Source organism: Streptomyces sp. NPDC059008, assembly GCF_042749045.1.
Lineage (GTDB): Bacteria > Actinomycetota > Actinomycetes > Streptomycetales > Streptomycetaceae > Streptomyces.
This window is the reverse complement of record NZ_JBHYJC010000026.1, coordinates 1-100,344: the sequence shown is the minus strand read 5'-3', so window position 1 is coordinate 100,344 and position 100,344 is coordinate 1. Positions and strand designations below refer to the sequence as shown.

The 100,344-nt window shown below is 71.7% G+C and carries 95 protein-coding genes; 39 read left to right on the top strand and 56 right to left on the bottom strand.

The genetic code is table 11. From position 1 onward, the window contains the following. Positions 1 to 1,181: gamma-glutamyltransferase (locus tag ACFWZH_RS26820; RefSeq protein WP_384436289.1), on the bottom strand; the 1,181-nt coding region annotated here is incomplete at its 3' end. 183 nt (positions 1,182 to 1,364) lie between these two features. On the opposite strand from ACFWZH_RS26820, the gene ACFWZH_RS26815 reads away from it, so the two are divergent. Beyond that, entirely contained in the window at positions 1,365 to 2,138 is a 774-nt protein-coding gene (locus ACFWZH_RS26815) for an NAD-dependent deacetylase (protein WP_384436286.1), read from the top strand. Positions 2,139 to 2,267: 129 nt separating this feature from the next. Here ACFWZH_RS26815 and lpdA read toward each other — a convergent pair whose 3' ends face one another. The 9 genes from lpdA to ACFWZH_RS26770 form a co-directional block, all read right to left on the bottom strand. Further along, a complete protein-coding gene (gene lpdA, locus ACFWZH_RS26810) occupies positions 2,268 to 3,671 on the bottom strand; it encodes a dihydrolipoyl dehydrogenase (RefSeq protein WP_384436283.1) in 1,404 nt (467 codons plus the stop codon). Between the two features lie 58 nt (positions 3,672 to 3,729). Then, positions 3,730 to 4,962 carry an MFS transporter gene (locus tag ACFWZH_RS26805; RefSeq protein ID WP_384436280.1) on the bottom strand — a complete coding sequence of 411 codons (1,233 nt, stop codon included), beginning with the start codon at positions 4,960 to 4,962 and terminating at the stop codon, positions 3,730 to 3,732. A gap of 42 nt (positions 4,963 to 5,004) precedes the next feature. Further along, the gene (locus ACFWZH_RS26800; protein ID WP_384436277.1) at positions 5,005 to 6,285 is read right to left on the bottom strand and encodes an MFS transporter; all 1,281 of its coding nucleotides are present in this window, start codon (positions 6,283 to 6,285) and stop codon (positions 5,005 to 5,007) included. 4 nt (positions 6,286 to 6,289) lie between these two features. Beyond that, positions 6,290 to 7,129: a hypothetical protein gene (locus ACFWZH_RS26795; RefSeq protein ID WP_384436274.1), complete on the bottom strand. Its 840-nt coding sequence runs from the start codon at positions 7,127 to 7,129 to the stop codon at positions 6,290 to 6,292. Beyond that, positions 7,129 to 7,380 (bottom strand): acyl carrier protein, encoded by a 252-nt coding sequence (locus ACFWZH_RS26790; RefSeq protein WP_384436271.1) that lies wholly within the window; start codon positions 7,378 to 7,380, stop codon positions 7,129 to 7,131. The genes ACFWZH_RS26795 and ACFWZH_RS26790 overlap by 1 nt, the downstream gene beginning before the upstream one ends. 79 nt (positions 7,381 to 7,459) lie before the next feature. Next, complete coding sequence (locus ACFWZH_RS26785; protein ID WP_384436268.1) at positions 7,460 to 8,731, bottom strand: type III PLP-dependent enzyme; 1,272 nt, start codon at positions 8,729 to 8,731, stop codon at positions 7,460 to 7,462. 3 nt (positions 8,732 to 8,734) lie between these two features. Next, positions 8,735 to 9,688 carry a 3-oxoacyl-ACP synthase III family protein gene (locus ACFWZH_RS26780; RefSeq protein ID WP_384436265.1) on the bottom strand — a complete coding sequence of 318 codons (954 nt, stop codon included), beginning with the start codon at positions 9,686 to 9,688 and terminating at the stop codon, positions 8,735 to 8,737. Positions 9,689 to 9,702: 14 nt separating this feature from the next. After that, a complete protein-coding gene (locus tag ACFWZH_RS26775) occupies positions 9,703 to 10,701 on the bottom strand; it encodes an NAD-dependent epimerase/dehydratase family protein (RefSeq protein WP_384436263.1) in 999 nt (332 codons plus the stop codon). A 46-nt stretch (positions 10,702 to 10,747) separates the two neighbouring features. Further along, entirely contained in the window at positions 10,748 to 11,950 is a 1,203-nt protein-coding gene (locus ACFWZH_RS26770) for a macrolide family glycosyltransferase (protein WP_384436260.1), read from the bottom strand. Positions 11,951 to 12,580: 630 nt separating this feature from the next. On the opposite strand from ACFWZH_RS26770, the gene ACFWZH_RS26765 reads away from it, so the two are divergent. The 6 genes from ACFWZH_RS26765 (at position 12,581) to ACFWZH_RS26740 (ending at position 18,079) form a co-directional block, all read left to right on the top strand. Then, the gene (locus tag ACFWZH_RS26765; protein ID WP_384436257.1) at positions 12,581 to 13,444 is read left to right on the top strand and encodes an alpha/beta fold hydrolase; all 864 of its coding nucleotides are present in this window, start codon (positions 12,581 to 12,583) and stop codon (positions 13,442 to 13,444) included. Beyond that, positions 13,441 to 14,688, top strand: a complete 1,248-nt coding sequence (locus tag ACFWZH_RS26760) for an NAD(P)/FAD-dependent oxidoreductase (RefSeq protein WP_384436254.1) — start codon at positions 13,441 to 13,443, stop codon at positions 14,686 to 14,688. Before ACFWZH_RS26765 ends, ACFWZH_RS26760 begins: the two co-directional genes overlap by 4 nt. A 34-nt stretch (positions 14,689 to 14,722) precedes the next feature. Next, the gene (locus tag ACFWZH_RS26755; protein WP_384436251.1) at positions 14,723 to 14,995 is read left to right on the top strand and encodes an acyl carrier protein; all 273 of its coding nucleotides are present in this window, start codon (positions 14,723 to 14,725) and stop codon (positions 14,993 to 14,995) included. Then, positions 14,992 to 16,224: a beta-ketoacyl-[acyl-carrier-protein] synthase family protein gene (locus ACFWZH_RS26750; RefSeq protein ID WP_384436248.1), complete on the top strand. Its 1,233-nt coding sequence runs from the start codon at positions 14,992 to 14,994 to the stop codon at positions 16,222 to 16,224. Before ACFWZH_RS26755 ends, ACFWZH_RS26750 begins: the two co-directional genes overlap by 4 nt. Continuing rightward, positions 16,221 to 17,396, top strand: a complete 1,176-nt coding sequence (locus ACFWZH_RS26745; protein WP_384436245.1) for a beta-ketoacyl synthase N-terminal-like domain-containing protein — start codon at positions 16,221 to 16,223, stop codon at positions 17,394 to 17,396. The genes ACFWZH_RS26750 and ACFWZH_RS26745 overlap by 4 nt, the downstream gene beginning before the upstream one ends. 83 nt (positions 17,397 to 17,479) lie before the next feature. Next, positions 17,480 to 18,079: an RNA polymerase sigma factor gene (locus tag ACFWZH_RS26740; RefSeq protein WP_384436243.1), complete on the top strand. Its 600-nt coding sequence runs from the start codon at positions 17,480 to 17,482 to the stop codon at positions 18,077 to 18,079. Between the two features lie 295 nt (positions 18,080 to 18,374). Here the strand turns inward: ACFWZH_RS26740 and fabG are convergent, their stop codons facing one another. Genes fabG through ACFWZH_RS26725 form a run of 3 tightly spaced genes read right to left on the bottom strand, consistent with a single transcriptional unit; the run spans position 18,375 to position 20,079 of the window. Then, entirely contained in the window at positions 18,375 to 19,115 is a 741-nt protein-coding gene (gene fabG, locus ACFWZH_RS26735) for a 3-oxoacyl-[acyl-carrier-protein] reductase (RefSeq protein WP_384436241.1), read from the bottom strand. Positions 19,116 to 19,162: 47 nt separating this feature from the next. Then, the gene (locus ACFWZH_RS26730) at positions 19,163 to 19,645 is read right to left on the bottom strand and encodes an ester cyclase (RefSeq protein WP_384436238.1); all 483 of its coding nucleotides are present in this window, start codon (positions 19,643 to 19,645) and stop codon (positions 19,163 to 19,165) included. Beyond that, a complete protein-coding gene (locus tag ACFWZH_RS26725; protein WP_384436235.1) occupies positions 19,642 to 20,079 on the bottom strand; it encodes a nuclear transport factor 2 family protein in 438 nt (145 codons plus the stop codon). Before ACFWZH_RS26725 ends, ACFWZH_RS26730 begins: the two co-directional genes overlap by 4 nt. A gap of 275 nt (positions 20,080 to 20,354) precedes the next feature. On the opposite strand from ACFWZH_RS26725, the gene ACFWZH_RS26720 reads away from it, so the two are divergent. The 13 genes from ACFWZH_RS26720 to ACFWZH_RS26660 all read left to right on the top strand — a co-directional run bounded on the left by ACFWZH_RS26720 (position 20,355) and on the right by ACFWZH_RS26660 (position 33,535). Next, positions 20,355 to 21,422: a ketoacyl-ACP synthase III family protein gene (locus ACFWZH_RS26720; RefSeq protein WP_384436232.1), complete on the top strand. Its 1,068-nt coding sequence runs from the start codon at positions 20,355 to 20,357 to the stop codon at positions 21,420 to 21,422. Then, positions 21,416 to 22,309, top strand: coding sequence for a holo-ACP synthase (locus tag ACFWZH_RS26715; RefSeq protein ID WP_384436229.1), 894 nt, complete (start codon positions 21,416 to 21,418; stop codon positions 22,307 to 22,309). The genes ACFWZH_RS26720 and ACFWZH_RS26715 overlap by 7 nt, the downstream gene beginning before the upstream one ends. Beyond that, the gene (locus ACFWZH_RS26710) at positions 22,306 to 23,802 is read left to right on the top strand and encodes a class I adenylate-forming enzyme family protein (RefSeq protein ID WP_384436226.1); all 1,497 of its coding nucleotides are present in this window, start codon (positions 22,306 to 22,308) and stop codon (positions 23,800 to 23,802) included. Before ACFWZH_RS26715 ends, ACFWZH_RS26710 begins: the two co-directional genes overlap by 4 nt. Positions 23,803 to 23,808: 6 nt before the next feature. Next, complete coding sequence (locus ACFWZH_RS26705; RefSeq protein ID WP_384436223.1) at positions 23,809 to 24,438, top strand: hypothetical protein; 630 nt, start codon at positions 23,809 to 23,811, stop codon at positions 24,436 to 24,438. Beyond that, positions 24,435 to 26,132 (top strand): GH3 auxin-responsive promoter family protein, encoded by a 1,698-nt coding sequence (locus tag ACFWZH_RS26700; protein WP_384436220.1) that lies wholly within the window; start codon positions 24,435 to 24,437, stop codon positions 26,130 to 26,132. The genes ACFWZH_RS26705 and ACFWZH_RS26700 overlap by 4 nt, the downstream gene beginning before the upstream one ends. Then, the gene (locus ACFWZH_RS26695; protein ID WP_384436217.1) at positions 26,129 to 26,986 is read left to right on the top strand and encodes a class I SAM-dependent methyltransferase; all 858 of its coding nucleotides are present in this window, start codon (positions 26,129 to 26,131) and stop codon (positions 26,984 to 26,986) included. The genes ACFWZH_RS26700 and ACFWZH_RS26695 overlap by 4 nt, the downstream gene beginning before the upstream one ends. Then, entirely contained in the window at positions 26,983 to 28,440 is a 1,458-nt protein-coding gene (locus tag ACFWZH_RS26690) for an FAD-dependent oxidoreductase (protein WP_384436214.1), read from the top strand. Before ACFWZH_RS26695 ends, ACFWZH_RS26690 begins: the two co-directional genes overlap by 4 nt. Then, positions 28,437 to 29,564 carry a hypothetical protein gene (locus tag ACFWZH_RS26685; RefSeq protein WP_384436211.1) on the top strand — a complete coding sequence of 376 codons (1,128 nt, stop codon included), beginning with the start codon at positions 28,437 to 28,439 and terminating at the stop codon, positions 29,562 to 29,564. Before ACFWZH_RS26690 ends, ACFWZH_RS26685 begins: the two co-directional genes overlap by 4 nt. Then, positions 29,561 to 30,319, top strand: a complete 759-nt coding sequence (locus tag ACFWZH_RS26680; protein ID WP_384436208.1) for a DUF6182 family protein — start codon at positions 29,561 to 29,563, stop codon at positions 30,317 to 30,319. The genes ACFWZH_RS26685 and ACFWZH_RS26680 overlap by 4 nt, the downstream gene beginning before the upstream one ends. Beyond that, complete coding sequence (locus tag ACFWZH_RS26675; protein ID WP_384436206.1) at positions 30,303 to 30,956, top strand: LysR substrate-binding domain-containing protein; 654 nt, start codon at positions 30,303 to 30,305, stop codon at positions 30,954 to 30,956. Before ACFWZH_RS26680 ends, ACFWZH_RS26675 begins: the two co-directional genes overlap by 17 nt. After that, positions 30,953 to 31,744 (top strand): alpha/beta fold hydrolase, encoded by a 792-nt coding sequence (locus ACFWZH_RS26670; protein WP_384436203.1) that lies wholly within the window; start codon positions 30,953 to 30,955, stop codon positions 31,742 to 31,744. Before ACFWZH_RS26675 ends, ACFWZH_RS26670 begins: the two co-directional genes overlap by 4 nt. Then, positions 31,738 to 32,601 (top strand): class I SAM-dependent methyltransferase, encoded by an 864-nt coding sequence (locus ACFWZH_RS26665; protein WP_384436200.1) that lies wholly within the window; start codon positions 31,738 to 31,740, stop codon positions 32,599 to 32,601. Before ACFWZH_RS26670 ends, ACFWZH_RS26665 begins: the two co-directional genes overlap by 7 nt. Positions 32,602 to 32,788: 187 nt before the next feature. Then, a complete protein-coding gene (locus tag ACFWZH_RS26660) occupies positions 32,789 to 33,535 on the top strand; it encodes a hypothetical protein (RefSeq protein ID WP_384436197.1) in 747 nt (248 codons plus the stop codon). A gap of 189 nt (positions 33,536 to 33,724) precedes the next feature. Here ACFWZH_RS26660 and ACFWZH_RS26655 read toward each other — a convergent pair whose 3' ends face one another. After that, the gene (locus tag ACFWZH_RS26655) at positions 33,725 to 34,726 is read right to left on the bottom strand and encodes a TIGR03842 family LLM class F420-dependent oxidoreductase (RefSeq protein WP_384436195.1); all 1,002 of its coding nucleotides are present in this window, start codon (positions 34,724 to 34,726) and stop codon (positions 33,725 to 33,727) included. Positions 34,727 to 34,737: 11 nt separating this feature from the next. Further along, positions 34,738 to 36,147: a dihydropyrimidinase gene (gene hydA, locus ACFWZH_RS26650; RefSeq protein WP_384436193.1), complete on the bottom strand. Its 1,410-nt coding sequence runs from the start codon at positions 36,145 to 36,147 to the stop codon at positions 34,738 to 34,740. A gap of 323 nt (positions 36,148 to 36,470) precedes the next feature. Between hydA and ACFWZH_RS26645 the strand changes: the two genes are divergently transcribed. Further along, complete coding sequence (locus ACFWZH_RS26645; protein WP_384436190.1) at positions 36,471 to 37,355, top strand: ABC transporter substrate-binding protein; 885 nt, start codon at positions 36,471 to 36,473, stop codon at positions 37,353 to 37,355. A 206-nt stretch (positions 37,356 to 37,561) separates the two neighbouring features. Here the strand turns inward: ACFWZH_RS26645 and ACFWZH_RS26640 are convergent, their stop codons facing one another. Both ACFWZH_RS26640 and ACFWZH_RS26635 read right to left on the bottom strand, forming a co-directional pair. Continuing rightward, positions 37,562 to 38,884 (bottom strand): aspartate aminotransferase family protein, encoded by a 1,323-nt coding sequence (locus ACFWZH_RS26640; RefSeq protein WP_384436187.1) that lies wholly within the window; start codon positions 38,882 to 38,884, stop codon positions 37,562 to 37,564. Continuing rightward, positions 38,881 to 39,723, bottom strand: a complete 843-nt coding sequence (locus ACFWZH_RS26635; protein ID WP_384436185.1) for a nitrilase-related carbon-nitrogen hydrolase — start codon at positions 39,721 to 39,723, stop codon at positions 38,881 to 38,883. The genes ACFWZH_RS26640 and ACFWZH_RS26635 overlap by 4 nt, the downstream gene beginning before the upstream one ends. A 182-nt stretch (positions 39,724 to 39,905) precedes the next feature. Here ACFWZH_RS26635 and ACFWZH_RS26630 point away from each other — a divergent pair, with 182 nt between their 5' ends. From ACFWZH_RS26630 to ACFWZH_RS26620, 3 genes are all read left to right on the top strand, one after another. Beyond that, the gene (locus ACFWZH_RS26630; protein ID WP_384436182.1) at positions 39,906 to 40,337 is read left to right on the top strand and encodes a MarR family winged helix-turn-helix transcriptional regulator; all 432 of its coding nucleotides are present in this window, start codon (positions 39,906 to 39,908) and stop codon (positions 40,335 to 40,337) included. After that, the gene (locus ACFWZH_RS26625) at positions 40,334 to 41,818 is read left to right on the top strand and encodes an MFS transporter (RefSeq protein ID WP_384436180.1); all 1,485 of its coding nucleotides are present in this window, start codon (positions 40,334 to 40,336) and stop codon (positions 41,816 to 41,818) included. The genes ACFWZH_RS26630 and ACFWZH_RS26625 overlap by 4 nt, the downstream gene beginning before the upstream one ends. 136 nt (positions 41,819 to 41,954) lie before the next feature. After that, positions 41,955 to 42,509, top strand: a complete 555-nt coding sequence (locus tag ACFWZH_RS26620; RefSeq protein WP_384436178.1) for an isochorismatase family protein — start codon at positions 41,955 to 41,957, stop codon at positions 42,507 to 42,509. Between the two features lie 15 nt (positions 42,510 to 42,524). Here ACFWZH_RS26620 and ACFWZH_RS26615 read toward each other — a convergent pair whose 3' ends face one another. Both ACFWZH_RS26615 and ggt read right to left on the bottom strand, forming a co-directional pair. Further along, the gene (locus ACFWZH_RS26615) at positions 42,525 to 44,006 is read right to left on the bottom strand and encodes an amidase (protein WP_384436175.1); all 1,482 of its coding nucleotides are present in this window, start codon (positions 44,004 to 44,006) and stop codon (positions 42,525 to 42,527) included. A 174-nt stretch (positions 44,007 to 44,180) separates the two neighbouring features. After that, entirely contained in the window at positions 44,181 to 46,013 is a 1,833-nt protein-coding gene (gene ggt, locus ACFWZH_RS26610; protein ID WP_384436173.1) for a gamma-glutamyltransferase, read from the bottom strand. A 144-nt stretch (positions 46,014 to 46,157) separates the two neighbouring features. On the opposite strand from ggt, the gene ACFWZH_RS26605 reads away from it, so the two are divergent. Both ACFWZH_RS26605 and ACFWZH_RS26600 read left to right on the top strand, forming a co-directional pair. Then, the gene (locus tag ACFWZH_RS26605; RefSeq protein ID WP_384436171.1) at positions 46,158 to 46,901 is read left to right on the top strand and encodes a hypothetical protein; all 744 of its coding nucleotides are present in this window, start codon (positions 46,158 to 46,160) and stop codon (positions 46,899 to 46,901) included. Between the two features lie 85 nt (positions 46,902 to 46,986). After that, entirely contained in the window at positions 46,987 to 48,087 is a 1,101-nt protein-coding gene (locus ACFWZH_RS26600) for a calcium:proton antiporter (RefSeq protein WP_384436169.1), read from the top strand. Between the two features lie 19 nt (positions 48,088 to 48,106). On the opposite strand, the gene ACFWZH_RS26595 is transcribed toward ACFWZH_RS26600, so the two are convergent. From ACFWZH_RS26595 to tnpA, 4 genes are all read right to left on the bottom strand, one after another. Then, a complete protein-coding gene (locus tag ACFWZH_RS26595; protein ID WP_384436166.1) occupies positions 48,107 to 50,014 on the bottom strand; it encodes an APC family permease in 1,908 nt (635 codons plus the stop codon). A 233-nt stretch (positions 50,015 to 50,247) separates the two neighbouring features. Next, complete coding sequence (locus tag ACFWZH_RS26590) at positions 50,248 to 50,985, bottom strand: SDR family NAD(P)-dependent oxidoreductase (protein WP_384436163.1); 738 nt, start codon at positions 50,983 to 50,985, stop codon at positions 50,248 to 50,250. Positions 50,986 to 51,084: 99 nt separating this feature from the next. After that, positions 51,085 to 52,293, bottom strand: a complete 1,209-nt coding sequence (locus ACFWZH_RS26585; protein ID WP_384436302.1) for an RNA-guided endonuclease InsQ/TnpB family protein — start codon at positions 52,291 to 52,293, stop codon at positions 51,085 to 51,087. After that, positions 52,290 to 52,727: an IS200/IS605 family transposase gene (tnpA, locus tag ACFWZH_RS26580; RefSeq protein WP_384436160.1), complete on the bottom strand. Its 438-nt coding sequence runs from the start codon at positions 52,725 to 52,727 to the stop codon at positions 52,290 to 52,292. The genes ACFWZH_RS26585 and tnpA overlap by 4 nt, the downstream gene beginning before the upstream one ends. A 256-nt stretch (positions 52,728 to 52,983) precedes the next feature. Here tnpA and ACFWZH_RS26575 point away from each other — a divergent pair, with 256 nt between their 5' ends. Then, positions 52,984 to 53,805 (top strand): alpha/beta fold hydrolase, encoded by an 822-nt coding sequence (locus ACFWZH_RS26575; RefSeq protein WP_384436157.1) that lies wholly within the window; start codon positions 52,984 to 52,986, stop codon positions 53,803 to 53,805. Positions 53,806 to 53,876: 71 nt separating this feature from the next. Here the strand turns inward: ACFWZH_RS26575 and ACFWZH_RS26570 are convergent, their stop codons facing one another. From ACFWZH_RS26570 to ACFWZH_RS26560, 3 genes are all read right to left on the bottom strand, one after another. Then, entirely contained in the window at positions 53,877 to 55,160 is a 1,284-nt protein-coding gene (locus tag ACFWZH_RS26570; protein WP_384436154.1) for a hypothetical protein, read from the bottom strand. A gap of 139 nt (positions 55,161 to 55,299) precedes the next feature. Then, the gene (locus ACFWZH_RS26565; protein WP_384436150.1) at positions 55,300 to 56,136 is read right to left on the bottom strand and encodes an alpha/beta fold hydrolase; all 837 of its coding nucleotides are present in this window, start codon (positions 56,134 to 56,136) and stop codon (positions 55,300 to 55,302) included. Beyond that, positions 56,133 to 56,726 (bottom strand): TetR/AcrR family transcriptional regulator, encoded by a 594-nt coding sequence (locus ACFWZH_RS26560; protein WP_384436147.1) that lies wholly within the window; start codon positions 56,724 to 56,726, stop codon positions 56,133 to 56,135. The genes ACFWZH_RS26565 and ACFWZH_RS26560 overlap by 4 nt, the downstream gene beginning before the upstream one ends. 248 nt (positions 56,727 to 56,974) lie before the next feature. On the opposite strand from ACFWZH_RS26560, the gene ligD reads away from it, so the two are divergent. Then, entirely contained in the window at positions 56,975 to 57,946 is a 972-nt protein-coding gene (gene ligD / locus ACFWZH_RS26555) for a non-homologous end-joining DNA ligase (RefSeq protein WP_384436144.1), read from the top strand. Positions 57,947 to 58,009: 63 nt separating this feature from the next. Here ligD and ACFWZH_RS26550 read toward each other — a convergent pair whose 3' ends face one another. After that, a complete protein-coding gene (locus ACFWZH_RS26550; protein ID WP_384436142.1) occupies positions 58,010 to 58,951 on the bottom strand; it encodes a hypothetical protein in 942 nt (313 codons plus the stop codon). Between the two features lie 366 nt (positions 58,952 to 59,317). Between ACFWZH_RS26550 and ACFWZH_RS26545 the strand changes: the two genes are divergently transcribed. Both ACFWZH_RS26545 and ACFWZH_RS26540 read left to right on the top strand, forming a co-directional pair. Continuing rightward, a complete protein-coding gene (locus ACFWZH_RS26545; RefSeq protein ID WP_384436139.1) occupies positions 59,318 to 60,373 on the top strand; it encodes a glutathione S-transferase family protein in 1,056 nt (351 codons plus the stop codon). 106 nt (positions 60,374 to 60,479) lie between these two features. Next, a complete protein-coding gene (locus ACFWZH_RS26540) occupies positions 60,480 to 60,779 on the top strand; it encodes a hypothetical protein (RefSeq protein ID WP_384436136.1) in 300 nt (99 codons plus the stop codon). A gap of 34 nt (positions 60,780 to 60,813) precedes the next feature. Here ACFWZH_RS26540 and ACFWZH_RS26535 read toward each other — a convergent pair whose 3' ends face one another. Then, the gene (locus tag ACFWZH_RS26535) at positions 60,814 to 62,142 is read right to left on the bottom strand and encodes a PLP-dependent aminotransferase family protein (RefSeq protein ID WP_384436133.1); all 1,329 of its coding nucleotides are present in this window, start codon (positions 62,140 to 62,142) and stop codon (positions 60,814 to 60,816) included. A gap of 193 nt (positions 62,143 to 62,335) precedes the next feature. Here ACFWZH_RS26535 and ACFWZH_RS26530 point away from each other — a divergent pair, with 193 nt between their 5' ends. Further along, positions 62,336 to 63,142 (top strand): alpha/beta fold hydrolase, encoded by an 807-nt coding sequence (locus tag ACFWZH_RS26530; RefSeq protein ID WP_384436130.1) that lies wholly within the window; start codon positions 62,336 to 62,338, stop codon positions 63,140 to 63,142. A 211-nt stretch (positions 63,143 to 63,353) separates the two neighbouring features. Continuing rightward, a complete protein-coding gene (locus ACFWZH_RS26525) occupies positions 63,354 to 64,970 on the top strand; it encodes a CocE/NonD family hydrolase (RefSeq protein ID WP_384436127.1) in 1,617 nt (538 codons plus the stop codon). A gap of 72 nt (positions 64,971 to 65,042) precedes the next feature. Here the strand turns inward: ACFWZH_RS26525 and ACFWZH_RS26520 are convergent, their stop codons facing one another. From ACFWZH_RS26520 to ACFWZH_RS26490, 7 genes are all read right to left on the bottom strand, one after another. Next, positions 65,043 to 66,581 (bottom strand): alpha/beta hydrolase, encoded by a 1,539-nt coding sequence (locus ACFWZH_RS26520; RefSeq protein WP_384436124.1) that lies wholly within the window; start codon positions 66,579 to 66,581, stop codon positions 65,043 to 65,045. A gap of 232 nt (positions 66,582 to 66,813) precedes the next feature. Beyond that, positions 66,814 to 67,395, bottom strand: coding sequence for a hypothetical protein (locus tag ACFWZH_RS26515; protein WP_384436121.1), 582 nt, complete (start codon positions 67,393 to 67,395; stop codon positions 66,814 to 66,816). A gap of 140 nt (positions 67,396 to 67,535) precedes the next feature. Next, positions 67,536 to 68,405 (bottom strand): amino acid ABC transporter permease, encoded by an 870-nt coding sequence (locus ACFWZH_RS26510; protein ID WP_384436118.1) that lies wholly within the window; start codon positions 68,403 to 68,405, stop codon positions 67,536 to 67,538. Next, entirely contained in the window at positions 68,402 to 69,046 is a 645-nt protein-coding gene (locus ACFWZH_RS26505; RefSeq protein WP_384436115.1) for an amino acid ABC transporter permease, read from the bottom strand. The genes ACFWZH_RS26510 and ACFWZH_RS26505 overlap by 4 nt, the downstream gene beginning before the upstream one ends. Before the next feature lie 19 nt (positions 69,047 to 69,065). Next, complete coding sequence (locus ACFWZH_RS26500; protein WP_384436112.1) at positions 69,066 to 69,950, bottom strand: glutamate ABC transporter substrate-binding protein; 885 nt, start codon at positions 69,948 to 69,950, stop codon at positions 69,066 to 69,068. A gap of 61 nt (positions 69,951 to 70,011) precedes the next feature. Further along, entirely contained in the window at positions 70,012 to 70,755 is a 744-nt protein-coding gene (locus ACFWZH_RS26495; protein WP_384436109.1) for an amino acid ABC transporter ATP-binding protein, read from the bottom strand. 140 nt (positions 70,756 to 70,895) lie between these two features. Further along, positions 70,896 to 71,336: a DUF6278 family protein gene (locus tag ACFWZH_RS26490; RefSeq protein WP_384436106.1), complete on the bottom strand. Its 441-nt coding sequence runs from the start codon at positions 71,334 to 71,336 to the stop codon at positions 70,896 to 70,898. 213 nt (positions 71,337 to 71,549) lie between these two features. Here ACFWZH_RS26490 and ACFWZH_RS26485 point away from each other — a divergent pair, with 213 nt between their 5' ends. Next, positions 71,550 to 73,367 carry an SGNH/GDSL hydrolase family protein gene (locus ACFWZH_RS26485; protein ID WP_384436103.1) on the top strand — a complete coding sequence of 606 codons (1,818 nt, stop codon included), beginning with the start codon at positions 71,550 to 71,552 and terminating at the stop codon, positions 73,365 to 73,367. A gap of 43 nt (positions 73,368 to 73,410) precedes the next feature. Here ACFWZH_RS26485 and ACFWZH_RS26480 read toward each other — a convergent pair whose 3' ends face one another. Continuing rightward, complete coding sequence (locus ACFWZH_RS26480) at positions 73,411 to 74,235, bottom strand: SDR family oxidoreductase (protein WP_384436100.1); 825 nt, start codon at positions 74,233 to 74,235, stop codon at positions 73,411 to 73,413. Between the two features lie 128 nt (positions 74,236 to 74,363). Here ACFWZH_RS26480 and ACFWZH_RS26475 point away from each other — a divergent pair, with 128 nt between their 5' ends. After that, positions 74,364 to 75,257, top strand: coding sequence for a helix-turn-helix transcriptional regulator (locus ACFWZH_RS26475; RefSeq protein WP_384436097.1), 894 nt, complete (start codon positions 74,364 to 74,366; stop codon positions 75,255 to 75,257). A gap of 163 nt (positions 75,258 to 75,420) precedes the next feature. Here ACFWZH_RS26475 and ACFWZH_RS26470 read toward each other — a convergent pair whose 3' ends face one another. The 5 genes from ACFWZH_RS26470 to ACFWZH_RS26450 all read right to left on the bottom strand — a co-directional run bounded on the left by ACFWZH_RS26470 (position 75,421) and on the right by ACFWZH_RS26450 (position 80,394). Continuing rightward, the gene (locus ACFWZH_RS26470) at positions 75,421 to 75,945 is read right to left on the bottom strand and encodes a hypothetical protein (RefSeq protein ID WP_384436094.1); all 525 of its coding nucleotides are present in this window, start codon (positions 75,943 to 75,945) and stop codon (positions 75,421 to 75,423) included. Between the two features lie 132 nt (positions 75,946 to 76,077). Beyond that, a complete protein-coding gene (locus ACFWZH_RS26465; RefSeq protein WP_384436091.1) occupies positions 76,078 to 76,857 on the bottom strand; it encodes an exodeoxyribonuclease III in 780 nt (259 codons plus the stop codon). Positions 76,858 to 76,910: 53 nt separating this feature from the next. After that, a complete protein-coding gene (locus ACFWZH_RS26460; RefSeq protein WP_384436088.1) occupies positions 76,911 to 77,552 on the bottom strand; it encodes an MBL fold metallo-hydrolase in 642 nt (213 codons plus the stop codon). Positions 77,553 to 77,660: 108 nt separating this feature from the next. Further along, positions 77,661 to 78,944 (bottom strand): 4-carboxymuconolactone decarboxylase, encoded by a 1,284-nt coding sequence (pcaC, locus tag ACFWZH_RS26455; RefSeq protein ID WP_384436085.1) that lies wholly within the window; start codon positions 78,942 to 78,944, stop codon positions 77,661 to 77,663. Positions 78,945 to 79,515: 571 nt separating this feature from the next. After that, positions 79,516 to 80,394 carry an RICIN domain-containing protein gene (locus ACFWZH_RS26450; RefSeq protein ID WP_384436082.1) on the bottom strand — a complete coding sequence of 293 codons (879 nt, stop codon included), beginning with the start codon at positions 80,392 to 80,394 and terminating at the stop codon, positions 79,516 to 79,518. Between the two features lie 272 nt (positions 80,395 to 80,666). On the opposite strand from ACFWZH_RS26450, the gene ACFWZH_RS26445 reads away from it, so the two are divergent. The 3 genes from ACFWZH_RS26445 (at position 80,667) to ACFWZH_RS26435 (ending at position 82,845) form a co-directional block, all read left to right on the top strand. Further along, positions 80,667 to 81,275, top strand: a complete 609-nt coding sequence (locus tag ACFWZH_RS26445) for an NADPH-dependent F420 reductase (protein WP_384436079.1) — start codon at positions 80,667 to 80,669, stop codon at positions 81,273 to 81,275. Positions 81,276 to 82,020: 745 nt separating this feature from the next. Continuing rightward, positions 82,021 to 82,221, top strand: a complete 201-nt coding sequence (locus ACFWZH_RS26440; protein ID WP_384436076.1) for a hypothetical protein — start codon at positions 82,021 to 82,023, stop codon at positions 82,219 to 82,221. A 459-nt stretch (positions 82,222 to 82,680) separates the two neighbouring features. Continuing rightward, on the top strand, positions 82,681 to 82,845 hold the full coding sequence (locus tag ACFWZH_RS26435) for a CocE/NonD family hydrolase C-terminal non-catalytic domain-containing protein (protein WP_384436299.1): 165 nt from the start codon (positions 82,681 to 82,683) through the stop codon (positions 82,843 to 82,845). Positions 82,846 to 83,085: 240 nt separating this feature from the next. Here ACFWZH_RS26435 and ACFWZH_RS26430 read toward each other — a convergent pair whose 3' ends face one another. The 5 genes from ACFWZH_RS26430 to ACFWZH_RS26410 all read right to left on the bottom strand — a co-directional run bounded on the left by ACFWZH_RS26430 (position 83,086) and on the right by ACFWZH_RS26410 (position 88,185). Beyond that, a complete protein-coding gene (locus ACFWZH_RS26430) occupies positions 83,086 to 84,006 on the bottom strand; it encodes an urease accessory protein UreD (protein ID WP_384436074.1) in 921 nt (306 codons plus the stop codon). Continuing rightward, positions 84,003 to 84,746 (bottom strand): urease accessory protein UreG, encoded by a 744-nt coding sequence (ureG, locus tag ACFWZH_RS26425; protein WP_384436071.1) that lies wholly within the window; start codon positions 84,744 to 84,746, stop codon positions 84,003 to 84,005. The genes ACFWZH_RS26430 and ureG overlap by 4 nt, the downstream gene beginning before the upstream one ends. Positions 84,747 to 84,811: 65 nt before the next feature. Continuing rightward, entirely contained in the window at positions 84,812 to 85,486 is a 675-nt protein-coding gene (locus tag ACFWZH_RS26420) for an urease accessory protein UreF (protein ID WP_384436068.1), read from the bottom strand. Between the two features lie 76 nt (positions 85,487 to 85,562). Then, positions 85,563 to 87,500: an urease subunit alpha gene (locus ACFWZH_RS26415; RefSeq protein WP_384436297.1), complete on the bottom strand. Its 1,938-nt coding sequence runs from the start codon at positions 87,498 to 87,500 to the stop codon at positions 85,563 to 85,565. Then, complete coding sequence (locus tag ACFWZH_RS26410; protein WP_384436065.1) at positions 87,493 to 88,185, bottom strand: urease subunit gamma; 693 nt, start codon at positions 88,183 to 88,185, stop codon at positions 87,493 to 87,495. The genes ACFWZH_RS26415 and ACFWZH_RS26410 overlap by 8 nt, the downstream gene beginning before the upstream one ends. Positions 88,186 to 88,820: 635 nt before the next feature. On the opposite strand from ACFWZH_RS26410, the gene ACFWZH_RS26405 reads away from it, so the two are divergent. Continuing rightward, complete coding sequence (locus ACFWZH_RS26405) at positions 88,821 to 89,411, top strand: isochorismatase family protein (RefSeq protein WP_384436062.1); 591 nt, start codon at positions 88,821 to 88,823, stop codon at positions 89,409 to 89,411. 606 nt (positions 89,412 to 90,017) lie between these two features. Here ACFWZH_RS26405 and ACFWZH_RS26400 read toward each other — a convergent pair. The 7 genes from ACFWZH_RS26400 to ACFWZH_RS26370 all read right to left on the bottom strand — a co-directional run bounded on the left by ACFWZH_RS26400 (position 90,018) and on the right by ACFWZH_RS26370 (position 97,180). Next, positions 90,018 to 90,590 carry a hypothetical protein gene (locus ACFWZH_RS26400; protein ID WP_384436059.1) on the bottom strand — a complete coding sequence of 191 codons (573 nt, stop codon included), beginning with the start codon at positions 90,588 to 90,590 and terminating at the stop codon, positions 90,018 to 90,020. Continuing rightward, positions 90,587 to 91,708 (bottom strand): ROK family glucokinase, encoded by a 1,122-nt coding sequence (locus ACFWZH_RS26395; protein WP_384436056.1) that lies wholly within the window; start codon positions 91,706 to 91,708, stop codon positions 90,587 to 90,589. The genes ACFWZH_RS26400 and ACFWZH_RS26395 overlap by 4 nt, the downstream gene beginning before the upstream one ends. Positions 91,709 to 91,938: 230 nt before the next feature. Beyond that, a complete protein-coding gene (locus tag ACFWZH_RS26390) occupies positions 91,939 to 92,784 on the bottom strand; it encodes an ATP-binding cassette domain-containing protein (protein WP_384436053.1) in 846 nt (281 codons plus the stop codon). Then, positions 92,781 to 93,851, bottom strand: a complete 1,071-nt coding sequence (locus tag ACFWZH_RS26385) for an ABC transporter permease (RefSeq protein WP_384436050.1) — start codon at positions 93,849 to 93,851, stop codon at positions 92,781 to 92,783. Before ACFWZH_RS26385 ends, ACFWZH_RS26390 begins: the two co-directional genes overlap by 4 nt. Further along, positions 93,848 to 94,822: a sugar ABC transporter substrate-binding protein gene (locus ACFWZH_RS26380; protein WP_384436294.1), complete on the bottom strand. Its 975-nt coding sequence runs from the start codon at positions 94,820 to 94,822 to the stop codon at positions 93,848 to 93,850. The genes ACFWZH_RS26385 and ACFWZH_RS26380 overlap by 4 nt, the downstream gene beginning before the upstream one ends. A 260-nt stretch (positions 94,823 to 95,082) precedes the next feature. Beyond that, positions 95,083 to 96,108, bottom strand: coding sequence for a sugar ABC transporter substrate-binding protein (locus tag ACFWZH_RS26375; RefSeq protein WP_384436047.1), 1,026 nt, complete (start codon positions 96,106 to 96,108; stop codon positions 95,083 to 95,085). 352 nt (positions 96,109 to 96,460) lie between these two features. Beyond that, positions 96,461 to 97,180: a GntR family transcriptional regulator gene (locus tag ACFWZH_RS26370; RefSeq protein WP_384436292.1), complete on the bottom strand. Its 720-nt coding sequence runs from the start codon at positions 97,178 to 97,180 to the stop codon at positions 96,461 to 96,463. 231 nt (positions 97,181 to 97,411) lie between these two features. Here ACFWZH_RS26370 and ACFWZH_RS26365 point away from each other — a divergent pair, with 231 nt between their 5' ends. Further along, a complete protein-coding gene (locus ACFWZH_RS26365) occupies positions 97,412 to 97,789 on the top strand; it encodes a VOC family protein (protein WP_384436044.1) in 378 nt (125 codons plus the stop codon). Positions 97,790 to 97,800: 11 nt separating this feature from the next. Here ACFWZH_RS26365 and ACFWZH_RS26360 read toward each other — a convergent pair whose 3' ends face one another. The 3 genes from ACFWZH_RS26360 to ACFWZH_RS26350 all read right to left on the bottom strand — a co-directional run bounded on the left by ACFWZH_RS26360 (position 97,801) and on the right by ACFWZH_RS26350 (position 100,063). Continuing rightward, a complete protein-coding gene (locus ACFWZH_RS26360; RefSeq protein WP_384436042.1) occupies positions 97,801 to 98,259 on the bottom strand; it encodes a PaaI family thioesterase in 459 nt (152 codons plus the stop codon). A 119-nt stretch (positions 98,260 to 98,378) separates the two neighbouring features. Further along, entirely contained in the window at positions 98,379 to 99,206 is an 828-nt protein-coding gene (locus tag ACFWZH_RS26355) for a transporter substrate-binding domain-containing protein (RefSeq protein ID WP_384436039.1), read from the bottom strand. Positions 99,207 to 99,397: 191 nt separating this feature from the next. Next, positions 99,398 to 100,063, bottom strand: a complete 666-nt coding sequence (locus ACFWZH_RS26350) for a bifunctional 4-hydroxy-2-oxoglutarate aldolase/2-dehydro-3-deoxy-phosphogluconate aldolase (protein WP_384436037.1) — start codon at positions 100,061 to 100,063, stop codon at positions 99,398 to 99,400. Positions 100,064 to 100,344 lie beyond the last annotated feature (281 nt).

The following is a 100,344-nucleotide window of genomic DNA, read 5'->3' as shown; positions in this document are numbered from 1 at the left end:
ACGGTGGGCTCGCCCGCGCCGCTCCCGGCGCCGGCCCGCGCGTCGCCCACGGCCGCGCCGGCCGCGACCGCCGCCGCGTGCCCGCCCAGCCGCGGAGCACGCCCGTCGGGGCTGCCGGGGCGCAGCTCGAACGAGGCGTGCTCGCCGATCAGCGTCCGCCGCGCGGCGTTGTACCCGTCGCTGAGCAGGGCGTCGAGCGGCACCTGCGCGGCGTCCCCGTACCAGGCCTCCCGGTCCGCCATCGCCAGCTTGCCGCCCTCGATGAGCAGATGCACGTATGCGGGGCTGCCGTACGGGGGCAACTCCTTCGGCAGCAGGGCGAGTTGCTGTAGGAATGCGGGGCCTTGGGACCAGCCGCCGGCCTTGGCGACGGTCCATCCGTTCCACTCGTAGGTGGCGGGCGCCTCGTAGGTGGCGGAGTAGGCGGCCAGGTCGTCTCCGGTGAGCGTGCCGGCGTGCCGTTCACCGGAGGTGTCCATGGCCGGGCGGGCCGCGAAGTCGGCGAGCGCTTCACCGACGAAGCCCTCGCGCCAGATGCGGCGGGCGGCGTCGATCTGCGCTTCCCGGCCGGCCGCGGCGGCCTCGGCCTCCGTGGTCAGCCGGCGCCAGGTGGCCGCCAGCGGCCGGTTCCTGAGCAGCCCGCCCGGGGCGACGGAGGTGCCGCCCGGCAGGTAGAGCTCGGCGGAGGAGGTCCATTCCGTCTCGAAGAGCTCCCGCACCGTCTCGACGGTCTCGCCGATCCGCTCGACGGCGGGGTGGCCGTGCTCGGCGTATCCGACGGCGTACCGGAGCACCTCGGCGAGGGTCTTGGTGCCGTGATCGCGCAGCAGCAGCATCCAGGCGTCGAAGGCCCCGGGGACCGCGGCGGCGAGCGGCCCCGTACCGGGCACCAGGTCGAGTCCGAGTGAGCTGAAGTGCGCCACGCTCGCCCCGGCCGGCGCCGGTCCCTGGCCGCACAGCACCTGGACCGGACCGTCCGCGGGGGCCAGGATGATCGGCACCTCACCGGCGGGCCCGTTCAGATGCGGCTCCACCACGTGCAGGACGAACCCGGCCGCCACGGCCGCGTCATAGGCGTTGCCGCCGTCCTCCAGCACGGCCATCGCGGACTGGGACGCCAGCCAGTGCGTGGTGGCGGCCATCCCGAAGGTGCCTTGCAGGGTGGGGCGGGTGGTGAACACGGGCGGCTCCTGTTCCGTGTGGGGTGGCCTCCGGGGTCCCTGTGGCGCGCGGGGTGGCCCGACGATCCGCGGAGGGCTACACCTCCCCCGATCCCCCGCGGCCCATGCCCCGTGCGCGGTCGCCCACCGGGCAGGCGGTTATTTGAGGGGACGGCGGGGCGGTGGGCTGCGTACGCTCGCTGCATGACCGGCACCGATGCGTCGCACGACCACCACGTCCCGGCGTCCGGCCGCCCCCTCGTCGCGATCCTGAGCGGCGCCGGGATCTCCACGGACTCCGGGATTCCGGACTACCGCGGGCCGAACGGGCTGTGGCGGCGCGACCCGGAGGCCGAGAAGCTGGTCACCTACGACGCGTATATGAACGACCCGGAGATCCGGCGGCGGTCGTGGCGGATGCGGCAGGAGAGCCCGGCCTTCCGGGCGAGGCCGAACGCCGCGCACGAGGCGGTGGTCCGGCTGGAGAGGTCCGGGACGCCGGTGCGGGTGATCACGCAGAACGTCGACGGGCTGCATCAGCTCGCGGGGATGCCCGAGCGCAAGGTGCTCGAACTGCACGGCACCGTGCGGGCCGTCGTCTGCACCCGCTGCCACGCCCGGTCGTCGATGCGCCGGGCACTGGCGCGGGTGGCCGCCGGCGAGCCCGATCCGCCGTGCCTGGTGTGCGGCGGGATCCTGAAGTCGGCGACGGTGATGTTCGGCGAGCGGCTCGATCCGCAGGTGCTCGGTACGGCGCTGGGCGTGGCCAAGGCCGCCGAGTTCTTCCTCGCGGTCGGCACCACGCTCCAGGTGCAGCCGGCCGCCTCGCTCGCCGGGGTGGCCGCCGAGCACGGCGCGCGGCTGATCATCGTCAACGCCGAACCGACGCCGTACGACGAGCTGGCCGCCGAGGTGATCCGCGAGCCGATCGGCAGCGCGCTGCCCCGGCTGCTGGCGGGGCTGGCGGGGAGCACCTGAGGCAGGGCGGGGCGCGGCGGAGGCCGGGGCGGGCGCGCTCCCGCCCCCGGCGCCCCGCCGTGTGCCGTCGCCGGCGGCCCGGTTCCTGGAGGTCCTGATCCACCGGACCGGCGCCGGGGCGGACCCGCCCTAGAAGTTGATCATGTGTCCGGCCAGGCCGTGCACCGCTTCCTTGACCGCTTCGGACAGCGTGGGGTGGGCGTGGACGTTGCGGGCGACCTCGTGCACGGTGAGGTCCCACTGCTGGGCCAGGGTCAGTTCCGGCAGCAGCTCGGTGACGTCGGGGCCGACCATGTGCGCGCCGAGGAGTTCGCCGTGCTCGGCGTCGCTGAGGATCTTCACGAAGCCGGTGGTGTCGCCCAGGCCATGGGCCTTCCCGTTGGCGGCGAAGGGGAACTTCGCGACCCGCACGTCGAAGCCCTTCTCCCGGGCCTGCGCCTCCGTCCAGCCGAAGCTGGCGATCTGCGGCTGGCAGTAGGTGGCGCGGGGAATCATGGGGAAGTCCAGTTCCATGGTCTCCGCACCGGCGATGGTCTCCGCCGCCACCACCCCCATGGCCTCCGCCGCGTGCGCGAGCATGAGCTTGGCGGTGACGTCGCCGATGGCGTAGATGCCCGGTACGGAGGTGCGGCACCGTTCGTCCACCGCGACGGCACCGCCGTCGGTGAGCCGGACGCCGGTGTTCTCCAGGCCGTAGCCGGTGACGTTCGGCTGGAAGCCGATGGCCACCAGCACCTTGCCGGCCTCCAGGGTCTGCTGTGCGCCGTCCTTCGTGCGGACGTGCACCTGGACCCGGGGCCCGGAGTCGTCGATGGATTCGACGCGGGTGGCGGCCATGACCCCGATGCCGAGCTTGCGGTACTGGCGGGCCAGTTCGGCCGAGACCTCCTCGTCCTCCAGGGGGGCGATGCGGTCGAGGAACTCCACGAGGGTGACCCGTACGCCGTAGTTGTGCAGGACGTAGGCGAATTCGACGCCGATCGCACCGGCGCCGACGATCACGATGCTCTCCGGAAGCGTTTCGTCGAGGATCTGCTCCTGGTAGGAGACCACCCGGTCGGTGCGGCCGGTGCCGGGCAGCATACGAGGGGTGGCGCCGGTGGCGATGATGCAGTGGTCGAAGCCGACGGTGCTGGTGGTCCCGTCGGCATGGGCCACCTGGAGGCTGGTGGCGTCCACGAAGGTGCCGCGGCCGTCGTATTCGGTAATCTTGTTCTTCTTCATGAGGTAGTGCACGCCCTTGACGCGGCCGTCGGCCACCCGGCGGCTGCGCCGGAAGGCCTCGCCGTAGTCGAAGCGCACCTCGCCGTCGGCCCTGATCCCGAACGTCTCGGCCTCGTGGGTGAAGAGGTGGGCCAACTCGGCGTTGCGCAGCAGGGCCTTGGTGGGGATGCACCCGACGTTGAGGCAGACGCCTCCCCAGTACTTCTCCTCGACGACGGCGACGCGCAGTCCCAGCTGGGCCGCCCGGATGGCCGCGACATAACCCCCGGGACCGGCGCCCAGCACGACGACGTCATAGTGGTCAACCATCGACAACTCCTTGTTTCCCACCCCTGCCGGGGCGCCGGGGTGCTGACCTGAGGACCTCTCAGGCATTCTGGCTCCTCGCCGCCTTGTCCCCGTAGATCGACCACGACAGGATCAGGACGGATACGGCTCCCACCGCGCCGGCGGCGGCGAGCACCGCGACCGGTCCGAGGCCGGCCAGGACCAGTCCGCCCAGCCCGCCGCTGAGCGAGATGCCCAGGAACAGGCAGCTGCTGTTGAGCGCCACCACCTCGTTGCCGGCGTCGCCCGCGAGCGACAGCAGCCGGGTCTGCAGGGGCGGGTTGAGCGCGCCGCCGAAGATGCCCCAGCCGGCCAGCAGCAGGGCCACCGCGACGACGGAGACGCCGCCCGGCCAGGCCCAGCCGAAGGCCGCGAGCAGCAGGGTCGAGGAGACCTGGAGGGACAGGGCGAGCACGATGGTGCGGCCGGCTCCCCAGGAGTCGGCGGCGCGCCCGCCGATCAGGGCGCCACAGGCGCTGGCGATGCCCATGAGGGAGACCAGGAAGGCCAGTTGGCCGGGGCCGGAGCGGCCGAGGTCGTCGGCGATGACCGCGATGTAGCTGAAGGTCATGAAGTTACCGGTGGCGCCGACGACGGTGCCCACCAGGCCCAGCAGCACCGGGCGGTGCCCCAGCGGGGCCAGTCGGCGGCGCAGCGGGATGGCCGGAACGCCGGGCAGCGCGGGCAGGAAGGCCGCGACTCCGGCGATCACCACCAGTGCCAGGGCGCCCACGAAGATCATCGTGGCGCGCCAGCCGAAGGCGCCGGCGATCGCGGTGCCGACCGGGACGCCGACGACCAGGGCGACGGACTGCCCGAAGGTGACGGAGCCCAGATAGCGGCCCACCGCCCCCTTGGGCGCGAGTGCGGCGGCGGTGGAGAACGCCGCGGGCATGATCGACGCGCCGGCCAGGGCGGTGAGGATGCGGAAGACCACCAGCACGCCGTAGGTGGGGGCGAGGGCGGCTCCCACGTTCGCCGCCGCGAAGACCACCAGCGCCGTGATCAGCACCCGCCGCCGGGGGTAGCGCGCGGTCCGCAGGGCCACGAAGGGCGCCGATAACGCGTAGGTGAGCGAGAAGACGGTGATCAGCTGCCCCGCCACGGCTTCCGAGACGGAAAGGCCCCGGGCGATGTCCTTCAGCACTCCGGCGATGACGAAGTTGTCCGTGCCGGCGGTGAAGGACGCCACGCACAGGCACACCAGCCACAGGGGAAAGCGCCTCGCGTCGGCGGGTGCCCCTTGCGCCGTGGTGGGGGGAGAGGTTGTCACGTGTACTCCTTGGGATCAGGTGCGACCCGCGCGGCGGACCTTTCACCGGACCGCTCGCACGGGCTGAAGTGCTGCCGCTCCCGCCACCGCGCACAGGGCGGCGAGCAGGAACAGCAGGGCATAGTTCTCGCCGCCGCCGACGGCCAGGACGGCGGGCGCGAGCGTGGGGGCCAGGGACTGCGGCAGCGCGGTGGCGATGTTGAAGACGCCCAGGTCCCGGCCTGCCGTGGCGCGGCTCGGCAGGACGTCGGTGACCAGCGCGAGGTCGACGGAGAGGTAGGTTCCGAAGCCGATGCCGGTGATGGCCATGCCCAGGAGGAACAGCGCGAAGGAGTCGGCCAGTGAGATCACCAGCAGACCGAGCCCGTAGAGCACCGCCGCCCCCACCACGAAGGGCTTGCGCCGCTTGCGCCGGTCGGAGAGCCAGCCGCTGAGCTGGCTGCTGACCACGGTGACGGCGGTCTGGGTGAGCAGGGCCCAGAACACCAGCCGCGGCACCTGCGCGGCGGGGTATCCCAGATGGTCGGAGAGGTAGAACGTCTTGTAGGCGCTGAGCACGGACGTCCCCATGAACATCAGGCAGCGGCTCAGCCAGGCCCACCCGAAGTCGGGGTGGCGCCGGGGGTCGACCCAGTAGCTCCGCGCCAGCTCCCGCACGCCGAAGGGCGGGCGCTCGGTGAGGCGGCGGTCGCGCAGTACGGCGACCAGGGCGAGCACCGTCAGCGCGCCCACCCCGGCCGGCACCATGAACATCAGCACCACCGACGAGGAGACGGCCTGCGCCAGGAAGCTGCCGACCACCAGGGCGACCGACAGGCACAGCCCCAGGACGCCGGAGACGGCGCCGCGCCGGTGTTCGGGTATCTGGTCGGGCAGTACGGCGATCAGCGCCGCGAGCACCGCGTTGAACCCGAGTTGGGTCAGGCACCAGCCGGCCACCAGGGTGGCGACGTCCCGGGTCGTCGCGCAGACGAGCAGGCCCGCCAGCCCGCCGGCGAGCCCGCCCACCAGCCAGGGCCGGCGCATCCCGAACCGCGAGGTGGTCCGGTCGCTCAGCCTGCCGAACAGCGGATTGCCCAGGATCGCCAGCACGGACCCGGTCCCCAGGGCCAGCGAGAGCACCGCCTGTTTGTCGTGCGGCGCGATCTGCTGGGCCTTGACCGCGAGCGTGACGGTGACGGGCGTGACCAGCGCGATGTACACGCCGCAGTAGGCCGCGGCGAAGAGTCCGACGAGCAGGGGGCCGGCCGTGCGCTCCGGGAGGCGGGCGTCTCGGGCGGGCGGGGTCCGCGGCGGTGCGCTCGCGGCTTCCCCAGCGGTCACTCCCTCAACCCCCCGACGCATCGGGATCACCGTATAGGACGGCCATGCACCCCTGATCCGTGGTGAGTTCGAGATCACACAGCGCGATGCGGCGGTAACGGGTCTGCCAGTCAAGCCAGTTGTCGGCGAGCGCCACCCAGACGCCGGTGGCGTAGGTGCCGGGCGCCGCCTCGTGGCGGTTGCGCCCGCGGAGGGCCGGGCCGAGGCGCCGGGCCGCCGAGGGGCCCAGCACCACCAGCGTTCCGCGGGGGTCCTGGTCGACCAGGGCGTTGAGCCGGGCCGCCAGCTCCTCGCGGGGCAACTCCAGGCGGACGTCCGCGGCGTCCCGCAGGCCCAGGCGCCCTTCGCCGCCGAAGGCCAGCAGGGCCCCGGAGTCCACGAGGGGGCGCTCGCCGTGCACGGCGGGGTCGTGCACCGGAAGCGTGGTCTGCTCCAGTACCAGCAGGACGGGCCGCCGGGTGCGCCCGCTGCGCCAGAAGCCGGACAGGATGCGCAGCGCGGTGAAGGGCGCGGCCGACCCCTGCTCGGAGACGGCGAACCCGTGGGAGTCGTCGCCGAAGAGCAGCCCCGCGTAGGAGGCGGTCACCCCGTACGGCTGGGAGTCGGGCAGCGCGTGTGCGACGACGACGAGGTCCGCCGAGCGCCCGCGCAGCGACGGGTGGCCGGCCAGCAGGTCGGTCAGGTGCCGGTGGGTGTGCTGCGGTCCGGCGGCGAACCGGTCCAGGTCGGCGGTCCGGCCGAACGAGGCGTACAGATCGCGGTAGAACGCCTGGCTGTGCGGGTTCTCCTCGTACTGCCGGGCCGGTGGGTCGAGGACGGCCGCGGCTCCTTCCAGGCCGGGCATCACGTGGTCTGCACCCTTTCCAGGTAGTCGATGAAGGTCGCCACGGACACGAAGTCGTCCATGTCGATCTCCTCGGGGTCGACGGTGAAGCCGACCTCCTCCTCAAGGGCCATCAGCAACTCCAGGATCGACGTGGAGTCCAGGTGGAGGTCGTCGAAGAACCTCGTCTCCTCCGACACTCCGGGCACGTCACGCTCCAGGACGCCGCTGAGGGCGGACTGAATGGTGCCGACCATCTGCTGGCGGTCCATCACATCTCCTGCGTTCTCGGTGGTGGGCGGGTTTCTCGACCGGCCGGGCGGCTCGCTCGGGCCGGCCCGGCGGCCGGTGTCACACGGGGATGAGCCGTTGCCGGCTCAGCAGGTCCTCCACCGTGTCGCGGACCCGCACCAGATGGGCGCGGCCGGCGCGGACCATGACCTCGGCGGGGAATCCGTGGCTGAGGAACAGACCGGGGGAGGCGGTGGGACCGTAGGCCCCGGACCGCTCGACCCCGAGCAGGTCGCCGGGTGCGAGCGGGGGAAGGAGGACGTTCTTGCCGAGCACGTCGTTCGGTGTGCACAGCGGACCGGTGACCGTGTAGGGCCGCTCGCCGCTCCCGGCGGGCCGGGTCAGGGCGCGCAGGGGGAAGTTGCGTTTGACGAAGCTGCCCACGCCGACGGCGGCCATGTGGTGGTGGGTGCCGCCGTCCGTGACGGCGAAGCGGGTGCCCATCGACTCCTTGACGTCCAGGACCCGGCTGACGTAGGTGCCGCACCGCGCGGTGAGGTAGCGGCCCAGTTCGCAGATCACCCGGGAGCCGGGGTGTGCCTGGAGGAAGCCGCCGATGACGTCGTCGGCGTCGGCTGCGAGGGCCGGCAGGTCCAGGTCGGTCTCGTTGTCGAAGTAGGCCACCCCGAATCCGCCGCCGATGTCGACGATCTCGCAGGGCAGGTCCAGTTCGGCGGCGAGTTCCGCCGCCAGCCGCAGGATCTCCCGGGTGTTGTGGACGATGTCCTCGTGCCGCAGGAAGCGGGTCCCCATATAGGCGTGGAAGCCGCGTATCCGCAGGTGCCGCAGCTCCGGCAGCCGGTGGCGCTGGGCGCGCAGCAGGCCTGCGTCCATGCCGAACTGGCGGGGCTTGCCGCCCATCGACAGTCCCGAACCCTTGGTGGTGAAGTCCGGGTTGAGGCGCAGCAGCACCGGCACGTCGGTGCGGCCCGCGTCCCGTGCCGCCCGCTCCAGCCGCTCCAGTTCCGCGGGCGACTCGCAGACGACGGCACGCAGATCGGTGCGTACACAGGCCTCGATCTCGCGCGGGGTCTTGCCGGGCCCGAGGAAGATCACGTCCTGCGGCGCGATGCCGGCCCACAGCGCGGTCCTGAGTTCGGCCAGCGAGGAGACCTCGGCGCCGGAGCCCAGCGCGCCGAGCACGGCGCACACGCTGACGTTGGGGTTGGCCTTGAGGGAGAAGAACAGGTCCACTCCGGGGTGGAGCAGTCGGCGGACCTGAAGGTAGTCGCGTTCGAGGACGTCGGCGTCGTAGAGGAAGAAGGGGGTGCCGAACTCCTCGGCCAGGTCCGTGACGGCGATGCCCTGCACCGTCGCTGGTGTGTCCGGCATCCGTCAGCTCCCCCGGTGGGTGAAGACCATCGCGGCGAAGGTGGTGCCGACACCGACGGAGGCCATGAGGTAGTGCCTGCCGGGCACCAGGCGCCCCGCTGCCTTGAGGGTGGTGTAGTTCAGCAGCACGTCGGAGGCGAAGCAGTGGCTGAACCGGGGGATGTTGTCGAGGTAGGTCCGCTCCCGGGGGAAGCCCATCGCCTTGATCGTCTGGCGCCAGGACATCATGTTGACGTTGTGCGGGATCAGCAGGTCGATGTCGTCGAGCGTCAGGCCCGCGTCGGCGACGGCCTTGCGCATCACGTCCGCGAACCGGTCGGGGTAGATCTGCCCCAGCTCGGCGGCCTTCTCCTTGCCGAGGCGGACACCGTTGGCGTACGCGCCCAGAGTCCGCGTCACATACGAGCGGACGGGGTCGCCGGGGCCGTCGACGGCCACCAGGCAGGCCGCCGCGGCCTCCCCCATCAGCGCGGTGTCCGGGACGAGTTGCACACCGGGGGTGAAGGACTTCTCGCCGGTGACCACCAGGGCCCTGGCGTCCGGGTCGCCGTCCGACCGGAGCAGCTCTCCGGCGATGTCGATGGCGGCCATGCCGGTGGCGCAGTTCTGCTGGGTGACGGCGAAGGCGACGGCGTGGCCCAGCCCGAGTTCCTTGCGCAGGACCCGCGCGGGGCAGATGCCGTGCGGGGCGATCTGCTGGGTGGCGTGGCCGAAGAGCAGGTACTTCACCCGTTCCTTCGACGGCAGGGCGTCGAGGACCCGGCGGGCCGCGGGCAGCACCAGTTGGAAGAGGTCGACCTCGGGGTCCTGGCGCAGCTCCTTGAGCCCCTGCATGGTGGTGAACAGGCGCACCTTCGACGGGTTGAGCCCGAGGGGTTCCGCCAGGTCCTGGACCGTCACCGTGCGCTGCGGTGTGTGCGCGGCAACGTCTTCCAGTGTGACGAGGGAGTTCGTCATGTGGGGTGTCCTCGTCAGTTGGCCCAGAACGGGAAGGCGTGGTCGAGGAGGAAGTCCGGGCCGCTCCGGTCGGCGCGCACCTGGGCCTCGAAGGGCGCCCACCACGCGCGGTGGTCGCGGTACCAGTCCGTCGTCAGGCCCACCCCGTCCCACAGGTCCGTGGTGGGCTTCCACCCGGTGGCCTCGGTCAGGTGGGCGGAGGTGGCCACCAGGGAGCTGCCGCGGCCGTCGGCCTGGGGCACGTCCCGGGTCACGAACGAGCCGCGGCCCGCGGTGCCGATCACCGCCTCCGCCGCCTCCTCCAGCGGGGTGTGACGGCCGGCGGCGAGGTTGAACGTCTCGCCCCAGGGCCCGTTCTCGGCGAGGTCGAGCAGTACGCCCACGGCGTCCTGGACGGCGAGGAAGTCCCGCAGGCGGCCGGTGACGGCCTCCGACTCGATGCCGAGCAGGGCCTGGGCGGTGATACGGGGGATGATCCGGTCCGGGGCCTGCCACGGTCCGTAGAGGTTGGTCAGCCGCACGGTCGTCGACACGGTGTCGTAGACGTGCTGGTAGGACTCGGTGAGGCTCTCGCAGGCGATCTTCGAGGCGGCGTAGGGGGACAGCGGCCGCAGTGCGCTGGACTCGGTCAGCAGGTCGCCGTCGTTGCCTCCGTACACCTCGATGGAGGAGGCGAAGAGCAGCGGGATCCGGCGCAGCCGGGCCGCTTCCAGGACGGCGGACATGATGCCGATGTTGTTGGTGAAGGTGCGCTCCGGGTGGTGGAGCGAGAAGTCCACCTGCGGCAGGGCCGCGAGGCTGATCATGACGTCGCAGTCGGGTATCCGGGCGCCGGGCCGCGACAGGTCCAGGAAGTGGCAGTCGGCGCGCTCCAGGAGGCCGGCGGCGTCCAGGCGCCCCAGGCGGTCGCCGACGTCGACGAGAGTGAGGCGGTGACCGCGCTGTTCGGCGGCGAGTGCGAGGTTCGTGCCGACGAATCCCGCGGCACCGATGATCGCGATGTTGAGTGTCACGTCTTCCCCGTTCATCAGGAGAGGGGCCAGGTGTGGCCGGGCGAGGTCAGGTCTGCGGGTGCCGCGGCCCCCGGCGCAGTCGCCGCTCGACGAGGTCGGCCGCGGCCGGTGCGCCGCCGGAGGCGCGGATCTCCTCGCGCAGCCGGTGCAGCCGGGTGGTGAGTCCGGGGCGGGCGAGCAACTCCTCCAGTGCCGTACGGACGGTGCCCCCGGTCAGTTCGTCCTCGTGCAGGCGCCTGGCGACGCCGAGTTCGACGAGCCGGTCGGAGATGAAGAACTGGTCGGCGCCCTGCGGGAGGGTGAGCATCGGCACGCCGTGGCTGAGCGCTTCGACGGTGCCGCCCATCCCGGCGTGGGTGATGAAGGCGTCGGTGTGGGCGAGGACGTCGAGCTGGGGCAGCCACTCGTGGACTTCCACGTTGTCCGGGAGCGGGCCGAGCGCCTCGGCGGCGACGAACTTGCCGGTCTGGAGCACGAGATGCCAGTCGGAGCCGGCGAACGCGGCCACCAGCCGCCGGTAGAGGTCCGGCCGGTTGGTGAACGTCGAGCCGAGGGAGACGAGCACGGTGCGCCGGGCGGCGGGCGGGGTCCAGGCCGCGGTGCCGCCGCGCGGCCCGAAGCACGGTCCGACGAAGGAGAAGCGGGAGGCGTCGACCTTGTCGGCGTGCGGTTGCAGGGTCCGGGTGATCGAGGCGATGCCCTGCTCGGGAACGAGCCCGAAGTCCGCCACCGTCATGTCGACGCCGTTGCCGGCCAGCCACCGGGAGAAGCGGTCCCGCAGGCGGTGGGCGGCCGGGTCGTCGAGCAGGCCGCGGTACACCGCCGCGATGCCGTTGTCCTTGCCCTGGTAGGGGACGGCGAACGGCCAGAAGTTGAGGGTGGGGATGTCCCAGCGCAGGCCGAGGACGCGTGCGCCGTACGCGAAGACGTCGTAGACGAGCGCGTCCGGGCGGTCGGCGTCGAAGGCCCGGACGAGCTGGGGCAGCGCGGACTCGGCCTCGTCCAGCATGGCGGAGACGATCGCGGTGAATCCGGTCAGCGACTTCGTCGCGTCGTCGTCGGCGCGCCAGGCCGAGCGGTAGGGGACCGGGCGGGCCCCGGTCGCCTCGACCAGGGGGGCGAACCGCTCCGGCACCGCGTAGCTCACCCGGTGGCCCCGGGAGACGAGTTCACGGGCGACGGGCAGCGTCGGGAGCACATGGCCGTGCAATCCGATATTCGTGAAGGCGATGTGCGACTTCGAAGTCAATTGCGGGCTCCTCGCGAACTCGTCGTTACTGTGCGGTAGGTCTTCGTGAATCGTGGAGAACAGTGGATGCCACGGCCTTCCTTTGGCACCCAGAGCTCTTCGCGGGAAAATCGGTGAGGGAAGAGCCTGCGTCCCTACAGTGCATTCACAAGCGCCTTTGGATACACCCGGAGAGCCGATTCTTTCCGGCGGTCGGTGCGGGTGGGGCCAGCGGCACCAGGCGGCCCGGCGCCGCCTGGGGCGACTCCCGATCCGCCGGTAAACCCGCTGGGCCACCGAATGGCAGCAACCTGAACTATGGGTTTCCTCACCTTGACAGTGCAGCGCCGCCTTGTGAAGCTGCATTCGCCTCGGGGGATTCATTCTGCGAACTCACGGACGCGTTTGAAGCCATCCACATGCGCTCGCTTTCCTCGCGGCGCGGGGCCTCGGTTATTCGGGTCGACCGCATACGGGGAAGGGTTTTGTGGGGATTATGTATTCCAGCTGCAGAATGCTTTGCCAATTTCCTGTGGAAAGCGCGCGGCAGGCCGCGCGTAGTCCATTGCACCGTGCCGCGGCAGCCGCCCCGAAGAGAACCGGCGGGGCGTCCCCCCGGGCCGCGCTCCGCTCGTCGTGATGCACCGCGCGGTGACCGCCGGACGATGGCGGCAGGAGCGCACCGGCCACGTCGACGGCACGGAACTGGCGGTGTGGGGGCGGCGGGAGGACCCCGACGCCGGGGCGGCGCCGGCGCCCCATGTGGTGCTCGTCCACGGATTCGAGGAGCGCTGGGACAGCTGGAAACCGCTGCTGGAGCACCTTCCGCGGACGGTACGGGCGTCCGCGCTCTCGCTGCCCTGGCGGGCCGGCTCCGCGCACACCTGGCCACGCCACGGGGACGCCGCCACCTGGCTGTCGCGTGGGTTCGACGCCCTGGACCGGCCCCCGGACCTCGTCGTCGCGCACTCCTTCGGCGCCTGCGCCCTGCTCCAACTGCTCGCCCGCCACCCCACCCACCCCTACGGCGCCGTCCCGGCCGCCTTGGTGGCGCCCGTGTGGCGGGTCGGCGATCCGTCGCTGACCCCCGAGTTCTTCGCCGAGGCCAGGACCCGCTTCCGGCGCACCATCACCGAGGGCCTGCGGGTCCAACTCCACACCCGGGGCCGCACGGTGCACGGCGAGCTGCTGCGCATCATGGCCGGCAAGGTCCTGGAGCGCGTCGAGCCGGAGGGCTTCCTGCAGTTCTATCTGGAACTGGCCCGGCTGCCCGACCTGCCGGTGGAGAAGATCACGGCGCCCCTGCTCGTGGTCAGCGGACTGGGTGACACCGCCGCGCCGGGCGGCGACCTCGAAGTGCTGCGCGGCCGGGCCCGCGACGTCACCGTCCACCGGGCCCCGGACCTCGGCCACTTCTGCCAGACCGAGCAGCCGGCCCAGGTGGCCCGACAGCTCACCGACTTCCTTCCGATGCTCCGACTTCCCCACTCAGCCGAGGAGATGAGGACAGCGTGACCTCCCCACAGGTAAGGGAATACGACGTAGCCATCAGCGGTGCCAGCATCGCGGGGTGCACCGCCGCGGTCCTCCTGGCCCGGGCCGGCGCGCGGGTGGCCCTGCTCGAACGGCGCTCCTCGCCCGAGGCGCACAAGGTCCTGTGCACGCACTACCTCCAGCCGTGCGCCTACCAGGTGCTCGACGACCTGGGCGTCTCCCCCCTGCTGCGCGAGGCCGGTGCCCTCGCCAACCAGCCGCGCTGGTACACCCGTTGGGGCTGGATCGAGCCGCGCCCCGGCCGGGACGGCGTACCGCTGGCGCACGGCTACAACGTGCGGCGCAGCACGCTCGACCCGCTGCTGCGCTCCTACGCCGCCGACCGGCCCGGGGTCGACCTCCTCTCGGGGCACACCGTCACCGCGCTGCTGCGCGACGGATCCCGCGCCGCGGGCGTGCGCACCAGCTCCGCCGAGGGCGAGCAGGAGATCCGGGCGCGCCTCGTGGTGGGAGCCGACGGGAAGGACTCCACCGTCGCCAGGCTCGCCGGGGTACGCGAACGAGCCCACCGGAACGACCGGTTCAGCTACTTCGCGCACTTCCGCGGTGTGCGGATGGCGCGCGAGGAGTCGCACTGCTGGTTCCTCGACCCGGACGTCGCCTATGCGATGCCGAACGACGACGGGATCACCGTCATCGCGATCATCCCCGACAAGAAGCGGCTGCCCGCCTTCCGGGCGGACCTCGAAGGCAGCTTCCTCGACTTCGTCGGCCGGCTGCCCGAGGCCCCCGATCTGAGCGCCGCCGAACGCGTCTCGAAGATCGTCGGCACCACCAACTACCCGCTTGTCAGCCGGCAGGTGACCGCACCGGGTGTCGCCCTGATCGGTGACGCGGCCCTGACCGGCGACCCACTGTGGGGGGTCGGCTGCGGATGGGCGCTCCAGTCGGCGCAGTGGCTGGCCACCTCCGCCCGCGCGGCCGCCGTCTCGGGCAGCCGCGCAGCCATGGACCTGGCGCTCGACACCTACCGCCGGCGCCACCGGCGGCAGCTGCGCGGCCACCAGTTCCTCGCCGCCGACTACGCCAAGGCCCGCCCCTTCAACCCCTTCGAACGGCTGATGTTCTCCGCCGCCGCCCGGGACGCGTCGATGGCCCGCCATATGCACCTCTTCGCGTCCCGGCTGATCGGCCCGGCGCGCTTCCTCAGTCCCACGGCCCTCGGCCGGGCCGCCGCCGTGAACCTGCGACACCGCAGCGCGTGAACCCGCCGCATCCCCCGAACCCCGAGGAGCAACCATGACCCCGTCCCACCCCGCCGTGACCGAAGAGCAGGCCCGGCAGCTCCGCGAGATCGTCATCGACGTCCTGGAGCTGGAGCCCGAGGAGCTGACGGAGACCAGCCACTTCGTCAACGACCACGAGGCCGACTCCCTGCTGGCCATCGAGATCCTCGCGCGCATCGAACAGGACCTCGACGTCGAGATCCCGCAGGACCAGCTCCCGGAGATGGTCAACCTCACCGGTGTACGGGACGTCTTCGCCCGCAACCAGAGGGGTGCGGGTCGGTGACCGGGACCGCGACCCGGCCGGGCCGGCGCGTGGTCGTCACCGGACTGGGGGCCGTGAGCAGTGCCGGTATCGGCGCCGACGACTTCACCGCGGCCATCCGGGCCGGCCGGTGCACCACCGGCCCGATCACCGGCTTCGACGCCGGAGGCTTCCCCCACCGCAACGCCGGCGAGGTCACCGGCTTCCGGCCGCGGGAGTGGCTGTCGCGTGTCGATCCCGAGCGGTGGGGCCGCAGCAGCCAGTTCGCCGCCTCCGCGGCCCGGCTGGCGGCACTCGACGCGGGCCTGGGTCCCGACGAGCTGGCCGGTGCCCGGGCGGGCTCCGTCATGGGCACCACCAGCGGCGAGTCGGCCGCCGTCGAGCAACTGGTCGCCCAGTGGCACGGCGACGGGCTGAAGTCCCTGGCCCCGGCCGTGGTCCAGGCGGTTCCGGCGGGCCGGATCGCCGCCGCCGTCAACACCGAACTCGGCCTGGAGGGCGAGGCGTTGACCCTCGCCACCGCCTGCTCGGCCAGCAACTACGCGCTCGGCTACGCCTGTGACATGGTCGCGCAGGGCGAGGCCGACTACATGTTCGCCGGCGGCGCGGACTCGGTGAACCGCTGGGCGCACGCCGGGTTCTACCGGCTCGGCGCCCTCGCCGAGGAGGTCTGCCGCCCCTTCGACGCCGAACGGGCCGGCATCCTCACCGCCGAGGGCGGCGTCGCCCTGCTCGTGGAGCCGTACGAACGAGCGGTCGCACGCGGAGCCCGGATCTACGCCGAAGTCCTCGGCCACGGCCTCAACTGCGACGCCGACCACATGGTGCACCCCAACGCCGCCACCATCGCCCGCTGCATACGCCAGGCGCACCACAACGCCGGTGTCACCCCCGGGCAGATCGACTACATCTGCGCCCACGGCACCGGCACCCGCACCAACGACGCCACCGAAGTCGCCGCGGTGCGCGAGGTGTTCGGGTCCGCCATGCCGCCGATCAGCTCGATCAAGTCGATGATCGGCCACACCATGGGGGCGGCCAGCGGCTTCGGGGCGCTGATCTGCTGCCGGGCCCTGTACGACGGCTTCCTGCCGCCGACGGCCAACGTCGGACGAGTGGACCCGGAGCTGGGTCCCGGCGTCGACCCGGTACCGGGTACGGCGCGCCGGGCCGCACCTCAGGTGGTCCAGAACCACGGTTTCGCCTTCGGCGGCAACAACGCCATCGTCATCCTGGGGAAGGCAGCATGAGCACCGACACCGCCCGACTCCCGCCGGCCACCGACGACCTCCCCGCGGCACCGACCACGCTGGCCGTGACCTCCGCCGCGGCCTTGTCACCGGCCGGAGTCGGCAGCGCCGCGCTGACCGCCGTCCTCGCCGGGACCCACAGCGCCGGCGCCACCACCGCCGAGGACCTTCCGGACCTCGGCGGGGAGACCCTGCCGCCGCGGCCCGTGCGGGCCGTCCCCCCGCTGCCGTTCGACGAGCTGCTCGGCCGCAAGGGCCTGCGCAACCTGGACCGTACGACCCGGCTCGCCCTGGTGGCGTGCGACATGGCGCTGGCGTCGTACCCCGGGAGGATCGGCCCGGGTGCGGGCGTGGTGATGGGCACGGCGACCGGTTCGGTGCGCAGCTCCGGCGAGTACTCGCTGCGGACCCTCCAGGCCGACCGCCCCTACCTGGTCAACCCCAGCCTCTTCCCCAACACCGTGATGAACTGCGCCGCCGGGCAGGTCGCCATCCGCAACGGACTGCACGGCGTGAACGCCACCGTCGCCGGCGGGGCGCTCGCCGGCATCCAGGCGCTGCGCTACGCACGCAACGCCATCCGGCAGGGGCAGGCCGCATGCCTCCTGGTGGCCGCCGCCGAAGAGCTCAGCGCGCAGAGCGGCTGGGGCTGGCAGCGCTCGGGCGCGCTGCGGCCGGACTTCCCGCTGGGGGAGGGCGCCGCCGCCCTGGTCGTCGAGCCGGAGGAGCGGGCCCGCGCCGAGGGCCGGCCGGTCCTCGCCCGGGTGCTCGCCGCCGAAGTGGGCTTCGCGCCCCGCGGGCGCCGCACCGCGGCCCTGGCCCGGTGCATCGGCAGGGCGCTGGACCGCAGCGGGGTCGCGCCGGCCGACGTACGGTCCGTGGCGCCGGGGGCGACGGGACAGGTCGGCGCCGACCGCCTCGAACTGCGCGCCCTGCGCCAGGCGCTGGGGACCGCCGGCCTCCCGTCGGTCGTGGACGTCCGGCGGGTGGTGGGCGAGACCTTCAGCGCGACGGTCCCCCTCCAGCTCGCCGCGCTGGTGGAGACCTGGCGGCAGCGGGGCGCCCGCCCCGGCGAGGCGGCGCTGATCACCGCGCTGGGCCACGACGGCTCGGTCGGCTGCCTCGTGGTGCGCGGTCCCTCGGCCGCCGCGGTCCGCGTCGATCCGAGGTGAGACGACGTCCCGACGAAGCACGGCACTTCGGGCGGCGGCTCCGCTCCCACAGCGATCCACCACCTCTTGTGAAAGGACATTCCATGTCACCGTTGCTGACGGAGCGGTCCGATGCCACCACCCTCGCCACCGCCGACCTCATCGAGGCCTGCCGGCAGGGGAGTCAGGCGGCCTGGGGGACGCTGGTGCGACGCTTCTCGCCCCTGGTGTGGGCGGTCGCCCGCTCGCACCGGGTGAGCAGGACGGACTGCGAAGAGGTCTTCCAGCAGACCTGGCTGCGCGCCTACCAGGGGCTGCACACCCTGCAGTCGCCCGAGCGCTTCGCCGCCTGGCTCACCACCTGCGCCAAGCGCGAGAGCCTCAAGCAGCGTGAACGCGCGCTGCGTTACGTGCCCGTGGGCGGGCCGGAGGTCTTCGACCGGCCCACCGCCCCGGACTCCGGCCCGGAGAACGCGGTGCTGTCCAGCGAGCGCAGGGACCAGGTCCTCGACGCCCTCGGCCGGCTCTCGGCCCGGGACCAGGCGCTGCTGGGCATGCTCAGCGCCGACGAGGAGTGCAGCTACGACGAGGTGAGCCGCCGGCTGGGGGTGGCGCGCGGGTCGGTCGGCCCGCTGCGGGCGCGGGCGCTGCAGCGGCTGGCCAAGCAACTGGCCGCCGCGTCCGCGGAGTCCGCCACGCGGTGAAACGGCCCGCCTCGGGCGCGGGAACACCGAGAGCCGTCAACCGGCTCACCGGGCCGCGTCTTCGGCCACCCACCGCCGTGTACGCACAGGTGGCCGAAGGCGCGGCCCGCTCTCGTGGTGCCGGGGCGGCGGGCGGAGGAGGCCCCCGACGCCGGCTACCGGTCGGATATCGGCCAGCGCGCGACGCGCTCGACCAGGTACTCCGGCACCTCGTCCGCCGGCTCGCACGCTTCGTCTTCGCATCCGTAGGCGTCCCTGTCGTCGGACTCCTCCGGCGCGCCCGGATCCGTTGGCCTCACAAACTTATGCCGCCGTCAATCTGCAGGACCTGTCCCGTGATGTAGGCGGCCCGGTCCGATACCAGAAACGCGGTCAGGTCGGCGACCTCCTCGGTGGTTCCGAATCGCTCCATCGGAATACCGGCCAGTGCGCGCTCTTTCGCCTGCTCGGTGAGTCCGTCCGTCATATCGCTCTCGATGAATCCGGGCGCCACGGCATTGACCCGGACGCCGTACCGGGCCAGTTCCTTGGCGAGCGAACGGCTGAGGGCGTTGACGCCGCCTTTCGACGCCGCGTAATTTGCCTGCCCGGCGTGGCCGTGCACACCGGACACCGACGACATATTGACGATCGCCCCCGTGCGGCGCCGCACCATCTGGAATCCCACCGCCCGGCAGAAATGGAAGGTGCCGGTCAGGTTCGTGTCGATGACCTCGGTCCAGTCCTCGAACGGCATCATGACCAGGTTCCGGTCCCGGACGACGCCGGCCGAGTTCACCAGTACGTCGATCGGGCCCAGCTCCCGTGCGACCCGCTTCACGAAGCGCCCGACCTCGTCGCCGTCCGCCACGTCGCACGCCTGGTAGAAGTGGGCGGCGCCGTGTTCGGCCAGCGACTCCGCGGTCCTGCCGGCGGATTCGCCGCGACCGCAGAAGGCGATGTCGTACCCGTCCGCGGCGAGCCGGCGGGCAACGGCCCGGCCGATGCCGCGCGTACCACCGGTGACCAGGGCGACGGGGCGCCGGTTGTCCGGCATGGTTCCCTCCTCAGCACATGTGCGGTTGTCCTGCGCGGCCGGTGCCCTCACTCGGCCGGCGCCGTCCGGTGCGCCGGCAGCGGTGCCCCGAGCTGCACATAGACGTCCAGCAGATCGTCGGAGAGCCAGTACTCGGCGATCCGTCCCGCCGCGTCGAGGCGCAGGATGTCGACGCCCTGCTGCTCCACGGGGGTGCCGGGCGCGGCCGTCGCGCCCTCGGGCCGCCCCGACCGCCAGTCGCCAGTGAACCGCCAGCGGCCGATGACGTGGCCGTCGTCGGTGAACGGCCCCAGCACGGTGCGGAACCGGGCCCGCTCGTACGAGGACCGGAAGGCGTCGATCCAGGCGACCAGCCGCGCACGGTCCGGGATGCCGGCGGGGTCCGGCATCCCGTAACGGGGCAGGTGCAGCGTCACCTTGTCGGCGACGATGCGTGCGGCGTTGTCGTAGTGGCCGTTCCAGATGCCCAGCCACTGCTCCCAGAGGTCGGCGGCGGCCCGCGGCACTCGCGCGGTGTCGCGTGCGTTCACCGCTGCTCCCGGTGCGTGGCGTTGCTGGGCACCTCGTCGGTCTCCACACCCTGCGTCCAGGCCTCGGTGACCCGGCCGTCGACGATCCGGAGGATGTCCACCCCGGACCAGTGGATGGTCCCGCCGGGCACGTCGGAGGGCCAGCCCGTGCGGCCGAGGCACTCCGCGGTGCCGTACCAGCGCCAGACGGCCAGTTCGCCGTCCTGTACGGGACCGAAGTCCGTCTCGTAGCGCAGGCTCGCGAACTTGGACCGGAATCCGGCCACCCATTCGGACAGCGCCGCTCCGTCACGAATACCGGAGGTGTCGAAGACCGCCGCTTTGGAGGGCAGATGGACGCGGAAGTCGTCGCCCACAATCTTGAGTGCGGCCTTTGGGTCCTCGTTCCACATTTCCAGCCAGATTTCCCACACTTCGGCAGCTGTGCGCGCCATTCGACGGTCCTTTCCCTTGTTTAGCGACGGGCCGAAAGAGCCCGCCGACGGCTTCCTCTGACACAGAGCCGCCGGGCGGTCACCCGGATACATCCGGAAAACCACCGCGGGAGAAACGGCGAACCGCGGGCCCGAAGTCATCTCGCGCACCGGAAGGTACGGGCAGGGTGTATCCACCGATGGGCCTGTCGGGTCTGTTGTGGCGTAAGTGACGCAGCGAATCCCCGAATGGCGAAGCCGCCCTCCGCGGACGACCGGAGCACAGGAGCCCACTCATGCGGTTCGGCGAGAACGTGACGATCGATACGGCCGTCTGCTGGCTGCCCACCACCCGGCAGTCCGCCGCGTCCCAGGTGTCCGACGGCGTGCTGAGCCCGGCGGAGTCGGCGCAGTCCGGAGTGGTGGAGGTGCCGGTCGCCGTCGAGCACGCGGCACCCGAGATGGCCGTACTGGCCGGACGGCGGGCCCTGCGGCAGGCCGGAGTGGCGCCCACGGACGTCGATGTGCTGTTCCACAGCTGGACCTACCACCAAGGGCACGACTTCTGGTCGCCGGCCCACTACGTGGCCGACGGGGTGGGCGCGGTCAACGCGGTACCGGTCGGCATCGCGCAGATGTGTCACGGCGGCGCCATGGCCCTGCACGAAGCCGCCCTGCACCTGTGCGCCGACCCCTCGGCCAGGGCCGCGCTGGTGACCACCGGCGACCGCTTCCAGCGGCCCGGCTTCGACCGCTGGACCAGCGACTCGCACGTCGCCTACGGGGACGGTGCCACGGCCGCCGTGCTCTCCCGTTCCGGCCGCGGCCTGCGGCTGCTGGCCCAGACCGTCCGCGCCGCCCCCGACATGGAGAGCATGTACCGCGGGGACGATGCCTTCAGCCCGGCGCCCATGGAGCACAGCCGTCCGGTCGACGTCCGGCGGACGAAGAAGGCGTTCGCCGCGGCGGGCGGCATGGCCCGGTTCGCCGAACTGGCGCCGGTCGCCATCGGCGCCCTGGTCGCCTCCGCCCTCGCCCAGGCGGGCCTGGCGCCGGGCGACCGCCGGGTGCGGCATGTGCTGCTCCCCCGGCTCGGACCGGCGACGCTGGAACGCACCTATCTGCCCGCTCTGGAGCGGCAGTTGCCACACGCCACCGTGCACCGGCCGGGCGCCCGCACCGGGCACCTGGGCAGCGGCGACATCCTCGCCAACCTCGCGGTGGTGCACAGCGAAGCGCTCGTGGCCGCCGGGGAGGTGGCGCTGCTGCTGTCCGGCGGGGGCGGATTCACCTGGTCGTGCACCGTGGTGGGCCGCGGCACCGGACCGGACGGCTCCGCCGGGGACGGAGCGGCACCGTGCTGACCGGCGTCGATGTGCTGCGGATCGGGGAACTGGACCGGCTGCTGCGACGCCCCTGGTTCCGGGCCTACGCCTTCGCCGCGGAAGAGCTCGACCACGCGGCGGCCTGCGGCCCCACCCGGGCCCGGGAGTTCCTCGCCGGCCGGTTCGCGGCCAAGGAAGCGGTGGTGAAGGCCCTGGGCGTCGGCTTCGGCTCCGGAGTGCGCCCCCACCACGTCACCGTACGGCGCTCCACGGACGGCGCGCCCTCGGCCCACCTGTCCGGCGCGGCCGCGCGGATCGCCGCCCGGCTCCGCCTCCAGGAAATGAGGGTCTCCATCGCCCACAAGGACGAACTCGTCGTGGCCACCGCCGTGGCGACCCAGCACCCCCCTCCCCCACCCCCCGCGACCCGACGGGCCGTCCCCCACCCGCAAAAGGAAGAGGGCATGTCACCGCAGTCCACCAGCCCCGAGGTCCCCCCGGCCCGGACGTCCGCCGAAGAGGACCCCGTCACCGCGTTCCTGCGGGTGCGCATGGCCCCGCACGACGCCCACTACGGCGGCGGCCTGGTCGACGGCGCCCGGATCATGCAGCTCTTCGGTGATCTGCTCACCGAGATCACCGTGCGGACGGACGGCGACGAAGGGCTGCTGTCGCAGTACTCCGACGTCCGCTTCACCGCCCCCGTCCACCCGGGCGACTACCTGGAGGCGACCGCGCGCCTGGTCCGGCGGACCCGGCTGCGCCGCGTCGTCGCCCTGGAGGCGCACCGGGTGATAGCCGCCGGCGGAGCCGACCGGGCCAGCGCCGCCCAACTGCTCGCGGTACCCGAGCTCGTCTGCCGGGCGACCGCCACCACCGTCGTGCCGATGGGTGCGGCCTCGTCCCGGAAGGAGCAGCGGCGATGACACCGGCACCGCCCCGCACACCGGTCCACCTCCACGACATCCTCGACGCCGCCGCCCTCGGCCACCCCGACGCGCCCGCCGTCGTCTGGCAGGAGACCACCCTCACCTACCGGGAACTGGCCACGGCCAGCACCTCGGCCGCGCGCGTCCTGTGCGCCCACGGCGTACGGCGGGGCTCGCGGGTCCTGGTCTCCGCCGAGGACGGGCATGCGGTGGCCGCCGCGGTGTACGCCGCCTCCCGCCTGGGCGCGGTCTTCAGCGTGCTCCACGAGGACGTACGCGGCGCGCCGCTCGTCCACGTCCTCGACGACGCCGAGGCCACCCTCCTGGTCACCGACGACGAGGCGGCGCAACGGACCGCGCACGAGCGGAACGTGCCGAGCCTGCGCGCGGCGGAGCTGCGGTCCGGCGACGCCCCCGACGAACTGCCGGACCCGGGCACCCTCACCACCGACCCGGCCTGCCTGATCTACACGTCCGGTACCACCTCGCTGCCCAAGGCCGTGGTCGGCACGCACCAGCAGATGCTGTTCGCCCTGCGGGCCATCCAGGCCGAACTGCACCTGCGCTCCGACGACATCGTCTACTGCCCGCTGCCGCTGTCCTTCGACTACGGCCTCTACCAGCTCTTCCTGGCCGCCCTCAGCGGCGCGACGCTACGGCTGGCGACCACCGCCGAGGCCGGCCCGCCGCTGCTGCGCAGCCTCCAGCGCAGCGGCGCCACGGTGCTGGCCGGCGTCCCGTCCGTCTCCGGCACCCTGGCCTGGCTGGCCAAACGCGCCCCGGGTACGCCGCTGCCCAGGTTGCGGCTGCTGACGAACACCGGCGCGGACCTGCCCGCCCGCACCATGGCCGAGCTGCGCGAGCGCCTGCCCGCGCTGCGCATCCAGGTCATGTACGGGCTGACCGAGTGCAAACGCGCGGCGATCATGGAGCCGGACGGCGACCTGAAGCGGCCCGGCTCCTGCGGCCGGGCGCTGCGCGGCACGGAGATCGTCATCCTCGACGACCAGGGCGCGGAACTCCCGCCGGGCGACATCGGACAGATCGCCGTCCGCGGCCCGCACGTCATGGCCGGCTACTGGCGCCGCCCGGAACTGACCGCCCAGCGCTTCTGGCGGCGCGAGGGGCTCTTCCCCGAACTGCGGACCGGTGACTACGGACACCTCGACGCGGACGGCTACCTCTACTTCTCCGGACGCCGCGACGACCTCTACAAGGAGCGGGGCTTCCGCGTCAGCTGCACCGAGGTGGAGGCCGCCGCCCTGCGCATACCGGAGGTCACGGCCGCCGCCGTACTGCCACCGGCGGACGGCCGCCCCTCCGTGCTCGCCGCCGTCACCGACCTGTCCAAGGAGGAGGTGCTGCAGCGGATGCGGCAGCAGATCGAACCGTTCAAGGTCCCGCGCCGCTGCGTGCTGCTGCCGAAGCTGCCGCTCAACGGCAACGGCAAGGTCGACCGCGCCCGCCTCAGGGCCCTGGCGGAGAGGTAGGCCGCCGTGACGGATCACCAGTTCTTCGTCCTGCTCGGGCCGGACGGCGCCGGGAAGTCGTCGGTCCTGGCGGAGGTCGCCAAGCGGGCGCCGGCGTGGCGGACGCTGTCCACCGATCGCGAGCTCACCGCCGAGAAGTACGCGCTGATCACGCAGTTGCGCCGCAATGTGGTCGAGGACGTGCTGCCCGAACTGGGCGGCGCGTACTCGGCGGACTTCCTGGCGAGTCTGCTGCAGACCGCCGTGGTTCATCTGCGGGACCAGGTGGCGGCCCAGGACCCCGGCACCCCGCTGCTGATGGACTCCTACTACTACAAGATCCTGGCGAAGTGCCGGCTGGCCGGTGTGCGGGCCGGTCCGCTGTTCTCGTGGTGGCGGTCCTTCCCGCAGCCGCGCGGGGTCCTCTACCTCGATGTCGCGCCGGAGTCCGCATGGCGGCGCAGCGCGAACGGGGCGCGGCTCAACCCCCTGGAGTACTTCGGAACGCGCCCCGTGTGGGGCGGCTTCGAGAGCTACCAGAGGCAACTTCGGAAACTGATGCTGGAAGAGGTGCGGCAGTTGCCGGTGGAGATGCTCGACGAGCAGGACAGCGTGGCGGGGACCGTGGAGAAGGTGCTGGAGGTGCTGTCCCGGTGAACACCGCTGGATCATGGGGCACCCCGGGCCACGCCGAACGGTACCGGGCGCGGGTGTTCGAGGAGCGCGACCGCCTGACGGCGTCGCTCGCCGACATGCGGCTAGAGCAACAGCGGGTCCTTGAGGACCTGTTGGACTTCAACGCCGGAACGGAGTTCGGCAGGCGCCACGGATTCGCCGGCATACGGACCCTCGACGAGTTCCGCCGGGCCGTTCCCCTCCAGGACTACACCGCGCACGCCCCCTTCATCGACCGCATGGCGGCGGGCGAGACCGATGTGCTGTCGGCGGACCCGGCCGTCGTGTACTTCACCAGCAGCGGCAGCACCGGAGCGCACAAGAAGATCCCGGTCACCCGGCGCTTCATGCGCACGACCTTCTTCCCGTTCTACTACGCGGCCTGGGCACCGCTGCTGGAGCACTTCCCGGAGGTGCTGAGCCGGCCGGACGCCGTGCTCAACCTCAAGCACGACCCGCTGGCCGCCCCGCCCACCACGGCGGACGGGCGGCCGCATGTGGGAGCCAGCCAGGTGGACTTCGGCGAGACGTTCGGCGAACCGCTCTCGGCCGAACCCGGCACCGCAGCGCCCTGGGCGACCCTCCCGGTCGACGTCGCTCCCGACGACCACCTCCAGAAGATGTATCTGCGGCTCCGGCTCGCGGTGCAGAGCGATGTGCGCTGCCTGATCGGCATCAACCCGGCGATGATCGCCGCCGTCCCGTACCAGCTGAACCTGTGGTGGCCCCGGATCGTGCGGGAGGTGCGCGACGGCACCCTGGGCGGGGTGGCCCACCGGGCTCCCGACCCGGAGCGCGCCCGCGAACTGGAGCGGCTGGCGGAGTACTTCGGCGTGGTCCGCCCGGCCCATGTGTGGCCGCGGCTGCGTGCCCTGTTCTGCTGGACGACCGGAGTGGCGTCGCTCTACATGCCCGCGCTGCGGGAGGAGTTCGGGGTGGGCGTCACCGCGCTGCCGGCGCCGGTGGCCGCTTCGGAGGGGCCGACGGGTGTGGCGCTGGACCGGCACGGCTCGGCGGGGAGCCTGGTGGTGTCCGCGTCGGTCTACGAGTTCGTGCCCGCCGACGACGACCTGCTGCCCGACACCGCGACCCTGCTGCCGCACGAACTCGAGGCGGGCCGTGACTACCACGTGGTCTTCAGCCACGTCGGCGGTCTGTACCGCTACGCGGGCGGTGACGTGGTGCGCGTCGTCGACCGGGTGCGCGGGGTACCGCGGCTGGAGTACGCCGGCCGCAGCACCCGATCCGACGCGGTCGGGGAGCGGCTGCGCGACGCCCAGGTCGTGCGGGCGCTGCACCGCGCGCTGGAGGCCACCGGCCTGCGACTGCGCAATGTCGCCTGCCGCGTGGCGGCGTCGGCCGGCGCGGCGATGCGCTACACCTTCGCCCTGGCCGCCGCCACGCCCTGGAGCGCGGCGGAGAACGCACGCTTCGCCGCGCTGCTCGACCAGGGCCTCACCGCGGAGTCCGCGGACTACGCGCGGGCGCGGGCCGACGGCCGGCTCGACGCCCCCGTCCTGCGCCACCTCGACCGCGACGCCTTCCACCGCGACTGGCACACGGCCGTGGCCGGCGGCATCCGCCCGACCCAGGTCAAGGACCGGATGTTCCGGCAGGACGACGCGCTCTGGCAGCGCCTGACCCACACCACGACGGACGGAGAACAACCGGCATGACCGACCTGCTGAACGCCGTGGAGCGCACCGCTCTGCTCACCGCGGCCCTGCGCGCCGCGGAGACCCGCCGCACGGACCGGCTGTACGAGGACCCCTACGCCGCCCGGCTCGTGGGCGAGGCGGGGGAGGGACTGCTCGCCGAGGTCCGTGCCGCGACCTTCCCACCCGACCGGCCGCGCACCCTACCCAGCACCCCCGACTACAACGCGATCCGCACCCGGTTCTTCGACGACTTCCTCCAACAGGCCGCGCGGGAAGCGGAGATGACCCAGATCGTGCTGGCCCCGGCCGGTATGGACTCCCGGGCCTACCGGCTGCCGTGGCCCGACCACATCCGCTACTTCGAGGTCGACCGGCCGGCCGTGCTGGCGTTCAAGGAGCAACGGCTCCGGGGCGTCGCGCCCCGGGTCGCCCACCGCACCGTCGCCGTCGACCTCACCGCCGACGACTGGGAGAGCCGTCTCGTCGCGGCCGGCTACGACCCGGCCCTGCCGTCCACCTGGCTGCTGGAGGGGCTGCTCTACTACATCCCCGAGCCGGACGCCCACCGCATGCTGGAGCGGGTCGCCGCCGTCACCGCGCCGGGCAGCCGCATCGCCGCCGACATCGTCAACGCGGCGGCCCTCACCCTGCCCCACATGCAGGGGCTGCTGAACGTCTTCGCGGGGTGGGGCTGCCCCTGGCTGTTCGGCAGCGACGAGCCCGAGGCGCTCTTCGACCGCTACGGGTACGAGGTCCGCGCGGTACAGCCGGGTGAGCCGGAGGCGGACTTCGGCCGGTGGCCGGACCCGGTGCCCGAGCGGGACGTCAGGGACGTCCGCCGGGTGTTCTTCGTCCACGGGCGGCGGCGTTGACCACGCCCCCCGTGCTCATCGCGGGGGCCGGAATCGCCGGCCTCGCCACGGCACTGGCACTGCGCGAGCGCGGCTACCGCGTGCGGATCCTGGAGCGGTCCGGCCCACCGCCGGAGGGACCGGCCGCCAAGGCCGCCGAGGGGTGGCGACGCCCCACCGTGCCGCAGAGCGACCACTCCCACGTCCTGACCTCCCTCGGCATGCGGGTGCTGGCCGAGCGCCTGCCGGGCCTGCTCGACGCCCTGCGCGAGGAGGGCGGCCATACCCTCGACCTCACGGCCGCCGCGCCCCGTACAGCACCGGGCCGTGTCCGGGAGCCGGCCGACGACCAACTGGTCGCGCTCGCCATGCGCCGCCCCGTGCTGGAGCTGGTGCTGCACCGCGCGGTGCGCGACACCGCCGGGATCGAGATCGACTACGGAACCACGGTCCGCGGTCTGCTCCTGGCGCCGTCCGGGCGCACGGTCGCCGGCGTGGTCACCGACCGGGGAGAGCACCTCCCCGCCCAGGTGGTCGTCGACGCCTCCGGCCGCAAGGCCGCGTCCCGGTCCTGGCTCGACGCCGCCGGCATCCCCCTGGCCGAGGATCTGACCAGCCCGACGGCGGTGCGCGTCGTCACGCGCTTCTACCGGTTGACCGGCCCCGGGCGCCCCGGACCGCTCAACCGGGGCAACGCGGCCGGCGGCATCTACGGCCACTACGCCGCCGTGCTGCACCCCGCCGACGGCGACGTGTTCGCCGTGTCGCTGGGCCTGCCCACCGGGGATCCGGCGACACGGGGGCTCCCCTCGCCACAAGCCTTCACCGCCGTCGCCCGGCTGTCCCCGTACCTGGGGCCCTGGTTTGCCGACGGGGTCGCCGTACCGCTCACCCCCGTGCGCGCCCTCACCTTCGCACCGAACATCCTGCGCGGCACCGCCACCGCCCGACAGCAGCCGGTGGCCGGGCTGTTCCCGGTCGCGGACGCCGCCTGTGTCACCGACCCGCTCTACGGACGCGGTCTGTCCCTCGCCTTCGCCCACGCCTTCGCGCTGGCGGACCTGCTGGACTCCGACCCGGCCGTCGGCACGGCACAGAGCGAGCGGGCCGCGCACCTCGCCGAGGAGCTCTTCGGCCCCTGGTACGCACAGGCGGCCCAGGACGGCCTGGCGCGGATCGGGCTGTGGCGGGCGGCGGCCGAAGGGGCGCCACCGCCTCGACAGGGCACCACCGACACCACCGCCAGGCCGTCGATGGCATCGATCGCGACCGCGGCCGCCTGCGACCCCACCGTGTGGCGCGGTCTCACCCGCATGCTGATGACGCTCTCCACCCCCGCCGAGGTCTTCGACGACGCCGACTTCCGGGCGCGGGTGCACCGGGCCCGCCCCCTCGCCGGCCCGGCCGGGCCGCTGCCGCCGACCCGGGAGGAACTCTTGGACGCCATGGCCACCGGACCAGGAGCCCAGCGGTGACCCGCCGTCCGACCGTGCTCCTGGCGCCGATCACCGTCACCCCCGCCAAGCCGCTCACCCCCAGCCACCTCAAGGGCCTGCTGTGGACCGATGTGATGTTCCGGGCCACCGCACAGCTGGCCGACGTGACCTACCGCTACAGCCACACCACCTACCACCCCACCGAACAGACCCTGGGCTTCTGGGAGTTCCTGGACCGCACCGGTGGCGACACCGACTACACCACGCTCACCGAGGAGCAGATCGGGGAGCTCTACGTCCGCTACCGGGCCGAGGGCCGCCGTCCCACCGCCGAGGACCTGCGCCCCTACGAGGAGGCCGTCGAGAGCGGCGGCTGGGTACACCCCGCCAGTGCGCGCGTGCTGCGCCTGTGGGCCGGCCACTACGCCCGGCTCGGGCTGCACGACCCGGGGCTGGAGCGGCACCAGCCGCCCGGCCTCGGGCTGGACGAGACGATCGACCGGCTGGTCTCGGCGGGCACGGGGTTGGACCACCGGGACTACGGCGGCCCCGTCTACCTCGACGCGACGCGGTTCGGCCTGCCGCTGCGCCAGATCGTCTCCCCCGACGGGCGCCCCAACTACCTGGCCTGCGCGCTGCGCGAACTGCTGCCGCTGGTCCCCCACTACGACGAGGTCGTACTGCTCTACGACCGCGAACTCGACCCCGACTACCAGCTGTTGCAGCGGGTGCTCGCCGGGCCGGGCCGGACCGTCCACCGGGTGCCGGTCGGCCGGGTACCCCTCGACGGGAAGATCACCTCGGCCCGGCACGGCGGCTGGCACGCCTACACGGTGGACGCCCTGCTGCGGGCCATGGGCGACGACCACGAACCCGCGGTACGGCGCCTGGGCATGCGGCTGTACTTCGTCGCGACCCTGGGACCGGGGCAGGCGCAGTCGTTCCGGCACGACCTCCTGCGACAGTGCCTGCTGCGTGCCGAACGGCTGCTCGACCGGTCGGCGGCGGCCGCGCGGAGCGACGGCCCGCCCGACGTCCCGACCGCCCTGGCCCGCCACCGCCGCGACCACACCTACGTCGACCCCTACCGGCTGACCTCGTCCCTGCTCGGCAAGAAGGGCCCCGCCCCCGACCGCGCACTCCTGTCGACGGTGTACCTATGACCCTCTCCCCCGAACTCCTGCTCGGCATGGCCGCGCAGCGCCTGCGTACGGCCCGGCCCGAGCTCTCCGGGCAGCTGGACCTGTCCAGTCCACAGGCCCTGCGCGCGGCGAAGGCCCGGATCGCCGCCCTCGACGGGCCGGACGGTTCCGACGGGGCGCTGGTCGTCTGCGTCGTCAGCCGCTTCGACCTGCGGAGCTGGGTGCGGGAGACCTGCCGCTTCGCGCTCGGCCTGCCGGCGGAGGAGACCGCGGCCTGGCGGCGCTCGTTCACCCGCACCGTCTACCTGTCCGGGCGGCCCGACAACCTCCGGGAACGCTTCGCCTTCGGCCACATCGGCGACGACGGCGCGGTCGCCTGGACGCGTCCCGCCCCGGACGCCGCCACGGCCGCCCTCCGCAGGCTGCTCAAGGCGTTCAGCGGCCCGCAGCCGCTGACCTCCTGGCGGCCGACGACCGTCGACGTCCCGGGCGCGATCCCGGGCGGGCGGGCACCGGCCCACCGCGACGTGTACGTCGCCACGGCCAGGGCCACCGTCGCCACGGTGCTCGTCCAACTCAACCATCTGCTCGCCGAGGCGGTCATGGACGGGCTGATCGCCGGCGGGGACCGACTGACCGTGCGGGCGGTGCCGCGGCTGGCCGGGGTCGGCGAGCCGTTCGCGGCCCTGCGGATCGACACCGACACCCACCATCCGGACGCGCTCCAGGCGTACGCCGGACTGACCGAGGAGACCCGCGTTGCCCCTTCCCCATGACGCCGGCGCCGGCGCCGCCGACCACCCCGTCCGCCCCGTCCGCCTCGGCGTGCACGGCTCACCGCGGACGGCCGCCGAGCTGGTCGCCGCCGCCGGCCGCGACCGGCGGGACGTGGAGTTCGTCCCCTACGACGTGGCCGACCCGTTCGGGCCGCTGCGCGCCGGCGAGATGGACGTCCTGCTCGTCAAATACGCGTTGCGGGAACCGGACCTCGCCTTCGGCGAACCCCTGCTCTTCGACGACCGGGCCCTGCTCCTCGGCGCGCACCACCCCCTGGCGACCCGGGCGACGGTGTCGGTCGAGGAGGTCGCCGACTACGACGCCTTCAGCTGCCCGGGCGACTTCCCCCCGTACGTCTGGGACCAGGTCGTGCCGCCGCGCACCCCCGGCGGCCGCCCGGTCCGCCGGGTCCATCCCATGACCACGGTGGAAGGGATGGTGGACCTCCTCGCCCGCTCGACCGCCGTGCACCCGTCGTTCCGCTCGCTCGAGGACATCCTTCCCCCGCACATCCGGGCCGTCCCGCTCCACGACCTGCCCCCGGCCCCGGTGTCCCTCGCCTGGCGCAACGACGCGCAACTACCCATCCATGTAAGGCAGTTCATCACCGACGTCGAACGGAGCACCCGACGATGACCCCTGCGAACCGGCCCCCCGTCGTCCTGCTGCACGCCCTCCCGCTCGACTCCTCCATGTGGGACACACAGGCGCGCCGGCTCCGCGCGCGCGGGCACCCGGTACTCACCTTCGACCAGCGCGGCTTCGGTGGCACACCCCTGGGCGCGGACCCGCCCTCGCTCGACCTGGTGGCCGACGACCTCGCCCACCAAATGGAGCGGCGGGGAATGGCCCGCGCCGTCGTGGTCGGCAGCTCCATGGGCGGCTATGTGGCGATGGCCTTCCTGCGCCGCCACCGCGCCCGCGTCCTCGGTCTGGGCCTGCTGTCCACCAGGGGGACCGCGGACACCGCGGAGGGCGCCGCCCAGCGGAGGGGGTTCGCCGAGCTGATCCTCGACGATGCCCAGCGGGATCGGCTCGTCGCCCGCACCACTCCGATGCTGCTCGGGGCCACCACCCGCACCGAAGCGCCGGACACGGTCGCGCGGGTGGTGTCCCTGGCCGCGGCCGCGGCCCCGGAAGCCGTCGCCTGGGCGCAGCGCGCCATCGCGGCCCGCCCGGGCGCCCTGGACGACCTGCGGACGACCGAGGTGCCCGCCGTAGTCGTCGCCGGCGAGGAGGACGAGCTGGTCTCCCCCGACGAGGCGCGGCAGCTGGCCGCGGCGCTGCCGCACGGACGGCTCGTCACCGTCCCACGGGCCGGCCATCTGCCGCCGGTGGAGGCCCCGCAGCGCACCACGGACGCCCTCGTGGAGCTGCTCGACACCGTCGGTGCGACGGAGCGGAAGGGAGCGGACGCATGCTGAGCGACGACCACGGGTCCTGGGGCTACACCTCCTCCACCGGCCTGGGTTTCACCCGCAACGACGTCGTCGAGGCGCACTTCGCGGCCTGCGCTCCGTACTACCGCCAGGCCCTGGACGAGGCGGGCATCGAGGCGGGCTGGCATGTGCTGGACGCGGGCTGCGGCAGCGGGTCCTTCCTGCCCCTGCTGGCCGACCGGGTCGGGGCCGCCGGCCGCGTGTCGGCGATCGACCTGGCCGAGGAGAACGCCGCGCGGGCCGCCGAGCGGACGCGGGACGGCTCCTTCGCCCCTCCGGTCGACGTCCGGCAGGGCGACGTCCTCGACCTCCCCTACAAGGACGGGACGTTCGACGCGGTCTGGTGCGCGAACACCACCCAGTACCTGGACGACGATGAACTGCTCAGGGCGCTGCGGGAGTTCCGCCGGGTCGTCCGGCCGGGCGGGGTCATCGCCGTCAAGGACCTCGACGCGAGCCTGATCACGGCGCGCCCGACGGCCGACCCCTTCCTGTTCACGGACTTCTTCCGCGCGGCCGCGCGGGCCCCCGGGTACGCCCGCCAGCTGCTCCGGGCGCGCGACCTCTACCGCCGGCTGGCCGAGGCGGGACTGCAGGGGGTGCGGCAGCGCACCGTCGTGATGGAGCACTACGCCCCCATGGCCCCGGCCGTGCGGCGGTTCTACGGCCTCGCGTGCGCCCGCATCGCCCAGCAGGCCACCGACGCCGGCCTCGCCGGCGACTGGCAGGCGTTCCTGGACCCCGACGGCGCGGCCAACCCGCTGAGGGACCCGTTCGGCTACATCAGCGAGGGAAACGTCATCGCCGTCGGCACCGCCCCCATGCCCACGGGCACCCTCTGACCGGCCCGGCGACGGCCCGACGGCCCGACGACCTCGGCACCCGTACCGGGTCCGAACCGCTCTCAGCAACCGCGCGCACTCCCCACCTTTGGGTGGATTGGACGCCGGATGTCCTTCCCTGCGCACCGCTGCGTGCTCTGCTTTCCCTCGCTCCTTACCGGAAGGAGCAAGGGAGAGGGGGAACATCGTGCGTCAAAAAGGTCGCTTCAAGCCGTGGCTGGCCGCCCTCGCGGCCACCCTCAGCACCGCAGCCCTGCTGCTCGCACCGGGCACGGCCCACGCCCGTGGCCCCGGGCAGGTCGCCGCCCGGTACCTCAATCTGCACCAGTGCATGTACTACTCGGCCTCGGCCACCAACCACTTCACCACGGTGGTGCCGAGCAGCGACGGACGCTTCCTGGCGGGAACGAACGTCTCGGCCACCGCGGACAGCCGGCCGAACTGCGGCGCCGGGGACGGCAACTACGGGCTCGTGCCGATTCTGTCCGGGGTCAAGGCGCTCGACCTGCGGGCCGGGCGCTACCTGAACGTGCACCAGTGCATGTACTACTCGGCCTCGACCACCAACCACTTCTCGACGGTGGTGGCAAGCAGCGACGGACGCTTCCTGGCGGGAACGAACGTCTCCACCACCGCGGACAGCCGGCCGAACTGCGGCGCCGGGGACGGCAACTACCAACTCGTCCCCATCCTGTCGGGAGTCAAGACGCTCGACCTGACCACGGGGCGCTACGTGAACCTGCACCAGTGCATGTACTACTGGGGCGGGGCCGCCAACCACTTCTCGACGGTGGTGCCGAGCAGGGACGGACGCTTCCTGGCGGGCACGAACATCGCCGCCACCGCGGACAGCCGACCGAACTGCGGCCCGGGGGACGGCCGTTACGCACTCGTTCCGCTGCTGTCGGGCGTGCGGGCATTCAGTCTGGCCTAGGGGGTGTCTTGCCGCGTGAGCGATGACTGCTCGCCTCCGCGGCATGCTTCTGCCGCGGCAGGCCGGGCTCCGAAAGGCCCGGCCTGCTCGCCGGCGCGCGTCCGGGCTGCCGGTGGCTTGGCCTCCTGCGCCGGCCGTCTCGCTCAGTTCAGCGTCATGCGCACGAGGTCGACCCGCACCCACGCCCGTTCAGTCGGCGAACGCGGGGATGATGTCCGCTCCGTAGGCGTCGATGGTGGATTCCCTGGCGTCGTGCATGGCATAGACCGCGAACTGGTCGACGCCCAGTTCCCGCAGTGCCCGCAGCTTGTCGATGTGGGCGGCGGCCGGGCCCAGCAGGCAGAAGCGGTCGACGATGGCGTCCGGCACGAAGGCGGTGTCGGGGTTGTCCGCCCGGCCGTGGTGGGAGTAGTCGTAGCCCTTGCGGGCCTTGATGTAGTCGGTCAGCTCCTCGGGGACCATGTCGGAGTGCTCGCCGTAGCGGGCGACGAGGTCGGCGACGTGGTTGCCGACCATGCCGCCGAACCAGCGGCACTGCTCCCGGGCGTGGCCGAGGTCGTCGCCCACGTAGGCGGGGGCGGCGACGCAGATGGTGATGGCGGCGGGGTCGCGTCCGGCGTCCACCGCGGCCTGCCGTACGGCTTTGATCATCCACTCGGTGAGGAAGGGGTCGGCGAGCTGGAGGATGAAACCGTCGGCCAGCCGGCCCGCCATGGCGAGCGCCTTGGGGCCGTATGCGGCCATCCAGACCGGGAGCCGGCCGCCCTTGATCCAGGGGATCTTGATGCGGTGGCCGCCGACCTCCGCCTCCCGGCCCTCGGCCAGGTCGCGGATGACGCCGATCGCCTCGCCCAGCCGGGCGAGGGTGTTGGGCGGCCGGCCGGCCACCCGCATCGCGGAGTCGCCGCGGCCGATGCCGCAGACCATGCGGTTGCCGTACATCTCGTTGAGGGTGGCGAAGGTGGAGGCGGTGACTTCGAGGGTGCGGGTGGAGGGGTTGGTGACCATCGGGCCGACGATCATCCGCTCGGTGTGCTCCAGCACCCGGCTGTAGATGACGAACGGTTCCTGCCACAGCACGGCCGAGTCGAAGGTCCAGCCATAGCGGAAGCCGTTGCGCTCGGCGCGGCGCATCAGGGCCACGACGGCGGAGGCGGGCGGGTCGGCCTGCAGGACAACTCCGAAGTCCACGGCGGCGCTCCTTAGATGAGGTACTGGCAGGTGCCACGCGGGATGTACTGGCCGTGTCCGGCACGTCCGGTGAACTCCCGCCGGTCGATGACGAGTTCGCCGCGCGAGAGCACGGTCTCCACCCGCCCGGTGAGCCGTTTGCCCTCGTACGCCGAGTAGTCGACGTTCATGTGGTGGGTCTCGGCGGAGAGGGTCTGCTCGGCGGTGGGGTCGTACAGCACGAGGTCGGCGTCGACACCGGGGGCGATGGTGCCCTTCTTCGGGTAGAGGCCGAACATCCGGGCCGGGGCGGCGCAGGCGATGTCGATCCAGCGCCGGCGGCTGATCCGGCCCTCCACGACGCCCTGGTGCAGCAGGTCCATCCGGTTCTCGATACCGGGCATCCCGTTGGGGATCTTGGAGAAGTCGCCGCGGCCGAGCTCCTTCTGCCCACGGAAGCAGAAGGGGCAGTGGTCGGTCGAGACCACCTGGAGGTCGTCGGTGCGCAGCCCGCGCCACAGCGCCGCCTGGTGCTCGCGGGGCCGCAGCGGCGTGGAGCAGACGTACTTGGCGCCCTCGAAATCCGGCTCGGCGAGGTTGTCGGTGGACAGGAACAGATACTGCGGACAGGTCTCGCCGAAGACGTTGAGCCCCTTGTCGCGGGCCTGGGCGATCTCGGCGACGGCCTCCTCCGCGGAGACGTGGACGACGTACAGCGGGGCGCCGGCGACCCGGGCGAGCTGGATGGTGCGGTGGGTGGCCTCGGCCTCCAGCAGGACATGGCGGACCTCGCCGTGGTAACGCGGGTCGGTCCGACCCTCGGCCAGCGCCTGCTCGACCAGTACGTCGATGGCCAGGCCGTTCTCTGCGTGCATCATCACCAACCCGCCGTTGCCGGCGGAGCGTTGCATCGCGCGCAGGATCTGTCCGTCGTCGCTGTAGAAGACACCGGGGTAGGCGGTGAACAGCTTGAAGGACGTGACCCCCTCCGCCACCAGGAGGTCCATCTCCTTGAGGGTGTGCTCGTTGACGTCCGAGAGGATCATGTGGAACGCGTAGTCGATGGCGCACTGGGCATCGGACTTGGCGTGCCAGGTGTCCAGGCCGGCGCGCAGCGACATGCCGCGGGACTGCACCGCGAAGTCGATCAGGGTGGTGGTGCCGCCCCAGGCGGCCGCGCGGGAGCCGGTCTCGAAGTTGTCGGCGGAGAACGTCCCGCCGAAGGGGAAGTCCAGGTGGGTGTGGGCGTCGACGCCACCTGGGATGACGTACTTGCCGGTGGCGTCGAGGACGCGGTCCGCGGACTGGCGCCAGCCGTCGGCTGACGGGCTGCCGTGGGCGGCGAGCGCGGCGATCCGGCCGTCCTCCACCAGGACATCGGCGTGCATCTCGTCGGCGGCGGTGATCACCAGTCCGCCCTGTACGACCGTACGGCTCACCATCTCAGCTCCCTACCTGACGCCACGTCACAGCTGGTCTACACCCGTAGATTCCGGTCGAGAAGGAGACACCGTAGAAGCATGTCACCCACCGTGGCAAGACCGTGACCGCAGATCGCCGAGGACGTTCGTGTTGCGCCGACGATCAGTCGGCCGGTGCAACGCGGGGGCCGCGCCGGAGGGGTGCGGAGGTGGCCGGATGGGCAGGTATCCGCCGACGCCGGCGGGCAATCCCTGCGGGCGCCGATTCGTCATCGACGAACAACAGGACAGCATCAGGACGGACGACAGGACGACTCAGGAACGATACAGAAAGGCAGCAGGTCATGGAGCGGAACACGCCGTGGGAATTCTCCGACGACCGGGGGCGCCTGGTGGTGGCCGGGAGCCGGCCGTTACGAATCGTCGCGTACATACAGGCGGGGGCCACGATGTGGGACCACGGCATACGCCCCGTGGGGCTCTTCGGGTCCCAGCACGACGGCGCCGCCCCCGACCCCGCCAAGAGCGGCGAACTGCCGCTGTCGGAGATCCCCTACCTCGGCTCGGGCGGCGCGCTGCACCCCGACTCCCTGCTGGAGGCGGAGCCGGACCTCGTGGTGGCGGTGACCTACGACGGAGTGCAGGTCTACGGGCTGGAGCAGAAGACCGCGCTGGAGCTGGAGGCGCATGTCCCGCTCGCCACGGTCGCGGTCGGCCCGGGCCGGAGCCTGGCCGAGGTGCGCGAGCGGTTCGCGGCCCTGGCCGGATCGCTGGGCCGGGGCGAACCCCTCGGCGCGGCACGGGAGTTGGACGCCGCGGAGGACGCCCTGCGGCAGGCGACCGGGGGCGCGGTACGGCCCCGGGTGCTGGCGCTGTCGCCCGCTGGGCCGGAGCGGGTGCACCTGGCCCGGCCCAGCTCCTGGCCGGATCTGCGGGCGCTGACCGAGCACGGCGTCGGCCTGCTGGAGCCGGCGGCGGGCGCCGGTGTGAACTGGTCCACGGTCGGCTGGGCGGAGGCCGCGGCGCTGGCCCCGGACATCGTGCTCATGGACGTACGGGCGAACGCCGCCCGGCCCGAGGAGCTGCGGGCCGACGAGCACTGGCGGGCGATCGAGGCCGGGGCGCGGCTGCTGCCGTGGAACCCGGAGGCCCCGTGCAGCCGCCGGGCGCACACCCGGTTCTTCACGCTGGTCGCCGACACGGTGCGCGAGGCCGCGGCACGCGGCTGACGGTCGGGCACCTCAACGGCCTCCCAGCGAAGGTTACTGACGGCACGTCACCCATCCCATCCACGCCATCCACCTCATCCGAACACCCGCTTCGACGCCACCCCCCACCTCGGATTTCCGCCACGAAGCCCCCCGCCCCGCCCCGGGCGCACACCCGTCAGGCGGAGCGGCGACGACCGCCCCGCCCGCGCGTCCCGGGCCGCCGGCTACGCCCCGGTGAGCGTCGCCTGCGCCGTGTGCAGCGCCTCCGCGAGCAGCTCGGCGCCCTCTTCCGCCTCCGCGACGGTCAGCGTCATCGGGGGCGCGATCCGCAGTGAGGCCCCGCCCTGGCCGCCCTTGCCGAGCAGCAGACCACGCTCGCGGGCGGCCTCCACGACCAGCGACGCGGCCTCCGGCGAGCGCTCGTCGGTGCCGGGACGGATCAGTTCGACGCCGATCATCAGGCCGCGGCCGCGCACCTCGCGTACGACGTCGAGACCGGCCGTCACCGCCCGCAGCCGCTCGATGAGCAGTCCGCCGACCCGCCGGGCGTTGCCCTGGAGGTCGTGTTCGAGGAGGTAGTTGAGGTTGGCGAGGCCGGCGGCCATGGTGACGGGGCTGCCGCCGAAGGTGGAGATGGAGTTCGCGGTGAGCGAGTTCATCACCTCGGCTCGGGCCACCACTCCGCCGATGGACATGCCGTTGCCGATGCCCTTGGCGAAGGTGAGCAGGTCCGGCGGTCCGCTCGCGTCGTGCGCCTGCCAGCCCCAGAAGTGGTCACCGGTGCGGCCCCAGCCGGTCTGCACCTCGTCGCTGATCCAGAGGATGCCGTGCCGTGCGAGCACCTCCCGGAAGGCGGCGTAGAGGCCGTCCGGCGGCAGGGTGAAGCCGCCGATGCCCTGGATCGGTTCGGCGATCAGCGCGGCGACGCCGCCCGCGGTCTGCTGGAGCATGTCCTCCAGGTCGGCGACGCAGGCCGCGATGTAGGCGGCGTCGCCGAGCTCCGCGTACGGGCCTCGGCTGCGCACCCCGCCGTGTACGTAGAGCGTCTGGAGCGGCGAGAGGCTGGTCGGCGACCAGCTGGTGTTGCCGGTGATGCCGACGGCCGAGAAGGAGCGGCCGTGGTAGCTGTTGCGCATCGCCAGGACCTGGTTGGAGCGGCGGTGCGTGGTGGCCAGCAGCAGGGCGGTGTCGTTGGCCTCCGTCCCGGAGGTGGTGAAGAAGACCCGGGCGTCGGGGATGCCGGAGAGCGCGGCGATCCGCTCCGCCAGCTCGACCATGGGCCGGGAGAGGTAGAGCGTCGAGGTGTGGATGATGCGGCCGGCCTGTTCGCTGACGGCCTTGGTCACCTCGGGCAGCGCGTGCGCCGTCATCGTGGTGAGGATGCCGCCGAAGAAGTCGAGGTAGCGGTTGCCCTCGGCGTCCCAGACGTACCGGCCCTCGCCGTGGGTGAGTTCGATGGGCCGCTCGTAGTAGAGGCTGAGCCAGGAGGGCAGGACGGCCTGGTGGCGGGCGTACAGGTCCGCGGTGTCCTGGGGGGTCCGGGTCATGGCCGCACCAGCCCGTCGTAGGCGTCGGGGCGGCGGTCGCGGTAGAACGCCCACTGCTGGCGGACCTCGTCGATCAGCGTGAAGTCGAGGTCGCGGACGAGGAGTTCCTCCTTGGTGTCGCTGGCGACCTCGCCGACGAACTGGCCGCGCGGGTCGACGAAGTAGCTGGTGCCGTAGAAGTCGTTGTCGCCGTACTCCTCGACGCCGACCCGGTTGATCGCCGCGATGAAGTACTCGTTGGCGACGGCGGCCGCGGGCTGCTCCAGTTTCCACAGGTAGGCCGACAGCCCGCGGTGGGTGGCGGAGGGGTTGTAGACCAGCTGGGCGCCGTTGAGGCCCAACTGCCGCCAGCCTTCCGGGAAGTGGCGGTCGTAGCAGATGTAGACCCCGATCTTGCCGACGGCGGTGTCGAAGACCGGCCAGCCGAGGTTCCCCGGTTTGAAGTAGTACTTCTCCCAGAAGCCCTTGACCTGCGGGATGTGATGCTTGCGGTAGCTGCCCAGGACCGTGCCGTCGGCGTCGATGACGGCCGCGGTGTTGTAGTAGAAGCCGGGCTGCTCGATCTCGAAGACCGGTACGACGACGACCATGCCGGTCTCACGGGCGAGGTCCTGCATCCGGCGTACGGTCGGGCCGTCGGGCACCGGCTCGGCCCAGCGGTAGTGCTCCGGGTCCTGGACCTGGCAGAAGTACGGAGCGTTGAAGACCTCCTGGAACCCGATCACCTGCGCGCCCTGCGCGGCCGCCGCTCTGGCGTACTCCTCGTGCTTCGCGATCATCGATTCGGTGTCGCCGGTCCAGGTCGCCTGAACCAGTGCGGCACGCACAACATCGGCCATGAGCTGCTCCTTTGTCGATGCGTCTGCCTGCAGCCCACGCGGGGGATCTACGCGTGTGGAGGTGACCGTAAGCCCCGTCACGCACCGTGGCAAGACCATCTCCCCCGTGGCGCGCCCAGGGTTCCACCACGATCACGACAGGCAAACTTGCAAGTTTGCCTGTCGATATCTACGGTGGAGATATGCCGGAAAAGGACCAGGAACGCCTGGCGACGGATCTGGGCGCGACCGTCGCACAGCTGATGCGCCATCTGCGCGCCGCCTCGCCGCAGGGCGAACTGACACCGACCCAGCGCTCGGTGATCTCCCGGATCGACACCGACGGACCGGCCACCATCGCGGCGCTGGCCCGCGCCGAGCTGGTGCGTCCGCAGTCCATGCGGCTGACCGTCGGCGCGCTGGAGGAGCACGGGATACTCGCCCGCAGCCCGCATCCGACCGACGGCCGCCAAGTGGTCTTCGCGCTCACCGACGAGGGCCGCCGGATGCTCGCCGCCGTACGGCAGGCCAAGCAGAACTGGCTCGCGGTGGCCATCGCCGAACGGCTCAGCGCCGAGGAGCAGCGGACCCTGGCGGCGGCGACCGCGCTGATCCGGCGGCTGATGCCGCAATGAGCGACCCGGCTGCCGCGGCAGCGGCCACACCCCGGACGGCGCCTGCCGCACCGGAAGGCCCGGACGGTCCGGACCGGCCCGCCGCTCCCGGCCGCGCCTTCGGCGCCCGTCTGATGACGCCGCTGCTGCTCGGCTCGCTGCTGAACCCCGTCAACTCGACGATGATCGCCACCGCCCTGGTGGCCATCGGGCGGGACTTCCACGTCGGCGCCGCCGACACCGCCTGGCTGATCTCCGCGATGTACCTCGCCAGCGCGGTGGGCCAGCCGGCGATGGGGCGGCTGGCCGACCGCGCCGGCCCGCGCCGGGTCTTCGTCGCCGGTGCGTCGGCCGTCTGCGCCGCGGGCCTCATCGGCGCCCTCGCGCCCGACTTCGCGCTGCTGATCGTCTCCCGGGTCGTCCTCGGCATCGGCACCGCGGCCGCCTACCCCGCGGCGCTGGCGATGCTGCGTGCCGAGTCGCGCCGGACGGGGCGGCCGACCCCCCGCCACGTCCTCGGACGGCTCTCGCTCGCCGCGCTGGGCAGCGCCGCCATCGGGCCCACGCTCGGCGGGCTGCTGGCGGCGACCGCGGGCTGGCGGGCGGTCTTCGCGGTCAACGTCCCGCTGGCGCTGCTCGCGCTCGCCGGCGCGCTCGCCTGGCTCCCGCCCGACCGGAGCACCGGCCGCGTCGAGACGGACGCCGGGCGCGACGGAGCCGGGCGCGACGGAGCCGGCCGCGTCGGCGCCCTCGACCCGCTGGGCATCGCCCTCTTCGCCGGCGCGCTGACCTGCACGATGTTCTTCCTGCTGGGACTGGCGGACCCGCCGTGGCCGCTGCTGGCGCCCGCCGGCGTACTCGGCGCCGTCCTGGTGTGGTGGCAGCTGCGCCATCCGGAGCCCTTCATCGACCTGCGGATGCTCGCCCGCAACGGCGCGCTGGTCCGCACCTACCTGCGGCAGGGTCTGACGTATCTGGTCGTCTACTGCGTGCTCTACGGCTTCAGCCAGTGGTTGGAGCAGGCGCACGGCTACTCGCCGTTCCACGCCGGGCTGGTCATGCTGCCGATGTCCGTCGCGGCCGCGTGCTGCTCGCCGGTCGGCGCCCGGACGAAGGGCGTCCGCGCCCCGCTGACCGTCGCCGCGGGGTGTCTGGCCGCCGGCAGTGCGGTCCTCCTGCTGCTCGCGGGCAGCAGTCCGCTGCTCGCGCTGCTGTGTGCCGGAGCGCTCATCGGCATCCCCCAGGGCCTGGCGTCCACCGGCAACCAGGCCGCCGTCTACGCCCAGGCGCCGGCCGACGGCGTGGGCGCGGCCGCCGGGCTGCAGCGCACCGCCCAGTACCTCGGCGCGATCACCGCCGCCGGTCTGATCGGGCTTTTGTACGGGCCGCGCGCCTCGGACTCCGGTCTGCACGAGATCGCCCTGATCGGCATCGCACTGGCGCTGCCGCTGCTCGCCCTGACCCTCGCCGACCGCGCCCTGCGCCCCGGCCACCGGCCATAGGCCCGCGCACCCCCGGACCGCTCACCCTCCGCGCACCACCGCACTTCCCCCGCACACCGCCTCTCCGCTGCACTCGTCACACACCTCTGCACTCGTCACCACACCTCCGCACTCCTCACCACGACAGGGAGCCCCCATGCCCGCCACCGCCCTCGACCCCCGCACCGCCCTGGTCCTGATCGACCTTCAAAAGGGCATCGCCGGTCTGCCCACCGCTCCGCTGCCCTCCGCCGAGGTCGTCGAGCGCGGCGCCCGGCTGGCCGCCGCGTTCCGCGCCCGCGCGCTGCCCGTCGTCCTGGTGAACGTCACGGGCGGCGCACCGGGCCGTACGGAGTCCGCCCTGCGCGGCGGCACCCCGCCCGCCGACTGGGCCGAGCTGGTGCCCGAGCTCGGCCGGCAGCCCGGCGACATCACCGTCACCAAGCAGCAGTGGGGCGCCTTCTACGGCACGAACCTGGATCTGGAGCTGCGCCGGCGCGGCGTGACCCAGATCGTCCTCGCCGGCATCGCCACCAGCATCGGCGTGGAGTCCAGCGCCCGCGCCGCGCACGAGCACGGCTACCACGTCACGATCGCCACCGACGCGGTGACCGACCTGGACGAGGCGGCGCACCGCCACAGCCTGGAGAAGATCTTCCCGCGGCTCGGCGAGACCGACACGACCGAGACGATCATCAAGCTCCTCGGCTGAGGCGACGCGCCGGCCTCAGCGCCGTAGGCCGTCGAGCGGCGCCGGGTGTCCGGCCGGGCGCCGCTCGTGCCAGCGCAGATCGTCCTGGAGCTGGGCGGCCAGCGAGATCAGCCGTGGCTCCCCGTGGGCCGGGCCCAGGAGTTGGGCACCCAGCGGCAGGCCGTCGGCGCTGAAGCCGGCGGGCACGCTCACGCCCGGCCAGCCGAGGACGTTCCACGGCCAGGCGTACGGGCAGGCGGCGATCATGGCCTGATCGGTACGCCAGCCGTTGAGCTTGGCCAGTGTGCCGATCCGCGGCGGCGGCGTGGCGGTGGTCGGCGTCAGCAGCACGTCGTAGGGGCCGAACAGGGCGCCGATGCGCTGCTGTTGGCGCTTCTCCACCAAACGGGCCCGACGGAGCACCGGCCCGCCGAGCAGCCGCCCCATCCGCGCCGCGCCCCGCGTACGGCGGTCCAGCAGGCTGCGGTCGGGCACCCGGGCCGCCCACTCCCCCAGCCCGGCGGTGGCCCGCGGGACGAAGGCCAGCCCGACCAGCCCGTAGTCGGGCTCCGCCTCCTCGACGAAGTGGCCGAGGCGGGCCAGCGTGCGGGCCACGCCGGTCACCGCGGCGCGTACGTCGGGATGCAGCGGCTTGGCCGTGAACGTCGTGGCCGGCTTCCAGGACAGCGCGATCCGCAGCCGCCCCGGGTCGCGGCCGGCCGCCTGCCGCGCCGCGATGGCGGGCGGCCGGTGCAGATCCCCGGCGTGGTTGCCGCTGGCCACGTCCAGCAGCAGCGCCGCGTCCTCGACCGTGCGGGCCAGCGGGCCGATGCCGGTGATCCCCTGGAAGGACTCGGCCTCCGGCCAGGTGGAGATGCGGCCGCGCTGGGGTTTGATGCCGACGAGATGGGACCAGGCGGCGGGGATCCGGACCGAGCCGGCGCCGTCCGTGCCGAGCGCGGCGGGCACCAGCCCCGCCGCGACCGCGGCCGCCGAGCCGCCGGACGAGCCGCCCGGAGTGTGGGCGAGGTTCCACGGGTTGCGGGTGTCGCCGAAGGCCGGGCCCTCGGTGAACGGCCACTGCCCCAGCTCGCAGGCGTTGGTCTTGCCGACGATGATCGCGCCGGCCGCGCGCAGCCGCCGGACGACCTCGGCGTCGCGTTCCTTGACCGGGAACGCGCCGGCGCAGCCGAACGCGGTGGGCTCGCCCGCCACATCGGTGTCGTCCTTGACCGCGACCGGCACCCCAAGCAGCGGCAGCCGCTCCCCCGCCGCCAGCCGGCGGTCCGCCTCGGCGGCCTCCGTCATCGCCGCCTCGGCCCGTACCCGCTTGAAGGCGTTGACGGTGTCCTGGGTGGCCGCGATGCGCTCCAGTGACCGCCGCACCAACATGGTCGAGGTGACCCGGCCTTGGGCCAGCGCCCGCGCCTGCTCGGCCAGGCCCTCCCACTCACCGGCTCCGACGTCCCGTGCCGGGGCCGGCCCGGGATCCCTGTCCTGGCTCTCGTCAACGCTCACGCTGCGTGCCCTCCATGGGACCGCTCATTCGAACGAACGGTCCCATCAAGGCTAATCGTCGCCGCCGTGGCCATCAACGGCGCCGCGCGGCGCGGCACATCGACGACACACGGACGGCACACAGCGGCCGGTCGGGTGTCGGTGGCGTGACGTCCGGCACCCGTTCCGGGAGCGTCAGGACCGGTGTACGACCATCGCCGAGCCGCCGCCGCGGCGCTCCTTCTCGGCCGCGGCCAGCCAGCGGCCGTCCGGCAGCCGCTGCACCCCGGTCGCCGCGCCGATCTCCGGATTCTGCTTGAACGCGTGTCCGACCGCCTCGAGTTGCCGGCGGAGCGGGCTGTTCCACAGGGCGGGTTCGAGCTCGGTGGCCGCCGCGTTGCGCTGGCTGGCGCGGGGTGCGGCGATCGCGTCGACCAGCGGCATACCACGGTCCAGGTGGTTCAGCAGCGTCTGCAGCACGGTGGTGATGATGGTCGAGCCGCCGGGCGAGCCGAGCGCCAGCACCGGCCGGCCGTGCCGGAGCACGATCGTCGGCGACATCGACGAGCGCGGCCGCTTGCCCGGCCCCGGCAGATTGGGGTCGTGGACCGCGGGGTCGGCGGGCGCGAACGAGAAGTCCGTCAGCTCGTTGTTGAGCAGGAAGCCCCGGCCGGGGACCACGATGCCGCTGCCGCCGGTCTGCTCGATCGTCAGGGTGTAGGCGACGACGTTGCCCCACTTGTCGGCGACGGTCAGATGGGTGGTGTTCGGCCCCTCGTACGTCGTCGGGGCGCCCTTGCCGGTGCCGCCGCAGCGCTCGGGGTTCCGCGGGTCGCCGGGCGCGAGCGGGCTGGTCAGCGCCTTGTCGTCGCTGATCAGGCAAGCGCGGGAATCGGCGAACCGCTGCGAGGTCAGGCCCTTGGTGGGGACGTCCTCATAGGCCGGGTCCCCGACCCAGCGGCCGCGGTCGGCGAAGGCGATCCGGCTGGCCTCGATGTAGCGGTGCAGATACTGCTTCTCGCTCAGCCGGGAGAGGTCGGTCCGCTCCAGGATGTTCAGCGCCTCGGCGACGCTGGTGCCGCCGGAGGACGAGGGGGCCATGCCGTAGACGTCGAGGCCGCGGTAGGCCGTACGGGTGGGCGCCTGGCTGAGCACCTCGTAGGTCCGCAGGTCGTTCGTGGTGAGGTCGCCGGGCCGCACCTTGCGGGTGGCTCCGGAGCGCACCGGTGGCTTGCGGACCGTGCGGACGATGTCCCGGGCCAGCTCGCCCTTGTAGAGCGCGCCCACACCGCGCTCGGCCAACTCCGCGTAGGTACGCGCGAGATCGGGGTTCTTCAGGGTCGAGCCGACCACCGGCAGCTTGCCGCCGGGCAGGAACAGGCCGGCACTCGCCGGGAAGTCCCGAAAGCGCGCCTCGTTGTCGGCGGTCTGCCGGCGGAAGGTCTCATCGACGGTGAAGCCGCGGGAGGCCAGCCGGCGGGCCGGGCGCAGTACGTCGCCGAGCGACCGGCTGCCCCACTTCTCCAGCGCGGCGTCCCAGGTGGCGGGGGTGCCGGGAGTGCCGACGCCCAGCCCGCTGGTGACGGCGTCGTCGAACGGGATCGGCTTGCCGTTCTCCAGGAAGAGGTCCTTGCCCGCGGAGCGCGGTGCGGTCTCCCGGCCGTCGAGGGTGCGCACGGTCTTGGACCTGGCGTCGTAGTAGACGAAGAAGCCGCCGCCACCGATGCCCGCGGAGTACGGCTCGGTGACGCCGAGGGCGGCGGCGGTGGCGACCGCGGCGTCCACGGCGTTGCCGCCCTTCTTCAGCACCGCTATGCCGGCGGCCGAGGCGTCCGGGTCGACGCTGGCGACCGCCCCTCCGTGGCCGACGGCGACCGGCGTCTTGTCCGGTGTGGCGGGGGTGGCGCCGTCCCGGTCCGAGGGGGCCGGGCGCGGCGGTGCGGACTGGGCGACGGCCGGGACCGCCACCAGGGAGCCGGTCAGCGCGGCGGCCGCTCCCAGGACGGTGAGACGTCGGAATCTGGTCATAAGCGGGGTTTCCTCCACGGTGTGCGCGAGGGACGGCAGGGGCCGGAGCCTACTCGGGCGAACAGCACGCCGACAGGGGGCATTTCGGGTGCTACCGGCCCCGGCCTCGAACGCACAACCGGAGAGCCGCTACGCTCCCCGGCCATGGATGACACCCTGCTGCTCCTGTCCGTCGCGGTCGCCGCCCTCGTCCTGGGCCTGGCGGCCGGCTGGGCCGGGCAATCGGCGGCGGCCCGCCGGAAGCTCGCCCGGGAACAGAGCTTCTTCGGGCTGCCGGAAGGCTCGGAGTGCGTACTGGTGACCCACCGGGACAGCTCCTCGGCCCACTGGAGCATTCCGCGCCATGACGCACTGGCGCTGCTGGGTCTGGCCGCGGTGGTGGAGACCTGCGGCGCGCACCCCGAGGTCGCCCCGCACGACACCGGCCTGCAGGGCTTCGGGGCGCGCACCGAATTCTGCGTCGGCGATCCCACCGCGCACCGCAGACTGGCCGCCCATATGGCCAATCTGCTGCCGGGCATCGCGGTGCACCCGGGTGACGAGTCCGGTGCGGGCCGCGGAACCTTCTCGGTCGGCGGCTCGACGTACCGGATGGAGCCCGGCGCGGTGGAGTACGTCCTGCTGGCCCGTCTGACGGCGGGTGAAGGCGGCCGCCCGGTGTTCCTGGCGGCCGGCCAGCGCCCGGTCACCCACCGGGCCGCGGTGCGCCACCTGGTACGCAACCGGACCCGGCTGGCCCGCAAGCACGGCGCCGACGGCCAGTTCTGCCTCCTGCTGAAGGTGGTCAACTCGCAGGCGTACGGGCCGGACGTCGTCGAGCTGGTCGCCGACGTCACCAAGGCCGCGATCACGCCGGCCGAGGTGAAGGGCCACCGGGCGACGGCCTGACGCCGACGCACCGCCGGTCGGCCGGGTGCGGCCGACCGGCCGACCGGACGGGCGGGAGTCCCGCCGATCTGCCAGGCTCGACAGCATGATCGCCGGACTCCGTTCGACCGCCCAGCACTGGAGCGATCTGCTGCCGGTGCTGGCGGTGGTCCTGCTGGTCCTGACCTGGGGACGGTCGCTGCCGGGCGGCCTGGTCGCCCTCGTGTCGTGCTTTCTGGCCGCGGCGGTGCTGGCCGCGGTGCACCACGCCGAGGTGATCGCGCTCCGTGTGGGTGAGCCGTTCGGGTCGCTGGTGCTCGCCGTCGCGGTGACCATCATCGAGGTGGCGCTGATCGTCACGCTGATGGCCGACGGCGGCGAGAAGAGCGCGACGCTCGCCCGGGACACCGTCTTCGCGGCGGTGATGATCACCTGCAACGGCATCGTCGGGCTGTCCTTGCTGGTCGCCGCGCTCAAGCGGAGGGTGGCCGTCTTCAACGCCGAGGGCACCGGCGCGGCGCTGGCGACGGTCGCGACGGTCGCCGGACTGAGCCTGGCCCTGCCGACGTTCACCACCAGCGCGCCCGGCCCGCAGTTCTCCACCCCGCAGCTGGTCTTCGCCGCGCTGTCCGCGCTGATCCTCTACGGGCTGTTCGTGGCCACCCAGACCGTCCGGCACCGGGACTACTTCCTGCCGGTGACCTCGTCCGGCGAGGTGATCGACACCGAGGAACACGCCGACCCGCCGTCGGCCCGGGCGGCGTGGAGCAGCCTGGGGCTGCTGGCGCTGGCGCTGATCGCGGTGGTCGGACTGGCGAAGGCGGTGTCGCCGACCATCGAGTCCGCGGTGATCGCGGCAGGCCTGCCGGCGTCGGTCGTGGGCATCGTCATCGCCCTGCTGGTGCTGCTGCCGGAGTCCATCGCCGCGGTCCGCGCGGCCCGCCGCGACCGTGTCCAGACCAGCCTGAACCTCGGTCTCGGCTCGGCGATGGCCAGCATCGGCCTGACCATCCCCGCGGTCGCCCTCGCCACGACCCGGCTGCCGGGACCGCTGGTCCTGGGCCTGGGCCCCAGCCACCTGGTGCTGCTCGCGCTGACCGTGACGGTCGGCACCCTGACGGTGGTGCCCGGCCGCGCCACGTTGCTCCAGGGCGGTGTGCACCTCACGCTGCTGGCGGCCTACATCGTCCTGGCGGTGAGCCCGTAGGGCCGGCCGGCTGCCGGGCCTAGAGGCGGTAGGGAACGTTGACCACGGTCACCCCCGGCGTGAACATCAGCCGTGCCGTGAGCCGCAGGGCGCTCTGGTTGTGCAGCGGCTGCTCCCACCAGTGGCCGACGATGAACTGGGGGATGACGACCGTGACGGCGGCACCGGGGTTCCGCTCGCCGGCGCCGACCACGTAGTCGACCACCGGCTGGGTGAAGTCCCGGTAGGGCGAGCTGAGCACCTGCAGCGGTACGTCGATGTCATGGGCGTCCCATTGCGCGCGCAGGCCCGTGACATCGGCGGGATCGATCGCGACGGTCAGCGCCTCCAGTGAGGTGGCGCGCATCGTACGGGCGTAGCCCAGGGCCTTGAGCGTGGGCACGTGCAGATCGCTGACCAGCACCATCACCGCGTTCCCGGCCGGCGCCCAGGGCCGTGCGTCCGGGGTGGCCGCCAGCTCCTGCGCGACCCGCTCGTAGTGCCGGCGCACCGCGCGCATGCCCAGGAACAGCGTCGGCATGGCGATCACCACGATCCAGGCGCCGTGCGTGAACTTGGTGATCAGGACGATGATCAGCACCAGCCCGGTGAGCACCGCGCCGACCGCGTTGATCGCCTGGGAACGGCGGCACCGGGCCCGTTCGCGGGGCCGCAGACCGGGGGCGGCCAGGACCGTCCGCCAGTGCCGGACCATGCCGGTCTGGGAGAGGGTGAAGGAGACGAAGACGCCGATGATGTAGAGCTGGATGAGGTGGGTCAGCTCGGCGTCGAAGAGCACGATCAGCCCGATCGCGGCGAGCGCGAGCAGGACGATCCCGTTGGAGAAGACCAGCCGGTCGCCGCGGTTGCGCAGTTGCCGGGGCGCGAAGCGGTCCTCGGCGAGGACCGACGCCAGCATGGGGAAGCCGTTGAAGGCGGTGTTGGCGGCGAGGATCAGCACACCGGCCGTGAAGGCCTGCAGCAGGTAGAACAGGGCGTCGACGTCGCCGAAGGTGGCACGGGCGATCTGGGCGAGCGCGGTGGGGGTCGGCGTGTCGGCCGGCAGCCCCAGCTCGGTGGGGTCCACCGCGACATGCACGTCGTAGAGCATGGCCAGGATCGTGATCCCGCCGAACATGGTGACGGAGAAGAACCCCATGACCAGCAGCGTGGTGGCGGCGTTGCGGCTCTTGGGCCGGCGGAACGCGGGCACGCCGTTGCTGATCGCCTCGACTCCGGTCAGCGCCGTGCACCCGGAGGCGAAGGCGCGCATCCCCAGCAGGACCAGTGCCAGGCCCGTGTAGACCGATGCGGCGTGCAGCGGCAGGTCCGCGGACTCGGCGCGGATCGTCGCGCCGGTGGCCATCCGTACGGCGGCGCACGCGAACATCAGGTAGACGAAGAAGACGAAGCCGTAGGTGGGGACCGCGAAGATCCGGCCCGACTCCCGTACCCCGCGCAGATTCATCAGCATCAGCAGCACCACGAACGCGACGGACAGCGCCACGTTGTGGCCGCCGAGGGACGGGATCGCGGAGGTGATCGCGGCGACGCCGGAGACGACGGACACCGCGACGGTCAGCACGTAGTCGACGAGCAGCGCACTGGCCGCGGTGAGCGCCGCGCCCCGCCCGAGGTTCTGCGCGCTGACGAGGTAGGCGCCACCGCCACCGGGATACGCGTAGCAGGTCTGCCGGTAGGAGGCGACCACGACGACCAGGACCAGGACGATGGCGGCCGCGGCGTACCAGGTCAGATGCAGCAGCGCGACCCCGCCCAGGCCCACGACCAGCAGGATCTCCTCGGTGGCGTACGCGACCGAGGACAGCGGGTCGCTGCAGAAGATCGGTAGCGCCAGCCGCTTGGGCAGCAGCGTCTCGCCGAGCCGCGCACTGTCCAGCGGGCGGCCCACCATCATCCGCTTCGTCCTGGAGAAAAGGGGGGTCATAGCCGGACAAACTATGGTTCGCCGGAGGAGGCGGGAGGGAGGCTCGCGGAGCCGCACCGAGGGGGAGCGACCACCCGCCACGTCGCCGACTCCCGCGATGGTTTATCGTTCAATCGCAGCGGGCTCTTCCCCCCTGCCCGCTGCGAGCCCCGGCCGGAATCCCCCGTTCGGCCGGGGCTCCCCCACTCCGTACCGGGTGCGCGCACCGCCCGGAGTCCGGGCGCGGCGCCCTCTCAGCGCAGGTGCGACGCCCCGTTGACGTCCAGCACGGTCCCGGAGGACCACAGCGCCTCCGGCGAGGCGAGGTAGTGGACGGCCGAGGCCACGTCCTCCGGCGACGCGACCCGCCCGAACGGGCTCTGCCCCCGCACCTCGTCGGTGAGGCGCTCCGCGACCCGCTCGGTCTGCACGAACCCGGGCGCCACCGACGCCACACCGATCCCGTACGGCGCCAGATGGACCGCCAGCGACTGCCCCATCGCGTGCAGCGCCGCCTTCGACGCGCCGTAGGCGGGATGGTCCGGCTCGCCGCGGAACGCGCCCCGCGACCCGATGTTGATGATCCGCCCCTCCACCTCCCGCTCGATCATGTTGCGCGCCGCGCAGTAGCTGACGTTCGCCGCGCCCAGCAGATTCACGTCCACGACCTGCCGCCAGGCGCGCTGCCAGTCCTCGAACGACGTACGGTCCAGCGGGTGCGCCACATTCGCGGCGGCGTTGTTGACCAGGACATCGACGCCGCCGAGCCCGTCCACCGCCGCCCCGACGATCCCCGCCGCCCCCTCCGGCGTCCGCACATCGCCCTGCACCAGCACATGCCCGCCGCCCGCCAGCGCCCCGAACGCGGCCTCGGCCGCCTCCCGGCGCGACGAGTAGTGCAGCGCGACACGATCGCCACCGGCCGCGAACAACTCGGCGACCGCACGTCCGATCCCCCGCGAAGCCCCCGTCACCAATACCGCCCGGCTCATCGGACGCCCTCCCTCAGCACATCGATCTCCGCCTGCCGTACCGGAAACGATCTTGTGACTCCACCCACCGCTAAAACGGCGGGCTTGCTGCGTCGGTGGCTAAGCACCGTCGCAGAGGACCAGCCCGGCCCTGCTGAGCACGTTGAGCGCGCCTACGTGGTCGGCGTTGGCGATGAAGTCGCACGCGGTGCACTCGAACTTTGCTTGGGTGACGCGGTTTTCCTTGGCGACGTGCCCGCATTCGGGGCAGGTGCGGGAGGTGTTGCTGGCGTCTACCGGTATCACGCGGCGAGCGGCACTCTCAGCCTTCTGCGCCAGGATTCCGAAGAACAGTCCCCAACCCGCGTCGAGGATGCTGCGGTTGAGCCCGGCCTTGGAGGCAGCCCCGTTCGACAGGAAGCCGCCGGGAGTCTCGGGGTCGGGCTTGGGTGCCGGGCTCTTGGTCATCCCCGCGGTGTTCAGCTTCTCGTGCGCGATCACGTCGTGCTCGGCGACGAGCACGTTTGCGGCCTTGTGGTGGTGGTCCAGGCGCTGCCGCCGGATCTTGGCATGCAGCTTGGCGACCTTCCGGGCTGCCGCCCGGTGCTTCTTCGTGCGGCGTCGGGTGCGCTTGGGGAACGTCGAAAGATGCTGCTGGGCCGCTGCCAGGGCTTCGGCGGCAGATTCAAGGAAGCGCGGGTTTTTCACGTGTTCACCGTTGGACGTGGTGAGGAAGTGTGTCACGCCCACGTCGATGCCGATACTGCTGCCGGCGGCGGGGAGCGGTTCGGCGGGAACCTCGTCGCAGGCGAGCACGACGTACCAGTGCCTGCCCTCGCGCTTGGCCGAGATCGTCTTGACCCGGCCGCGCACCGGGCGGTGCTGGTGCACGCGGACGTGCCCGATGCCTTGCAGGCGTACGCGGGTCTGCCGACCGTGCGGGGTGGAATCCCAGCGGCACCCGTCGCCGTCCTTGGGGAATTCTACGGTGTCGAAGTGGCCGACGCCTTTGAACCTGGGGTAGCCCGGCGTCTGACCTGCCTTCACGCGCCGGAAGAACGCGGCGAACGCTTTGTTCAACCGGCGCAACGTCGCCTGCTGCGAGGAGAAGGACCAGCGGCCTTGGCGCTCGGGGTCGAAGGTGCGGATCTCCTTGAGCTGGGCGGACTGCTGCCCGTAGGCGATCGAGGTCTTCGAGCTGTGCCGCCAGGCTTCCCGGCGCTCCTGGAGCGCGCCGTTGTAGAGCGAGCAGTGATCCCGAAGCATCTCGCTCAGGGCCTGCTCCTGGCGCACGGTCGGGCGAAGACGGAACTTGTAGGCGCGGATCACTTCCACGCCTCCTTCTCGCCCTTCTTCCAGGGGCGCTCCCACTGGGTGTCGATGTACTTCTCCACCATCGCCGCCGACACCGCGCCGACCGAGGCGGCGAAGTACGACGACGACCACAGCGTGGGCATCTGCGACTTCAAGTGCGGGAACTCAGCCCGCAGCACGCGGGAGGTGAAGCCCTTGAACTGGTTCGCCACGTATGAGGCGGACGACTTCGGATCGTGCTTGACGAAGAGGTGCACGTGGTCCGGCATCACCTCAAGGTCGATGATCTCCCACCCGCGTTCATCCGCCCTGGCCCGGATCAGCTCGTCCAGACGTGCCGCGACCCGGCCGCCGAGGACCGGACGACGGTACTTCGGGCACCACACCACGTGGAGCCCGAGGTCGTACACACCGCCGGAGAACCGGCGTACCTTCCTGGCCCCAGTCACGTGATCACTATACACACCTGCTAGGTCTAGTGCGCCAAAGAGGCAGCACAGGTGAACAGTGCAGATCCGTGGGCCCCACTGAGGTCAGAGCAAGGCCGAGAAGCCATTCCACACCCCGCTAAAGCGGGACGTCCCCTGGCTAGGTCCTGATGGACACGATCCCTGGCAAGTACGGGGGCCACGCGTGACGGAAACGCCCCGGGGGTGCACCATCACCCGGTCACCGCCTTGTCCACCCACAGCGAGGGAGCCCACCATGCCGCCCGAGTCGTTCGTCCACCTTCGTGGTCGTCGCTTCGCCTACCTGGACTTCGGTGGTCCGGGGCCTGCCGTCCTCGCCCTGCACGGTCATTTCGGGAGGGGGCGGATCTTCGCCCCGCTGGCGGCGGCACTGGCCGGGCGGTACCGCGTCGTCGCGCTCGACCAGCGCGCCCACGGCCTGTCGGACCACGGCGGCGGGCTCACCCCCGACGACTACGTCGAGGATGCGGCCGCCCTCTTACGCGCCCTGGATCTCGCGCCGGCCACGGTTCTGGGGCACTCCATGGGCGGCGCCATCGCCTACCTCCTCGCCGAGCGCCACCCCGGTCTCGTCACCGCGCTCGTCGTCGCGGACATGACCGTACGCAACGAGGAGCCCGAGACGCACCCCGTTCTCGACGTCTCGGGCTGGCCGCGCAGGGCGGCCTCGCGCGAGGAACTGCGGGCCGCGATCGAAGCGCACGGTGTTCCCGATGCCGGCTACTTCCTCGACAGCGCGACGGAGTGCGACGACGGCTGCCAACTGCTCTTCGACACCGCCGACATGATGGCCTCCCAACACGCCCTGGCCGGGGACCACTCCGCCGCGTGGGCCGCGTCGAGGCAGCCGGCCCTGCTGCTCAGGGCGAGCGAGAGCTTCGTCCTCACCGGCGAAACGGCGCGCCGGATGGTCCGGGAGCGGCCGGGTACGGAGCTGGTCGAACTCTCCGGCTGCGGACACTGGCTCCACACCGACGACCCCGACGGGTTCGCCCGCGCCGTTCGTTCCTTCCTGGACCGCACCCACGCACACCTCGCCGACGCACCGGCGACGTGACCCCAAGGGCCGGGCCCGGCAACCTCCGCCTCCGCGGTTCGGTCGCCGGGCCCGGCCGATCGCCAACCGGCCTACGCCGTCACCGACTTGGCGAAGAGGCCGTAGAGCTTCTTGTAGGCGTCGTCCTGCGTGGGGATGAGCACGAGGACGCGGAGGGTCAGATGGCCGCCCTTCGGGACGATGTGGATTCCCTCCGGGGGCGAGCCGAGGACCACGTTTCCGTCGGAGCCGTCATTGATGATCATTCCCCAGAAGCTGGTCTCGAACTCCGGAGCCAGGACCGAACCGTCCGGGAGCTGGCCGAAGCCGACGTTCCAGTGCCGGACGTCGGTTTCACCGGCGTACATGGTGACGTCGTAGGAGTAGATGTACTTTCCGGTCTGCCAGTCCTGCCAACTGGAATTGAAGGTGTAGTCGACGGTGAGGTTCTGCTGGGCCACCGTGAAATGCACCGTGTCCGGTTCGGATTCCTGACCGCCGTGGACGGCCTTTACCGTCACACTGTGACTTCCCAGGCTCCAGCCGCCCTCGGGAGCGAAGGTCCATTTGTCGCCCGTCACCGGAGAGGTGCCGACCTGGGTGCTCCCGTCGACGAGCACCACCGAATCCGCGTGGAAGGCGACACCGTCGACGGACACGCCGGGGTCGACTTCCGTACCCTCCTTGGGAGACCTGATGTCCACGACCGGGCTGGGGAGGATCACATAGAAACTCCGGTACGCCCTGCCGGACTGCACGTCGTCGCGCACGGCGATGGCGGACAGGTCGTGCTGCCCGAGGCTCCAGTCGGCATCCGGGTCGTACTCCCACTTGCTGTCCTTGACCGGGCAGGTGCCCAACTGCTTGGCCCCCTCGTACAGCAGCACCTGCTGCACGTCGGGCGCCGCGTTGCCGCGGACGGGCTGACGGCGGTCCTCGGTCGTCGCGCCGGCCGCGGGAAGGGTGAAGACCGGCGTCGGGACGGGCTGGACGAACGCGAGGGCCGACTGGGCCTGGTCGTTCCACGAGCCGGTCGGGCTGCCGGCGAGCGGGATCCTGGTCAGATCGTCGATCGACTCACCGGCCTTGACCGGTAACTGCGCCCCCTGCTGATTCGTCCGCGTGAAAAGGACGTTGTCGATTTCGGTGTTGTTGACGACGGCGCTCACGCCGTCACCGCTCTGGTCGAATCCGTAATCGCTGAAGTTGTTCGCCGTCCCCTTTACCGGGATGACGAGAATCTTGTCCCGGTCTCCGCCCACGTTGTAGTTGGCGTCGGCGAACAGGGAGAAGGCGCCAGCCGGCGCCTTGTCCTTTCCCCGCCCGCGAATCACATGCGGTTCGTCGGCGGCGGCACCATTTCCGTTGACGGTCATATCCCGTCCTCTCCGTTGGGCAACTGTGCATGCGCATCGATGCCCATGGTCCACTCCGCAACAAACGCCCGAAAATTCGTATCAAATCAGTTCAGGCCATGGACACCGGCCGCCGCCCGACGGGGCGGAGAGACGCCTCCTACCCTCCGAAGGCCTTGCGGAGGGTAGCGCCGAACTCGGCGGGGTGTGTGGTCAGGCCGGTGTGCCCGCCGGGGAAGTGCCGGAATTCCGCGCCGAGACGCTCGGCCAGGAATGCGGCCGCCCGGTAGGGAAGTTCGCCGCGGGAGTCCTGGCCGCCGGCCAGGACGAGCCGGTCCGAGAGCGCCTGAAGTCGGGGGGCGTCCGGGGCGTAGGACATGAAGCGGGGCACGATGCGCCCGACGAAGTAGGGCAGGTTGGCCATGGTCTGCTCGGCCCGCGCCGCCGCTTGGGGCGGAAGCCTGAGCTCGGCCTTCGGCTCGGTGGTGTCCTCGCCCTTCTTCAGACCTGCGGCGAACACCGCCATCGCCGGCATGAGTCCCTGCGCGTGGAACGTCTCCTGCACGCGCGCGATGAGCGCGCGGTGTTCGGAGGCGTCGGGGAGGACCTCCACCACCGGCGGCTCGTGCGCCACGAGGCGTTCGACGCGGTCGGGTCGGGCGGTGAGCAGATGCAGGGCGGCGATCGCGCCCGAGCTGGAGCCGAACACCCGGGCCGGCTCACCGGGCGACAGCAGCTCCAGCAGGCGGAACGCGTCCTCGGCGTGCTCGGCCACGCGCTGCTCGGCCGCGGGGTCGTCCAATGTGCTGCGGGACATACCGCGCGGGTCGTAGGTCGCGACGGTGTATTCGGCGGCCAGGTCGTCGGCGATGCCGTCGAAGGCGGCCGCGCCTCCCGCCCCTCCGGGTATCAGCAGCAGAAGCGGGCCCTGGCCGCGCACTTCGTAGTGCAGCGTCGCGCCGTTGACGCGCAGGCGGCCGATGGTCGGGTCGGTCATGAGGGGTCTCCTTCGTTCAACGGGGGCCAGTGCTCCAGGAGGGAGTGCAGGGCGTCCAGAGCACGCACCCAGGAGTGCTGCGGCGAGCGCTGGTGCGCGAACCCGCCCGCGGCCTCCAGGGCGACGAACCCGTGGAAGGTGCTGCGCAGCAACCGGACCGCGTCGGTCAGATCGGGCTCGGCCAGCCCGTAGCCGCGCAGCATGCCGTAGGTCAGCTCGACGGCGCGGCGCGGCCCTGGGGCTGCGGCGGCCAGCTCGGGATCGATCTGGAGGGGAGTCTGCGTCGCCATGTAGCGGCCCGGGTGCTCATGGGCGTACTCCCGCCAGGCGTCGGCGAACGCGACCAGCGCGTCCTTGCCCGATCGGCCGGCGGTCGCCTCCGCGATACGGATGGTCTTCTCGTCCGCCGCCAGCAGGGCGATCCGCCCGCGCAGATCCTCCAGACCGCGCACGTGCGTGTACAGGCTCGCGTCCTTCACGCCGAGCCGCCGCGCCACCTGCGACATGGTCACCTGATCCAGCCCGACCTCGTCCGCCAGATCGGCGCCCGCGATCGTCACCCGCTCCGCCGTCAGCCCGGCCCGTGCCATACGCCCACTCCTTCCTAGGGGCCTTAGTTTTACCCTAGGACCCCTAGGAAGACAAACGGGAATCGGACGAGACGGGAGGACGGGAGGACGGGAGGGGCGCAGACGGGAGGGGCGGAGGACGGGAGGGATCGAGGAAGGGAGGGGGAAGCAGGGGGCGTAGGGGGGAACGAGGACGAGGGGGCGCGGCGCGTGCCTCGTGACCCCGGCGCCGATCTGCGGGCGCCCCGGCCTCGCCCGATCATCGAACCATGGCCCCCACCGCCGAGCCCGGCTCGACCCCGTACCCCGTGATCCGGCCGATGCTGGCCACGGTCGGGCCGCTGCCCGACGAGGACGAGGAGGCGGCCTGGGCGTTCGAGGCCAAGTGGGACGGGGCGCGCTGCATCGTCAACACACCAGGAGACGGCACGCTCCGGCTGGTCACGCGGGCGGGCAACGACGCGACCAGTACGTACCCGGAGCTGGCGCCGCTGGGCGAGCAGTTGCGGGGCCGGCCGGCGGTGCTCGACGGCGAGGTGGTGGTGCTGGACGCGCGCGGACGGCCGGACTTCGGGCTGCTGCAGCGGCGGATGGGCGTGGTGAACCCGCGACGGACGGCCCGGCTGGCCATGGAGCACCCGGTACACCTGATCCTTTTCGACATCATGTACCTGGGCGGGTCGCTGCTCGGCTCGCCGTATCACGAGCGCCGGGCGGTGCTGTCCGGACTGCGGCTGCGCGGTCCGAACTGGTCCGCGCCCGCCTATCTCCGGGGCCATGCGCAGCAGGCGTGGGAGGCCTCGCTGCAGGGCGGGTTCGAAGGGGTCGTGGCGAAGCGGCTGAACTCGGCGTATCTGCAGGGTGTCCGGTCACCCGAGTGGCGCAAGACGAAGCATCTGCTGACCCTCGACGTGGTCATCGGCGGCTGGACGGAGGGGCACGGCGTTCTCGCGGGGCTCCCCGGTTCCGTCCTGGCGGGCGTGGCGGAACCGGCCGGGCTGCGGTACGTCGGCTCCGTGGGCTCGGGGCTGTCGGACCGGGAACGGCGGGAGCTGGCGCAGTACCTGGCGGTGATCCCCATGGACCGTTCGCCGTTCATCAACCCTGTGGACACCATGGACGCGCACTGGGCCGAGCCCCGGCTGGTCGCCGAGGTCACGCTCACCGGCTGGACCTCGGCCGGGCGGCTGCGGCACCCCATCTGGCATCGGCTGCGGCCCGATCTGACACGTCTGGGCTGAGGCGGGGGCAGGGACGGCTGCCCCCGGAGGGCCCGGGAACGGGGGCGCGGGGGCCCCGTCAGGTCACGGGCGGCAGAACGTCGCCGTGGTGACCGAGCCGCCGTCGTTCTCGTCGTCCGTGCCCAGGATTCCCGTGCGCGACCCCGGCAGGCACGCCAGCGCCTCGATCTTGTGCCCGGCGAACGTGGCGAGCCGGTCCGGCGTGGCGGACAGCCTCAGCTCGGCCTCGCCGTCGTCGCGGACGACGAGGCGTCCGGCGGCATAGAGCGCGGAGTCGTACGGCCCGTCGTCGCCGGGGTCCGAGGCCGACGACACCGTCAGCCCGCCGCGGGCGGAGAGTTCCACATCGGAGACGTGCCGCACGTGCTCGGCCGGATAGGGCACGCTGAATTCCACGGAATCGGGCTGGCCGAATGCGTCGGTGGACCGATTCCAGGTCGCCGCGGTCAGCTTTGCCGGGCGCTCGTCGCCGCCCCGGTCCGCCCAGACCGCGACGACGGTGCCGCGGGCGGTGCGGGCCAGCGCGAATCCCTCGTAGTTGCCGTCCGGTGAAATGCCGGGAAGTCGGAATTCGTGTATCACGCGTACGGTGTCCCTTTTCCGGTGAAGGGCGCCGTCTTCCCGGAGTACGGTGCCCCTTTCCCGGCGGATGCGGTACGCCGTTCCGTCGCTGGCGAGGGCCACGTACTCCCCGTCCCGCCCCGGCACGGCGTCGATCGCTTCCAGGTCGACGGGCGGCTCACCCTGCCATTCGACCGCCCTCACCTGCGGTTTCGCGTGCCGGCTGTACCGCACGGCGACCAGCCGCTGCTGGCCGGGCTCCTTGTTGTCACGCACCGCGAGGGCGTCGACCGTATCGCCGTGCCGACCGTCGACCACGATGCCGCTGACACCGGAGGTGATGTCGTCGCCGACCCGCTGCCAGTCGTCCGCCGGCAGATCACCGGAAGCCGGCGCGAGGAGCGTGGCGCCGGCTATGAGCGCACTGATTACTTTCTTGATCATCGGCCGAGTGTAGGGCGGATTCCGAGGTTACCGAGGAGTGAGCGACGGGCACTTCGTAGAGATTCAACGACCATCACCCATCCCACTCCGTCACCCATTTCCGGATTCCGGCCGGGGTGCTCCTCCGGAGCGCGATTCCGCTGTCGATCCGCATCAATCCGTATCGCTCCGTATCGCTCCGTATTGCTCTGTCTCGCTCCGAATGATCGGCCTGACAATGGCAGGGGCGCCATATCCGGTATGTCGATATCCGGTATGCCGCCGGTCGGCGCGATGCGCCGGGCGGCTGACGCACCGGGACGGCCGCGCCGGTGCGGGAAGGCTCGACAAGAGCAGCCACCCAGCCGCGGACGGAAGGAGCCGGTGATGCCCCACGCCACCGAGGGCGACGCGAGGTGCGGCAACACCGAGTACGGCAGAGCGCCCTTCAAGCGCTCCCGGAGCCACTTCGCGGACCGCATCACGGCGGACGGCCGCGACGGCTGGCCGGTCGAGGCCGGCCGCTACCGGCTGGTGGCGAGCCGCGCCTGCCCCTGGGCGAGCCGCGCCGTCATCGTGCGGCGGCTGCTCGGCCTGGAGGACGCGCTCTCGCTCGCCATCCCCGATCCACTCCAGGACGACCGCAGCTGGCGCTTCACCCTGGATCCGGACGGACGCGACCCCGTACTCGGCATCCGCTTCCTCAGCGAGGCCTACGACGCCCGCGAGAAGGGCTACCCGGGCGGGGTCAGCGTCCCCGCCGTCGTCGACGTGCCCAGCGGCAAGCTCGTGACCAACGACTTCCAGCAGATCACCCTCGACCTGTCGACACAGTGGACGGCGCTGCACCGGCCGGGCGCTCCGGACCTGTATCCGGAGCGGCTGCGCGAGGAGATCGACGTCGTCATGGCGGGTGTCTACCGGGACGTCAACAACGGCGTGTACCGGGCCGGTTTCGCCACGACGCAGAGCGAGTACGACGCCGCCTTCCGCGACCTCTTCCGGCGGCTGGACCTGCTGTCGGAGCGGCTGTCCGAGCAGCGCTACCTCGTGGGCGACACCCTCACGGAGGCCGACGTCCGGCTGTTCACCACGCTGGTCCGCTTCGACGCCGTCTACCACGGCCACTTCAAGTGCAATCGGTTCAAGCTGGCCGAGGCCCCGGTGCTGTGGGCGTACGCCAGGGATCTCTACCAGACGCCGGGCTTCGGCGACACCGTCGACTTCCACCACATCAAGCAGCACTACTACCGGGTGCACACCGGCATCAACCCGACCGGCATCGTCGCCCTGGGCCCGGACCTGTCCGGCTGGCTGACCCCGCACCGCCGCGAGGAGTTGGGCGGCCGGCCGTTCGGCGACGGCACCCCGCCGGGCCCGGTACCGCCGGCCGAGGAGGTACCACCGAGCGGCCGCCCCGAACACCTCCGGCTCGGCTCCTGAGCGCCGCCCCGGCTCCCCCGCCCACCTGACCGGCGCGCCCGTACCGTGAGACCCTGAGAACACAGGGACTGTGAACTCCACGAGATCCACGCGAGGAGTGAGCCCGATGAGGATGGTTCTGACGGCCCGCATACCTACCGAAGTGGGCAACGAACTGATCAAGAACGGCGCCCTGCCGAAGATCATGGAGACGGCGATCGCCGCGCTGCAACCGGAGGCGGCCTACTTCACCCTCGACGGCGGCGACCGTGCCTGCTTCTACTACTTCGACATGCAGCAGTCGTCCCAGATGCCGGCTCTGGTCGAGTCGTTCTTCATGGACTTGCACGCCAAGGTCACCCTCCAGCCGGTGATGAACGCGGACGACCTGCGCAGGGGGCTCGGCGAGCTGATGAGCGGCACCTGAGCGCCCCGGCCGGTGCCCCACCCGCCCGTCCGCGTCACTCCGGTCCGGCGTCCTCCGGTGTGCCGTACGCCAGTTCGCCCAGGACGCCCAGCGCCTCGGCCAGGGCGTCCAGGGGCGGCGAGGCCAGTGCCAGCCGTACGGCGTTGGGCGTGTGGCCCGTGCCCACCGCGAACGCTCCCGACGGCGTGACGGCGATCCCGCGACGCGCGGCCGCCGCGACGAAGGTGTCGGCGCGCCATGGCTCCGGCAGCTCCCACCAGCAGTGGTACGCCTGCGGATCGGCCCGCACCCGGAAGCCGGCCAGCCGTTCGGCGACGATCCGCTGGCGTGCCGCCGCGTCCCGGCGCTTGTCCGCTTCGACGGCCGCCGCGGTCCCGTCGGCCATCCAGCGGGTCGCGGCGTCGAGCGCGAAGCGGGCGGCCGTCCAGGTCCCCGATCGCAGCGCCGTCGCCACGTCCTGGGTGAGAGCCGCGGGCACCGTGAGGAACCCCAGGGACAGGCCGGGGGCGAGCCGCTTGGACAGGCTGTCGACGACCACGGTGCGTTCGGGTGCCAGCGCCGCGAGCGGCGGCAGGTCGTCGCGGAGGAAGCCGTAGATGGCGTCCTCGATGACATGAATGCCCAACTCGCCTGACACGGCGGAGAGTTCACGGCGGCGCGGGTCCGGCATCGTGATGCCCAGCGGGTTGTGCAGGGCCGGCTGGAGGTAGACGGCGCGCAGGGGAGCGGCCGCGCGGAGCGCCTCGGGCGTCAGGCCGTGCTCGTCCATGGCGAGGGGTACCAGCGTGACGCCCAGGCGGGCCGCGATGCCCTTGACGACGGGGTAGGTGAGGGATTCGACGCCGAGCCGCTCGCCGGCCGGAACCAGCGAGGCGATCGCGGCGGCCAGCGCCTGCCGGCCGTTGCCCGCGAAGAGCAGCCGCCGGGGGTCCGGGGCCCAGCCGGCACGGGCGAGGTGCGCCGCCGCGGCCTGCCGGGCGGCGGGCGTGCCGGCGGCGCCCACCGGGCGGAGCGCGTCGGCCAGGGCGTCGGGGCGCAGCAGGCGCTCAAGGCTCCTGCCGAGCAGGGCGGGGTGCTCGGGCAGTACCGGGAAGTTGAGCTCCAGGTCGATCCTGGCGTCGCCCGGCTCGGCGAGCGCGGGCTCGGCCGACGGGGCGGCGGTGCGTACGAACGTGCCGCGGCCGACCTCGCCCACCGTCAGTCCCCGTCGGCCCAACTCCCGGTACACCCGGGCCGCCGTCGAGCCGGCGATCCGCCGGTCGCGGGCGAACCGGCGCAGCGGCGGCAGCCGGTCGCCGGGCCGGAGCCGGCCGGCGGCGATCTCCGCCGCCAGCTCGTCGGCGATCACGCGATAGTCGTCCATCGCCCTTCCCCCTCCTCCTCGGACGAGCCCGTCACTCGCCCGAGCCCGTCACTCCCGTGCGCCCGCTTCCTCGACGAGCCTCCTCGGTGAGCCACCTTACGCGACATTGCACCGAGATCATTATTTATATTGCACCGAGAAATTGCCCCTCATAGCATCGAGGAACCACTGAGCGGCAGAGGGGATGCACGGCATGGGATCGGCCCGATTCGCAGAGATCAGCGTCGGATACGAGGACGAGGGCGACGGCGAGCCGCTGGTGCTCCTGCACGGCCACCCGTTCGACCGGACGATGTGGCGCCCGCAGATCGAGCACTTCAGCCGGGCCGGATGGCGGGTGATCGCCCCGGATCTGCGCGGCTACGGCGAGAGCTCCGTCGTCCCCGGCACGACCCCGCTGGAGACCTTCGTCCGCGACACCGTCGCCCTGCTCGACCGTCTCGACATCGAGCGCTTCGCGCTCGGCGGACTGTCCATGGGAGGCCAGATCGTCATGGAGTTCTGGCGGCTCTTCCCGCATCGGATCCGGGGCATGGTGCTCGCGGACACCTTCCCCGCGGCGGAGACCGAGGCGGGGAAGACCGCGCGCCGCGACATGGCGGAGCGGCTCCTGCGGGAGGGGATGGCCGGCTACGCACACGAGGTCCTGCCGAAGATGATCTCGCCGCGCACCATCGCCGCACAGCCGGACGTCGCCCGGCACGTCCTGGGAATGATGACGGGCACCCCGCCCGAGGGTGCGGCGGCGGCCCTGCGCGGCCGCGCCGAACGCCCCGACTACACGGCGCTGTTGTCGCGGATATCGGTTCCGGTACTGGTGGCGGTCGGCGCGGAGGACGCCTACACCCCGGTGAGCGACGCCCGCGACATCCACCGACGCGTTCCGCACGCCCAGTTGACGGTGATCGAGCAGGCGGCACATATGCCGAACCTGGAGCGGGCGGACGAGTTCAACGCCGCGCTGGAGGCCTTCCTCGCCACCCTGCCACGGACCGACTGACGCGCAGGACGCGGCGACCGTCCCCCGCCGCACGCCGCCGCGCCGCCGCGCCGACTCGCCCTGGACCCAAGGACGTTACCCACCCGTAACCTACCGACGGGTTACCTAAGGTAAGGCCCGCACCTTACTCTCCAGTCAACTCGAGCCGCCGTACGCCCCTCCTGTCTTCCGACAGCGTACGGCGGGCTCGCTTCGAGATCTGGAGCAGAAGATGACGCCCTCCCGCACGACTCTGCGTGCCGCGATCGGCACCGTCTCGGCGGCAGTGCTGGCCACCACCGTTCTCACCGGTGCGCCGGCCACCGCCCAGGCAGCGGCACCGACATCAGCCCCCACGACGGCGGCGTCCGCCGACTCCGTTGCAGCCTCGTCCGCGGTCAGGTTCGTCGACATCGAGGGCGACGGCGGGATCACCCTCAAGGCGAACGTGTTCACCCCGGCCGGCGCCGACGGGACCCGCCGGTACCCGGTCATCGTGCTGCCCACGAGCTGGGGCATGCCGCAGGTCGAGTACCTGGCCCAGGCCAAGAAGCTGGCCGACGCGGGCTATGTGGTGGTCGGATACAACTCGCGCGGGTTCTGGCAGTCCGGCGGGCAGATCGAGACGGCCGGACCGCAGGACGTCGCCGATGCGTCGAAGGTCATCGACTGGGCGCTGGCCAACACACCGGCCGATCCGCAGAAGGTCGGCATGGCCGGGGTCTCCTACGGCGCCGGCATCAGCCTGCTGGCCTCCGCGTCCGACAAGCGGATCAAGGTGGTCGCGGCGCTCAGCGGCTGGGGCGACCTCATCGGTTCGATCTACAGCGGCCGGACCCAGCATCTGCAGGCGGCGGCGATGCTCGGCGGCGCGGGTGAGCTGACGGGACGGCCGAGCCCCGAACTGCGGACCATCCTCAAGGACTTCCTCGGCTCGAACCTCGCCAAGGAGCAGGACATGATCGAGTGGGGGAAGAAGCGCTCCCCCGCCACCTACCTCGACAAGATCAACGCCAACGGCGCCGCCATCATGCTCGGCAACGCCTGGGGCGACTCCCTCTTCCCGCCCAACCAGTACGCCGACTTCTACGAGAAGCTCAAGGGCCCCAAGCGGCTGGAGTTCCGTCCGGGTGACCACGCGACCGCCGAGGCGACGGGGCTCTTCGGACTGCCCAACGACACCTGGACCAACACCAAGAGGTGGTTCGACCACTACCTCAAGGGCGCGGACAACGGCATCGACCGCGAGTCGCCGGTGCTGCTGAAGTCCCGTTCCACCGGCGCGTACGAGGGCTACAAGAGCTGGAAGGACGTGCCGTCCGCGCACCGCAGGATCGAGCTGGGCGGCAGCAAGCAGATCAACACCAACTGGGACTCCGGCGCCAACGGCGGGCTGATCTTCCTCTCCAGCATGCTGGACCAGTTCTTCCGGTTGCCGCCGATGGCCTCGATCCCGCTGCTGCCGCGCTCCCTGGCCGCCGTCTGGCAGTCCGAGCGCTACGAGAGCGGGCAGCGGGTCCGCGGCACCACCAAGCTGCACACCACCCTCACCAGCACCGCCGAGAGCGGCACCGCCATCGCCTACCTCTACGACGTGGGGCCGCTGGGCCTCGGCAGGCTGGTCACCCACGCCCCGTTCACCTTCCACGACAAGACCCCCGGCCAGTCGTTCGGCGTGGACCTGGATCTCTTCTCCACGGCCTACGACGTCCCCGCCGGGCACCGGCTGGCGGTGGTCGTGGACACCGTCGACCCGCTGTACATCGAGCACAATCCGGGCGGCGCACGGCTGACGTTCTCCTCCCCGGCGAACGACCCGTCGTATGTGTCGGTGCCGGTGCGCGACTGAGCGTGCGGCTCGGAGGTCCGAAGGGCACGTTCCGAAGGGCACGCCCTGGACCTCCGAGCCTACGGACACCCCCTAACCGCGCCGCGCCGGGACCGGCAGCGGCTTGGTGGGGCACGTCGCGTCGCGCGGCGGGACGGTTCCGTTCAGGAGGTAGGCGTCGACGATGCGGTCGACGCAGGCATTGCCGTTCTGGTACTGCCCGTGGTCGCCGCCGCCCACCGTGACCAGGCGTGAGCCCCGCAGCGCCTGATGCGCCCGCACCGCGCCCTCGTAGTACGTGGCCGGGTCGTGCTCGGAGTTGAGCATCAGCGTGGGCGGCAGGCCCTTGCCGGTGACCTTCACCCGCGGCGCGTCCGACTCCGGCCCGTACACGCAGGTCGCGGCGTACGCCAGCTCCCGCGCCCCGACCAGCGGGTACTTCCTGGTGTCCTGGGCGCTCTGCCGTATCCAGTAGCCCAGGTCCCGGCTCCACGGGGTGTCGTTGCAGGTGACCGGGAAGTACGTGGCGGCGAAACCGGGAGACAGGTAGTTGCCGAAGGCCTGCTGGGCGAGCCGGCGTTCGGCCGGCGTCGCCGTCTCCCAGTGCTCCAGGGCGGCCAGCACGGACGCCAGCCCGTCCCACTGCCGGTCGGCGTCGTACATCCCCTGGAGCGTGGCGTTGTCGAGCTGGTTGGGCCCGATCGTCAGCGAGCCGATCGTGATCGGGCGGTCGGCCAGCGCCTGGCGGCGCGCCTCCCATGTCGCCTTGGCTTCGGCGGCGGTGCTCCCGTAGTGGTAGACCGCGTCGTACCGGGCGAGCCACGGCAGGAAGTCCTGCTCGAAACGGCGTTGGAAACTCATCGGTTGCCCGAGTTCGGCCTGCTGCCAGGTGTCGTGGAACGGCAGGTTGCTGTCCAGCACGGCGCGCTCGACGTGCTGCGGGAACCGTGTGGCGTAGTACGCGCCGAGCCAGGTGGCGTACGACGGCCCGTAGTACGAGATCTTCCGCACGCCGAGCAGTGCGCGGAACAGGTCCATATCGCGTACGGCCTGGTCCGTGGTGAGGTACGTGACCAGGTCGCCGCTGCGCTCCCGACAGCTCTCGAAGAACCGCCTGGACCGGTCCACCACGCCGTGGACCGCCGCGGGCGAGCGGTCGCGGAAGTCACCGGCGTAGAAGTCGCGGAACTCGGCGTCGGTCTGGCATGTCGCGTGCGAGCTGCTGCCGACGCCCCGCTGGTCGAAGCCGACCACGTCGTACGCGGCACCGACGGCGGGCGACGCCTTGACGAAGCCCGCGGGCCGCGTGAGCCCCGAGGCGCCCGGCCCGCCGGCGGCCATCATCAGCACCCCGCGGCGCTTGGCCGGGTCGGCGGCCCGGTGCCGGGACACCTCGACGGTCAGATCCGCGCCGGTCCCCGGGTGGTGCCAGTCGCGGGGCACGGTCATCGCCGCGCACTGCAGCGAGGGCTCCCGGTCGCAGGGCTTCCAGTCGAGCCGCTGCCCCGTATAGCGCGCGGTGGCGGACGCGGCGCCGCCGGCCGCGCCACCCGCCGGTGCGGACTGCGCCGCGACCGCCGGGGCGACGGCGCTCGCGAGGGCCGCGGCCACCACACCCGACAGTGCGGCCACGGGCCATCGCGGTTTCCTGGACGTGGACATCGAACCTCCCGGTGGCCGCGCTCGGCCGCGCGGCGTCTGAGGCGATGCTCGCGCTCCGGGAACCCTCGATCGATCATGCTGACTGCCGTCTTCGGGGTGGCACCAGCACCACCACGGCCATGAATCGCGCTCCGACGCGCCGGCACGGCGCACCCAGGACGCGCCTCCCGGCCCGGACCCCGGCCGCGGCGCGTCGTGCCGCTCACGTCCGGCGCGCGCCCGGGGACCTGTCCTTGAGGGTGTAGGTCCCGTCGAAGACCGGGGAGTCGGCGGCCGGTGCCATGCAGGGGGTGGTTCTCGGCTCGTCGGGGCCGGTCGCACCGGACAGGCCGATGCGGGCCTGTCCGCCGCCCTCCGGCACCAGGAAGCTCACGCCCTGGCGGAAGTGCGGGTGCACCCGGCCGGTCCAGGGGTGGCCGGGGCTGGTGCGCACCAGGGTGCCGGTGACGGTCGCGGTCGGGCCGCCGGTGGTCAGGCAGTCGACCTTGAAGTCGCCCCAGAGCACCTTGGTGGTGCCGTCGGGCCGCTGGTAGGAGTGCGAGAGGCGGAAGGTGCCCCAGGAGCGCTCGGGCCGGTTGCCCGCCCCGTAGACGCTGTGCGCGTCGACCGAGAAGCGGACCTCCTCGGTGTCGACGGGGTATTCCATGCGGGCCTCGCCCTTGAGGGCGGAGAAGGTGGTCGGCGCCGGGGTGTTCGGCTCCGTGGGTGCCGCCGCGGCGACCGGGGCCGCGAGCGCGAGGACGAGGGCGAGGGCGGCGGTGACGCGCAGGGGCTTGACGTACATGGTGGGCTCCGTCCGACAGATACCGGCAGATGTGGGCTGCTGCGGCATCGATCGTCACCGACTGCCCTGCTCCCGGGCGTCGTTCGTGCGGAGGTTCCGGCTCCGTCGCACGGCGGAGCCGGGACTACGCCCTGAAGCGCTCACCCCGTGTGGCGCCGGTGGTCCCCCGGCAACAGGGTGCCGGGCTCGGCGGCGGCCACCTCGACGGCCTCGACCTTGGGGTTGCGCTTCTGGCGCCGGGAGACCCAGTTGGCCAGCCAGGACAGCAGCATGCACATCCCGATGTAGATCGGCGAGATGATCATGACGACGGGGATGAACGGCAGGCCGTAGTCGAGGTTGGAGGCGATCAGCTTGCCGGCGTGCAGGAACTCCTCGTAGGTGATGAGGTATCCGAGCGAGGTGTCCTTCAGGGCCACCACCAGCTGGCTGATGATGGCCGGGAGCATCGCGCGGACCGCCTGCGGCACCAGGACGTGCGTCATGACCTGGGTCTTGCGCATGCCCAGTGCGTACGCGGCCTCCCGCTGGCCGCGCTCGACGGCGTTGACGCCGCTGCGGAAGACCTCCGCGAGGACCGAGCCGTTGTAGAGGGTCAGGCCGGCGACCAGGGCGGGCAGCGGGGCGACCTGCAGCGCCACATAGATGAAGAAGATCATGACGAGCAGGGGCATCGCGCGGAAGAACTCCACCACCAGGGTGCACACCCAGCGCACGATCCGGTGTTCGGAGAGCCGGCCGGTGGCGAGCACCGCGCCGAGCGCCAGGGAGAACACCGCCGCGAGGCCGAAGGCCCGCAGGGTGTTGCCGAGACCGGTGAGCAGCAGCTCCTGGATCCCCTTGTAGAGGAAGGGGCTCCACTTGGCCGCGGTGAACTGCCCGGTGTCGAAGAGGAGGTAGACGATCCAGACGACCAGGGCGATGATCACGGCCGTCGCCCCGACGCCGTAGAGCCGGTGCCGCGCCCTGGTCCGCGGGCCCGGGATGTCGTAGAGGGCGGTGGTGGTCATCGGACGGCTCCGAAGCGCTTCTCCAGCACGTTGAAGATCGCGCTGATGGACAGGGTCACGATCAGATAGCCCACGGCGATCCAGACGAAGGACCAGATGATGCTGTAGCCCATCTCGCTGAGCGGTTTGTAGACGCCGAGCAGTTCGGTGACGCTGAAGGCGCCGGCGATCGCGGAGTTCTTGGCGAGCGCGATCAGCGTCGAGCCGATGGGCGGGATGACGGACCGGAAGGCCTGCGGCAGGACGATGTCGCCGAGGGTCTGCGGAAAGGTCAGGCCCAGGCTGCGGGCCGCCTCGCCCTGGCCGACCGGCACGGTGTTGATGCCGGAGCGCACCGCCTCGCAGATGAAGGCCGAGGTGTAGCAGCCCAGCGCCAGGATCGCGAAGAGCTTGAAGGGCAGTACGAGGCCGAAGCGCGGCAGGCCCAGCACCACCGCGAAGAACAGCAGCGTCAGCGGCGTGTTGCGCAGCACCGTCACCCATGCCGTGCCCAGGGCCCGCAGCGAGCCGACCGGTGCGACGCGGAAGGCCGCCATGAGGAAGCCCAGGCCGAGCGCGAGCAGCGAGGCGTAGACGGTGAGTTCGACGGTGCCCAGCAGGCCCTCCCCGTAGAGGGAGAGGTTGTCGAGGAGAACGTTCATCGGTCGGTTCCTTGGCTCCTCAGTCCGCCGGGTAGCGGTCGATCGGGGGCGGCTTGGGTGCGGGCACCCCGGACAGGCCGAGGGTCGCGTCGTAGGCCTTCTTCCAGTTGCCGTTCGCCTCGTCGGCGGCGAGCGCGTCGTCGAGCGCGTAGCGCAGCGCGTTGTCGCCGTGCGGGACACCGATGCCGTACGGCTCCTGGGAGAACGGCTTGCCGACGACCTTCAGCTCGTCGGGCACCTTGGCCGCGTAGCCCAGCAGGATCGCGTCATCGGTGGTGACCGCGTCGACCTGGTAGGTCAGCAGGTTGTCGACGCACACCGAGTAGGTGTCGTAGGCGACCAGGACGGCCTTGGGGTACTCGGTCTGCATGCGCTGGTACGGGGTCGAGCCGGCGGCCGAGCAGACGCGTTTGCCGGCCAGGTCCTGCGGCCCCTTGATGGCGTTCTCGTCGGCGCGCACCAGCAGCGACTGGCCGGCCATGTAGTAGGGGCCCGCGAAGCCCACCAGCTTCTTGCGCTTGTCGTTGATGGTGTACGTGCCGACGTAGAGGTCGATCTGGCCGTTCTGCAGGGCCGTCTCGCGGTTGGCGGAGGCGATCGTCTTGAACTCGATGGTGTCGGGCGGGAAGCCGAGTGCGGCCGACGCCATCTTGGCGATCTCGATGTCGAAGCCGGAGTAGCGGCCGGAGGCCGGGTCCCGCTCGCCGAGGTAGGGCTGGTCCTCCTTGACGCCGATGATGAGATGTCCGCGGCGCTTGGCCCGCACCCAGGTCGGGGAGTCGGGCAGCGAGAAGTCCCTGGCGACGGGGTACTGGGGCAGTTCGCTGCCCTTGGGGCCCTTGACCGGCGGGCTGCCGGGCCGGCCGCAGCCCGCGAGGGCGAGCGCGGCGAGCGTGAGGGCCATGAAGGCCACAAGGGCACGGCGCAGGCGCGTGGAATGACGGTGCGGCATCGCGGCGCCCCCGTTAGTGCTTGAGGATCTTGGAGAGGAAGTCCTTGGCCCGTTCGCTGCGCGGTGCGGTGAAGAACTCCTCGGGGGTGCGGTCCTCGACGATCCGGCCGTCGGCCATGAACACCACGCGGTTGGCGGCGGAGCGGGCGAAGCCCATCTCGTGCGTGACCACCACCATCGTCATGCCCTCCCGGGCGAGCTGGCGCATGACCTCCAGCACCTCGTTGATCATCTCCGGGTCGAGCGCGGAGGTCGGCTCGTCGAAGAGCAGCGCCTTGGGCTCCATGGCGAGCGCGCGGGCGATGGCGACGCGCTGCTGCTGGCCGCCGGAGAGCTGTGCGGGGTACTTGTCGGCCTGCGAGGCGAGCCCGACCCGGTCCAGGAGTTCGCGGGCGCGCCGCGCGGCCTCGTCCTTCTTCTTCTTACGGACCTTGATCGGCGCCAGCATGATGTTGGCGAGCACGGTCTTGTGGGCGAAGAGGTTGAACGACTGGAAGACCATGCCGACTTCGGCACGCAGCTGGGCCAGCGCGCGGCCCTCTTCGGGCAGCGGCCGGCCGTCCAGTTTGATGGTGCCCGACTCGACGGCTTCCAGGCGGTTGATGGCCCGGCACAGGGTGGACTTCCCGCCGCCGGAGGGCCCGATGACCACGACCACCTCCCCGCGGCCGACGGTGAGGTCGATGTCCTGGAGGACATGCAGATTTCCGTAGTGCTTGTTGACCCCGCGCATCTCGATCAGCGCATCACCGGTCATATGCAGTCCTGCCCACTCTCATCCGTACCGCGCAGAGCCCGCAACCTACCGGGGCGAAAGGGGCGGTTCTTCGCTGACACGCACGTATCAGCGGATAGGAGTGGATAAATCAGTTAAGCCCGTTACCTCCCGGATGGGTGTCAGGCCTCGGAGGCCTCGGCGTAGACCTGGGACAGCTCCGGCGCACCGACATCGGCCCACTCGTGGCCGGCCGCCACCACGTCGACCTCCCGCCCGGACTCCAGCCGGACCACCGGCTGCCCGTTGGGCCAGACATGCCAGACCGCGCCGCGCACCGTGCGCACCAGGACCGTGCCGAGGTAGAGGCCCGCGTCGTTGCCGAGCCAGGGCACCACCTCCGGATCGTCCCGCCATACCGGCTGCAACTGGTCCAGCAGCTCCAACGACCGTACGGAGTCGTCCAGTTCCACCCCCGCGGTGGCGGCCTGGGCACGCAGCAGCTCGCATTCGGACAGCAGCTCGACGACGCTTCCGGGATCGGCGCGCACCGACTCCGCGAGCGGCACGGACCGGTGCGCATGCTGACGCCTGCGCCACTTGTCCAGGAAAGACATGTTCATGGTGTGCAGGGTCCCACCCGACCTGTGGTGCGGGCCACAGGCGCGCGGCGCGAACGGGCCCGGTTCGTCACCTTGACGCTCCCTGTCTGCCTTCCTACCTTCATGGCGCTCGGATCGGATCGGCCGGATCCGGCCTGCCCCCTCGTGCCTTGAGGGAGCGGCCGGATCGCAGTGCACACCTGCCCGTTGACGCCCCCGAAGGGACACCGACCGATGCGCCTACGACGATGGGGAACCACCCTGACCCTGCTGATCACCGCGACGGCACTGCCCGCCACCACCTCCGCCGGCCCGGCCGCGGCCGCCCCGTCCGGCCCGGCGCACCACCCGCTGCCGCTGGCCAGGCTCTTCGACAACACGGCGGTCAGCGACGACTCCGCACCCGGCGCGGCCGACTTCGACGGCGCCGGCCACTCACTGTCCGCACAGGACCTGGCGGCGGCCGGCTGGCCGCCCGGGAGCACACCGACCATCGACGCGACCCGTCTCACCTGGCCGCGTACGGGGGCCGGGACACCGGACAACCTGCGGGCGGACGGGCAGTCGGTGGCCGTGCGCGGGCGGGGCGCGGCGCTGACGTTCCTGGTCGCCGGGACGGGCGGCACGGCGTCCGGCACCGGCACCGTGCGCTATCGGGACGGCTCGCGCAGCTCCTACGAACTCACCGCGCCCGACTGGCTGTCCGGGCCGCTCAGCACCAAGGCGGTGGCGCTGCCGCACGTCAACGGCGCGGACGGCGGGCCGGTCGGGCCCGCGCGGCTGTACGCGGTGTCGGTACCGCTGCGGGCCGAGCGGGAGGTGGCGTCCGTGGTACTGCCCAAGGCGCCGGAGACGGGTGCGCAGCTGCATGTCTTCGCGGTGTCGGTCCGGGACGGCGGGCCCGGCCGGACCGGGAGTTGGGCGGCGAGCACGGCCGGCTACCGGGCCGTCGGGCCCTGGAGGGACCGTACGCTGCGGCTGGTCGTCCACAGCGGGGCGGGCGGGCCGCGGGCGCGGATCCGGATCGCCAACACCTTCGCGGCGGCGCCGGTCGACATCGGGGCGGCCAGCATCGCGCTACGCGGCGCGGGGGCGGCGGCGGACGGCGAGCCCGTGCCGCTGACCTTCGGACGGGGGCGGACCGGCACCCGTATACCCGCCGGCGCCGAGGCCTTCAGCGACCCGGCGCCCTTCGCCGTCCCCGCCGGCACCGACCTGCTGGTGAGCATCCATCTGCCGGGCACGGTGACGGCGGCGCCGGTGCACCAGGAGGCGGCCCAGCGGTCGTATCTGAGCGCGGACGGCAGCGGGGACCGTACGACGGACGCCGAGGGCGGCGGGTATCCGGAGACGATGACCTTCTGGCCGTTCCTGACGGGTGTCGCGGTGGACGGCGGGCCCGGCTCGATCGTGGCGCTGGGCGACTCGCTCACCGACGGGGTGAAGTCGACCAGCGGCGCCAACCGGCGCTGGCCGGACGTCCTCGCCCGCCGCTTCCAGACGCAGAGCGCACTGCCCCGCTACGGCGTGCTCAACCACGGCATCTCGGCGAACCGGATCGTCACCGACCGCTATCAGGGCGACGGGGTCAGCACGGACACCGGCGGGGTCAGCGCCCAGCACCGACTGGAGCGCGATGTGCTGGCGCAGCCGTCGGTGCGGACGGTGGTGGTGTTCGAGGGCGTCAACGACGTGCGCTGGGGGACCCCGGCCGAGGAGGTCGTCGCCGGCCTCCGGGCCCTCGCCCGGCGGGCGCACGAGCGGGGGCTGCGGGTGGTGGTCGCGACCATCGCCCCCTGCGAGGGCTACCGCGACTGCACCCCGGAGGTGGAGGCCCGCCGCCAGGCCGTCAACGCCTTCGTGCGCGGCAACGCCGGCACCGTCTTCGACGCGGCACTGGACTTCGACGCCGTACTGCGCGATCCGCAGCGCCCCCAGCGCTTGCTGCCCGCCTACGACAGCGGCGACCACCTCCACCCCGGCGACGCGGGCCTGCAGGCGCTGGGCGATGCGGTGGACCTGCGGACACTGGTGCCGGGGCGGCGGGGGTGAGGCCGGGCGCCCCGGGAGGCGCGCTGCTCCCGGGGCGCCGGGATCAGCCCTGCTGCACAGGGACGACGACCATATCGGCGATGTTGACGTGCGGAGGGACGGAGACGGCGAAGGCGATGGCCTCGGCGATGTCCTCGGCGGCCAGCGGGCGCAGGTCGGTCCGCATACGGGCCAATGACGTGCGCAGGTCGGCGTCGTGCATGTCCGCCCCGAGTTCCGTGACGGTGACGCCGGGTTCCACGTTCTTCACGCGGACGCCGCGGGGCCCCAGTTCGGCGCGCAGATTGCGGGTCAGGTGGGCGACGGCGGACTTGGTGGCGCAGTAGACCGACCAGTTGGGGTAGAGGGCGTGGCCGGCGACGGAGCCCACCTGCACCAGATCCGCGGGACGGCCGTCGGCCGCGGCGGCCAGGAGGCCGTCGGTGAAGGCCCGCGCCGTGTGGAGCAGACCGCGGAGATTGACGTCGATCATGCGGTCCCACTCGTCGGTCCGGGCGGTCTCGAAGGGCGCGCCGAGCATCACCCCGGCGTTGGCCACGACGAGGTCGACGGGCCCGAGGGCCGAGACGACGGCGCGGGCGGCGGTGTCGAGGGCCTCGGGGTCGGTCACGTCGACGGCCACCGGCAACAGGGCCCCGGTGGCCGTGGCGCGGAGCCGATCGGCCAGGTCCGTCAGCCGGTCCTCGCGGCGGCCCAGGAGGGCGACATGCGCCCCGCCGGCGGCCAGGCGGCGGGCGGTGGCCGCGCCGATCCCGCTGGAGGCACCGGTCACGACCGCGACCCGGCCGGTCAGGGGCCCGGTGAGCCGGTCATCGCCGGGGGCGGTGGTGAGGGAGGAAGAGGAGGTGGTCAAGGGGAGGGAAGTCATGCCCTCACCCTGCGGCGGGCCCGCCGCGGGGACCAGGCAACGCCTCTCCCGGGAGGAGCGATCCTAGGAGTTCCACGGCCACCTTCCGGGCTCCCGCCACCGGCTTCGCCGTGCCTAGGGTGGCGGTCATGGACAGCGCGAACCCGCTCGGCGAGTACCTCCGTGCCCGCCGCGCCCTGGTCACACCCGAGGACGCCGGACTGCCGGTCTCCGGCCGGCGCCGGGTGGTGGGGCTGCGCCGGGAGGAGGTGGCGATCCTGGCCGGCGTCAGCACCGACTACTACACACGGTTGGAGCAGGGCCGCGAACGGAGCCCTTCCGCGCAGGTGGTCGAGGCCCTGGCCCGGGCCCTGAACCTGGACGGGGACGCCGCGGACCACCTGCACCGGCTGACCCGACCGGCCCCGGAGTGGGGGCGGGCAGGCACCCGGCCGGAGCCGGTCGGCGAGGCGCTGCTGCGGATGATGGCGGGCTGGCACCGTACTCCGGCGGTGGTGCTGGGCCGCCGTCTGAACGTGCTGGCCGACAACCCCCTGGGCCGGGCCCTGTTCGCCGGCCACACCTACAGCGGCGATCTGCTGCGCCTGGTGTTCCTCGATCCGGACGCGCGGGCGTTCTACCCGGACTGGGAGAGGGCGGCGAGCAACGCCGTGGCCGCGCTGCGCTCGGCGGCCGGCAGCGGCCACGACGACCCCCAGCTCGTGCGTACCGTCGGCGAACTGTCGTTGCGCAGCCCGGAGTTCCGCCGACTGTGGGCCCGCCACGACATTCGCCGAAAGACCCGCGAGACCAAACGCTTCCGGCACCCTCTGGTGGGGGAACTGACGCTGGACTACGAGTCGCTGACCGTCAACAGCGCCCCCGGACAGCAGCTGGTCGTCTACCAGGCGGCCCCCGGCAGCGCCTCGGAACAGGCACTGATCCTCCTGGGAAGCCTGACCGCCGACGACCCCGCCCAGCACCCCGACGACCCCGCCCGGCACCCGACACCGTCCGAGACGGCATCCTCCGACGAAGGCTGAACCCCCGCCTCGGGCGCGTGCAACGACCGGACCCGGCCGGCTGGTTCGTCACCGGCCGGCCGCACCCCGGCCAGGGCCTGACGCCCAGGGGCCTTCGTTCGGATCACCGAGCAGCCCGCGTAGCGGCGCCTTCGCATGTTTCGCATGTGGGGTCCGGCGCCGGTCAGCCGTTCTCCTCCGCCGACTGGGGTGCCTTACCGGGCCAGATGGTGGTCACTACAGGCCAGATCAGGCTGTAGACCAGCACCTTGGTGAGCGGGTTGAGCCAGACGAGCAGTGGGGCACCCTTGTCGAGGCTGCCGGCCAAAACGGCCAAACCGACGATCAGGCCGACACTGACCGTGTAGGCCAGCAGGAATCCGAGCCAGGACTTCCAGGCGTCCGCGACTGCCGCACGGCCGTAGAGGCCGGGACTCGGCGAAGCGGCCGCCCTGCCGAAGCGGCGGGCGAACTTCGTGTCGGCCCAGCGCATGGTGCGGTGGCCGTAGACCACGGTGATGCCGAGATAGGCCGCTGACAGGCCGTGCCAGATGGTCGGCTCGGCGCCGCTTCGGATGCTGAGGACAGTGGCCCCCAGCAGCACGACATCGATCAGTGGGACGCACAGCAGCAGAACACCGCCGACGCCCCGCCAACCGGCGGCATAGCGCGCGGTCAGGCCGCCGATGAGGAAGACCCAGAAGAGCACATCACAAGCGAGAATCAGGTGAAGGATGACGCCCCCCGGCACGGAAATGTGGCCTGTCCGATGGGTCAGGCCCTACTGGATCAGGCCCTAGTGGATCAGGCCCTACTGGATCAGGCCCTAGTGGATCAGGCCCTAGACGTCGAGGTCCACGACGACGGGGGCATGGTCCGAAGCGCCCTTGCCCTTGCGCTCCTCGCGGTCCACGTAGGCGTCGGAGACGGCCTTGGCGAACGGCTCGTTGCCGTAGACCAGGTCGATGCGCATACCGCGGTTCTTGGGGAAGGCGAGCTGGCGGTAGTCCCAGTAGGTGTACGGCCGGTCGTACTTGAGCGGGCGCGGTACGACGTCCGTCAGGCCCGCCTCGCGCAGCGCCGTCAGGGCGGCGCGCTCGGCGGGGGTGACATGGGTGGCGCCGACGAAGACCGCGGGGTCCCAGACGTCCTCGTCCGTGGGGGCGACGTTGTAGTCGCCGAGGACCGCGAACGGGCGGGGGCCCGCCGCGTCCTCGGCGACCGCGGTCTTCAGCGCCTCGAACCAGCCGAGCTTGTAGGTGTAGTGCGCATGGTCGATCTCGCGGCCGTTGGGGACGTACACCGACCAGACGCGGGCCGGGCCGCAGGTCGCCGAGATCGCGCGCGGCTCCTGCGCCCCCTCGTAGTCCGGGCCGCCCGGGAGCCCCTGCACCACGTCCGCCAGCCCCACCTTGGACAGCAGGGCCACGCCGTTCCACCGCCCGGTGGCGTTGACCGCCGCTTCATAGCCGAGCTCGCGCAGCTCGTCGTACGGGAACTGCTCGGCGGTGCACTTGGTCTCCTGGATGCACAGCACGTCCGTGCCGGTGCTCTCCAGCCAGGCCAGCAGTCGCGGGAGGCGGGCGGTGATCGAATTGACGTTCCAGGTCGCGATGCGCATGTCTGCAAACCTACAGCGCGGCACTGACAGTCGGCTCCCGGCCGGTCCGGCGCTCAGCCGACCAGGGTGCTGCCGCCGGGAGCGAGCCGGCCGTGGTCGGTACCGCCCAGCTGGTCGATCATGGTGTCGTAGATCGGCCGGGCGTGGTCCTGGAGCAGGCTGTCGTGGATGTCGACGGCCCGCCGGGGCGCGACCTCGCGGACGTAGTCGATGACCTCGGCGACCTTGTTCCAGGGCGCGTGGACGGGCAGCAGCAGGGTGTCGACCGTACGGCCCTCGGGAACGGTCAGCGCGTCGCCCGGGTGGAACACCGCGCCGCCGTCGATCAGGTAGCCGACGTTGGTGATCCGCGGGATGTCGGGGTGGATGACGGCGTGCAGCTGGCCGTGCACCTCGACCTCGAAACCGGCCGCGGTGAAGGTGTCGCCCTCGCCGACCGTGTGCACCCGGCCGGGGAACGCGGCCGAGAGCTGCTCGGCCACACTGGCCAGGGTCCAGATCTGGGCGCCGGGGTTGGCCTCCATGCCCGCGCGCAGCCGGTCCTCGTTGAAGTGGTCCCTGTGCTCGTGGGTGACCAGGATCGCGTCCGCTCCGACGGCCGCGTCCGCTTCGCTGAAGACACCGGGGTCGATGACGAGCGTCTGCCCGTCCTTCTCCAGCCGGACACAGGCATGGGTCTTCTTGGTGAGTTCCATGGCCGCCATCTTGCCGCGCGCGGGGCCGGTGGGGGGTGAGATGGGCGAGTGGCCGAAGGGGCGTCCCCCTCGGGCCCCGGGAGGCGCGACGCGCCGAGCCCGCCGGCCTCACGCCTCCGGCGTGGTCTCCTCCCGGATCACCCGCTGGGCGACCGCGAAGGCGGAGTTGGCGGCCGGGACGCCGCAGTAGACGGCGGTGTGCAGCAGGACTTCCTTGATCTCCATGGGAGTCAGGCCGTTGCGCAGCGCCGCGCGGGTGTGCAGCGCCAGCTCGTCGTGGTGGCCGCGGGCGACCAGCGCGGTGAGCGTGATGACGCTGCGGGTACGGCGGTCCAGGCCGGGACGGCTCCAGGTCTCGCCCCAGGCGTAACGGGTGATGAAGTCGTGGAAGTCCCCGGTGAAGGCGTCGGTGGCCGACTCGACCTGGTCGACATGGGCGTCGCCCAGGACCTCGCGGCGGATCTTGATGCCCGCCTCGTACGTGCCGCCGCGGTGCTGCTCCGGCTGGGCGAGACCGGACTCTATGGCGGCGGGCGGCGCCTGCGGGGGCGGCGGGGGCGCGATCTGCGGCTTGGGGGCCGCGGCGCCGATGGCGGCCTGGCCACCGGGGCCCGGCTTGTCGTGCCAGGCGGTGGTGAAGTGCCGGATGAGGAGCTCGGTGACGGCCGAGGGCTGCTCGACGGGCGCGAGGTGGGAGGTGCCGGGCACCAGCGCCAGGCTCGCGTCGGGTATGCCGGCGACCAGGGTGCGGGCGTCGGTGGTCGGGGTGACCTGGTCCTCGGAGCCGACGACGACCAGCGTGGGCACGCCGACGCGGCCGAGTGAGGACCGTACGTCGTAGGAGGCCAGCGCCTCACAGGCGGCGATGTAGCAGCCGGGGTCGGTGGTCCGCACCATCTGCACGGCCCACTCGACGATCGCGGGCTGGGCACCGGCGAAGCCCTGGGTGAACCAGTGCTCCGGGGAGGTGCGGGCGATCGGGTCGAGTCCGTTGGTGCGGATGACCACGCCGCGCTGGCGCCAGGCGTCGGCGGTGCCGTAGCGCGGCGACGAGGACACCAGGGCCAGCGAGGTGACCCGGTGGGGGCGGGTGAGCGCCAGCTGGGTGCCGATGGCGCCGCCGATGTTGCAGCCGGCGTAGCCGAAGCGGTCCACACCGAGCGCGTCGAGGGTGGCGACCAGCCGGTCGGCCAGTTCGGCGATGGAAGGCGCCGCGTGCGCGGGCGAGCCGCCGTGACCGGGCAGGTCGAAACGGATCACGCGCCAGTGACGGGTCAGCTCGGGGATCTGCCGGTCCCACATGTGCCATGTGGTACCGAGGGCGGCACCCAGCACGAGTACTGGGGCGTCGTCGGGGCCGTCGATCCGGTGCTGCAGGGTCTTCTCGCTCACCCGGCCACGCTACCGAACGCTCTGACGCGATCCTGACACCCGGGTCAGGAAGAGCCGGCGCGAGGGGCCGGGGCGTGGCCGCTGGCGGCGCCCAAAGCGAGGAAAGAGCAGGTCAGAGCCTCGCGGTCGAGACGGCGTAGACGACTGGGTGCCCCGGCTCGTCGTAGCTCACCATGATCCCCTGTACGAATACGCGCCTTGCTCGTGATCAGGGCCGGCGCGTCTTCCGACCCATCAAGGCGGTGCCGGAGAGGCGCGTCGGTATCTCGCTCACACCCCGCACACTCTCGCATCTCACAACTGCCCCTATGACCGGGGATGTGACGCCCTACGACGGGGAGCCTCCGCATACCGGCCTGACCAGGTGGAAGACCCCCCGGGCAGCGTAGCGTTTGAGGCATCGGACGATTTCGCGGCGGGTCTTGTCCTCCAAGGACAACCTTGAGCTGGTTGATCGCCCATAGGCGCACCGTTCACCACAGTGAGGATGCGACGCGCTTGTGATGGCCGGGCGGGCCCTGCGGTGTGCAGGGCCCGCAGGGGTTCTTGAGGGGCCTTCAGGCTGTGGCTGTCAGATGCGCTCCAGGCGCCATTTCTGTGCGTCGGTGTCGTTGAAGGTGTACTGCTGCACGTTCGCGCTGTTGTCCGTCGACATGCCGGCGACGTCCACGGCCTTGCCGCTGAGGACGCTGCTGATCACGAAGACGCCGTCGCCGAGGGGGCTTACCCACCAGCGTTGGTTGGTGCCGCCGTTCCCCGTCCACTGCTGGATGTTGGCGGTGTCCTGAAGGCCGGCTTTGTCGACGTCGAGGAACAGCCCGCTGGCCTTGGACGTGATCTCGTACTGGCCGGTGACGTCCCACGGGGACGGGCGGCCGGCGCGGCGTACGGCCTTGAACGTCCACTGCTGGTTGGGGCCGCCGTGGCGGGTGTACTGGCCGACGTTGGCCCCGCTCTCGTGCTCGTCGCCCAGGATGTCCAGCACCTTGCCGCTGCCGACGTTGGTGAGGATGTAGGTGCCTTCCTCGACGGGCAGTTGGTTCTTCTGCACCTGTGCGGTGTCGGTGCCGTGCGGGAAGATGCGTATGGAAGCCGTCCGGTTCTTCAGCGCCGGGCCCAGGGTGGTGCGGGAGGCGCCCACGATGGCGCCGAGGTCGTCGATCTCGCGGGTGTCCTTCTCGGCGATGGACGGGAGCTCGTCGCGCGGGCCGACCTGGCCGGCGAAGCCCTTGAAGCCGGGCTCGACGTGCAGGGCCAGGCTCTGCTCGGTGTGGTCGACCACCGACAGGACACGGCCTTCGAAGCCGAACGCCCGGACGTCGCCCAGCGTCTGATCGGAGAGCAGGACGCGGCCACGCTCCTTGGCGTTGAAGTCCTCGTGCTCGTAGACCGCGTACCAGCCCTTCGGGCACGCCTCGACACCGCTGCCCTCGAAGATCTTGACCGTCACCCTCGTCCGTCCCTCTCTGGTCGCATTCCCGCACACCGCGGGCACGCCATCACCCTAGGGTCCCGGAGTGATCACCGATAGTGATCAAATTCGGTCACTGGCCGATAGGTTCGATGTTGTGTCGTGCCCGGTGGTGTGCCCGGCCCATGAGGTCGTCGACGCGGTGGAGTGGTTCGGGCCGTCCGCACGGGGCCGGCTCCCGGGGAGCCCGGTCGAGCGCGGCGCCGGATCGTCGGGAGGCGGGGCCTGTGCGGGTGTGCGACGGTGAGGGCATGAAGGTGGGAATCATCGGTACCGGCCGGCTGGGCAAGGCCCTGGCCGGGCATTTCGCGCGGGCCGGGCACCAGGTGAAGATGGCGAACTCCCGCGGCCCGCACACCCTGGCTCCGCTCGTTGGCGAGCTCGGCGAGAACGCGTCGGCCGGGACACCGCAGGAGGCCGCCGACTTCGGCGACGTCGTCGTCCTGGCCGTCCAGTGGGACCAGAAGGAGAGCGCGGTGGCCTCGGTCTCCTCCTGGCAAGGACGCACCGTCCTCGTCCCGGTCAACCCGCTGCGGGAGACGGCGGGCGGTCTGGAGCACGCCGACACCCAGGGCCGCCCGCCCACCGAGGTCATCGCCTCGCTCGTCCCGGGTGCTCTTGTGGTCAAGGGCTTCAACACCTACCCGGCTCAGGTCCTCGCCGAGAGCCCCGCCGTCGACGGCGGGCGCCGCATCGTCCTGCTCGCCGGGGACGACGCCGACGCCAAACGGAAAGTGGCGGAGCTGGCCGACAGCGCCGGTTTCCAGGCCGTCGACACCGGAGCCCTCGCCGAAGGCGGCCCCCTCTTCGACAGCGGCGGCCCGCTCGGTGGCCCGCGCAAGGACCTGCTCGCCCTCTGACCTCAGGAGGACGGGAGAAGGCGAGCGAGCCGATAGGGCCACCCTGCTGCACACCGTCGTAGCACGCCACGCACAGCAGCCCCGCCGGAGTGCGCCTTGGCCCTGGGCGCGCGGGTCGTAGCGCAGCCGGGTCTGCACAACCTGGGGTGCAGGGCGGCACTGGCGTGCCGGTCGCTCTGCGGTTGAGTCGATGGTGATGACGGCGGCTCAAGGAGCGCTCGACTGGCCTGCCCCCCCCCGCACAGCGCGGTGAAGGACGCCTCGCCGCCCAGGCGCTCCCGGGTTGTCCCCATCGTGATCAGCAGGGTGACGGCCGTGTCCGGGCCGATGCCCACCGAGGCGAGCAGCTGCGGGGCGTGGCGTTCCAGGTCCTGGATCAGCTATCTGATGGTGGGGTGTCTCGGCGGCGCCGGCGTTCGCCTGTTTCGGTCGGTGCTTCCGGGCGGTGGGTGTCGTCGTTGGAGGCCGAGTGGCCGGTGTGCCGTGACCGCCGGTGAAGGCCGGTGACCACGGAGGTGGCGAGGAGGGCTGCCCCGACCCCGTAGAGCCAGGCCTTGGACCAGCTGACCGCAAGAATGGAGGCCACCAAGCCGAGCCCGGCGAAAGCGGCTTTCAGCAGTGCCTGCCGTGCGGCCTTGCGTTCAGCGCGAGCTGTCCAACGACCAGACCGTGCACCGGCTGACCCGCACCATGGGCGCCATCTACCCCGAGGCGGAAGTAGGCGTCGTACAGCTGCGGCCCCGCAGTGCTGCTCACCGAGGACAGCAAGGTCCAGAAGCCGGTGAACCTCCTGGGCGACGGAGGCGGCCCCACCGTCGTGCGCCAACTGCACGTGTTCGTACCCATTCCCGGGCGTACGGCGATGGCGGACCTCTCCATCGCGACGGAGAACCTCGCCGAGTGGGACGACTACGTCGCCATCCTCGGCCAGGCGCCTGGACGGTGAATTCGGCGACATGCTGTGGTCCTCCGACGAGACCCGCCAGCAGATCGACGAATTCATCGACTCCCTCAAAAAGGCCGCTGAGGAACGCGCGCGAGGACCGCCAAGCCCGGCGTACGCGGAGAGTCCGTCCAGATCGGTCATCGACTTCAGCGACCCCGAGATCGCCCGCGAGCCGCTCCGAGTCGCTGTACCTGACCGGCGCGGCCGAGGGCACGGACGACGGGGCGCTCACGGACAAGCCCGTCACCGGCTGGGACCTGACCTTCCAGGCCGGCGTCGACACCCCCGCCACCGTCGCCGACGGCATCATGAAGACCGGCGGCACGGAGGTGACCGGGTTCCCCAAGGAGTACCCGACCGGGGAGGTCAGCCGAGCCGACGCCGGTGTCCGGGCAAGCGCCCCGATGACCGTCGCGGCCACGCTCCGCGGAATCCCCCGGCCAGCCGGTCAACGCCGAAATCCCGCTCCAGGCCACCGGCTACACCGTCCGGGCCGGACACCGGCTGATGCTCGTCCTGGACACCAAGGACCCCTTCTACGGCGACGCCAACGAGCCCGGCGGCACCATCACCGTCACCTCCCCGGACGGCACCGCGGCCCACCTCAAGATCCCCCTGGCCTGACCGTGCGGAGACCCCGGCCGTTGTCGCGAGCGAAGGGCTACGACCTGGTTCGTCGCGGGGAGTTCCATGCCACGTGATACGCATCGGCCGTATGACACGTGTCGTCTCCGTCTCCCAGATCCGCGTGCTCGACAGCGGAGAGCCGGAGTGCAACGGCGGTGGCACCGAACGCTGCACACCGTCGTAGTCCCCTGTGCGACGAACCCCCGCCGGATCCCACCGACGGGGGTTCCTCATCTCTCACCGTGCGGCAAGAGCGTGCCGTTGCGTCTCATGCTCTGGTGGGGCGGCCACCCTGGGCGGTCCGACATCGCGGCCGCGCGCCGGACCAGGGTCTGTGATCGGTTGGCGGTAGGTGTTATGCGCTGTGTCGAGGAGGCGGCGCAGGCGGAGGCTGTCGGGGGCGGCGGCAGTGACGAGGGTGGCGGGGCCGGCGAGCGGTGTCAGCACGGCCTGGCCGTCTTGCGGGGCGTCGCCGAGCAGCCGCACGTCAGGGGTGATTTCTTCGAAGGCCGGGTCGACGGTGAGGAGTTGTCCGGTTGCGCGGTGGTCGGCGAGGATGGCTGGCCCGTCCCAGCCGGGTTCGCCCGGTCCGTATGCGGCCTGTTGGTCCAGGAGGGTACGTCCGCCGCGTCGGACGGTGAGCCGTGTGGTCACGTGGCCGGGGGGTTCGCCGGTGCGTCCGAGGATCTGTTCCTCGCGCAGAACGAGCCGTGCGGTGGGGGCCAGGTCGATGGTCCAGGTCTGGCGAAGATCGCTGCCCGCCGCACAGATCAGCGGTTTGGGGAGCCAGTGGAGCTGCGCGTGGTCTCCTACGGTCAGGTGCACGTCGTAGGTGGCGTGTTCGGAGGTTGGGCCGCGCAGGGCGAGGGTCGCGGCGGCGGAGGTGATGTGGAGCGCCGCGCCCTGTTGGGCGGTGGCTTCGATCCGCAGCCGGTCGCCGCCGAGGGGGGCGCTCATGGCTCCGACGATGCATACCCGGGCCTGGGTCCCGTGTGAGTGGAGGCGGCGCAGTTCGAAGGGGCCGTCGCCGTCGAGGACGGGCAGGGTGGTGGTGCCGCCCCTGACGGCGGCCAGGATGCGGGCGGTGGCGTGCACCCCGACCACAGGCCGGTCAGGGACCGATGCGGTCGTCGGGTGAGTGCAGGTGGTGAGGGTCATGCGGGGCCCGCGCTCCAGTCGGTGAGGCGTTCGCGGATCCAGTCGGTGACCGGCTTGATGCCGTCGTCGGTCGTGAGGGAGGTGAAGGCGACGGGGAGTTCGCCGCGCTGGGCCTCGGCGTCGCGGGCCATGGCTTCCAGGTCGGAGCCGACGTAGGGGGCGAGGTCGGTCTTGTTGATCACTAGGAGGTCGGCTGTGGTGACGCCGGGGCCGCCCTTGCGGGGGATGTCGTCGCCGCCGGCCACGTCGATGACGAAGATCTGCGCGTCGACCAGGCCCTTGGAGAAAGTCGCGGTGAGGTTGTCGCCGCCGGACTCCACGAGGACCAGGTCGAGCGGTCCTGCGGTCTCCTCCAGGTCCTCCACGGCCTCCAGGTTGGCGGAGATGTCGTCGCGGATGGCAGTGTGCGGGCAAGCGCCGGTCTCCACCGCGGCAATCCGCTCCGCGGGCAACACGGCCTCGCGGAGCAGGAATTCGGCGTCCTCGCGGGTATAGATGTCATTGGTGACGACGGCGATGGACAGCTCGTCGCGCAGTGCGCGGCACAGGGCGGCGACGGTGGCGGTCTTGCCGGTGCCGACCGGGCCGCCCAGGCCGATGCGCAGGGCACGCCGGCGCCCGCTCCGCTGCGCTCCGCCTCGGCTCTCTTTTCGGTCCTTGGGTGCCGAGCCGGGCCCCACGGGATCGGCGGCGCTGTAGGTGCGGCGCTCGGGGAACGTCTCGTCGTGGTCGCGGTGCATGCGGGCTCCGGTTCTGCCTGGTGTGCGCGGCGTTCTTGGGTGTGGGGCTCTTGGGTTCTTGGTGGTCAGGAGGCGAAGAGGCGTACCGGCCAAGCGGCGTGCTGCTGGCCGGTGATGTCGAGCAGAGGTGCGGAGGCGGCGGGCAGCGCGTCGAACCCTTCGTCGGAGATACGAGCGGCGGTTGCGGCCGCCGCGGTGGCGGTCTGGTCGAGGTCGGGGGCGAGGCGGGCGAGGACCGCGGTGGCGTCGAAGGGGTCCAGACTCAGCAGCCGGACCACCGCCGTGGCCGGACCGCTGACCGCTTCGTACGCCGCCGCGTACGCGGCATCCGGCGGCCTCAGCCCGGCTGACCGTGCGGCCAGCCCCAGCACCACCGGCTGGTGCGCGCCCTGTGGTCGGGCCGCGGCCAGTGCGTCCAGCTCGGCCGATGGCCACGTCGCGCGGGCGGCCCGCATCATCTGCCGTCCCAGCTTGCGGGCGGTGATCCGTAGCGCCAGGACGGGTGTGCGGGCGTCGGCGGCCTCGTCGACCGCCACCGGATCATGGCCCGCGGCGGTCGCGGCGGCGAGCGCCGCCGCGACCAGGCCCGCGGTGTGCAGCCGCCCTCGGCAGAAGTCCTCCAGCGAGTGCGCGTCCTTGATACGGCCCGCTGCCACGGCGGGTTCGGCCCCGCCGGAGTGCGCGTGCCCTCCGGCGGGGAACCGGCCATCGGCCAGGACGAGCAGTGCGGCTCGACTCATCTTTCGCAGTTCACCTTCCGTCGCCCGGGTCCATGGCGCGGACCTGTGTGCCGTTGCATCGCCTGCTCGTCAAGGCTCAGAAGAGGAAGTACCTCTGGGCCATGGGGAGTTCGCTCGGATACTTCCGCTCGACGACCTGGCCCGCGACGGATGTCGTCACGTCCTCCACCTTGTGACCCCCGGCGATCACCTCGTAGGTGTCGGCGTCGATTTCGACGTCGGGGGTGGCGCTGTTCTCCTTCATGTCCGCCTTGCGGACGCCGCGCGTGCTGGTGATGGCCTTGAACTGCTTGCCCAGCTTGAGCCGTTCGGCCAACCCACTGTCGATGGCCCGTTGGGTGACGAAGTTGAACGAGGTGGAGCGAGGCGCGAGGCCGGTGGCGCCCCAGACGGCGCGGGGCAGGACCGGCTGCGGGGTGGGGATGGAGGCGTTGGCGTCGCCCACCTGCGCGTACGCGATCTGTCCGCCCTTGATGACCTGGTGCGGCTTGACGCCGAAGAACTTCGGCTCCCACAGCACCAGGTCGGCCAGCTTGTCGGGCTCCACGGACCCGACCACCGCATCAATGCCCTGGGCGATCGCCGGGTTGATCGTGTACTTCGCGACGTACCGGCGGGCGCGCCTGTTGTCGGCCCCCTTGTCCCCCGTCGGCCGTTCCTCCTTCGGCAGCCTGTCCTCCTCCAGGAAGCCCCGGCGGACCTTCATGACGTGCGCGGTCTGCCAGGTGCGGGTGATCATTTCACCGATGCGGCCCATGGCCTGGGCGTCGGAGGACATGATCGAGATGGCGCCGAGGTCGTGCAGGATGTCCTCGGCGGCCATCGTGGAGGGGCGGATCCGGGAGTCCGCGAAGGCCAGGTCCTCGGGGATCTTCGGGTTGAGGTGATGGCAGACCATCACCATGTCGAAGTGCTCCTTGACCGTGTTGACGGTCAGCGGCCGAGTGGGATTGGTGGAGGCGGGCAGGACATTCGGCTCCTTCACCATCTTGATCATGTCAGGGGCGTGGCCGCCGCCGGCGCCCTCGACGTGGAAGACGTGGAGGGAGCGAACGGGGCGCCCATCGCATCCGTCGCTGCCGTCGATCGCCGCGATGGTGTCGTCGACGAAACCTGCCTCGTTCAACGAGTCGGCGTGCAGCGCGAGTTGGACACCGGTCTGCTCGCAGACCTCCAGGCACTTCTTGATGACGGCCGGGGTGGCACCCCAGTCCTCGTGGATCTTGAAGCCGATGATGCCCGCTTCCACCTGGTTGAGCATGGAGTCCTCGGACATGGTGGCGCCCTTGCCGAGCAGTCCGACGTTGACCGGGAAGGCGTCCAGTGCCTCGAAGGTGCGGGCGATGTGCCAGGAGCCGGGCGTGACGGTGGTGGCGGTACTGCCCTCCGCCGGGCCGGTGCCGCCGCCGATGAGCGTGGTGACACCCGCGGCCAGCGCCTCACCGACCTGCTCGGGGCAGATGAAGTGAACGTGGGTGTCGACCCCGCCGGCGGTCAGGATCTTCCCGTTGCCCGCGATCACCTCCGTCTCGGGGCCGATGACGAAATCCGCGGGCGCCGGGCCGACGTCGTTGTGCTGACCGGCCCCGTCATGGAGACGGTCCATCGTCTCGTCGTTGTACGCCTTGCCGAGCGCGGTGATGCGGCCGTCGCGGATGGCCACATCGGCCTTGACGATGCCCCAGTGGTCCAGGATGACGGCGCCGGTGATGACGGTGTCCGGGGGCTCGACGACGTCGCCGGCGTCGGAGTCACCGGACTCGTCGTCGCCGCGTGGATCGCGTGGCGCGATGGACTGCCCCATCGACTCGCGGATCACCTTGCCGCCACCGAAGACCATCTCGTTCCCGCTGCGCCCGGGACCGCCGGCCCAGTCGTCCTCGATCTCGATCCGCAGCTCCGTGTCGGCGAGACGGATGCGGTCGCGGATCGTCGGACCGAACCGGTCCGCGTACTGGGCGCGGGTCAAGGGGTCGGACGGCTTGGGGGGCTCAGGACAGCAGCGCTCAGCCATCGAGCTCACCCCCGACCTCATCGGATGAATCCTGGACGCTGATGAGGGGGCCGCCGACCTGGCCGCGCAGGCCGTGCACCACACGCTTGCCCTCGATGGGGACGAGCTCGACGTCCTCGGGCGCGTTGGGCTCGAAGCGTACGGAGCTGCCGGCCGGGACGTGGAGGCGCTTGCCCCAGGCGGCGTCACGGTCGAAGTCCAGGCCGGGGTTGGCTTCGTGGAAGTGGTAGTGGGAGCCGACCTGGACGGGACGGTCGCACGGGTTGGTCACGGTCAGGGGAGTGACCTCGCGGCCCTCGTTGAAGCGCACGAACTCGTCGTCCGGCTGCGTGGAGAAATCCACCTTGCCCGGTGAGACCAGCGGCTTGTCGTCCTCGCCCGCTTCGGGGAAGGGATCGTGGATGGTGACCAGCTTCGTGCCGTCGGGGAACGTGGCCTCCACCTGTACGTTCTTGATCATCTCCGGGACGCCCTCCATGACCTCCTCCCGGGGCAGCAGCTTCTTCCCTGACGACATGAGCTCGGCGACCGTTCTCCCCTCGCGCGCACCTTCAAGGACGTGGACGGTTAACAGCGCAACGACCTCGGGGTAGTTGAGCCGAATCCCTCGAGCCCGACGCTTCTCGGCGACATCCGCCGCCACATGAATCATCAGACGCTCTTGTTCGTGTGGAGTCAGGTGCATAGCCCTACCCTGCGTTCGCCCTGTCCAGGGCTCGTGCTCTGGACATCGGGGCCGGGACCGGCCGTGACCACCGACAGCCCGGGGCGGGGCCTCCACGGCCTCACTCCCACGCCGTACAACGCAGCACAGTTTCCTTGGCCATCCGGCCCCCACCCTCGTGACGACGAACATGGTCACGCGGACAGAGCCGAAAACGCCCCGCAGCAACACCACGCCCGTATGAGTGAGCCGTAAGGATTCTTCCGAGAAATGCAAGGGATTCAGTTGTATGGCCCGGTCGACGCCCACTCAGTGGGGCTACCCTCCGACAGACCTGCCTCGTGGAACACTGCCTGCCCCTGCCGCACTGGCTCCCGGCCAGCCGTCGACCCCTCTCACGACTGCGGCTTGAGGATCCACAGGATTCCGCTGCGGTCCGACTGCCCGTCCATCGACAACCGCCCGGACAACAGCTCAACGGCACCTGTGAGCTCTGCCCGCTTATTGGGACGGCCGCGCAGTGTGTGCTCGGTTGCCGAGTAACGCGTGCCGCCCCGACGCCCAGTCGGGTGAGCGGCTGGCGAGTGCTGCTTCTGCGCATTGCCGGAGGCGGCGAACATAGCAGCAAGGGGTTCACTTGCGGGAAAGGATGTGCCGTGCGCCGTGCATTGATCGTCGTCGATGTGCAGAAGGACTTCTGCGAGGGCGGAAGTGTTCCGGTGAAGGGCGGCGCGGACAGGGCCGCCGCCATCGCCGACCTGGTGCGACGCGCCGACGGGAGTTACGCCTACATCGTCGCCACCCGCGACCACCACATCGACCCGGGGGCTCACTTCTCCGAGCACCCGGACTTCGAGAACTCCTTCCCCGTACACTGCGTCGTCGGCAGCGAGGGAAGCGAGTTCCACCCGAGCTTCGAGCCGGCCGCCACCGCCGGGGCCGTCGACGAGGTCTTCTACAAGGGGGCGCACTCCGCCTCGAAGAGCGGCTTCGAGGGCTCGACTCAGGGCGGCACGTCACTGACCGACTGGCTGCGTGCCCGCGACGTCAGCGATCTCGACGTCGTCGGCATCGCTACCGACCACTGCGTGAAGGCCACCGCGCTGGACGGCGTACGAGCGGGCTTCGCGGTACGGGTCCTGCTCGACTACACCGCCGGCGTTGCCGCCGACACCACCAGTACCGCGATCAGCGAGCTGCGCCGGGCGGGTGTGACGCTGAGCGGCGAGCCGGTCGTCCTGGCCTGAATGGCCGCGACTTCCGCACTGGGGTCGGCGGTCGCCCTCCAGCCAGGCCATCTCCCCAAAACTTGGTGTTCTGTCCGGGGCCGTTGTTGACGGTGCCGTTGGCAGCGATTCGGGTCGGTAGCTGCGCAGGACGAGGGAGGTCGCGGCGGTCCTCCTGGCCAGGTTGAAGAACGGCTCAAGCTCCCCGCTGACGATGTCGGGGAAGTACTGAGCAGGTCGGGGTGCCGGGTCGGGTCGTACGTCTCGTCAGGTTCGGTCACGCCATCGACGGTAGTAGACACCACTGACACCATCAGTGCGGTGCTGCCAAGCCGACACTCGACCCGCTCAACACCCCCTTGTACATGGGGCAGGGCGAACGAGTCCCAGGCGCAGCCGCCCCACCACAGCGTGTGCGCCCCTATGACGGAGAAGCCGATGGCGTCGCAGGTGTCGCTGGCCTCGCTGGCGTCGCAGGTGTCCAGTGTGCGCCGTGAGGAGGCCAGGTGACCGGTACCCCAGCGACTATCAGCGCGCTCTGCCATAGGAGGCGGCACCCTCACCCGTCACGGGCCCGCAGCGGCCCTCAGCGGCCCGCCGCCCGCGCCCGGAGCGGGTCCGCGCAGGTCAGAACCTCACGGTCGAGACGGTATAGACGACCGGGTGCCCCGGTTCGTCGAAGCTGACCATGATCCGCTGGTACGGGTGCGGTGACTTGCTCGTGGTCGTCGTGCCCGCCCACGGCCAGTCGACACTGAAGTCCCAGCCGACCTTCGCCGCCTGTGCGGGCGGAATCGTCTGCCGGTCCTTCTTGAGGGCGGCGGTGCTGGTGCCGACGGCCTTGAGGTAGTGCTCCAGGCCCCAGTCGTTGGTCCGGAACTGGACGAACAGCGAGCTGGTCTGCCAGGAGTTGGTCTCGTAGTACCAGACCGGGGTGGAGCCGATCGGGACCGGCACGTTGTAGATCCGCTGCTGGACCTTGGAGGGGAAGGCGTTGGTCAGGCCGGTGGCGGCGGCCTCCTGCTCCTTGCCCTCGCCGCTGTCGCGGCTCTGCTCGGCGGAGATGACGATGTAGCCGGCCGGGATCGCGATCAGCAGGAAGACGATCAGCGCCGTCAGCAGGGGGCGGCGGCGCTTGGCGCGGGGCGGCGGGGCGGGGTGGTGGTCGTCGTGCATGGTGGGTGACTCGGTTTCGGTCATCGGCGGCCGGCCCGTTCGTAGCGTTCGTAACGCTCCACGCGCCGACGGTTGGCGCGGCGGAAACGGCGGGCCACCAGGCGGGCGAGGTCGGCGGCGCCGACCATTCCGGCCTCCGGGCCCAGCTGGGCCTTGGCGATGGTGGCTTCGGGGCGGTAGCCACGGCCGGTGAGGTGGCGCCGGAAGGCGTCCCTGGCCGGGGCGATCAGGAGGTCGTCGGCGGCGCTGACACCACCGCCGATGACGAAGCAGGACGGGTCGAGGGCGGCGGCGAGGTTGGCGATGCCGACGCCGAGCCACTGGCCGATGTCCTGGAGGAGCTCGACGCACATCGCGTCGCCCTCCCGGGCCAGCTCGGTGATCAGCGGCCCGGTGATGTCGCCGATACGGCCGCCGACCCGCTCGATGATGTTGTACGCGACCGGGGAGTCCGCGGCGGCCAGCTCCCGGGCCTCCCGTACGAGTGCGTTGCCGGAGCTGTACTGCTCCCAGCAGCCGCGGTTGCCGCACGGGCAGCGGTGGCCGCCGGGGACGACCTGCATATGGCCGAATTCGCCTGCCACACCGTATTTGCCGCGCTTGACCGCGCCGTCCTCCAGGATGGCGCCGCCGATACCCGTACCGAGGGTGATCATGACGAGGTGGTCCTCGCCGCGGCCGGCGCCGAACCGCCACTCCGCCCAGGCGGCGGTGTTGGCGTCGTTGTCGACCATGACGGGGACGGCCAGGCGGCCGGCGAGCCGGTCGCGCAGCGGCTCGTTGCGCCAGTTCAGATGGGGGGCGAAGAGCACATTGGACCGGTCGGCGTCGACCCAGCCGGCCGCGCCGATGCCCACCGCGTGGACGTCGTGCCGGTCGGAGAGGTCGAGCACCAGCTCGGTGATGGTGTCCTCGACGACCTTGGGGCTCTTGGACTTGTCCGGCGTCTCGGTGCGGACCTTCTCCAGGATGGTCCCGTCGGCGTCGACCACGCCCGCCATGACCTTGGTGCCGCCGATGTCGATGCCGACGGTGGGCACGCGGGGGGCGGTCAGATGCGAGCGCCGCTCGCGGGTGCCGACCGTGCGCAGCACGGTGGCTCTGGCGGATCCCCGGTGCACCCGGTCCCGGTACATGCTCATCGACCCACCTCTTCGCCGTTGCTCCCCCACTGCCTGAAGGGCGTGGGTGGTGCCCCCGTGCGGCTGCTGCGTGCGCGCAAGAGTCGTCTCGTCCCTGCGGGGTCTCGGGAGGCCGGGGCCTCGATGTGCTGGTTCGCTGCGATTGTGCATCACCAGGGCAGTGCGGCGCATCGCGCACATGCTTCCGCGCCCCGCGGTGCATCGCGGGGCGCGGGAGCGTCGGCCGGTGATCAGTCGGGCCGGTGGCCGCCGGGGAATTCCGGTGTCGCGGTGCGGGCCAGCTCGTGGCTGAGCTGTTCCAGTTCGCTGCCGCCCGCCATTTGGCGGGTCAGCTCCTCCAGGGCGATCTCCGACTTGGCGTGGCTGCCGGCCATCGTGCCGCGCTTGAGGAGGACGAAACGGTCGCCGACGAGGTAGGCGTGGTGCGGGTTGTGGGTGATCAACACCACGCCGAGCCCGGCGTCCCGGGCGGCCGCGACGTACTTGAGCACGACGCCGGACTGCTTGACGCCGAGCGCCGCCGTCGGCTCGTCCAGTACGAGGACCTTGGCGCCGAAGTAGACGGCCCGCGCGATGGCGACGCACTGCCGTTCACCGCCCGAGAGGGTCCCGATCGGCTGGTCGACATCGCGCAGGTCGATGCCCATCCGCAGCAGTTCGCTGCGGGTGGTCTCGCGCATCGTACGGACGTCGAGCCGCTTGAAGGGGCCCACACCGGTGGTCGGCTCGGAGCCGAGGAAGAAGTTGCGCCACACCGGCATCAGGGGGACCACGGCCAGGTCCTGGTAGACGGTGGCGATACCGCGGTCCAGGGCCTCGCGCGGGGAGGAGAGGGTGGTCTCCTCGCCCTCGATGGTGAAGGTGCCGGCGTCGTGCTGGTGCAGCCCCGCGATGATCTTGATGAGGGTGGACTTGCCGGCGCCGTTGTCGCCGAGCACACAGGAGATCTCTCCCGCGTGCACCTCCAGGGACACCCCCTCCAGGGCCTTGATGTTGCCGTAGAACTTGCTGACGTCCGTCAGCTCGACCAGGGCCGCCTTCCCGCCCTCGGCGGTCTTCTTCTCCAGGTCTGTCATGACTTCTCCTCCGCCCGCTTGCGGACCCATGCGTTCAGGAGTGTGGCGAGGAGCAACATCGCGCCGAGGAAGAACTTGTACCAGTCCGGGTTCCACTGGGCGTAGACGATGCCCTTGCTGGTCATGCCGAAGATGAAGGCACCGACGGCGGCACCGATCGCCGAGCCGAAGCCGCCGGTCATCAGGCAGCCGCCGACCGCCGCGGCGATGATGTAGAGGAACTCGTTGCCCACCCCGTCGCCGGACTGGATCGCGTCGTACGAGAACAGCAGGTGCTGTCCGGAGACCCAGGCGGCGAAGGCGACGCCCATATAGAGGCCGATCTTGGTCTTGGTGACCGGGACGCCCACCGCCCGTGCGGCGTCGGAGTTGCCGCCCACCGCGAAGATCCAGTTGCCGACGCGGGTGCGCAGCAGGATCCAGGTGGCCACCGCGACCAGCACGATCCACCACAGGATGGTGATCTGGACGTCGACGCTGCCGATCGTCAGATGCGAGGCGAAGACCGCACGGGCCGACTCGAAGCCCTCCATGTCGGAGATCGACTTCGTGGAGACGGTGCCGCTGACCAGCTTGGTGAAGCCGAGATTGAGGCCCGTCAGCATGAAGAACGTACCGAGCGTGATGATGAAGCTCGGGAGTTTCGTACGGGTCAGCAGGAATCCGTTGAAGACCCCGATGGCGAGGGTGACCAGCAACGACACCCCGACACCGACCCAGGTGTTGGCCGTCATCTGGTAGCTGAACATGGACGAGATCAGCGCCGAGCTGACGACCATGACACCGGCCGAGAGATCGAATTCGCCGCCGATCATCAGCAGCGCCACCGGCACGGCCATGATGCCGATCGTCGACGAGGCGTACAGCACGGTGGAGAGGCTGGACGGCTGCAGAAAGGGTTCGGCGACGAAGGAGAAGAAGAGGAAGACGGCGGCCGCGCCGACGACCGAGCCGAGCTCGGGGCGGCCCATCAGGCGGCGCGCCAGGGAGCGGTGCAGCAGGCGTTCGTCGGCGTGCTTGGCGGGCGGGCCCGCGGGCTGCAGAGGTGGTGCGTCGGTGGTGCTCATCGTGTTCCCCGCTTCGTGTATTCCTGCAGCGCGGCGGCGTCCTTCTTGGTGATCACCTGGGGGCCGGTGAGCACCGGCTTGCCGCCGCCGAGAACGTCGGAGTTGTACTTGTAGAGCCAGAGCAGATCGACCGCCTCGTAGCCCTGCAGATAGGGCTGCTGGTCGACCGCGAAGCCCAGCGAGTCGTTCTTGAGGCCGTCCGCGACCTGCGCGTTGAGGTCGAAGGTGTCGATCTCGGCCTCGCTGCCGGCCTGCTCCTTGGCCTTGACCGCGGTGGCGGCGAACGGCGCGCCGAGGGTGACGACGGAGTCGATTCCGCGGTCCGACTGGAGCTTGGACTCGATCGAGGACTGCACGTCGGGCATGTTCGTGCCCTCGACGTAGAGCTTTTGCAGATCGCCCTTGAACGTCTTCCCGGCGCCGTCGCAGCGCTGCTCGTGGCCGACGTTGCCCTGCTCGTGCAGGACGCAGAGCGCCTTCTTCCTGCCGCGCTTGTTCAGTTCCTCGCCGACGGCCTCACCGGCCACCGTCTCGTCCTGGCCGATATGGCTGAGCGCACCGAACTCCTTGGACTCCTCGGCCCCGGAATTCACCGTGATCACCGGTATACCGGCCTTCTCGGCCTTGCGGACGACGTCCTTCATGGCGTCCGGCTTGGCCAGCGAGACGATCAGTCCGTCGACCTTCTGGTCGATGTAGGACTGCACGAGCTGGCTCTGCCGGCTGGCTTCCTTGTCGTGCCCGTAGACGAACTTGATGTTGTCCTTGGCGGCGGCCTGCTCGGCGCCGTTCTGCACGATGTCCCAGAACGTGTCGCCGTCTCCCGAGTGGGTGACCATCGCGAACGTCCACCTGGGGGTGTTCACCGCGGCCTTGCCGCCGGCGGCCTGGGCCGCGCGTTCCTCCTCGGCCCGCTTGCCTCCGGTGGCGCTGCATCCCGCCAGCGAGGCGCCGAGCGTCGCCGCCACCACGGCGCTCACGACGCGTCCCCTTCTTTGAACCCTTGCCACGAGGACTTGCCCTTCCCGCTGATGTCACGCTGTGTTGGCTGTATAGGCCGTGTTGGCTGCTCCGGCCGTCCTGGCTGTCTCGCCCGTCCGGCCCCTCCGGGCCGTCCTGGCTGCGCCTTCACGGTGTCGCACACCGGTACCGGGCGGCCGGCTCCAACCGCCCAAGTATCCGTTACCGGCGATCTGTACCGGTTCATCGGGTCCCGCCTTCCGTCATGGCTTCACCGGGTCCCGCGCCCGGTGTACTCCTCCAACTTCGGCACGTCCTCCTGGCCCACCAGGGCCGGGCCGGTGAGCACCGGCTTTCCGCCGCCGAGCACATCGGCGTTGGTCTTGTTCAGCCAGAGCAGGTCCACCGCCTCGTAGCCCTGGAGGTAGGGCTGCTGGTCGACCGCGAAGGCGACGTCCTTGGCCTTGAGGAGCTTGACCACGGCGGGGTTCAGGTCGAACGTCGCGACCTGGGCGTCGCTGCCCGCGTCCTCCTTGGCCTTGACGGAGATCGCCGCCATCGGGGCACCGAGCGTGACGATCGAGTCGATGGACTTGTCGGACTGCAGCTTGGCCTCGACCGAGGACTGCGAGGCCGGCGCGTTGGTGCCGTCGACGTTGAGGTTCTCGACCTTGCCGTCGAAGCCCTTGCGGACGCCCGCGCAGCGGTCCTCCAGCGACACGTTGCCCTGCTCGTGGATGACGCACAGGACCTTCTTGGCGTGCCGGCCGGCGAGCTCCTCGCCGACGGCCTCGCCGGCCACGGACTCGTCCTGGCCGATGTGCGTCAACGCGCCGTACGCCTTGGAGAACTCGCCGCCGGAGTTGATCGTGATGACCGGGATGCCCGCCGCGACGGCCTTGCGGACGGCGGCCTTGACGGCCTCCGGCTTGGCGAGGGTGACGATCAGCCCGTCGACCTTCGCGTCGATGTAGGACTGGATCAGCTGGGCCTGCTTGGAGCCCTCTTTGTCGCTGGCGTAGAGGAACTTCACGTTGTCCTTGGCGGCGGCCGCCTTCGCGCCGTTCTGGACGATGTCCCAGAAGGTGTCGCCCTCACCGGAGTGGCTGACCATGCCGATGGTCAGCCGGGGCGTACCGGCGGCCTTGCCGCCGCTGCCGGACGCCCCGGGCTTGCTTTCGGAGCCCTTTCCCCCGGAGCTGCTGCATCCGGTGACCAGCGCGAGGGCCGCCACCAGGGCCGCCGCGCTGAGGACATTGACGGGTCGAGCCATACGTACGTTGCGCACGCCGATCATCGTGGGACCGCCTTTCTCCCGGCCGCCTGAATGCGGCTGGAAGAGTTCTAAGGCGCCCACGGAGCCACGTCAATACTTTGTCCGAACATTCTGACGCAGACGCACGGCATATCGGTACACACCTACCCGTATCACCCCTCCATGCGGGCCCAGGTCAGCCACTGACCGCCCCCCGAAGAAAGATCACCCGCCCCGCGATCCCCGCCGAAAACACCACGGAAAACACCCGCGGAAAACATCACGAAAACGCCCCGAAATCACGACGAAGACACCGTCACGGCACGAAGGGGCCGCCGGACTTTCCGGCGACCCCGAAACGACATGGCCACGCGCCCCGCCCGAAGCGCTCAGGTCAGGGGCGGACCAGCAGCTGGAATTCGAAGGCGTAGCGCGAGGCACGGTAGACGTGCGAGCCGAACTCGACCGCGCGCCCGGTGTCGTCGAACGTCGTCCGCTGCATCGTGAGCAGCGGGGCGCCCTCGGGCTCGTCGAGCCGCTGCCCCTCCTCGGCCGTCGCGGCACGGGCGCCGACGGCCTGGCGGGCACTGTGCAGGGTGATCCCGGCCGACCGCATGAGCCGGTACAGACCGGTCTCCTCCAGCTCGGCGGTCTCCAGCTTGAGCAGGCCTGCGGGCAGGTGGTTACGCAGATGGGCCACGGGTTCACCGTGCGTCAGCCGCAACCGCTCGACCAGCGCGACCTCCGCGCCCTCGGCGATGCCCAGCGCGGCGGCGACCTCGGCGTCGGCCTCGGTGGTGGTGTTGAGCAGCACGCGGGTGGCCGGCTTCTGCCCGGCCGCCTCCAGGTCGTCGTAGAGGCTGCTCAGCTCCAGGGGGCGCTTGACCTGGCTGTGCACGACCTGGGTGCCGATGCCGCGGCGGCGCACCAGCAGCCCCTTGTCGACCAGCGACTGGATCGCCTGCCGCACGGTCGGCCGGGACAGCCCGAGCCGGCCGGCCAGCTCGATCTCGTTGCCGAGCAGACTGCCGGGGGCGAGCCTGCCGTTCTCGATCGCCGCCTCCAGCTGTTGGGACAACTGGAAATACAGCGGGACCGGGCTGCTCCGGTCCACGCTGAACTGGACGGGGCTCTCGGCGCCCAGGGCATCTTCTGTATCGCGTTTCCCCACGCTGGCGAGCGTATCCGCCCCGGCAGATGACGGGAAGTCCGGAGGTCACATTGTCCGGACAAGGACTACTACCCGAGGGCCCTTGATCGGCCGGGGCAGGCCGCACCCGCGCCGCGCCCCTGCGCGCTCATGGCCTTTTCTGATAGCCAGTGAGACCCCGACCGAGGAGGCCCCGTGTCCGTACGCCGTGTCGTCCCCGACATCCACTCCGACGCCCTGGAGGAGAACCGCACGTTCTACGGCCTGCTGGGCCTGGAGCAGGTCATGAACCTGGGCTGGGTCATGACCCTCGCCTCCCCCGCCAACCCCACCGCACAGCTCATCGTCATGACCGAGGACCGGACCGCCCCCGTCGCCCCCGACATGAGCATCGAGGTCGACGACGTGGACGCGGTGTACGCCACCCTGCTGGCCGCCGGCGCCGAGATCGTCCACCCCCTCCAGGACGAGGAGTGGGGCGTGCGCCGCTTCTTCACCAAGGACCCCGACGGCCGGATCGTCAACGTGCTGGGCCATCCGGCACCGCGACACGACACCGCGACCGGCGGCTGACGTCTAGATGTCTAACGGGTGCCTTCCGCCGACGGGCCGTTGAGCGGCAGCACCGTCCCCTGCGCCACCGCGCACAGGCTCTGCGCCCCGTCCGCCCCGATCACCGTCAGATCGCAGCGGCACACGGCCTGCCGACGCCCCGCCTGTACGACCTCGGCACGGGCCCGCAGCGTACGACCGTATGCCGGGCGGAGGTACTGGATCGAGAATCCACCGGTGACGATGCCCGGGCCCAGGGCGGTGGCCGCGGCGAAGGTGAGGGTGTTGTCGGCGGCGTACGACAGCACCCCGCCATGCAGGAACCCGTTCTGCTGCAGGAGTTCCTCGCGGATCTCGATCTCCAGCGTGGCCCCGCCGTCCCCGAACTCGGTGATCCGTGCTCGCACCAGCCTGCTGAACGGCTGCGCGTCCAGCCCCTTCTGCGCCGCGGCAAGATCGAGGACCGCGCTCCCCTGCTCCGCACCCGCCATCGCTCCGCCTTTCCTCTCGCCTCTCACCCGGCCCGTCGCCTGCGCGCGAAGGCCGCCCCTCACCTGCGTCAAGGCGTCACCACCCGGTACGCCCTGCGGTAACCGGTCGGCCCTCTTCGCTACTTCATCCACTCCTCCTCGTACCTGTGGTACGTGCCGTCGTGGGTGGCCAGATGGACCCACTGGTTCACATAGGCCGTGAACTCGGTGTCACCGCGGGGCAGGGCGTAGGCCTTCTCGGAGAAGGTGAAGGGCTTGTCCGGGTGGATCGAGCAGAGTTCGGGGTGGATCTTGGCCTGGTAGCGGGTCTCGCCTGCGTCGGTCATCATCACGTCGGCGCGGCCCGCGATGATCTCGTCGAAGATGGTGGTGTTGTCCGGATGGACCTTGAGGGTGGCCCGCTTGATGTGGGCGCGGGCGAACTCCTCGTTGGTGCCGCCGGGGTTGACGATGACGGTGGTGCCCGGGCGGTCGATCTGCTCCAGGGTCTGGTACTTGTCCTGCTCCGCGCAGCGCGCGATGGGTGTCTTGCCGTCCGTGCGGGTCGGTTCGCTGAAGGAGACGGAGCGGGCGCGCGGGAGGGTGATGGACACCCCGCCCATGGCGATGTCGCAGCGGCCGGCCGACAGGTCGGCGACCAGCCGGTCCCAGGTCGTGGCGACGTAACGGGGCGTGGCGTCCAGGCTCTTGGCGAGGTCCCGGGCCATGTCGATGTCCACTCCGCGGTACCTGCCGGTGGTGGGGTCGAGGTGGGTGAAGGGGCGGTAGTCGCCGGTGGTGCAGACGCGCAGTACCCCGCGCCGCGGGACGGTGTCGAGGGCCGAGGCCTTCTTGCCGGACCCGGAGAGCGCTCCCTTGGGCGCGGCGGGGGCCTCGGAGGCTGCCGGCGCGGCGGCGGTGACGGCGAGCAGACAGGCGAGGGCGGACAGGGTGGCGGCGCGCTTCATATGGGCTCCTGTGGCTGCTGTGGCTCCTGGTCGGGCGGTCACGCGCTCGGCCGCGGTGCGCGCCGGGCAGGAGGCGGCGCGCACCGCGACGTGATCACATGGCCGAAGCAGTCAGCGTGGCAGAGCCGTTGGTCGCGGTGAACCCCTCGACCGGCCGGGGGGACGGGGCCGCCGCGGAGGTCTCGGGGCCGTCAGTCGTCGTAGAGGCCCGCGGCGCGGCCCGGCTCCTGGTCAGGGGTGGCCTCGGCGAGGCGGGTGAGGAGTTCGGCGGCGCGCTTGGCGACGGTGTCGCGGTCGCCTTCGGAGAGCGCCGAGCCCATGCCTACGGCGACGGCGCCGGCGGCGATCCACTCCGGCGCGCTGTCGAGCGTCACCCCGCCCGTCGGCAGCAGCGGCACCTGCGGCAGGGCGGCGCGGATGTCCTTGAGCCAGGACGGGTGGTGCGCCGAGGCGGGGAACAGCTTGAGGGCGTCCGCGCCCAGTTCGAGGGCGCGGACCATCTCGGTCGGCGTCGACACTCCGGGGAAGACCGGGACGCCGTAGCGGTGGCCCGTGCGGATGACCTCGGCGTCCAGGCTCGGTGAGACCAGGTAGCGGGCGCCGGCGTCGACCGCCATCCGGGCTGACACCCCGTCAAGGACCGTGCCCGCGCCGATGACCGCGTCGTCACCCAGCTCACGGGTCAGCGTCGTGACCGCCTCCAGCGCGAAGGGGGTGGTGAGGGATATCTCCAGGCTCGTGATGCCGGCGGAGAGCAGGGTGTCGGCGGTGGCGCTCGCCTCGTCGTACGTCGTGCTGCGGACGATGGCGAAAACGCGCTGCGCCAGTGCGGCCCGGGTGATCTCCCAGCGATACACGGCAGTTCGCCGTCCTTCCTTTTCTCCAGCGCCTCATGCCGACTCGCCGGACCCACGGCGAATACGGCCTTTACGGGGCGCGCCGCGGCAGCTGACCGCACATGGTCCCTTGTCCGCCGATGCCCGCCCACTCCTCGTTTCTACCGAAACGCTACCGGGAACCACTGACAATCGTGCCTCGGGGGTGCGCCCCATGCGCCCCTTCCGCCAAGAAGGCGAGAAAAGGCAGGTAAAAGGGGGCGCACAGCACGGCGGCGGCCGGGGTGCGTGTGCACCCCGGC

Coding starts and splice junctions, on each gene's coding strand:
- ACFWZH_RS26645 (WP_384436190.1), top strand. CDS start 36,471: ATGGAGCGGAACACGCCGTGGGAATTCTCCGACGACCGGGGGCGCCTG.
- ACFWZH_RS26670 (WP_384436203.1), top strand. CDS start 30,953: ATGACCCCTGCGAACCGGCCCCCCGTCGTCCTGCTGCACGCCCTCCCG.
- ACFWZH_RS26540 (WP_384436136.1), top strand. CDS start 60,480: ATGAGGATGGTTCTGACGGCCCGCATACCTACCGAAGTGGGCAACGAA.
- ACFWZH_RS26505 (WP_384436115.1), bottom strand. CDS start 69,046: ATGAACGTTCTCCTCGACAACCTCTCCCTCTACGGGGAGGGCCTGCTG.
- ACFWZH_RS26590 (WP_384436163.1), bottom strand. CDS start 50,985: ATGAGCCGGGCGGTATTGGTGACGGGGGCTTCGCGGGGGATCGGACGT.
- ACFWZH_RS26415 (WP_384436297.1), bottom strand. CDS start 87,500: ATGGCTGAGCGCTGCTGTCCTGAGCCCCCCAAGCCGTCCGACCCCTTG.
- ACFWZH_RS26710 (WP_384436226.1), top strand. CDS start 22,306: ATGACACCGGCACCGCCCCGCACACCGGTCCACCTCCACGACATCCTC.
- ACFWZH_RS26605 (WP_384436171.1), top strand. CDS start 46,158: ATGGATGACACCCTGCTGCTCCTGTCCGTCGCGGTCGCCGCCCTCGTC.
- ACFWZH_RS26560 (WP_384436147.1), bottom strand. CDS start 56,726: ATGGCACGGGCCGGGCTGACGGCGGAGCGGGTGACGATCGCGGGCGCC.
- ACFWZH_RS26550 (WP_384436142.1), bottom strand. CDS start 58,951: ATGATCAAGAAAGTAATCAGTGCGCTCATAGCCGGCGCCACGCTCCTC.
- lpdA (WP_384436283.1), bottom strand. CDS start 3,671: ATGGTTGACCACTATGACGTCGTCGTGCTGGGCGCCGGTCCCGGGGGT.
- ACFWZH_RS26420 (WP_384436068.1), bottom strand. CDS start 85,486: ATGAGTCGAGCCGCACTGCTCGTCCTGGCCGATGGCCGGTTCCCCGCC.
- ureG (WP_384436071.1), bottom strand. CDS start 84,746: ATGCACCGCGACCACGACGAGACGTTCCCCGAGCGCCGCACCTACAGC.
- ligD (WP_384436144.1), top strand. CDS start 56,975: ATGGCCCCCACCGCCGAGCCCGGCTCGACCCCGTACCCCGTGATCCGG.
- ACFWZH_RS26390 (WP_384436053.1), bottom strand. CDS start 92,784: ATGACAGACCTGGAGAAGAAGACCGCCGAGGGCGGGAAGGCGGCCCTG.
- ACFWZH_RS26680 (WP_384436208.1), top strand. CDS start 29,561: ATGACCCTCTCCCCCGAACTCCTGCTCGGCATGGCCGCGCAGCGCCTG.
- ACFWZH_RS26355 (WP_384436039.1), bottom strand. CDS start 99,206: ATGAAGCGCGCCGCCACCCTGTCCGCCCTCGCCTGTCTGCTCGCCGTC.
- ACFWZH_RS26430 (WP_384436074.1), bottom strand. CDS start 84,006: ATGACCCTCACCACCTGCACTCACCCGACGACCGCATCGGTCCCTGAC.
- ACFWZH_RS26545 (WP_384436139.1), top strand. CDS start 59,318: ATGCCCCACGCCACCGAGGGCGACGCGAGGTGCGGCAACACCGAGTAC.
- ACFWZH_RS26725 (WP_384436235.1), bottom strand. CDS start 20,079: ATGGCGCGCACAGCTGCCGAAGTGTGGGAAATCTGGCTGGAAATGTGG.
- ACFWZH_RS26780 (WP_384436265.1), bottom strand. CDS start 9,688: ATGACGAACTCCCTCGTCACACTGGAAGACGTTGCCGCGCACACACCG.
- ACFWZH_RS26565 (WP_384436150.1), bottom strand. CDS start 56,136: ATGACCGACCCGACCATCGGCCGCCTGCGCGTCAACGGCGCGACGCTG.
- ACFWZH_RS26375 (WP_384436047.1), bottom strand. CDS start 96,108: ATGATCGGCGTGCGCAACGTACGTATGGCTCGACCCGTCAATGTCCTC.
- ACFWZH_RS26385 (WP_384436050.1), bottom strand. CDS start 93,851: ATGAGCACCACCGACGCACCACCTCTGCAGCCCGCGGGCCCGCCCGCC.
- ACFWZH_RS26475 (WP_384436097.1), top strand. CDS start 74,364: ATGGACAGCGCGAACCCGCTCGGCGAGTACCTCCGTGCCCGCCGCGCC.
- ACFWZH_RS26400 (WP_384436059.1), bottom strand. CDS start 90,590: ATGACCGAAACCGAGTCACCCACCATGCACGACGACCACCACCCCGCC.
- fabG (WP_384436241.1), bottom strand. CDS start 19,115: ATGCCGGACAACCGGCGCCCCGTCGCCCTGGTCACCGGTGGTACGCGC.
- ACFWZH_RS26600 (WP_384436169.1), top strand. CDS start 46,987: ATGATCGCCGGACTCCGTTCGACCGCCCAGCACTGGAGCGATCTGCTG.
- ACFWZH_RS26795 (WP_384436274.1), bottom strand. CDS start 7,129: ATGCCCGGCCTGGAAGGAGCCGCGGCCGTCCTCGACCCACCGGCCCGG.
- ACFWZH_RS26360 (WP_384436042.1), bottom strand. CDS start 98,259: ATGGCGGGTGCGGAGCAGGGGAGCGCGGTCCTCGATCTTGCCGCGGCG.
- ACFWZH_RS26490 (WP_384436106.1), bottom strand. CDS start 71,336: ATGAACATGTCTTTCCTGGACAAGTGGCGCAGGCGTCAGCATGCGCAC.
- ACFWZH_RS26785 (WP_384436268.1), bottom strand. CDS start 8,731: ATGCCGGACACACCAGCGACGGTGCAGGGCATCGCCGTCACGGACCTG.
- ACFWZH_RS26630 (WP_384436182.1), top strand. CDS start 39,906: ATGCCGGAAAAGGACCAGGAACGCCTGGCGACGGATCTGGGCGCGACC.
- ACFWZH_RS26445 (WP_384436079.1), top strand. CDS start 80,667: ATGAAGGTGGGAATCATCGGTACCGGCCGGCTGGGCAAGGCCCTGGCC.
- ACFWZH_RS26720 (WP_384436232.1), top strand. CDS start 20,355: ATGCGGTTCGGCGAGAACGTGACGATCGATACGGCCGTCTGCTGGCTG.
- ACFWZH_RS26460 (WP_384436088.1), bottom strand. CDS start 77,552: ATGGAACTCACCAAGAAGACCCATGCCTGTGTCCGGCTGGAGAAGGAC.
- hydA (WP_384436193.1), bottom strand. CDS start 36,147: ATGGTGAGCCGTACGGTCGTACAGGGCGGACTGGTGATCACCGCCGCC.
- ACFWZH_RS26635 (WP_384436185.1), bottom strand. CDS start 39,723: ATGGCCGATGTTGTGCGTGCCGCACTGGTTCAGGCGACCTGGACCGGC.
- ACFWZH_RS26740 (WP_384436243.1), top strand. CDS start 17,480: ATGTCACCGTTGCTGACGGAGCGGTCCGATGCCACCACCCTCGCCACC.
- ACFWZH_RS26530 (WP_384436130.1), top strand. CDS start 62,336: ATGGGATCGGCCCGATTCGCAGAGATCAGCGTCGGATACGAGGACGAG.
- ACFWZH_RS26525 (WP_384436127.1), top strand. CDS start 63,354: ATGACGCCCTCCCGCACGACTCTGCGTGCCGCGATCGGCACCGTCTCG.
- ACFWZH_RS26495 (WP_384436109.1), bottom strand. CDS start 70,755: ATGACCGGTGATGCGCTGATCGAGATGCGCGGGGTCAACAAGCACTAC.
- ACFWZH_RS26695 (WP_384436217.1), top strand. CDS start 26,129: ATGACCGACCTGCTGAACGCCGTGGAGCGCACCGCTCTGCTCACCGCG.
- ACFWZH_RS26745 (WP_384436245.1), top strand. CDS start 16,221: ATGAGCACCGACACCGCCCGACTCCCGCCGGCCACCGACGACCTCCCC.
- ACFWZH_RS26570 (WP_384436154.1), bottom strand. CDS start 55,160: ATGACCGTCAACGGAAATGGTGCCGCCGCCGACGAACCGCATGTGATT.
- ACFWZH_RS26755 (WP_384436251.1), top strand. CDS start 14,723: ATGACCCCGTCCCACCCCGCCGTGACCGAAGAGCAGGCCCGGCAGCTC.
- ACFWZH_RS26625 (WP_384436180.1), top strand. CDS start 40,334: ATGAGCGACCCGGCTGCCGCGGCAGCGGCCACACCCCGGACGGCGCCT.
- ACFWZH_RS26620 (WP_384436178.1), top strand. CDS start 41,955: ATGCCCGCCACCGCCCTCGACCCCCGCACCGCCCTGGTCCTGATCGAC.
- ACFWZH_RS26815 (WP_384436286.1), top strand. CDS start 1,365: ATGACCGGCACCGATGCGTCGCACGACCACCACGTCCCGGCGTCCGGC.
- ACFWZH_RS26790 (WP_384436271.1), bottom strand. CDS start 7,380: ATGGACCGCCAGCAGATGGTCGGCACCATTCAGTCCGCCCTCAGCGGC.
- ACFWZH_RS26595 (WP_384436166.1), bottom strand. CDS start 50,014: ATGACCCCCCTTTTCTCCAGGACGAAGCGGATGATGGTGGGCCGCCCG.
- ACFWZH_RS26535 (WP_384436133.1), bottom strand. CDS start 62,142: ATGGACGACTATCGCGTGATCGCCGACGAGCTGGCGGCGGAGATCGCC.
- ACFWZH_RS26485 (WP_384436103.1), top strand. CDS start 71,550: ATGCGCCTACGACGATGGGGAACCACCCTGACCCTGCTGATCACCGCG.
- ACFWZH_RS26480 (WP_384436100.1), bottom strand. CDS start 74,235: ATGACTTCCCTCCCCTTGACCACCTCCTCTTCCTCCCTCACCACCGCC.
- ACFWZH_RS26665 (WP_384436200.1), top strand. CDS start 31,738: ATGCTGAGCGACGACCACGGGTCCTGGGGCTACACCTCCTCCACCGGC.
- ACFWZH_RS26510 (WP_384436118.1), bottom strand. CDS start 68,405: ATGACCACCACCGCCCTCTACGACATCCCGGGCCCGCGGACCAGGGCG.
- ACFWZH_RS26395 (WP_384436056.1), bottom strand. CDS start 91,708: ATGAGCATGTACCGGGACCGGGTGCACCGGGGATCCGCCAGAGCCACC.
- ACFWZH_RS26410 (WP_384436065.1), bottom strand. CDS start 88,185: ATGCACCTGACTCCACACGAACAAGAGCGTCTGATGATTCATGTGGCG.
- ACFWZH_RS26500 (WP_384436112.1), bottom strand. CDS start 69,950: ATGGCCCTCACGCTCGCCGCGCTCGCCCTCGCGGGCTGCGGCCGGCCC.
- ACFWZH_RS26640 (WP_384436187.1), bottom strand. CDS start 38,884: ATGACCCGGACCCCCCAGGACACCGCGGACCTGTACGCCCGCCACCAG.
- ACFWZH_RS26465 (WP_384436091.1), bottom strand. CDS start 76,857: ATGCGCATCGCGACCTGGAACGTCAATTCGATCACCGCCCGCCTCCCG.
- ACFWZH_RS26515 (WP_384436121.1), bottom strand. CDS start 67,395: ATGTACGTCAAGCCCCTGCGCGTCACCGCCGCCCTCGCCCTCGTCCTC.
- ggt (WP_384436173.1), bottom strand. CDS start 46,013: ATGACCAGATTCCGACGTCTCACCGTCCTGGGAGCGGCCGCCGCGCTG.
- ACFWZH_RS26575 (WP_384436157.1), top strand. CDS start 52,984: ATGCCGCCCGAGTCGTTCGTCCACCTTCGTGGTCGTCGCTTCGCCTAC.